This is a genomic window from Micromonospora sp. NPDC051006 (assembly GCF_044456245.1).
Classification (GTDB): domain Bacteria; phylum Actinomycetota; class Actinomycetes; order Mycobacteriales; family Micromonosporaceae; genus Micromonospora.
Map to the genome: position 1 here is coordinate 295,420 of NZ_JBITFP010000002.1, position 111,676 is coordinate 407,095.

A 111,676-nucleotide genomic window follows, 5' to 3' on the forward strand; every position below is an offset into this window, starting at 1 on the left:
TCGCGTGCTGGTGGGGGGGGGGGGTGGGATAAAAAATAAATATTTTTAACATTTTTTTTTTTTTTTTTTGTTTGGGGGGGGGGGGGGGGCGGGGGCGCGCCCCCCCCCCCCCCCCCGCCCCGAACGGAGTCACCCGCTGGGTTCACGAGGCGAGGTTACGTCGGCGGAACAGGATCAGCCCCGCCCCGCCCAGTGCCAGGGCGACGGCGGACATGACCACGATCGGCGCCGCCGTGGCGTCGGCCGGCGCCGCCGGGATGTGGCTGAACGGCGAGAGGTCCCGCACCGCCTCGGGCACGCCGAACAGGGACCCGTACGGACCCAGGACGAAGGCGAGGGCGAAGCCGAACCAGGTCAGCCCGACCGAGATCCGCGGCACGAGCGCGAAGAGTGCCACGGCCAGCCCGGCCAGGGTCAGCACCGCCGGCAGTTGCAGGTACGCCGTGCCGGCCAGGTGCCCCGTCTGGCCGCCGAGATCGTCGACGCTCGCGCCGTACACCAGGCCGATCGAGACCGCGGCGAGCCCGAGCATGCCCACGGCGCCGGCCGTGGCGATCACGACGTGGCTGCCCAGCCAGGCCAGCCGGCCGGTCGCGGTGGCGAGCACCGCCTCGGCCCGCCCGCTGGCCTCCTCGGCCCTCGCCCGCAGCAGCGCCTGGACCAGGAAGCCGGCGACCAGCACGCCGATGGTCGCCATCATCGCGGCGAAGAAGGCGTCCATCACCTCGTGCCCACCTCCACCGGCGAGGTCGTCGAGCCGCCCCGCCACGTTCTCGTTGGCTGACAGCTGGTCCTTGACCGCGTTGGCTATCGAGCCGACGAGCAGCCCGAACGCCGCGATCGTCACCGCCCAGCCGAGCACGGTGCCACGTTGCAGCCGCCAGGCCAGACCGAGCGGGCTGAGCAGCGCGGAGGACGCCCGGGCCGGTCCGGGACGGTCCGGGAGCAGGCCCATGCCGACGTCACGCCGCGCGGTCAGGGCGAAGGCCGCCGCTGTCAGGATCCCGAGGAGCGCGAGCGGCAGCACGAGGACCCACCACCGGTCGCCGGCGAAGGGCCGCATCTGCATGGTCCAGCCGATCGGGGAGAGCCACGAGGGCCAGGCACTGCTCATGGTGTAACCGTCCGGCCGCACCTCGCCGAAAGCGTCGGCGAGGCCACGGATCAGATAGGCGGTGCCGACCACCGCGGCGGCGATCCCGTTGGCGGCGCGCGCACCCTGGGTGAGCTGCGCGACGACGGCGGCGATCGCGGCGAAGGCGATGCCGGCGGCACCGACCCCGGCGCCGGCGGCGAAGGATCCGGCGACAGGTTCGCCGTTGCCGGCGAGAGTGAGCCCGATCAGCGTCGCGAGCGCGACATTGGCACCCACCACGACGATCAGGGCGGCGGTCAGGCTGGCGTGCCGGCCGACGGCCGTCGCGCCGATCATCTCGGCGCGTCCGGTCTCCTCGTTCTGTCGGGTGTGCCGGACGACGGCGAGGGTGCTCATGAAGCCCGCCATCAACGCCAGGAACGCCAGGATCCCGAAGACGGTCATCTGGCCGTCGCTGGTGCCGGTGGGGGCGGCCCGGAACATCAGCAGTCCGGGCGTGTCGACGGCCACGCGCAGGACGGCGAGCCGGTCGGCCTCGGTCGGGTACTGCGTGTCGATCGCCGAGCTGGCGAAGGCGCCGAGCGCGACGGTGCTCAGGATCCAGACCGGCAGCTGCACGCGGTCGCGCCGCAGCGCGAGGCGGGCCAGCCGGGTCGTTCCGGTGTAGGCGCTGCTCATCGCACACCCGCCAGCTCGTCGCCGTAGTGCCGCAGGAAGAGCTCCTCCAGTGACGGCGGGGCGCTGGAAAGGGCGCGGACCTCGAACCGGGTCAGGTACTCCAGCGCGCGGTTCAGCTCGGCGGCGTCGACGGCGAACGTGGCGTGGGTGGCCGACACGTCGGCGTCGTGTACGCCGGGCAGCGTCGCCAGCCCGTCGATGGGCAGCGTCGTCTCCACCGTGACCGTGGTGCGGGTCAGGTGTCGCAGCTGGGCGAGGGTCCCACTCTCCACCGTGCGGCCCTGCCGGATGATGCTCACCCGGTCACAGAGCGCCTCCACCTCGGAGAAGATGTGGCTGGAGAGCAGAACGGTTCGGCCCTGCTGCTTCACCTCGCGTACGCACTCCTGGAAGGCCGCCTCCATCAGTGGGTCCAGCCCCGAGGTCGGCTCGTCGAGGACGTAGAGCTCGACGTCGGAGGCGAAGGCGGCGACGATCGCCACCTTCTGCCGGTTTCCCTTCGAGTACGTGCGGGCCCGCTTCGACGGATCGAGCTGGAACCGCTGGAGCAGCTCGTCCCTGCGCTGCTTGTCCAGGCCGCCCCGCAGCGACCCGAAGAGGTCGATCGCCTCCCCGCCGGTCAGGTTCGGCCACAGGTTCACATCGCCCGGCACGTACGCGAGACGTCGGTGCAGGTCCACCGCGTTGCGCCACGGGTCGCCGCCGAGCAGACCGATCGTGCCGGCGTCCGCCCGCAGCAACCCGAGCAGGACGCGGATGGTGGTGGACTTCCCGGAGCCGTTCGGGCCCAGGAAGCCGTGCACCTCGCCGGTGTCGACGTGCAGGTCCAGTCCGTCGAGGGCGCGCACCCGGCCGAAGGTCTTCACCAGGGCGGAGACGGAGATAGCACTAGTCATGCCCCGAACGCTACGCCCGCTTCACAGAATCGTGAAATCTCTGAACCGTATAAATCTCGTTAAAATCCGTGCGGCTCCCGAAGGGCGGACCGACGTTCAGTCGCCGAGGGTGCGGGTCAGGTGCGGGTTGGTGAAGACGCGGTCCGGGTCCAGTCGGTCACGTACGGCCAGGAAGTCCGACCAGCGGGGATACGCGGGGGCGAGGGACGCCGCGTCGCGCCCGTGCAGCTTGCCCCAGTGCGGCCGGCCGCCCAGCTCCGCGGCGACCCGCTCAAAGGCGGCGAAGTACGGCTCGTACGGCATCCCGACGTACTGGTGGACGGCGAGGTAGACGGAGTCCCGGCCGTAGCCGTGCGAGAGCCAGATGTCGTCGGCGGCGGTGAACCGCACCTCCACCGGAAAGAGCACCTTGAACGGCAGCCCGTCCACGATCCGCCGGAGCGCGTCCAGTGCCTCGCCGAGCGCCGCGCGCGGCAGCCCGTACTCCATCTCCACGAAGCGGACCCGGCGCGGGGTGCAGAAGACCTGGTCGGAGCGGCCGGTGTAGCGGCGTTCGGTGAGTGTCCGCGCGGAGACCGCGCTGATTCCGGGGGCGAGGGCGGGCACCGCGCGGCCGAGGCGGCAGGCGCCCGCGAAGACGGTGTTGGCCAGGAACTCGTCGTCCAGCCAGCCGCGCAGCCGGGACAGCGGGCGGTCGTGGGTGGGCACCCGGTCGTTGGTCTTGACCTGCACCCGGGCGGTGTACGGGAACCAGTAGAACTCGACGTGGTCGTGCGCCTCGATCAGCTCGGGCAGCTCGGCCAGCGCCGTGTCCAGCGGCGCCGGCCGCTCGTGCGCGTGCAGCACGAACGCGTCCTCGCAGCGCAGCGTCACCTCGACCAGTACGCCGAGCGCGCCGAGCGAGACCCGGGCGGCGGCGAAGACGTCGGGGTTCTCCTCGGTGGAGCAGCGCAGCACCTCGCCGGTGCCGGTGACCAGGGTGAGGGCCTCGACGAAGGTGGAGAGGCAGCCGTAACCTCCGCCGGTGCCGTGGGTGCCGGTGGAGATGGCCCCGGCGATGGTCTGCGCGTCGATGTCGCCGAGGTTGGGCAGGGCGAGGCCGTGCCGGGCGAGCAGGTCGTTGAGCGCACGCAGGGTCATGCCGGCCGGTACGGTGACGAGCCGGCGTTCGGCGTCCACCCGTACGCCGGTGTCGAGCGCGGCCAGCTCCATCCGCTGGTCGTCGGCGAGGGCGATGGCAGTGAACGAGTGCCCGCTGCCGGCGACGCGGATCCGGTTGCCGGCGGCGCGGGCGACCCGGACGGCCTCGGCGACGTCATCGGTGCGGGCGGGGCGGAGGATGGTGGTGGCGGTGCCCCGCTGGTTGCCGGCCCAGTTGGACCACGGGACGGTGGACGGTGCGGTGCCGACCATGCGCACTCCTCGACATGAATATGAACTGACTTCATATCAGGAACGTTGTTGCTGGTAAATACCGCAACTGAGGTCCGCTCGTTGTACCGGTAGTCACGGACTCGTGACGTGCAGATATGTTCATCCGTCGAAGGGGGGTGGCGCCGAGTGTCCACACCAGCCGCCACGACCGGGCCGCTGCGCCGCGTACCGGTGCAGGGTCGAAGTGTCGCGCGGGTCCAGCGAATGCTGGACGCCTGCGCCGAACTCGTCGACGAGGTGGGGTACGAGGGGCTGACCACGACCTTGCTCGCCGAGCGTGCCGAGGTGGCGATCGGGTCGGTCTACCAGTTCTTTCCGGACAAGCGGGCGATCGTGCAGGCGCTGACCCTGCGCACGATGGAGTCCTACCTCCAGCGGCTCGACGAGCGGTTCGCGTCGGACGACATGACCCACTGGTGGGACGGCGTCGACGCGGGCATCGACGAGTACATCACGATGCACCGCACCGTTCCGGGATTCCGTACCCTGCACTTCGGCGACGTGGTCGACCTGCACCTGCTCGACGAGCAGCGGGACAACAACGGGGTGATCGCGGACCAGTTGGCCCGGGTGCTCACCGAGCGTTTCGGGCTGACCGACGTCCCCGAACTCCGTTTCCACCTGGAGATCGCGGTGGAGGTGGCCGACGCACTGATCAAGCTTGCGTTCCGCCGCCGAGCCGAGGGCGACGACCGGGTGCTGCTCGAGGCCAAGGCGTTGATCCGGGACTACCTGCACCGCCAGGTGGACGCCCCGGCCAACGCCAGCAAGTCCGGCTGAGCCGCAGGTCGCCGCCGGCTACCCAGCGGCGGCAGCGAACGGCCCGGGGTGCGCCGGGCAGTGCGGGAACGGCCCGGGGTGCGCCGGGCGGTAGCGAACGGCCCGGGGTGCGCCGGGCGGTAGCGAACGGCCCGGGGTGCGCCGGGCAGTGGGGAACAGCGTCCGGGGTGCGCCGGACGGTGGTGCGCAGGATCGACGGCCCGGGGTGCGCCGGGTGGCGGAACAGCAGGAACGCCTCCCCGGGGTGCGCCGGGCCGGCCAGTCAGAGGAAGGCGTGGCCCTCGCCCCGGTAGGTGGGCACGGTCGCCACGACGGCGTCCCCCTCGACCAGGTGCAGCTCGTTGACGTGCTCGCCCAGTTCGCCGGCCTTCGCGTGCCGGAACCACACCCGGTCGCCGACCCGGAGCGTCGCCGCGGCGGCGCCGGCCAGCGGGGTCTGCACCTCGCCGGCCCCCTCGGCGCCGAGCAGCGTCAGCCCCGCCGGCAGCACCGGCCGGGGCAGCCGGCTGGCCGCCGCCGGGCCGGAGGCGATCCAGCCGCCGCCGAGCACGGTGGCCAGGTCGGGCGCCGGCCGGCGGACCACCGCGCAGGCGAAGTACGCCGCCGGCGTGGGGCGCCAGGCACGGTACGCGTCGAAGAGCGTCGGACCGTACAGACCGGATCCGGCGGTGACCTCGGTGACTGCGGGATCCGCACAGGTCGCCGCCACGCTGCCGGTGCCGCCGCCGTTGACGAACTCCAGGTCGGCGTGCTCGCGTACGGCGGCCACCGCCGCGCCCCGGCGGGCCACCAGCTCGCGGTACGAGCGGCGCTGGGCCAGCCGGATCGCGCGGCCGAGCAACACCTGCCCGGGCGGCGCGTCGCCGAGTCCGGCGATCTGTGCCTCGTACGCCATCAGCCCGACCAGCCGGAAGCCGGCGCGGCCGGCGACGGTGGCGGCGAGCGCGCCGGCCGCCCGGGCGCTGTGCACCGGTGAGCGACGCACCCCGACGTGCACCCGCCCGCCCAGGGGGCGCCAGGAGGCGTCCAGGTCGAGGCAGACCCGCAGCTCCGCCCGCTGGTCGGGGGCGCGCACGGTGTCGATGAGGTCCAGTTGGTCGGTGCCGTCGACCATCAGGGTGACCGCCCCGGCGAGCGCGGGGTCGGCGGCCAGTTCGCCCAGCGCCCCCCGGTCGACGGTGGGGTACGCCACCAGCACGTCGTCGGCCACACCGGCCCGGACCAGCCAGATCGCCTCGGGCAGGGTGAACGCCATCACCCCACGCCAGCCGCTCCGGCGCAGCGCCCGGCTGATCAGCTCCCGGCTGCGTACCGATTTGCTGGCCAGCCGGACCGGCTTGCCGGCGGCGAGCCCGGCCAACGCGTTCGCGTTGGCGTCGAAGGCGGTCAGGTCGACCACCGCGTACGGCGGGTCGAGGTGGGCGGTCGCCCGGTCCAGGCGCTCGCGAAGTTTGTCGCTTTCGGTGGCCACGTGTGCACGCTAACTGTCCGACGGTCAATGCGAAACACCCTCGCGTACGCCTGGGTGCGGCCGATGGCCCCGGCGGCCTAGGCTCGGCGAGCAGGAGAATGTCACGGGTGGGGCGGCCCCCCACCGGGTCTAGAGTGTTGCACCGGGGATGCCCAGCGATGGGCCGGCACGTGGAGGTACGGCCATCGAAAGCCAGAACAACGGCGAGTCGTCCGGCGTGTCGCCGTCCGACGGCCAGCCCGCCGAGCGGGTGGGACAGATGGGGAGCACCTCGGCTCCGCTGGGCAGCGCCGCGGGGCAGATCGGTGGTGCCGCCGGCCAGTCCGGCGCCGGATCGCCCCCGCCGGCCGGCAACCAGACCGACCGCTCCGGCCTCACCGCGATCCGCTCGGTGCTGCGCATCCGGCCGTTCCGCCGGCTCTGGATCGTGCTCGGTGCCGCCTCCTTCGGCGACTGGCTCGGCCTGCTCGCCACCTCGGTCTTCGCCGCCGCCCAGGTGCAGGGAAGCACCGCCAAGGGCGCGGCCTTCGGCGGCCTGATCGCGATCCGGTTGCTGCCGGCGCTGGTGCTCGGCCCGGTGGCCGGTGTCCTCGCCGACCGCTTCGACCGGCGCTGGATGATGGTCATCTGCGACCTGCTGCGCTTCGTGCTCTTCGCCTCGATCCCCCTCTACGCGCTCACCGGGGCCAGCGGGGCGCTCGTGGTCACCTGGGCCCTGATCGCCACCTTCCTGATCGAGTCGATCACCCTGCTCTGGATCCCGGCCAAGGAGGCCGCGGTCCCCAACCTGATCCCGCGCGCCCGGCTGGAGACCGCCAACCAGCTCACGCTCATCACCACGTACGGCCTCACCCCGATCGCGGCGGCCATCGTCGCGGCGGTGCTGGACCGCAGCGTGCGCGGGCTGGTCGGTGGCGACCTGCCGAACTGGGCCGAGCCGGCCCAGCTCGCGCTCTGGGTCAACGCCTTCTCCCGGCTCGCCACCGCGCTGGTCGTCGCGTTCGGCATCAAGGAGATCAGCCGGGCACAGGCCGCCCAGCGGGACCGCACCGAGCAGAGCATGACCAAGCAGTTCGCCGAGGGCTGGCGGTTCATCTCGCAGACCCCGCTGGTCCGGGGCCTGGTGCTCGGCATCTTCGGCGCGTTCGCCGGTGGCGGCATCGTGATCGGCACCGCCCGGTTCTTCGCCAACTCGCTCGGCGCCGGTGACGCCGCCTTCTTCCTGCTCTTCGGCGCGATCTTCATCGGCCTGGCGCTCGGCATCGGGCTCGGCCCGATGGTCGTCAAGGAGATGTCCCGGCGTCGCTGGTTCGGCATGAGCATCGTGCTGGCCAGCGCGGCGGTGATGACCCTGGCCTTCGCCATCCACCTGTCGATGGCGATCGTCGGCGCGGTCCTGGTCGGCGCCGGCGCCGGAATGGCCTTCCTGGCCGGCACCACGCTGCTCGGGGGGGAGATCGCCGACGAGGTGCGCGGTCGGGTCTTCGCGGTGGTGCAGATCGGCACCCGGCTGGTGCTGATCCTGGCGATCGCGCTGAGCAGCCTGCTCGCCGGCGTCGGCGGCTCCCGCAAGCTGGAGATCGCCGACCTCGGCCTGTCGATCTCGTCCACCCGACTGCTGCTGCTCGCCGCCGGCGCGGCCGGCATCTTCGCCGGGATCAGCGCGTTCGGGCAGATGGACGACAAGAAGGGCGTACCGGTCCTGGCCGACCTCTGGGGCTCGATCCGGGGTCGTCCGCTGATGCCGGCCGAACCGTTCGTCTCCAACGGGCTCTTCGTGGTCTTCGAGGGCGGCGAGGGCGCGGGGAAGTCCACCCAGCTGGCGCTGCTCGCCGAGCGGCTCGGGCAGAAGGGCCGGGAGGTGGTGGTCACCCGCGAGCCGGGCGCCACCGCCGTGGGCGAGCGGATCCGCTCGCTCGTGCTGGAGAACTCGGGCGACGAGGCGCCGTCGCCGCGCGCCGAGGCGCTGCTCTACGCCGCCGACCGGGCCCACCACGTGGCCACCGTGGTCCGCCCGGCGCTGGTCCGCGGCGCGGCGGTGATCAGCGACCGGTACGTCGACTCCTCCCTGGCGTACCAGGGCGCCGGGCGCACGCTCCCGGTCGACGAGGTCTCCTGGCTCTCCTCCTGGGCCACCGGTGGTCTCAAGCCCGACCTGGTGGTGCTGCTCGACGTCGACCCGCAGACCGGCCTGTCCCGGGTGTCGGCCCGCAACCAGGACGCCGACCGGCTGGAGGCCGAGTCCGTCGCGTTCCACGAGCGGGTCCGGTACGCCTTCCTCGACCTCGCCGCGGCCGACCCGAAGCGCTACCTGGTGCTCGACGCGTCCCGCCCGGCGGAGAAGATCGCCGAGCTGGTGGCCCGGCGGGTCGAGGACCTGCTGGGCGACCCGGCCGGCATCGTGCACCCCCGGCCGGCGCAGGGACCGGACACCTCGGTGCAGCCTGAGTTATCCGACGCGGAGCTGGTGACGATGGAGCATCGGACCTGATGCCGGACGTCTTCGCCGACCTGGTCGGCCAGGACGAGGCGGTGGCCACCCTGCGCCGGGCCGCCGCCGCGGCGGCCGCCGTGCTCCGGCGCGCCGCCGATCAGCCGGCGCTCGCGCTCACCCCGACCGGGCCGGCCGGTGGCGCCGCCGACCCCGGTGCCGGCATGACCCACGCCTGGATCTTCACCGGGCCGCCCGGCTCCGGGCGTTCGGTGGCGGCGCGCGCGTTCGCCGCCGCGCTCCAGTGCGCGTACGGCACCGGCTGCGGCGAGTGCCCCGGCTGCCACACCACGCTGACCGGCACCCACGCCGACGTCCGGCTGGTGGTGCCGGAGGGGCTCTCCATCGGTGTGAACGAGATGCGGGCGCTGGTGCTCCGCGCCGCCAGCACCCCGTCCGGCGGGCGCTGGCAGGTGGTGGTCGTCGAGGACGCCGACCGGCTCACCGAGGCGGCCGGCAACGCGCTGCTCAAGGCGATCGAGGAGCCGCCGCCGCGCACCGTCTTCCTGCTCTGCGCCCCGTCCACCCACCCGGACGACATCTCGGTGACGATCCGGTCGCGCTGCCGGGTCGTACCGCTGCGGCAGCCGCCGGCCACCGCGGTGGCCGAGGTGCTGGTCCGGCGGGACGGCATCGCGCCCGACGTGGCGCAGTGGGCGGCCGCGGCCGCACAGGGGCACGTCGGCCGGGCCCGCCGGCTGGCCCGCGACCCGGAGGCGCGCAAGCGGCGCGACGCGGTGCTCGCGGTTCCGCGCCGGTTGACCGGGGTGGGTGCCGCGTTCGACGCGGCGTCCGCGCTGATCGAGGCGGCCGAGGCGGAGGCCGAGGCGTCGGTGGCGGAAGCCGACGCCAGCGAGCGGGCGGCGCTGGAGACCGCGCTCGGCGCGGGCGGCACCGGCCGGGGCGCCGCCGGTGCCATCCGAGGTGCCGCCGGGCAGCTGAAGGACCTGGAGAAGCGGCAGAAGTCGCGAGCCACCCGGGCCCAGCGGGACGCCCTGGACCGGGCGCTGGTCGACCTCGCCGGGTTCTACCGGGACGCGCTCACCATCGCGTTGCGCGCCCCGGTCGAGCCGGTGCACACCGACACCGCCGCGCTCGCCGGCGCCGGGGCGCAGAAGTGGGACGCCGAGGGGGCGCTGCGCCGGTTGGAGGCGGTGCTGCGGTGCCGCGCCGCGATCGAGGTGAACGTGAAGCCCCGGATCGCCGTCGAAGCGATGATGCTCGCCCTCTGGCGGGGCTGACCCCGTCCAGCCTGCGGTCCCGCCTGCCGGACCGGTCATCCAGAGGCATCGACAGCCTCGATTGGCGTGCGGTACGGTCCGGAGGCCGCGGTGACGGCGACGGCACGCTCAGTGATGATCAGTCCGGGAGGAGCCCGCGGATGCCACGGGGGGAGATCGACGAGGCCTGGATCGAGGAGGCGGTGCGGCGCTACCGCCGGATCGAATCCCTCCAGGCCGAGTTCGACCAGGCGGTGTCCACGGTGGAGGTAACCGTGCGGTCGCCCGACGGCCTGGTCGAGGTCGTGGTGACGGCCGGCGGCCGGATCACCGACGTCCGATTCCTCGGTCCGCTGCACACCCGCAACCCCCGCGACGTGGCCGGCTCGGTGCAGGCGGCGGTCACCGCCGCCGCCGACGCGGCCGAGTGGGCCCGGGAGAAGCTGCACAACGAGACCTTCACCGCCTACCGACCGCTCGCGGGAGCCTGACATGGACGCCCTGCGCGCTCTCGCCGCGCGCCTCGACCAGGCGAGCGCCACGCTCAGCACGCTCTCCCACACGGTCACCGCCGCCGATCCGTCCCAGGCCGCCTTCGGCGTCGACGCGCCCGGGCGTCCGGGTGAGGTCGGCCGGGCGTTGCACCGTCAGTGGATGACCGCTACCGATCACCGCGCCCGGGAGGCTCGCGCGGCCGCCGGTCGGCTCAGCGCCGCCGCCGCGGCGGTCCGGGAGGCGGCCGACCGCTACACCGATGCCGACCGGGGCGCCCGGCGGCGGCTGGGCGGGGAGGCGTGATGGACGCCCTGGACCGACTGGCCGAGCCCGGCCTGGATCTGCTGCGCCGGGTCGACACCCTGCTCGCCGCCGGTGCCCCCGAGTCGCACCGGGTCTGGCCGCTGCTGCGCCGGATGCAGGTGCTGCCGGGTGATGCCGTCCGCACCTTCCTCGACCTGCACCCCGCGCCGTTGGCCGGTGCCGGGCACGCGGTGCGCCGGCTGGTCCGTGGCTACGACGACGTCTCGGCCACGCTGGCCGATCCGGTGCTCTGGTCCGGGCCGGCCGCCGAGGCCTACGGGCAGGCGCGCACGGCGCTGCTGCACCACCTCGACGAGGGCCCGGAGAGCCTGATCGGCCGGCTGGAGTCGACCGCCGGCTACGCCGACGCGTTGGCCGACTGGGTGGAGGGCAGCCGGCTGACCCTGGCCCGGGCGCTGGCCGACGTGCTCCGCTCCGCCGAGGCGGTGGCGGTGGTCGCCGCCACCTCGATGTCGGCCGGGTCGTTGGGCAGCTCGGGCCCGGCCGGGCCGGGGGTGGCCGAAGCGGCCGAGATCGCCGCCCGGGTGCTGGCGGTGCTCTGCGTCGCCTACGACGGGGCGGAGACGCTGCTGCGGGAGTGGGCGCCGAGCCTCGCCGAGTCGACGTGGCGGCCGTCGGCGGTCGGCCGGTCCCGCTACGACGCCCCCACCCGCGTCGGCTGGTAGCGGCGCGTTCGCGCCCCGGACAGTCCACGGCGCCGCGCTCGGGCGCCCGGTCGACCGGGCACCGGCTGCGACGCCGTGGACTTCCCCCTGCACCCCCCGCAGGTCTGCCTCCACTCAACGCCTCCGCCGGTCGTTTGTCGCCCATGCCGAGCCGGATTCAGCCGTCCGGGCGAGGATCAATGGCACGACGGGCTGGCCGGTGGGTCGGTCAAGTCGACCGATGTAAATGGCTGCACGGTGTAGTCGTCCGGCGACGCCCGGCCGGCCGTTGGCCGGAGTTCCGTCGTAGGGTGGGGGCATGGGCATGCTCTGCGCGGTCAGCTTCAACCGGTACGGGCGCCTCTACTACCTCGACCCGGGTGAGCTGCGTCCGCAGGTCGGCGACAAGGTGCTGGTGCCCACGGACGACGGGCCCGAGGTGGCGGAGTGCGTCTGGGCCGCGCAGTGGGTCACCGAGGAGACCGACGGCTTCCCCAAGCTGGCCGGCCTGGCCGGCGAGGACGACCTGCACCGCGACGAGGCGCTGCGCCGGCGCAAGGCCGAGGCGAAGGTGGCCGCCAAGCGGCTGATCCGGGCGCACGGCCTGCCGATGAAGGTGGTGGCCGTCGACCACGTGCTCGGCGCCGACGACGGCGGCGAACGGAGCACGATCTACTTCACCGCTCCGCACCGGGTCGACTTCCGCTCGCTGGTCCGCGACCTCGGCGCGACCCTGCACTGCCGGGTCGAGCTGCGCCAGCTCTCCGCGCGGGACTCGGCGCGGGTGCAGGGCGGCATCGGCTCCTGCGGGCGGGATCTGTGCTGCGCCACCTTCCTCACCGACTTCGAGCCGGTGACCATCCGGATGGCCAAGGACCAGGACCTGCCGCTCAATCCGCTGCGCATCTCCGGCGCGTGCGGCCGGCTGATGTGCTGCCTGAAGTACGAGCACCCGCTCTACCAGCGGTTCCAGGAGTCGACCGCGCCGATCGGGGCCCGGGTCTCCACGCCCGAGGGCGACGGCCGGGTGGTCGGGCACAGCGTCCCGCGCGACTCGGTCACCGTCCGGTTGGACGCCGACGGCTCCCGCTGCTCCTGCTCCCGCGCCTCCGTCTGTGCCCCCCGCCAAGCCCACGACCAGCACTACACCCCCTAACCCCCTCCCACCTCCCGCCGGTCCCGGCCGTTGATCATGAAGTTATTGCCAGCCGGATCGGCGTGTCGCCGCAATAACTTCATGATCAACTGTGGGTGTGGGGTGGGGCTGGTCAGGTGAGGGTGATGGGGGGTTCGGCCAGGCGGGGGGTCAGCGGGGTCTTGGGGGTGAGCCAGGAGGACGTCGGGGACTGGTCGGGGTTGACCTGCCAGTCGCGGGCTACCCGGTCTACCGCCACCGGGTAGATGGTCAGCGTGCCGTCGGGGTCGATCCGCATCCGCAGGAACGCCTTCGAGTCCTCGATGCCCTGACCGGCGAAGAGTTCGTTGACGTTCACCCCGAACGAGCTGGCGACCAGCAGATACGCCGCCACCAGTTGGCTGGCGACCAACCCGCTAACCGGCCCGTAGAGCACCGCCGCGGCGACCACCGGCAACGGCCACGGCCAGTCGTAGAAAGGCAGGTGCAGCCAGGCCCAGGTGCCGGCCGCGCCCAACCCGACCTGGGCCAGCCCGTGCCCGATGCCGAGGATCCAGTGCCGGGCGTGCCGCTTGCCGCCCGCGCTGGGTGGCTTGGCGAAGAACGCGGCGCCGAGCAGCGTCACCACCAGCATCAGCACCAACGGCACACTGAACAGCCGCTGCTCGGTGGTGCCGACCCGGTTCGCCGCGACCCCGGCCATCGCCAGCATCAGCAACGTGTGCAGGGTGCCGAGCAGCGTGGTGAAGCCCGGGTTGCGCAGCGGCAGTCGAGGGAAGATGCCCCAGCCGTACCGCCGGGAGCGGGAGGCGTCCGGGTAGCGGGCGACCAGGTCGTACGGGCGGGTGCGGCTGGACCGGCGGGCCAGGGTGTCCTTCGGCGGTACCTCGATCCGCTCCGGCAGCTTGTGTGTCGGGTAGAGGTAGGCGCCGCCGCTGCCACAGGTGACCAACTGCCGGTCCGGGCCGGCGTACCGGGCGTAGTGGTGCAGGTCGCCGGAGATCAGCAGCCGGACCTGCGCGCCGGTGGGCGAGATGATCGTACGGATGAAGTAGTCGATCGAGTCGTACGCCGTGGGGTGGTCGGCGGCCTTGACCCAGGTCGGTGCCGGCACCGCCAGGATCACCCGGCTCTGCGGCCCCAGCTTCTCGGCGACCGTGTCGAAGTAGGCCAGCTGCGGATCGTCCAGGTATGAGCCGGACTGGTCGTCCAGGCCGAGCAGCCACCAGTCGGCCGGCAGTTGGACGGCGAAGTAGGAACGGGACTGGCCGGTGCCCCAGCCACCGAAGTGCCGATCCCGGGAGCGGACGAAGAGCCGCAGGAAGGCGGTCAGCCCGTCGTACCAGTCGTGGTTGCCGGGCACCGCGAAGAGAGTGGGGCGCTCGGGCGGGCTGACCGGCAGCGCCGCCTGGTAGGGCCCCTTGCACCGGTCCTCGTACGCCTCGTAGGCCGCCGACGGATAGACCTGGTCGCCGCCCATCACCAGGGTCTGCGCGCGGGGCAGCCGGTGCCCGTCGACCTCCAGCTCCCGCTGGGCGAGCAGGTACGCCACCGAGTAGGTGGCGTTGAAGCCGTCGCCCAGGTCGGCCACGTAGTCCAGCCACAGCCCGCCGTCCGGCCCGACCTGCCGCTCGATCCGGGCGTCGAGGGAGTTCTGCAACTCCCGCTTGTCCAGGTACGCCCCGAAGAGCATCGCCAGCAGGGTACGGATGCCGGTGCTGATCAGCAGGAACGGCGCGAGCCACGGCACCGGCCTGCGCGGGGTGAAGCCCAGCTCCAGCGGGTCGGTGGTCCGCGGCCGGCGGGCCGCCCGATCGCCGGCCGGCTCGCTGGCGCTGCCCGGGGCGCCCGCCGAACTGCCGGCAGACGGGTCCTCGGGACGCGGGGCCGGCTCGTCGGGGCGGGGGTGATCATCGGTCACCCGCCGCAGCGTAGTCCCGACCGGGCACGAACGCTGTCCGGCGAACGACGGAACGCACCCGATGTCCGGCTTGCCGCCCCGGCCGCGCCCCGGGGGTATCCGGTTCGGCCCGAGCCGGGGTGTGCCGTACACTTGACGATCGTTGCCGCCTTAGCTCAGTCGGCTAGAGCGACGCACTCGTAATGCGTAGGTCGACGGTTCGATTCCGTCAGGCGGCTCGGTACGGAAGCCCAGGTCATTGGCCTGGGCTTCGCCGTTTCCCGAGGTCGAACGCGCTCCTCGCCTGCCGATATGAGTTGACCTGTTCGCCGGGCAGCGATGAGGCTGACCGGATGGGGACTGTCATCCGAAACTTCGCGTTCGACTGCGCCGACCCGTACGAACTCGCGCACTTCTGGGCCAAGGTCTTCGACTGCCAGGTCGACCCCGAGGTCAAGCCGGACGACGAGGAGGTGGCCATCGAGCCGCCTGGCGGCGCCAGGCTCTACTTCCAGCGGGTGCCGGAGCCGAAGAGCGTCAAGAACCGTACGCACATCTGCCTACAGCCAGAGGTGCTCCGCGATCAGGAGGTCGAGCGGGTCGGCGCCCTCGGTGCCACCATCGTCGCTGATCACCGTGATCCGGACGGCAGCGGCTGGGTCGTGATGGCCGACCCGGAGGGCAACGAGTTCTGCGTGCTACGCAGCGAGGCCGAGCGCCAGACAACGGCATAGGCCATCCGCGCTGCCCGCCGCATATCAAGGGCAGTTGATACCTTCGCGCGATGGAGAAGCGGCACCCGGCAGCGGCCCTGTTCCTCGCGGCGCTTCTCACCGCCTGCTCCGGCACTGCCTCGCAGGAAGAGCAGCTGGATTACCTGCGCGAGATGGCTCAGCATGGGGCCGAACTGCATGCCGCGAAGCGGAGCGAAGGATCCGCCGGCGATCGGGAAGAGTGCGCTGGCGCCTACGAACAGATCTACGATGGACCGTCCGGCCACGCCACGCCCTCTGTGGAGGACTACGCCAAGAGGGTCAAGTTGCTGAAGAGCGGCGAGAGGCTGTTCATCGAGAGCTGCGTGAACGGGGCTCCGTCGCCGGTAACTGCGGGAGCTCTCGCGGCGCGCCAACGGTCCCCGCTTGCGCACGCGGTGAAGCCGCCAGCCTGATCAGACCTTGTCCTTGAGGTGACCGTCGGCGCGGCGCCGATCCGCGTCCCGAATCCCGTGGCGGACAGCCAGGCGTATCACGATGTAGAGGACGGCCAGAGCGACGATCCAGGGGGCCACGCCGGAGAGCAGGTCCATGACGGGAGAGCCCGGCGACGACATGGCTGCGAGCGGAATTTCCATGATCACGGATCGCAGAGTAGGCAGCGTCAGGTGTGCCAGCTACCCCCTTCACGGGTGAGCCGTGCCGCCGACCGTACAGCTGAGCCCACCAGCGCAGCTGGATCTCACCGGACGCGACGGGCCGGCCACGCGTATGTTCGTGCGGGCGCGTGGCGAACTGGAGCACCCGGTCACCTGAGTGCGCCGACCCGGAGTTGCACCTGGTCGTCCTGCCACTCCTGACGAGACCCGGGTGGCGGCATCTCCACTCCGGCGATGCCGGCGGGCGACGAGAACTCGCGCCGAAGCTGGTCGATCATCTGCTTGGCCCGCTGTCGCATCGCGGGGGAGTTGTCGGGGCCGTCGAGGCTCAGCCCCAGCACCGCGGCGCCGTCGTCGGTGATCGTGATCATTGCCCACGGGTGTTGCCGGCTGCGCAGATAGAGCGTGAACGCGTCGCGGCCGCTCCAGCGGAGATCGGCCAGTGCCGCCGCGTCGGCCTCGGTCGGCGGGCCGGCGACGTAGGTGCGGGTGAAGGCGGACAGTCGTTCGTCACCGGGGTCGTCGGTGTCGACGTAGCGGTCGATGAACACCTGCAACACCTCAGGGGTGGGTTGCGCCACCCAGACGTAGACGTCCCAGCAGAGCGACACCAGCTCAGAGTAGGTGGGAATCAGGCGGTGCATGGTCAGGCACATGGCCCGGCTTCGCGCGTCGGCAACTTGTCGGTGGGACCGGCCACGATGTGCCGATGGAGCCAAGGACGATCGTTCAGGAGTTGTGGGAGCGCATGCAGGCCCGCGACTGGGGCCGGCTCGGCGAGTTGCTGGCTGACGACCTGGTGGTGGAGTGGCCGGTCAGTGGCGAACGGATCGTGGGCCCCGCGAACTACGTGGCCGTCAACGCCGAATATCCGGAGGGATGGTCGATCGACGTCCTGCGGATCGTGGCGGAGGGCGAGGTCGTGGTCTCCGAGGTCGAGGTCCCGCACGAGACCATGGGGGTCTTCCGGGTGGCGTCGTTCTGGACGGTGCGCGACGGGAAGGTCGTGGCGGGCCGGGAGTACTGGACGAGTCTCGGGGCGGACCCTTCGCCGCAGTGGCGTGCCGCCTACGTGCAGCGGGTGTGACCACGCGCCGTTGACCAGGCGGGGCGGCCAGTGGGCCGTCAGTGCCGCGTGCCGGGGGCGGCGCAGTGGCGTTGCAGCCAGGTGACGACGAGTTCGTCGAAGCCGGGCGCCCGTACGCCGGGTGTGTAGTGGCCGTTGCGCACCCGGGCCGGTCCCTCGCCCGCGTAGATCCGGATGTTGTGGTCGGCGTGCGGGAAGACCACGATGTCGTGCCGCGCGGCGCGCAGGGTGTCGGCGATGACCCGCACACTCTCCCGCACCGGGACCAGCAGGTCGTCGGCGCCGAAGATCGCCAGCAGCGGGCAGCGCAGAGCGCCGAGCGCCGGCGCCGGGTCATAGTCCGCGATCCCGGCGAGGAATCCGATCGACCGGGGTGTCGTCCCGGCGAGCAGCGGATACCAGGCGGCGGCGTGCCAGCGTGCCTGCTCGGCGTGCACCCGGGCCGGATCGTCGCCCGCCCGGACCCGCCGGACCTGGTCGTGCAGCAGCGCCACCGCCTGCCGTACATCGGCCTCGGTGAAGCCCTCGGCGGGGAGTTGGTGGCGCAACCGGTGCTCCTCCTGGGCGAGCACGTCCACCCCGGGACCGGAGACGCTCACCACCGCCGCCACCGTGTCGTCCGCGGACGCCGCGAGTTGGGCCACCCAGCCGCCCTGGCTGCCGCCGATGAGCGCAACCCCGTCCGGCAGCACGTCCTCGCGGTCACGCAGTGCCCGCACCGCCGCTGTCGTCTCCGTGGCCCGGTCGGCGATGGTCTGCCCCGTCCAGTCACCTGTCGAGGCTCCAGAACCGGGCTTGTCGTACGCGAAACTGGCGAAGCCGGCGGCGGCGAGCCGGGTTGGCCAGGCGCCCTGGTCCCGTCCACCCGGACCGGAGCCCTCCACGAACACCACCGCCGGATACGGGCCCGGCCACGGTGGTCGGACGTAGTCGCCGACCAGCCTGGTCCCGTCGTCGGCGAAGGACAGTTCTGTGGTCACCGGCGTGAAGAGCACACCGCCAACATAGTCACGCCCGTCGCTGCGAGCCGTGTGCACGCCCTCAGCGGGCCCACACCTGTTGTGGGCGGACGCCGCCGGGGCGTCCGCCCTACCCGCGCGGCCGAGGGCGTCAGGCGGTCGAGTTCCCGGTGCTCATCGCCGCTACGAAGATGAGGATGAACCCGAGTACGCCGAGAATGGTGAAGATGTAGCTCAGCACCAGCCCCGCGGTGGCGAGCCCGCCGCCCTGTTCGCCGGTCCGTCGGATCTGCTTCTTCGCGATGTGGCCGAGCACGATGCCGGCGGGCGCGAACACGAACGCGAAGACCAGCGACAGAATTGCCATCACGTTGGTGCCGGCGACCTGCGGGGCGTTCGTCGGCCGCTCGTGTTCTGTGTACGACGGTTGACTCATCGGTCCCTCCCTGGATGTCTGCTGGGAGTTCCCTGATGTCCAAACGACGTCATGGACAAACATGGATCTCGATGTCGCCGTCGATCATCCGGCAGCCGCTTCGGGCAGGTCGCGCAGGCGACGGGCCGGCGAGAAGATCACCCAGAGCACGCCGGCCAGCGCGCCCACCGTCGCGATCCACAGCGCCTCGCGGATGCCGAGGGCGGCACCGAGGGCACCGCCGATCAGGGCTCCGATCGGCCGGATTCCGTAGTTGATGGTGCGCCGCACCCCGGTCGCCCGGGCCAGAAGCGACTCCGGGGTGAGCGCGGTCTGCACCGAGCCGGTCACGATGTCGAGCATCATCACGCCCACCGCGCAGAGGAGCTCGGCGGTGAAGAGCATCCCGAGTACCAGTGGCGTCGGGCCGTCGGCCAGCGGCACGAGCACCAGCGGGGCCGGGAAGAGCACGAAGCCGGCCACCATGGTCGGCCCAATGCCGAACCGGCGGGTCAGCCGGCCGGTGACCGCCGCGCCGAAGAGGCCGCCCACCGCGCCCGCACCGAGCACCATGCCGAGCAGGCCGGGCGAGAGGTGCAGCTCGCGGGTGGCGTAGAGCACGAAGAGCGCGGCGAACATGAAGTTGAACAGGTTGACCGTGGTCGTGCCGAGCACGATCGCCCGCATCATCGGCGTCCGGGCGATGAACCGGAGGCCCTCGGCGATCCCCAGGCCGGCGCCGCGGGCCGGCGCCGGCTCCGTCGGCCGGATCCGCCCCAGGAAGTACGCGGACCAGACGTACGACAGGGCGTCGGCGACCAGGGCGATCGGCGCGGAGAGCAGCTGTACCAGGAGACCGCCGATGCTCGGCCCGGCCACCAGGGACATCGCCCGGCTGCCGTTGATCAGCGTGTTCGCCTCGACGTAGTCCCGGCGCTGCACCACGGAGACGAAGAGCGGTCCGCGGGCGACCTCGAAGAGCACCGCGAGCGTGCCCATCGCGAAGGCCACGCCGTAGAGCTGGGGCAGGGTGAGCAGGTCCAACAGGTAGGCCGCGGGGATCGTGGCCAGCAGCAACGCCCGGCCGAGGTCGCTGGCCACCATGACGCGCCTCTTGTGCGGGAACCGGTCCACCCAGGCCCCGGCGAGCAGCGAGAAGAGCAGGTTCGGCGCCAGCAGCGCGGCGGTCAGGTAACCCATCTGCGCCGGCCCCGCGTCGGTGATGAGCACGGCCAGCAGCGGCAGGGCGAGGGTGGAGATCTCGTCGCCGAAGTAGGACACGGTCTGCGCCGACCAGTACCGGCGGAACGTCCGCTCGCGCAGCAGCCTCGGCAGCCGGCCGTGCCGGACCGCACCACCAGGTTGGACGGACTCGCCCGGGGCGACGCCGCCCGGGTCGTCCGGTGGGGTGCCGCCGGGGCCACCCGCCACCGCGATGCCGGCCGGGTTGCCGCCGGCGGCGCCGGGCGGGGTGTCGTCGGCCGGGCCGCGGGGCGGGACGGTGGTGGGAGCGGCGGGGGCGCCGGCGGCGAGCGGCGTGCCGGGCAGTTCACCGCTCATCGGGCTCACCCGCCTCGGTCGTCGCGTCGTCCGAGGCGGCGGGGGTGTCGCCGAACGACGGAGGCGAGAGCACGGCGAGCTGGATCAAGCTGACCCGGCGCCAGCCGGCCGGCCGCTGGGTCGGGTCGGTGATCCGGTCGTCGTAGGTGGCGAGCAGGGCGCTGACCCGCTCCTTCAGCTCGGCCAGCTCGTCGGCCGTCAGGTAGAGCGACTGGTCGCTGAAGCCGGTGACCGCCCGCCAGGATGTCGGTTCGTCGGCGCGCCGGGCCAGGAACTCCTCGGCCTGTCGGGTGTAGAGGGCGAGCTGAGCGGCGTTCAGCTCGTCGGTGGCCGCCCGCATCTGCGGGTCGTCCGAGTCGTCGTCCCAGGAGGTGCTGCGCGCGGTGGCTCGCCACGGCCGCTCCCGGGCGTCGGCGCCGGGGGCCCGCTCGGCGAGCCCGTACTTGGCGAGCTGGCGGAGGTGGAACGAGCAGCTTGCGACGCTCTCGCCGAGCTGTTCGGCGGCCCGGGTGGCGGTCATCGGGCCCTGCTGGCGGAGCAGCCCGATGAGGGTCATCCGCAGTGGATGCGCGTAGCCGCGCAGCGCCTTGGGATCGGTCAGCTTCATCCGGGGCAGCGTCATATTCTAAAGCTAGCTTTAGAAAGATAGCTTTAGCAAGTGGCCGAGCGCTTTCGTCCGAGCGACGGCGGTCGGTCAGGCGTAGATGCTCTTGATGTACTCCGGGCCGTAGTGGCTTTCCAGCTCGGCCAGGCTCTCCGCCGGGGCCTCCACCTCCTTGATCAGGCGGGCCCGCGACGGCAGTACGTCCGGCTGCCAGGTCTCCGGCTGCCAGAGCTGGGAACGGAGGAACGCCTTGGCGCAGTGGTAGAAGATCTGCTCGATCTCCACCACGATCGCCAGGATCGGGCGGTGGCCCTTGACGACCATGTCGTCGAACCAGGGCGCCTCGCGGACCAGCCGGGCCCGTCCGTTGATCCTCAGCGTGTCGGTGCGCCCGGGGATCAGGAAGACCAACCCGACGTGCGGGTTCTCCAGGATGTTGCGGTAGCCGTCCGCCCGGCGGTTGCCCGGTCGCTCCGGCACGGCGATGGTCCGATCGTCCAGCGCCAGGGCGAACCCGGCGGGGTCGCCCTTCGGCGACACGTCGCAGCTGCCGTCCGCGCCCGCGGTGGCCACCAGGCAGAACGGCGACGCTGCCAACCAGTCCAGGTCCCGCTGGTGCAGCCGGGTGCGTTCCTTGGCAACCGCCCGCGCGTGCGGCGGGCCCAACAGCTCGCGCAGCTCCTCGTGCGAAGTGATCTCCACCGTCACGTGATCCTCCCCGGGGCGTTGACCGTGGTGGCGGGACCACCGTGCGGTGGGCCCGTACGCCAGCCTAGGAGAGCGTGACCAGGGCGAGGTTTGTCCCTCGGAGCCGGGGGTACCGCCTCACCCGACGCGCCACGGACCCGACCAGTGGAGGCCGGAGATGGAGAGCCGACTCAAGGTGCTTGGCCATCCCGTCCACCCGATGCTGGTGATGTTTCCGGTCGCCCTGCTGGCCACCGCGGTCCTCTTCGACGTGATCGACACCGTCGGCGGCCCCGACGTCCTCGGCGAGGTCGCGTACTGGAACATCGCGGTCGGCCTGGTCGGTGGCCTGCTCGCCGCGGTGGCCGGCACGTTCGACCTGCTGGCCATTCCGACCGGCACCCGCGCCAAGCGGGTGGCGCTCACCCACGCCGCCGCGAACCTGGCGGTGATCCTGCTCTTCGCCGCGGTCTGGGCGGTCCGGCTCAACGCCGACTCGCAGGCCGCCGGCGGCGCGCTGATCGCCATCGAGGTCGTCGCCCTGGCGATCCTCGGCGTCAGCGCCTGGCTCGGCGGTGAGCTGGTCGACCGGCTCGGGGTGGGCGTCGACGCCGAGGCCGGCCTGGACGCGCCCAGCTCGCTGCGGCCCACCGCGGCCAGCCAGCGGATCGGAGAGATGCCATGAGCGAGCGTAGTGAGCGAATCATCGGGCACAGGGCGGCCGAGTCTCCTGCCGTGGCCGACCGAACGGAGGCGTCGGCATGAGCGAACAGGGTGGCGGCGGATTCGGCCGGGGCTGGCGGAGTCGGCAGCAGGGCTGGGACCCGATGGGGGAGCTCCAGTCGCTCCGCACGGAGCTGCGTCGCCTGGTCGGCGCCCGGTCCGGCCCACCTGAGGTGGAGCTGACCGAGACCGCCGAGGGCTGGGAGGTCATCGTCCGGCTGCCCGGGGTGGCGCCGGAGGAGGTGGCGGTCGAGTTGGACGACCGGGAGCTCTGCGTGCGGGCCCGCTCCGAGGCGGAGGTCAACGCCGACCAGGGCATTCCCGGTGGCTTCGAGACCCGGGGCTTCGAATACCGGGTCGACCTGCCGTCGCGGGTGGACCCGAACGCCATCGACGCGGTGATGGACCACGGTCTGCTCCGCGTCCGGCTGCCGCGCGCCGCACGGCCCAGCACGCGCACCATCACGGTCGGCCGCACCAGGCCCCGCACCGCGGGCAGCGGTACGCCGATGCCGGCCGATCCCGCCGCGGACCGGGAGCTGCACCACCCGGACACCGCCGCAGGCGAGATCGACCGGCCGTAGCGGGAGTGGTCGCGCCGTCCCTGCTCGGCCCGGTCGCCGAGCCCGTGCCCGACGTGGCGCGGATCGCCGTGCTGCGCGCCAACGCGCTCGGCGACTTCATCTTCGTGCTGCCGACGCTGGACGCGCTGCGCGCCGCGTACCCCCAGGCGGAGATCGTGCTGATCGGCGCGCCCTGGCACGCGAAGCTCTGGCGCGACCGGCCCGGCCCGGTCGACCGCGTGCTGGTGGTGCCGGCCGCCGACGGCATCCGCCGGCCCGAGCCGGACGAGCCACCCGCCGAGATGGCGGACTTCCTGGCCGCAGCCCGCGCCGAACGCTTCGACCTGGCGTTGCAGGTGCACGGCGGTGGCGCGAACTCCAACCCGCTGATGGCGGCGTTCGGCGCCCGGGTCACCGCCGGGTTGCGCGCCGAGTCCGCGCCCGCGCTGGACCGGTGGACCCGGTACGTCTACTACCAGCACGAGGTGATCCGCTATCTGGAGGTGGCCGCGCTGGTCGGCGCCCCGGCCACCACCATCGTGCCCACGCTGGCCGTCACCGCCGCCGACCGGGCCGAGGCGGCCGAGGTGCTCGGCCCCGTGCGGCAGCCGCGGGTGGCGCTGCACCCGGGCGCGACCGACACCCGCCGGCGCTGGCCCGCGGAGCGGTTCGCCGAGGTCGCCCGCGAGCTGGTCGGCGACGGGTACGAGGTGCTGGTCACCGGCACACCGACCGAGCAGGAGGTGGTGGACCGGGTGGTCGCGGCGGCCGGGGTGCCCGTCCGGCCGCAGGTCGGCACACTCAGCCTGGGCGGGCTGGCCGGTTGCTTCGCCGACTGCGCGCTGGTGGTCTCCAACGACACCGGCCCGCTGCACCTGGCCGCGGCGGTCGGCGCCCGGACCGTCGGCGTCTACTGGGTCGGCAATCTGATCAACAGTGGCAACCCCCTACGCGCCCGGCACCGCCCGATCACGTCGTGGACGGTGCGCTGCCCGGTCTGCGGGGTGGACTGCACCCCCGGCATCTACCCGCACCGGCCGGGCGACGGCGAGTGCCCGCACCGGGACTCGTTCGTCACCGACGTGCCGGTGGTCGAGGTGCTGGAGGCCGCCCGGGAATTGCTGCGCCCGGAGCCCGGCGCGCCCTGAGCCGGGCTCACGCCGGCTGCGGGGGCGTCCTCGTCGGCGAGCACGACCTCCCACGCCTCCACGTCCCGCTCGGTGACGGTGGTCGGCGACTCCAGGTGGTACGCCCCGCTGGGCAGCACACCCGCGCCGCCGTGCCGGGCCAGCACCGCGAGCTGGGCGGCCACGTCCTCGCCCTGGTGCCGCTCCTGCACCCGCCGCCAGAACTCGAAGCCGCCCGAGTCGACCAGCTTCGCCCGGTCGTAGAGCACGCACCCGCCGACCCAGGAGACCTTGTACGCCCGCCAGGCGCCGGGCGGCAGCGCCAGCTTCCCGGTGACGTGCAGCAGGTTCGCCGCCGAGTGGATCCGCGCCCGGTTCCACTCCGGGGTACCCGGTCGGATCCGCTCCGGCACGGGCGGGTCGATCCACTCCTCGTAGTGTCCGTGCGTCTCCGGCCGGACGTCGTCGCGATAGGAGAGACCGTGCACGGCGTTGCCCACGAACCCGCAGCCGAGTTCGGTCAGGGCGGTCACCAGCCGGTGCAGCGTCCCGGGTTCCAGCCAGACGTCGTCGTCCACGAAGAGCACGTAACGGGCGGTCGAGGCGGCCAGCAGATAGGCCCGGTGCTCGGCCAGCCCGCGTCGGGGCAGCCGGCGGGTGAGCAGCACCGGGTGACCGCGGTGTCGCAACGCGCGGGCCATCGTGGCGGCGGCCGGGTGGGCGAACGCGGGTTCCCCGTCGGACTGGTCGCTGACCACCACGCCGAACCCGGGCACCCCGTCCTGCGCGGCCAGCCCGGCGAGGGTGACCGCCAGCTCGGCGGGGCGGTTCCGGGTCGGGATCAGCACGTCGACCAGCCGGTCGGCGCGGAACTGTTCCGGACTGCCCGGGTCGAGCGGCCGGTTCACGACGGCTTGCTGGTCAACGACGGGTCCGGTTCCCGCTCCTGGCTGTGCGCGCGGATCCGCTCGATGATCTGCGAGGTGGAGCGGTCCGGCACGTAGCCGAGGGTGCGGACCTGGCCGCCCAGCCGGCGGACCAGCGGAGCCTCCGGCACCATCTCCGGCGGGTAGTCGCCGCCCTTGACGTAGACGTCCGGGCGGACGGTCTCGATCAGCGAGGCCGGCGAGTCCTCCTCGAAGACGACCACGTGGTCCACGCAGGAGAGCGCTGCGAGCAGCGCCGCCCGGTCCTCGACCGGGTTCACCGGACGGTCCGGCCCCTTCAACCGGCGGACGCTGCCGTCGGCGTTCACCGCCACCACCAGCAGGTCGCCGAGCGTACGAGCCTGTTCCAGGTAGCGCACGTGCCCGCGGTGCAGCACGTCGAAGCAGCCGTTGGTGAAGACCACCCGGCGGCCGGAGCGCCGATGCTCGTCGACGATCGTGGCGAGTTCCTCCGGCCCGACCACCGCCGGGCTCCCGGCGTCCTCGTTCGGGATCTCCAGCGCCGTGAGCAGATCCTGCCGACGGCAGACGCAGGTGCCGGTGTCCGAGACGGTGATCGTCGCGGCCAGCTGGGCCAGCTGGGCGGCCGTCGGCAGTGGCGCGTCCGCGGCCAGCGCCAACGTCATCGCCGCCAGGTAGGCGTCCCCGGCCCCGACCGCGTGGCTGGCCGGCACGGGGGTGCTGTGGCTACGTCGCGGCTCGCCGTCGGCCCCGCCGACCACCGCGCCCTCGGTGTCCAGGGTCACTGCCACCACGTCCGCGCCGGTGTGCGCGCGCAGCTCGGCCAGGCGCGACTCGGCCAGCACGGCCCGATTGACGCCCTCGCCGGCCGTCGCGTTCACCGTGACACCGGTGCCGGTCACGCTCAATCCGTCACCGGTCATCGCCACCCGACCCTCGCCGGGTGTCGGCTCGCCGGTGGGCCCGATCCGGTCGGCGCGGGCCGCGCCAGCGGTCGGATCCGCGCCGACCACGGCGTCGAGGCTGCCGGCCCGGGTGACCGCCGGGTCGTCCGGGCCTGCCGACGGCTCGTGCTCGCGGAGCGTCCGGGCGCCAGGTGCGGCTCCGACGGTCAGCTCCGAGGGGCCGTCGGCCGGGTCGTGGTCCGGGTGATCGAGGTGCAGCTGACCGCCGGCGGTACGCGGGGCGGAGCCGCCCGCCCGGGCCAGCAGCCGGGTCGCCTCGGCGAAGCTCGGGGTCACCACGGTCGGGGCGAGGCCGCGCCAGTCGGCGAGGTCGTGCGCGTCCAGCGCGACCGTGGCGTAGCGCTCCCGATGGGCGACCAGCCAGGCGCGCACCGGCGCGGGCAGCGCGCCGAGGCCGTAGTCGCAGACGACCAAGGTGGGCGGCTCCCCGCCGGCGGCGGCGCGCAGCTCCTCGGTGGCGCAGTCGAGGGCGGTGAGCAGTCGGGCGACCCCGTCCGCGTCGAGCGCGTCGTCGGGCTCGCCGGAGTCCTCGCGGAGCAGGATCTGGTTCCCGGCCAGCATCCGTCGCTTAACCGGCGTGGGTCGGCCGGGCTGGTTGACCGTGCGGTCCCAGACTCCGGCCCGGTCCAGGCAGTCGTGGACCTCGTCGCCGGCGACGTCGGCGCCGACCGGGGCGACCAGCACCGCCAGCCCACCGAGCGCGGCCACGTTCACCGCGGTGTTCGCCGCCCCGCCGGCGGCGGAGATCCGCCGGCGGAGGGTGAGCACCGGGGCGGGCGCCTCCCGGCAGAGCCGTTCGGACTCCGCGAACCGCCACTCGTCGAGCATGGCGTCGCCGATGACCAGGACCGGCCGTCCCCGCCAGCTGTCCACGACCGTGGCGAGCCGGCGCTGTTCCGCTGCTGCTCCTGCCATGCCCTGCCGGATCCCCCCGGCCTGGTGGGTCAAACCTGGGCCGCCCGTCGACCCCGGTCGATCCCGCCGTCGATCGGCGGCTGGTGGTCGGCGTCACCGCTTGTCTGGTTTCGCCCGGTGCCGCCCGGGAAGGAATTCGGACATACCCCGGAAGAGAGGAGCAGCAAGATGGCAGCGACGACCCTGCGCGGCAAGCGGATCGCCTTCCTCGCCGCCGACGGCGTGGAGGAGATCGAGTACGTCCAGCCGCGCGAGGCGGTGGAGAAGGCCGGCGCCTCGGTGGAGCTGATCTCGTTGAAGCCCGGCTCGATCCGGTCCTTCAACCACCTCGACCCGGCCAAGCCGTACGACGTGGATGTGACGGTGGCCGACGCGGACGCCGGCGGCTACGACGCCCTGGTGCTGCCCGGCGGGGTGGCGAACCCCGACTTCCTGCGCGGCGATGAGGACGCGGTCCGCTTCGTCCGGGCGTTTTTCGACGCGGGGAAGCCGGTCGGTGTGATCTGCCACGGGCCGTGGACGCTGATCGAGGCCGACGTGGTGCGAGGCCGGAAAATCACCTCCTGGCCCACCCTGCGTACCGACCTCGTCAACGCCGGCGCGACCTGGGTGGACGAGGAGTGCGTCACCGACGGCAACCTGACCAGCAGCCGCAAACCCGACGACCTGCCCGCCTTCTGCCAGAAGATCACCGAAACCTTCGCCGCCTGATCCGGTCGATCGCGGAGTTGGCCGCCCGATCCGCCGGCGGCGGGCCGCCAACTCCATGATCGGCCCCGTTACGGCGTGGGCGGGTTTTTCCCGGTCTCGGCGCATGTTCCGCGCGGGCCGGGAAAGAAGGCGGAATGACCACCGAAGCCTCCGCCGCGCCGGTGCTGAACCGCCAGCAGATCCGGCTGCTCATGATCGGCCTGATGACCGGCATGCTGCTGGCCGCCCTCGACCAGACCATCGTCGGTACCGCCCTGCCGACCATCGTCGGCGAGCTGGGCGGGATCAACCACTACTCGTGGGTGGTGACCGCCTACCTGCTCGCGTCGACCGCGTCGACCCCGCTGTACGGCAAGATGGCCGACCTGTACGGGCGCCGACCGGTCTTCCTCTTCTCGATCGGCGCGTTCCTGGTCGGTTCGTTGCTGGCTGGGCTGTCGCAGAACATGACCCAGCTGATCCTCACCCGGGGCATCCAGGGTCTGGGCGCCGGTGGTCTGATGACGCTCGCGTTCACCATCATCTCGGACGTGGTCTCACCCCGGGAACGGGGCCGCTACCAGGGCCTGTTCGGCGCGGTCTTCGGTATCTCGTCGGTGGCCGGTCCGCTGGTCGGCGGGTACTTCGCGGAGACCAACTGGCGGTGGATCTTCTACATCAACGTCCCGCTGGCCATCCTGGCCATCGTGGTCTGCTACCACGTGATGCGGCTGATCCCGTTCGAGCGCCGCGACCACTCCGTCGACTGGGTCGGCGCGGGGCTGCTGGTCGCCGGGGTGAGCTCCCTGCTGCTGGCGCTGAGCTGGGGCGGCAACGAGTACGCCTGGGGCTCCGGCGTGATCATCGGGCTCTTCGCCGCCGGCGCGGTGCTCGGCGTGCTCTTCCTGCTTCAGGAGTCCCGGGTCGCCGAGCCGATCCTGCCGCTGCGGCTGTTTCGCAGCCGTACCTTCGCACTGGCCAACAGCGGTGGCTTCGTGCTCGGTCTGGTGATGTTCGGGTCGATCATCTTCATCCCGCTCTACCTGCAGATCGTCAAGGGCGCCTCGCCGACCAAGAGCGGTCTGCTGATGCTGCCGATGATGGCCGGCATCATCTTCACCTCGATCCTCACCGGCCGGGCGATGAGCCGGATCGGGCGGTACAAGTGGTTCCCGGTGGCCGGTTCGGTGGTACTGCTCGCCGGCATGCTGCTCTTCACCCGGTTGCACGTGGACACGTCGCTCTGGGAGGCGTTCGCCTACATGGTGGTGATCGGCGTCGGGCTGGGCCTCTGCATGCAGTCGCTGATCCTGGCGGTGCAGAACGCCGTCGCCGTACGTGACCTGGGCGCCGGCACCTCCTCGGCGACCTTCTTCCGATCGCTGGGCGGCTCGTTCGGGGTGGCGATCCTCGGCACCGTGCTCTCCTCGCGGCTCAACGGCGCGCTGGCCGACCGGCTTCCCGGGGCGATCGCCCAGCTGCCACCGGACCAGCAGGCCGCGGTACGGGCGAGCGGCGGCGCGAACATCTCGATCAACGACCCGGCGACCATCATGGCGCTGCCCGGGCCGGTCCGGGGCGCGATCCAGAGTTCCTTCGTCGAGGGGTTGCACCTGGTCTTCCTGACCGCGGGGCTGATCGCCATCCTGGCCGTTCTGGTCACCCTCGCCATGCCGAACGCTCAGCTGCGCGGCACCGGGCCGGAGGGCGCCACCGGCGGCGCCGACCCGCTCGGCGGCAAGGCCCCCGCCCCCGGTGGCAAGCCGCTCACCAAGGAGTCGAAGGACGAGGCCATCGCCGACATGGAGGCCAAGTCCCAAACCATGATCTGACGGGGTGTCGGCCCAGGCTGTCCCGGCGTGGGGTCCCGACCTGTTGATCAAGAGCTTTGCGTCAGGATCCGGTGCCGGACTGACGCAAAGCTCTTGATCACCGCGAGGTTGGGCGGGGCCGGAGCCGGGCGGGGCGGGGGTCGGGCGGGGGGTTACTTCAGGATGAGGCGGTTGGTCTGTTCGAAGACGTCCAGGTCGGCGAGGGTCTCGTGGACGGACGCCGACAGCGGGGCCGGGAACTGCTCGCGGTGGAAGAAGGCCGCGTCGGTGGTCTCGTCGGTCACCCGGGCCAGCGTGCCGTCCCACTCCTCCACCCGGAACGCGGTGGTGAAGATCTGGTAGGTGTGGCCGTACATGTTGGTGTGGGTGCGGTCCGGGCCGGTGTAGAGGGCGAACGCGCACACCCGCAGCGCCCGAAGGCCGGTCTCCTCGCGGACCTCGCGTACGGCGCAGTCGGCGATCGACTCGCCCAGCTCCATCGCGCCGGCCGGCATCGCCCACTGGCCGTTGTCCGAGCGCCGGATCAGCAGCACCCGACCGGCGTTGTCCCGCACCACCGCCCGGGCCCCGACGAACATCAGCGTCCGGTCCCCGGCGAGCGCGCGCAGCTGCCCCACGTACGAGTCGGCCCAGGAGATGCTCACCCGGACAATTTACGAGCCGCGGCCGGGACCGGGCGGATTTCCGGGGTTCCCAACATGTGACCGGCGACACTAGCTTGTGACCCATGCGTAGCACGATGATGGACGCCCCCCTCCAGGTCGCCCGGATCCTCGAACACGGCGCCACCGTGCACGGCACCGCCGAGGTGGTCACGTGGACCGGTGCCGAACCCCGCCGGATGACGTACGCCGAAGTCGGCCGGGACGCCGCCCGGCTCGCCCACGGACTGCGCGCCGAGTGCGGCGTGACCGGCGACGAGCGGGTCGCCACCTTCATGTGGAACAACAACGAGCACCTGGTCGCCTACTTCGCGGTGCCGAGCATGGGCGCGGTGCTGCACACCCTCAACCTGCGGCTCTTTCCCGACCAGGTCGCCTACATCGCCAACCACGCCGAGGACCGGGTGGTGCTGGTCGACACCACGCTGATCCCGCTGCTGGCGCGGGTGATCGGCCAGATGACCACGGTGCGGCACGTGGTCGTGGTCGGCGGTGGCGACCCGGCCCCGCTGGTCGAGGCGGCCGGCGACCGGATCACCGTGCACCACTGGGACGCGCTGCTCGCCGACCGTCCCGAGACCTACGACTGGCCCGAGGTGGACGAGCGCGACGCCGCCGCGCTCTGCTACACCTCCGGGACCACGGGCAACCCGAAGGGCGTTGCCTACTCGCACCGGTCGATCTATCTGCACTCGCTGCAGGTCTGCATGCCGGAGGGCTTCGGCCTCGGGCCGACCGACCGGGAGCTGGCCATCGTGCCGATGTTCCACGCGATGTCCTGGGGGCTGCCGTTCGCGGCCTTCCTCTCCGGCGCTTCGCTGATCATGCCGGACCGGTTCCTCCAGGCCGCGCCGATCGCCGAGATGATCGCCGCCGAGCGGCCCACCCTGGCCGGCGCGGTGCCGACCATCTGGACCGATCTGCTGGCCTACCTGGACAGCCACGAGGTGGACACCTCGTCGCTCAAGGAGGTCATCGTCGGCGGCTCCGCCTGCCCGCCGTCGCTGATGCATGCGTTCGCCGAGCGGCACGACATCCAGGTCATCCACGCCTGGGGGATGACGGAGATGTCCCCGCTCGGCTCGGTCTCCCGTCCGCCGGCCGGCGCGACCGGTGACGAGGCCTGGCGCTACCGCTACACCCAGGGCCGGGTGCCGGCCGGGGTCGAGGCGCGGATCGTCGGGCCGTCCGCGGAGCCGCTGCCCGCCGACGGCGCGTCCGTGGGGGAGTTGGAGGTCCGCGGCCCGTGGGTGACCGGGCGGTACGTCGGCGACGAGACGCCCGAGGAGGAGAAGTTCCGCGACGGCTGGCTGCGTACCGGCGACGTGGGCACCCTCTCGGCGGACGGCTACATCACGTTGACCGACCGGGCGAAGGATGTCATCAAGTCCGGCGGTGAGTGGATCTCCTCGGTGGAGCTGGAGAACGCGCTGATGGCGCACCCGGCCGTGCTGGAAGCCTGCGTGGTGGGGGTGCCGGACGAGCGCTGGGACGAGCGGCCGCTGGCCACCGTGGTGGTCCGCGAGGGTGCGACGGTCAGCGCCGAGGAGCTACGCGACTTCCTCTCCGCCTCGGTGGCCCGCTGGCAGCTGCCCGAGCGCTGGGCCTTCATCGACGCGGTGCCGAAGACCAGTGTCGGCAAGTTCGACAAGAAGGTCGTCCGTTCGCGGTACGCCGAGGGGGAACTGGCCGTCCGGGAGCTGACCGCGCCGTAACGTTTTTCTGCGGGCTGTCGCCTGTTGGGTAGGAGCACTCCTGAGACGTTCCTCCCCAGGGGCGGCCCCGGCGTTCGCACCGCGCCGGGGCCGCCCGTTCCATGCGGGGTTACCCGCAATGCCATTATTGCGAGAGTTGTTCGTCTACGTCCCGATGACGCGAAATCTTCTCGTCCGGGTCACTGGTCGCTGGTGCTGATCAGCACCTTCCCGACCACGGAGTTCTCCACGGCCTGGTGCGCGGCGGCAGCCGCGGAGAGCGGGTGGTGGTGCAGCGGCAGCCCGGCGTCCTCGCCGACCCGGATGCCCGCCTGGGCGGCCGCCGCGGCCACGTCGACGACCGCCTGCGCCTTGGCCGCCTTCGGCACGGTGTAGACCATCACGAACTGCCAACGGGCGTTCGGCCGCATCAGATCGCGGACGGGCAGGGTCACCTCGGTTCCGCCCTCGTTGGCGTAGACGCAGACCGCGCCGCCGTGGCGCAGCACCTGCACGTCGGTGGTCGCGTTCTTCGCCGGGGCGACCTCGACGATCGTGTGCACCCCGTCGGGGGCGATCTTGCGGACCTCCTCGACCACGTCCTGCTCCCGATAGTTGATCACGAAGGAGGCGCCGGCCGCCGCCGCCAGCTGCGCCTTCTCGGCGCTGCTCACCGTGGCGATCACGGTCGCGTCGGCCCATCGGGCGAGCTGGATCGCCGCGTTGCCGACCGCGCCGGCCCCGCCCTGGACCAGCACCGTGTGATCGGTCAGCGCACCGGCCCGCAGCGCGTCCGGCATGTACTCGCCGGCGGTCAGGCAGCGGTGCGCGGTGAGAAACGGGATCCCGAGGCAGGCGCCCAGGTCGAACGAGGCGTCGCCGAGGCGCACCGTGTGCCGGACCGGGACCACGGTGTACTCGGCGGTGGTGCCCCACGGGCGCTGCCAGGCCGCCTCCCAGAGCCAGACCCGCTCGCCGGCCAGGTCCTGTTCGACGCCCTCGCCGACCGCCTCGATCACCCCGGCGCCGTCCTGACCGGGAATCTGCCAGCCGGCCGGCAACGGGGACTGCTGCCGGCCCTTCCAGTCCGTCGGGTTCACCCCGGAGACGGCCATCCGGACCAGGACCTCGCCCGGCCCGGGCTCCGGCACCGGCCGGTCGACCAGCTGGAGCACCGACGGGTCGCCGTTGCGCTCGTACACGATCGCCTTCATCGCGGTCTCCTCACTCCCGACGCATCCCGGGGCCGGAAGGGCGTCGTCGGCTGCGGTACCCGACCGCACCGGGCTCATGCCGATCTTCGCGGCTCCGGAAACCGGACAACCGGGCGACGGGCGGACGACAGGTGGCAGGGGGGCAGCCCGGGTCAGCCGAGCCGGTCGACGGTCTCCGGGGTCAGCTCGTCGATCGAGCCGAGGGTCACCGCGGCGAGCGCCGCCGCGTCCGGATCCAGCGGGTACGAGCCGTGCGGCACCGCCACCACCCGCATGCCGGCGGCGGCCGCCGAACGCACCCCGTTGGAGGAGTCCTCCACGGCGACGCAACGGGCCGGATCGACCTTCATCCGCCGCGCCACGGCGAGGTAGACGTCCGGCGCCGGCTTGCCGCGCTCGGTCTCCTCGGTGGAGAGCGTCGCGCCGAACGCGTCGGTCAGCCCGGTGGCGGTCAGCGTGGCCGCGATCAACCGGGTGGGCGAGGAGCTGGCCAGCCCCAGCGGCCACCGCGCGGCCAGCCGGCGCACCACCCGGTCGGCGTCGTCGATCAGCGGTACGTGCGCCGCGTAGCGCCGGGTCATCTCGTCGACCACCTCGACCGCCACCTGCTCGGCGGTACGCGACACGCCCAGCTCGTCGCTGAGGTACCGGGCCCACTCGCCGGTGCTCATCCCCATCAGCCGGCGCTGGCTGTCCGGCTGCCAGGTGCCGCCGTGGGTCGCCACGTACGCCCGCCGGACCTCCTCCCAGACCGGCTCGGAGTCCACGATCACGCCGTCCAGGTCGAAGACCACCGCATCCGCCACGTGCCCCATCCTGCCCGACGACCGGCCGGCGGTCAGCCGGGCGGGCCGGTCGGCGCTGTCGGCGAGCGTGCAGCCGGCGCGGCCCGCGGTGGCGGCCCGCGCAGAGCTCGGCGGGTCAGGCCGGCAGCGCGGGCAGGCCGATCGGGCTCTGCGCCGGGATCACCGAGTGGCAGCGCCGGGCGACCGGTTCGAGCAGCTCGCGCAGCCGGTCGGTGCGGTCCGCGCCGAGCGCCTGCCACGGTCGGGCGGCCGCGGCGTCGGTGGCGTCCTCGACCGCCTGGAAGCCGGCCCGCCCGCGTTCGGTGGGCTCGCCGTCGGGGGCGAGCCAGCCCCGGGAGCGCAGCCGGTCGCGCGCGGCGGCCCACTGCTCCTCGCTCCAGCCCCGCCCGAGCAGGTGCTGGGCGGGGATGTCGAGCGCGACCCGCCAGGCCAGCGCCTCCACCGGGTCGAGGTCGGCGGCGACCAGCGCGGCGACGTGCCCGTCGCCCCGGTGCTCGCGCAGCGTCGTGGCGGCCTGCCAGAGCCGGGCCAGCGGGTATTCGCCGGCGGGCAGCGCGGCGTTGGCGGCGCCGAGCACCCGGCCAGCGTTGTCCGCCGCGCCGGCCGCCGCCTCCAGCAGGTCGGCCGCCTCGGTGAGGTGCTCCTCGGGCAGTTCGTAGGTGAACTCGGCCAGCGCCTGCACCGCGCCGGTGAGTCGGGCCCGCAGCGCCTCCTGCGGGGTGGCCAGCCGCCAGACGGCCGGCAACGCCCGGGTCACCATCGGCGGGGCGAAGGTGAAGAAGGCGGCGATCACCGGGGCGGCCTCGGTCGGGCCGAGTGGAGCGGCCCGGCCGGCGAAGTAGCCCCGCCAGTAGCCGCGCAGCCCGACCGCCTCATAGGCGGACCGGGCCCGAGGGTGGAAGTAGGTGACCGCGTGCACCGGCTCGTAGTGAGTCCACATCAGTCGGGCGGTGCGCCCAGGTTCGTCCAGCGCCGTCACGTGCACCTCCGGGTCCGCAGCCGGGTACACCCTGGACGGTGGACCGTCCAGGGTGACCACGAACCTACTGGTTGTGTGTGACGGGTCGGAAGCCCTCTGTGGTCAACCGCATCGCGGGAAGTTGACCAACCGGGGCGGTTCGACCTACTGCGCGGCCAGCACGTCCACCACGAAGCGCAGCGGACCGGCCGGCCGGCCGCCCGAAGCATCGTTGCCGTACGCCAGCTCGGCCGGGATGTCGAGCTGCACCCGGCTGCCCACGGTGACCCCGACCAGGCCCTGGTCCCAGCCCTTGATGACCTGCCCGACGCCGATCGGGAAGCTGGCCGGCTGGCCGGTGTTCCAGGACGAGTCGAACTCCTTGGCGTCCTTGTAGAAGACGCCGACGTAGTTCGTGGTGATCGTCTGGCCGGCCTTCACCGCCGGCCCGGTGCCCTTGATCAGCGGGGTGACGGTCAGCTTCGTCAACTCGCCCTTGCCTGCGGTGACCGTCGGCTTGGTGCCCAGCGCCGGGTCGGCGCCCTCGGGCAGCTGCGGGGCGGGCGGCGCGCCGGGCGATGCGGCGGCGTCGTCGGCCGGAGCGGTCGCCGAGGGGGACGCGTCGGCCTGCGGCGCGGCGTCGTCGTCGCCCCCCTGGCCGACGATCACGAAGACGGTGACCAGCACCGCCACCACGGCCAGGCCGGCGAGCCCGCCCAGCCACGCCTGCCGGCGGCGCTTCGCCTCGGCCGCCTTCTGCGCGGCCAACTGGGCGGCCAGCCGCCGCTCCGACTTGGTCCGGTTCTGCGTACGCTCGCTCACGGCGTCGACTCCCTGCTGCGAAGGTGTGGCCGGCCCGGGGCCGGGGGGAAAGTCGACGCACACGGTACCCGCCCGGACGCCAACCGTGCCCTCCCCGGACCAGTGTTGATCACTGGGCGCGTCGCGGTGGCCCCGCCTATCCCGGCACCACCATGAAGTCGGTCACGAACGAGGTGACCCGGCCGTCGGCGGACCGGCCGATCCAGGTGCCGTAGCAGCCGTCGCCCCAACCGGAGCTGACCGTGACGACGTTCGCGCCGGTCGCCTCGTCCAGCACCGCCGTGATCAACCCTGGCACCGGCGCCGTCGGCAGCTCGTCCGGGATGAAGACCTCCTCGACCTGGTCGTACTCCCAGCCTTCCAGCACGCTCAGCGCCGCCGGGTCGGCGAGCGTGCCGGTGCCGGCGTCCACCCCGTAGCCGAAGTAGTCGTCCGCGCCGAGGGTCGACACGTCCTGGTCGTCGACGAGCGCCAGCTCCCAGCGGACCGTCGGCTCGTCCGACACCACCAGCTCCAGCGCGGCCACCCGCCGGTCAACCTCGGCGTCGTCGCGGAGCACCGCGGCCACCCAGGCCCGGGCCGGGTAGCTGCCGGGGGCGACCGTGACGGTGAACGGCTCGGCCTCCGGGCAGACCAGCGGGTCGCAGCCCACCACCCGGCCGGTCGGCAGGACGATGTCGTCCACCGGGTACGCCTCGACCACGTACGCGCCGTGCTCGTCGGCGAAGCGGGCACCGGGCGTCAGCAACCGGTCCAGGTCAGGGGTGTACGGCATCGGGTCTCCTCCGGTGGCGGATGGCCGGCGGAGCGTACCCGGAGGGGGCGACCGGTCCGCGGCCGGAACCGGACAGCCGGCACGCCACAGGCCGTGCGCCCCCCGGCTCCTCACCCCTCCAGGTGCCGCTCCAGCGCCGCGCGCAGGTGGTTCTTCGGCCGGGACCCGACGATCGAGCCGACCAGTTCACCGTGTCGGAAGATCAGCAGGGTGGGCAGCGACATGACCTGGTAACGGCGGGTGGTCTGCGGGTTCTCGTCCGAGTTGAGGGTGGCGATGCTCAGCCGCCCGGCGAACTCCCCGGCCAGCTCGGCGAGGCTGCGGGAGATGGCGTGGCAGGGCGGGCACCACTGCGCCCAGACGTCGAGCACCACGGGCCGGTCGGCGCCGAGCACCGTGCTGGCGAAGGTTTCGTCGGTCACCGTGATCAGGGCGTGTTGCGCAACCTCAGGCATGTTCTCTCCCGTTCGGCGATGGCGTGGGCGAGCTGGTCCCGCAGCTCCTGCCGGACCGTGTGCAGCCGGTCGATGCCGGCGTCGACCTCGGCGAGTTTGCGGCGCAGCACCGCCACGGAATCCGGGCAGACGTGCCCGGAGGTGTTGCCGGCGCGCAGGCAGGCGACGAACGGCCGGATGTCGTCCAACCCGAATCCGACCGCGAGCAGCGCCCGGATCTCGCGTACGACGTGCAGCTCCGCCTCGTCGTAGACCCGGTAGCCGTTCGCCGAGCGAGCCGGGCGGACCAGCCCGTGCGTCTCGTAGTAGCGCAACGCCCGGGTGCTGGTGCCGGCGCGTTCCGCCAGTTCACCGATGAGCATCGGACCTCCCTCGCCGCTGGCGTCGCGTCCGACGCTAGACCTTGCCGTCGGCGTCAAGGCAAACCCCGAGTTGGGCCGGGACGCCGGTGAGCCGGTCGCCCCGCCGGTAGATTTCGGCCATGGCGATCCTCACCGACGACGACCTGGCCCTGCTGGCCGAGCCCCAGCTCGCGCACGTGGCGACCATCGAGGCGGACGGCAGCCCGCACGTCACGCCCGTCTGGGTGGACACCGACGGCGAGCACATCCTGTTCAACACGGTCAAGGGACGGGTGAAGTACGAGAACATCCGCCGCAACCCGGAGGTCGCGATCTCGGTGGTCGACAAGGCCGACGACTTCCGCACACTCTGGGTGAAGGGCACCGCCGAGCTGGTGCCCGGCGACGCCGACGCGCACATCGACCGGATGGCGAAGAAGTACCTCGGCGAGGACACCTACCCGTTCCGCCGGGAGGGCGACGAGCGGGTGATCGTCCAGGTCACCCTGACCGAAAAGCTCGGCCGGGGCTGAGCAGTCAGGCGGTCTTGCGGGCGGTCTTCTTCGCCGCCGTCTTCTTGGGCGCGGCCTTCTTCTCGGCCTCGGTGGTCTTCTTCGCGGCGGTCTTCTTCGCCGCCGCCTTCTTCGGTGCGGCCTTCTTCTCGGCGGTCTTCTTGGCCGGCGCCTTCGCCGCCTTCTTCTGCGCGGCGGCCTTCTGTGCGGAGCGGGCCGACGAGATCGGGGTCGGCTCGGCGCCGCCGCCACCGCGGGCCGGCTCCTCGCCGCGCGCCGCCCGGGCCCGCTCCACGGATGCCTTCAGGGCGGCCATCAGGTCCACCGCCGCCGCCGGGGCCTCCTCGACCTCCTCCGGCTGGACCACCTCGCGGCCCTCGACCTTGGCGTCGATGACCTCCTGCAACGCGGCCCGGTAGTCGTCGGTGAAGACGTCCGGCTCGAACTCACCGGCCATCGAGTCGATCAGGGAGCTGGCCATGGCCAGCTCGGGCGGCCGGACTTTGAGGTCCTCGTCGAGGAACCCGAAATCCGGGGTACGGATCTCGTCCGGCCAGAGCATGGTGTTGAGCAGCAGCACGCCCTCGCGGACCCGCAGGGTCGCCAGCTGTTCCCGCTGGCGCAGCGCCACCTTGACGATGGCCACCCGCTCCGAGTCGGTCAACGCGTCCCGCAGCAGCACGTACGGCTTCGTCGCCGTGCCCTCCGGCTCGAGGAAGTAGGCCTTGTTGTAGAGGATCGGGTCGACCTGCTCGGCCGGGACGAACTCCAGCACGTCGATCGCGCGGGAACTGGTCAGCGGCAGCTCGGCGAAGTCCTCGTCGGTGAGGATCACCATTTCGCCGCCGCCGATGTCGTAGCCCTTGGCGATGTCGTCGTAGGTGACCTCTTCGCCACAGACGGAGCAGGTGCGCTTGTAGCGGATCCGGCCACCGTCCTCCCGGTGCACCTGGTGGAACCGGATGTCCTTCTCCTCCGTGGCGGAGTAGAGCTTGACCGCGATCGAGACCAGCCCGAACGAGACCGCTCCCTTCCAGATGGCGCGCATGCTGGCTCCTCTCCCCGCGTAATGACCAGGATCGCAAACGATCGAAGCGGGCGCGAGGACTTCCGCCGCGAACTACAGTCATTGGGTGCCCGGCGCGCCGCTCAAGCCGATGCTCGCGATGACCGGGCAGCTCCCGGCGGGCGCCGGCTGGGCGTACGAGTTCAAGTGGGACGGGGTCCGCGCCCTCGCCGACATCTCCGGCGGCGGGCAGCACCTCTACGCCCGCTCCGGCGTGGAGATCACCGCCGCGTACCCGGAACTGGCCTCTCTACGTGACCAGGTGGGCGACGCGCTGCTCGACGGCGAGGTGGTGCTGCTCGGCGAGACCGGGCAGCCCTCGTTCACCGCCCTGGCCGAGCGGATGCACGTGCGGGACCGGAACAAGGCGGCCCGGCTGGCGGCCGTCATGCCGGTCACCTACATGATCTTCGACCTGCTCCGGCTCGACGGCGAGGACCTGACCGGCTGGCCGTACGAACGCCGCCGGGAGGCCCTGGACGGCCTGGCGCTGGGCGGCGCCCGGTGGGCGGTCCCGCCGGTCTTCCCCGACGGTCCGGCCACCTATCAGGCCGCCGGGGAACACGGCCTGGAGGGGGTGATGGCCAAGCGGATCGGATCGGTCTACCGGCCCGGGGTCCGCTCGCCGGACTGGGTGAAGGTCAAGCTGGAGGTGACCGGCGACTTCGTGGTCGGCGGCTGGCGGCCGGGCGCACGCCGGATCGGCGGGCTGCTCGTCGGGGTGCCCCGCCCGGACGGGCGGCTCACCTACCGCGGCCGGGTCGGTGGTGGGATCGGCGCGGCCATCGAGCGGCAGCTCCTCGCCGAGCTGGAGCCGCTGCGCGCCCCCGGCTCGCCGTTCGCGGGCGACGTGCCCCGCGAGGATGCCCGGGGCGCGATCTGGGTAACTCCCCGGGTCGTGGTGGAGGTGAAGTACGGCCAGCGCACCCCGGACGGGCGGTTACGGTTCCCCCGGGTGCTCCGGCTGCGACCGGACAAACCGCCCGAGGAGGTCGATGATGCCGGCTGACCGATTGCGGGTGGACGTGGAGGGGCGTTCCCTGGAACTGTCCAACCTGGACAAGGTGCTCTATCCGGGCGCAGGGTTCACCAAGGGTGAGGTGATCGACTACTACACCCGGATCTCGCCCGTGCTCCTGCCGCACCTGCAGGACCGGGCGTTGACCCGGATCCGCTTTCCCAACGGGGTGGATGGCAACTCGTTCTTCGAGAAGAACAAGCCGGCGGCGACCCCGGACTGGGTCCGGACCGAGACGCTGCCCGCGCCGGGATCGAGCAAGGGGCGGGAGACCATCGACTACGTGGTCTGCGACGAGTTGCCCACCCTGGTCTGGTTGGCGAACCTCGCCGCGTTGGAGCTGCACACGCCGCAGTGGAAGGTCGGCGAGCACCCGGACATGATGGTGGTCGACCTGGATCCCGGGGCGCCCGCCGGGCTCAAGGAGTGCTGCGCGGTCGCGGTGCTGATGCGGAATCGGCTCGCCGACGACGGCATCGACAGCTACCCGAAGACCTCCGGCAAGAAGGGGATGCAGCTCTGCTGCCCGGTCGCCGGCACCCAGTCCGCCGACGACGTCTCCGCCTACGCCCGGCGGATCGCCCAGGAGCTGGAGCGGGCGCACCCGAAGCTGATCGTGTCGAAGATGGCGAAGAACCTGCGCCCCGGCAAGATCTTCATCGACTGGAGCCAGAACAACGCGGCAAAGACCACCGTGGCGCCCTACTCGCTGCGGGCCCAGGCGGCGCCGTCGGTGTCGACGCCGCTGACTTGGGACGAGGTCGAGGCGGGCGCGTCGGGCAAGCGTCCGGCGACGAAGCCGTACACGGCCACCGAGGTGCTCAAGCGGGTGGAGAAGTCCGGCGACCTGCTCGCTCCGGTGCTCGACGGTGGCCCGGAGCTGCCAGCCTCCTGAATTCCGTTCTCCGCACCGTGCCACCCGGTCGGAGTGGGTGGGTCGGCGGCCCGGCGAGGTCGCGCTGCGTGACCGGCGACCGGGGTTCGCGCGTCCATATCGCCCCCGGTCTTCCCGGCCGGCAGCGCGGCCTGTCGTCGGCGTCCGCCAGCCTCGTGCGCCTGGGCCGACCCGAATCCGGTTGACGGCGGTGTCCGGCCTCGCGCCTACTGACTCACCGGAACGCGGCCGGCGGGGCCGCGGCGCGGAGGACGAAGGACGACGGTGGACCCGACGACTCTCACCTGGCAGCCGTACGGCGAAGAGCACCTGCCGGCCCTGACCGGGCTGGCCCAGGCCTGTCTCGCGGCCGACGGGGGACTGCCACTGTTCGTCCAGTCGCCGCTGCTGCGGGCGCGGCTGCTCCAGGCCCGTACCCTCGGCGCCTGGCATGACGGCGAGCTCGTGGCGGCCGTCGGTGTGGGCACCGACCGGCGCCCGGTCTCGATGACCGGCCTCGTGCACCCGGCTTGGCGCGGGCGGGGCCTCGGCGGCCGGCTGCTGAGCTGGGCGGGCGAGCAGGCCGGCGGCGAGGAGCTGCTGCTGACCACCGAGACGTGGAGCCCGGGCGCAGAGGCCCTGTTCGCGGCGCGCGGCTTCGACCGGACCTTCGTCGAGTGGGTGCAGCGGCACGACCTGGGCGCCCTCCCGGACGTGTCGGCACCTGAGGGCCTGCGTGCCGAGCCGGTGACCTGGGACGCCGGCCCGGAGCTGTTCGCGACCTACCAGGCGTCCTTCGCCGACCGGCCGGGCTTCCGCGCTCCGGAGGCCGAGGAGTGGCTGGGCGAGTTGCGCGAGGACGACGAGTACCGACCGGACCTGTCCCTGCTGGCCTGGGGCCCCGACGGGCGCCCCGTCGGCTTCGTCAACGTCATCGGCACCTGGATCGACCAGGTGGGCGTCGTCCCGGAGTGGCGGAAGCGGCGGGTCGGGGCCTACCTGGTGGCGCGGGCGTTGCGCTCGTTGGCGGGCGACGGGGCCGGCGAGGCCTGGCTCTGCGTCAACGACGACAACCCGGCTGCCGCCCTCTACCGCCGGCTGGGCTTCGCCGACGCCGGCCGCCGCGCCCGCTACCTGCTACGCCGCCCCTGACGCACTTCGCCCCGTCGATCATGCACATGTGGTGCCCGACCAGCCCTGTTGTGCCCGGTTCGCGAGGCACCACAACTGCATGATCGGCGAAGCCCGGCGCCCACCGTGGTGGACGCCGGGCCGGGGGTGGACGCCGTACGGGTCAGCCGCGCCCGAAGACCTTCCGGCTGGACCCGAGCCGCAGCAGGACCGTCTCGCCGGTGGCGTCCTGGACCGCGTCGTTGTCGGTGATCGCGTACACCTCGCCGTTGCCGGCCACGGTCAGGCCCTCCAGCTTCTCCTGCGTCCACCCGTTGGTGGCGCGCAGCGCGGGCAGCACGTCGACCGCCAGCGTCTTCGGCAGCACACGCAGCGGGCCGGGTGCCGCGGCCCCGCCGGGCAGCGGCACCGTGTAGATCCGCTTCACCGTGGCGGCCGGGCCGTTCAGCTTGTCCCGCTCGATGACCGCGAGGCGGTCGCCGACCACGATGATCTCGGAAAGCCCCATCCAGTCACCCGGCACGGTGGTGCTGCCCAGCTGGTAACCGAACCAGCTCCAGGTGCCGGCCGTGACGTCGTACCGGCCCAGCCGGACCACGCCGGCGGGGTCGGTGCTCAGCTCCCGCTGCACGGCCACCCAGACGATCTCCCGGCCCTGCCGGTCGGTGGTCGCGGTGACCCCCTCCAGGCCCTGCTTGGCCAGGCTGGCGGCGACCTCGGTGGGCAGTGGGACGGTCTGCCGGGTGACCCCGGCGGCGTCGAGGCGGACCAGCTTGTTCTCCGCGCCGGTGGCGCCCTCCACGGCGAGCCAGAAGCCGCCCTGCGGACGAGCGAAGATGCCCTCGGCGTCGTACCCGACCGGCGCGCCGGTCGCGTCCTTCACCGGCAGCGCGCCGGTGATAACGGCCGGGGTCCGCTTCGCGTCGATGCTGAGGATCCGGGTCTGGCTGTACGCCGCGTCGGTGACGCTGTAGAGCTGGTCGCGCTTGCCGGGCGCCGCGGTCAGCGCGCCGAGCGCCCCCCAGCCGATCGGCGTGCCGGCCCGGTCGGTGCCGGAGACGATGCTCGGGAAGGCCGGCGTGCCCTTGCCCAGCTGGAAGAGCGAGACCGAGGCGCGGACGTTGACCGAAGCGTCGTCCTCCTCGCTGGAGACCGCGAGCAGACCGCGCGACGGGATGGGCAGCAGCCCCTCCGGCCCGTTCGTGGTGGGCAGCACCTGCTTGAACACCGGCGCGGTCGGGCGGCTCAGGTCGTAGACGGCGACGAAGTTGCTCCGCTCCGAGCCGACGAACGCGTACCGCACGCCGTCGTACTCGGCGACGGCGACACCCTCCGGCTCGGTGCCCTTCTTGCCGGCCCGGTCCTCGTTGTGCAGGCCGTAGGTGACGGCCAACCGCTCGAAGCTGTTGCCGGCGTCCCAGGCGACCCGCCCGGTGCGGCTGTCGAAGACGGACCAGCCGCGGGTGCCGCCCCGCCAGTCGCCCTCGTTCGCCGTCGCCAGGTAACGGTCGTCGACCCAGGAGACCGCGTCCGGCTCGCGCGGCACGTCGGCGATCGAGCCGGTGAGGTCGATGACCCCGTCCTTCTTGGTGTCGATCCCGCTGATCGTGGCGGTCCCGGCGCTGAACACCTTCGTGATCCGGCCGGTGGGCAGGTCGATCAGGGCGACGCCGTTGTTCTCCTGGAGGGTCACCGCCAGCTCGTCGCGGCTGTTGATCGAGACGTACTCCGGCTCCGGGTCGGTCGGCGCGGCGAGGCCGGCCTGGACCAGGGCGGGCAGCGCCTGACCGTCGGCGCCGGTCAGCGGGACCGGCCGCAGCCGCCAGCCGGCCGGCGACGTGCCGGTCAGGTCGACGATCTGCACGAAGCCCGCCGGGAGCTGGGGCAGGTCGCCCTCCTCACCACCGGGCGGGGTGGCCTCCTCGTCGCGCTCGTTCTCGATCGCGATCGCGGCGTACCGCTTGTTCCGGCTGATCGCGATCGAGTCGGGCTGACCGCCGAGGTCGAAGCTCCTGACCCGCTTGCGGGTGGCCAGCTCGATCACGTCGAGGCGGCCGGACGGCTCGGTGTAGCTGCTGCTGGTGTTCACCACCACCAGCACGTACCTGCCGACCACGGCCACCGAGGTGGGCTCGTCCTCGGCGTTGCCGAGCTGGGCCAGGGAGAGGGTGCCGAGGCCGCGCGGGCGGTCGGCCCGGGAGATGTCGAGGAAGCCGATCCGGCGGGCCAGCGCGTCCGTGTGGATCAGGGTGCGGCCGTCCTCGCTGACCGCCGAGATCTCGGCGACCGTCGGGGTCGCGGGGTCCTCGCCGGCCGGCCGGTTCTCGAAGACCGGGTAGGTGGCGACCCGGTCGAAGGCGAGCGGCTTGCCCGGGTGGTGCCCGCCGGCCGACGCCGGGGTGGCACCGGTCAGGCTGGCGGCTGCGACACCGGCCGCAGTGAGCGCCGTGAATGCTCTTCTGAATGTCAAGGACTTCCTCCGTAAGGTCATGCCCGGACGGAGGCTGACACCCGAGGGGGAGCATCAGCTTGCGGGGACGTGAACAGTCGGCGAAGCGCGGCGCAGCCGCCACCAGGCGCCCCCGATCAGGACGAACGTGACCACGCTGACCGCGATGTCGCCGGTCAACGCCGCCGCCGGAGACGCCGGCGCGTACGGCGGCACCAGGTACGCGAACGCAGCGGCGGAGATCACGCTGGCCGAGCCGGCGGCGAGCACGTGCCGCTGCCCCCAGCCGGCGCGCCCGGACCAGCGCACGATCAGACCCCCGACGACGACGGCGACGGCCAGCGCGATGCCCACCCCGACCCACCCGGGCGTCAGGGCGGTGCCGAGGTGCGCGACCAGCACCAGCAGCGCCACCAGGACCGGGCGCGGCGCCCGGGCGGTACGCGTCGCTGCCAGCGATCGCCAACGGGGCAGCAGGGCCGCGCCGATCAGCGCGGCGGCCAGTGCGACGGCGAAGGCCAGCTGGAGCGGGCTGGCCAGGAAGCCCTTCCGGCCACTCTCGTCCGAGAAGATCAGGAGGCTGCCGGCCAGCCAGAGCAGCGCGACCACCACCAGGCCCGGTCGGCCCAGCCACGGCCGCAGCCGGCGACCCGCCCCGAGGTACGACTCGACGATCGCGATCGGCGCGCAGATGGTCAGCATGATGTGGTTGCCCACGTAGTCGAACGCCTGCCAAACGCTGAATTCGAGCCCCGGCACCAGCGTCGCCGCGGCGGCCGCCTGGGTGTCGGCGTACTCCGTGTCGTCCAGGTAGTCGGGGTTGAACAGCGACTGGTCGACCAGGCCGGCCTGGACCACGCCGAACGCGGCGGCGAGCAGCACGATCACCGGCCATCCGCCGCCGAGGTGCCGGGCGGTCTCCCGGATCAGGATCGCCGCCCCGCCGTACATCGGGCCGAGGAAGACCACCACCGGCAGAAAGTCGTCGAGGGTGAAGCCGCCCCAGGAGCATTCGGCCGCCCACGGGGCGAGCACCAGCAGCGCGAGGACCGGCACGAGCCGCCGGCGCACGGGTAGCCGGCCGGTGGTGGGCTGTTCGCCGGGCGCGGAGCTGGCATGGTGCTGGTCTGCGGTGGGGCGGTGCTCGTGCGGCATGAGCGCTCCTCGGCGGTGCGGGGGTCACCTCGGATCCTGGCCACGCCATCCGGCCAGTCGATACCGTCCTCGGCCCACCGGCCGGTGACCAAAGTCGATCGGTGCGCCGGTGGGTAGGCTGACCGCGAAGTCGTCCCGGGGAGCGTGGAGATGCAACCGACCATCGCGACCGACCTGCCGGCCCCGCTCAGCGGCCGGCCGGCGATCGACACCGACCACGCACTACACGCCGACGGGCCGGCGGCGGACGCCGACCGTCCACTGCTCACCTACCGCGACGACGCGACGGGTGAGCGGGTCGACCTCACCGCCAGCCAGCTCGGCGGCTGGACGGCCGGTGCCGCCAGCCTGCTGCGCGACGGCTGCGGGCTCGGCCCGGGCAGCCGGGTCGCGGTGCTGCTGCCGCCGCACTGGCGTACCGCCGCGGTGCTGCTGGGCGCCTGGGCGGTCGGGATGGCGGTGTCGTTCCGGCCCCGGGCCACCGCCGGCCTGCCGGTCCTCGAACCCGGCGGCGACCTGCCGTACGACGCGGTCTTCGTGACCCCGGAACGCCTCGACGACTGGCTGGAGGACGTGCCCGACGGCACCCACCGCTACCTCGTCGGCACCGGGCCCGACCCGATCGCCGACGTGCCGGTGGGCTGGCTCGACTGGTCGGCCGAGGTGCTTCGCCACGGTGACGCCCCGCCCGACCACACCACCATCCGCCCGACCGACCCGGCCAGCGCGGACGGCACCACCTATGGCGAGTGGGGCGCGATCGCCCAGGGCATCGCCGAGATGCTGGACCTGCGCGCCGGTGACCGGCTGCTGGTCGACGCCGCCGAGCACGAGCAGCCGCTGAAGTGGCTGCTCGCCCCGCTCTCCGCCGGGGCGTCCGTGGTGGTGTGCGCCAACCTCGACCCGTCCCGCCGCGACGCAATCGTCACCGCCGAACAGGTCACCCGGATCCTGTAGCCAGTCGGCTCGCACCCGCCCGGGTGCCTTATCAACAGCGCCCCTCGGCCCCGCTTCGTTACATCGAAATCAGCGCTGTCAGCAGGTCTTTTGCCGACGCCAATGACGTGGTCTTATACCGGGCAGACGACGCCATCGGCCCTGGTCATGGCAACCCCGCGTCGATTCCGCACCGCCTCCATTCCCTGAAAGGTGCACCGATGCACAGGAGACCTATCTACCGACTGGCAGTCCTCACCGCCACCGCCGCGACGTTGCTGGCGTCCGGTGGCGCCTACGGCGCGGTGGCGGCGGCACCCCTGACCGTCTCCCCGGGTGTCGAGGCGTGTGAGCCGGGTGCCGACGAGCACAGCGTGGCCCGGGTCGCCGAGGGCGCCACCGCACAAGAGCCGGAGCTGTACTCCAAGAACGAGGCGAACGCCTACGGCGTGATCAAGGATTCGCCGCGCCTGGCCAACGGCAGCGTCACCGTGCCCACCGTCTTCCACATGGTCTCCGACCACCCGCTCAGCGCGGCGGAGACGACCAGGTGGAACACCCTGATCGCGGCGCAGATGACGGTGCTCAACGACTCGTTCGCGGGCCGTACGGCGGCGAACGCCTCCGACACGCCGTTCCGGTTCTCGCTCGTCGACACCACGTGGACGGTGAACAGCGACTGGTACACCGTCGTGCCGGGCAAGAACGAGCGGGACATGAAGCAGGCGCTGTACACCGGCGACGCCCGCACCCTGAACGTCTACGCGGCCAACATCGGCGGCGGGCTCCTCGGCTGGGCGTACTTCCCGAAGGGTTACAACAACGGCCGGGACTACATCGACGGTGTGGTGATGCTCGACGAGTCGATGCCGGGCGGAACGGCGGGCAAGTACGCCCTGGGCGACACGCTGACGCACGAGGTCGGGCACTGGCTGATGCTGGAGCACACCTTCGCGCACGGGTGTTCCGCTTCCGGCGACTTCGTCGCGGACACTCCGCGCGAGGCGGCGCCGCAGTTCAACTGCCCGGTGGGCGCGGACACCTGCACCGCGCCCGGGCTGGACCCGATCCACAACTTCATGGACTACACGCAGGACTCCTGCATGAACATGTTCACCGCGGGACAGGCGGACCGGATGAGTGACGCCTGGGTGGCGTTCCGATCCGGTGGCGGCAAGTAACCGAGCATCGCCGGGTTGACGGGCCGCGCTCAGCGGCCCGTCAACCTCGTTCGGGCCCCGGGTCGCGTTGGGTCGCAAAATGATCCACTCCGTTTCCGGGACATTGCGGCATCCGGGTGACCTGGATACCGCCACATCAGGGAAACGGAGTGGATCAGGCGCTAGTCGACGGTCGGGAGCTTCGGGCCGAGGACGTCGTCGGCGTCGACGATGGTGTACGCGTACCCCTGCTCGGCCAGGAACCGCTGCCGGTGCGCCGCGTACTCCGTGTCGATCGTGTCTCGGGACACCACCGTGTAGAAGTGCGCCTGCCGACCGTCGGCCTTCGGCCGGAGCACCCGGCCCAGCCGCTGCGCCTCCTCCTGCCGCGACCCGAACGTCCCGGACACCTGGATCGCCACCGCCGCCTCGGGCAGGTCGATGGAGAAGTTGCCGACCTTCGAGATGACCAGGGTGCGGATCTCACCGGAGCGGAACGCGTCGAAGAGCCGCTCGCGCTCCTTGTTGGTGGTCGAGCCCTGCACGATCGGTGCGTCCAGGTATTCGCCGAGCTGGTGCAGCTGGTCGATGTAGCCGCCGATCACCAGCACCTGGTCGTCCTTGTGCCGGTCGACCAGAGCCCGCACCACCGGCAGCTTCGTCCGGGCGGTCGCCGCCATCCGGTAGCGCTCCTCGGCCTCCGCCGTCGCGTACGCCATCCGCTCCGCGTCGGTCAGGGTCACCCGGACCTCGGTGCACTCGGCCGGGGCGATCCAGCCCTGCGACTCGATGTCCTTCCACGGCGCGTCGTACCGCTTGGGGCCGATCAGGCTGAACACGTCGCCCTCCCGGCCGTCCTCGCGGACCAGCGTCGCGGTGAGGCCGAGCCGGCGGCGGGCCTGCAGGTCCGCGGTGAACCGGAAGATCGGCGCGGGCAGCAGGTGCACCTCGTCGTAGATGACCAGACCCCAGTCGCGGGCGCCGAAGAGGTCCAGGTGGGTGAAGGCGCCGCCGCGCCGCGAGGTGAGCACCTGGTACGTGGCGATGGTGACCGGACGGATCTCCTTGCGCTCGCCCGAGTACTCGCCGATCTCCTCCTCGGTCAGCGAGGTGCGCGCGACCAGTTCCCGCTTCCACTGCCGGCCGGCCACCGTGTTGGTGACCAGGATCAGCGTGGTCGCCTTGGCCTCGGCCATCGCGGCCGCGCCGACCAGCGTCTTACCGGCGCCGCAGGGGAGCACCACCACGCCCGACCCGCCGGCCCAGAACGTCTCCACCGCCTCCCGCTGGTACGACCGCAGCGTCCACGGCTTGCGGCCGTCCTTGCCGGCCTCGGCCAACTCGATCGGGTGCGCCTCGCCGTCCACGTAGCCGGCCAGGTCCTCGGCCGGCCAGCCGAGCTTGAGCAGCGCCTGCTTGAGCCGGCCCCGCTCGGACGGGTGCACAGCGATGGTGTCGTCGTCGATCCGCGCGCCGAGCATGCCGGCGAGCTTCTTGCTCTTGGCGACCTCGACCAGCACCACCCGGTCGAACGCCCGCAGCACCAGCCCGTGCACCGGGTCGTTGGCGAGCTGGAGCCGGCCGTACCGGTCCATCGTCTCGGCCACGTCCACCAGCAGCGCGTGCGGGACGGGGTAGCGGGAGAACTTGATCAGCGCGTCGACGACGCTCTCGGCGTCGTGCCCCGCGGCCCGGGCGTTCCAGAGCCCGAGCGGGGTCAGCCGGTAGGTGTGCACGTGCTCCGGGGAGCGCTCCAGCTCCGCGAAGGGCGCGATGGCCATCCGGCAGGCCTGCGCGTCGGGGTGGTCGATCTCCAGCAGCAGGGTCTTGTCCGACTGCACGATCAGTGGTCCACCGCTCACGCCAGCGTCCTCTCCTCGGGGTTGCCGCCAGTCGGTTACCCGATACGGCGAGTGACCGGCCGCAGGCCGACCATCCAGTGTTGCACGCGGCGGAAGGTCCGAAGAAAAATGCTCACCCGATGCAACCGGTCTGGCACTTATAAACGTCTACGAAGGGGACGGCTCTGCAGGGAGGGCTCATGAAGCGCGTTCGAATCACTTCCCGGCTGGTCGCCCTGGTGGTGGTCACGCTGGTCGGCGCCGGCGCGTGTGCGCTCGACCCGCCGTCCGGCGGGAGTGGTGGCGGGGGAGCCGCCCCGGCCGGGGCGGCGGAACAGACATCGGGGGCGAGCGCAGCGCCCGGTACCGACCAGCGTGACCAGCCCGCGACGACGGCGCCGGAGCCGACCGCGTCCCGGACGACCCCGCCGAAGCCCAGGCCGTCGCCGACCCGCACCGCCCCGAAGCCGGCGACCAGCACCACCCCGGCCGGCTGCCCGCAGGGCGAGCAGCAGCGGGCGGTGGAGACCTACCTGGCCCAGTTGGGCGGGTTCGGCGCGGTGACCGTCGACGGCCGGCAGTCCGCCGCCGACTGCGTCGCGATCAAGAAGTTCCAGCAGCGGTACGACATCCGTCCGGCCGCCGGCCGCGCCGGCCCGACGACGTACGACGTGGCGAAGCGGCTCGCCACCACTGACACCAGCCGGTGCCGGGCCGGCTCGGGCACCACGTTCTGCATCGACCTGACCCGGCAGACCACCTGGGTGATGCGCAACGGCAAGGTGCTCGTGAAGCCCACGGTGACCCGGACCGGGATGTCCGGCTACCGGACGCCGGCCGGCACCTTCACGATCAACTACCGGAACGTCAAGGAGTGGTCCAACCCGTACGAGGTCTGGCTGCCCTACTGGCAGCACTTCACCCAGGGCATGGGCTTCCACGAGACCACCACCTACCTGCACAACAAGTCGATCGGCTCGCACGGCTGCGTCAACCTGCTGCACCGCGACGCGGTCCGCTACTGGGAACTGGGCAAGGTCGGCAGTCGGGTGGTCCTGATCGGTCGCCGTCCCGGCACCTGAGCCGCCCGAATCCGGGATTTATCCCCTGTCACTTCCGCCCCGCCGGTGCCACGCTGGACGTCTGGCGTCGCACCGGGCGGGGAGGGGCGGAAGATGACGGTCGATCGTGACGTGGTCCCCGAACACGACCGGGCGCCGGCCGGCGAGGTCTCCACCGCCACCCTGGTCGCGTACGCGGTCGCCGGTGTGGTGCTCCTCGGCTGGTTCCTCTTCGGCTGGCTGGTGCTCCGGCAGGGCTTCGTCAACTCGGTCGGTGAGACGGCCGGCGCCGGCTTCGCGCTGCTGCTGGTGATCTCGGTCGTCGGCACGGTCCGCCGCAGTCGCCGCTGACCGGCCCGACCTCGGTAGTACCGGGTCGACCGCAGCGCGTCCGGCTCAGTCGGCGAGCACCGCCGCGGTGATCCGGTGCAGCGCGAAGGTGTGCAGCATCTCCGTCCGCTCGTCCTCGGCCCGCAGGTAGCCGGCGCCGATGGAGACGGGCTTGACCAGCCGGGACGCGGTCGCCCCGTGCGCGTCGACGTAGCCGACCCAGACCAGCGCCTTGTCCCGTACCGCCTGCTGCAGCACCGCGAGGGCGTCGGTGTGGCTGTGCGTCGGCGTCGGGCCGGTGACGCCCCGGACGCCGCCGCGCACCACCGCCGGGGCCCGCCGGGCCGCCCGGGCCGCAGCGTCCCCTCGCCGGATCTGCTCCACCACCCCGAGCAGCCGCGGCATCGGCAGCTTCGGCGCGACCAGCGGGTCGAGGGTCCGAGTGGCCACCGACACCCGGGCGGGTGCCCGTCGGGTCTTCGGGCGGGAGAGCACCGCCGCGCCGCTGGCGTCCTCGGGCACCGGGGCGTAACCGGCGTCGCGCAGCGCGCCGAGCAGCCGCCCCACCTGGTACGGGGTGATCAGCACGGTGGGCGCCAGCCGACGCATCGCCAGCGACTCCAGCCGCCGGTCGGCGAAGACCTCGCTGAGCAGCGCCTCGTCGTCGCTGCGCAGGTACGCCCCGGCGGCGCCGCCGCGCAGCCCTCCGTGCTTGCGGGCCACGTCGTCCACCAGGTAGGTGAGCGACTGCGGTATCGGGGTGCGGGAGCGCCGCCGGAAAACCGCGTGCAGGTCGTCCGCGGTGTAGCCGGCGTCCAGGGCCCGGCGCACGCTCGCCGGGCTGACCCGGTAGACGCTGGCCCCGCCCGCCGACTCCTGCTCGGCCACCGCGTCCAGCTCGCCGGCGAGCGTCGGGTCCGGCGGGCCGGGCACCACCACGGTCAGGTCGGCCTGCACCAGGAAGTGGTCGACCGGGGCGGGCAGCAGCGCGTCCAGCGCCCGTACCGCGGTCGACGGCTCCTCGCTGTCGGCCTCGGCGCGCACCCCGAGCGGGTCGTCCGCGCCGTGCTCGTCCGTGTCGGCCAGCAGCAGCCGCCCGTACGACGTCAGCGCCCCCAGCCCGGTGACGCCCAGCTGAGCGGCCTCGGCGAGCACCTCCCGGTGCGCGTTCTCCCGCCCCCGGCTGCGCCGGGGTGCCCGCCAGTCGAGCAGCTCCAGCACCTCGTCGGGCGTGGGGGCGGTCGCCGGCTCCAGGTCGGCGAGGACGCCGAGCACCGCCCGCCGGGCAGCCGGCGCGCCGGCCCGCTCCGCCTCGGCGGAGTGCACGGTGATCGGCCGGTCCCGGTCGTCGCGCTGGCCGATCAGCCCCACCTGCCGGGTCATGGTCAGCCAGGCGCGGGCCAGTTGCTCCCAGCGCTGGGCCACGGAGGCGGCCCGCCACACCTCGTAGCCGCCCGTCGGCAGCACCTGCTGGTCGGCCCCGTACCGGGTGGTGGTGGCGCCGGGCAGCTCCAGTTCACCGGTCAGCCCGGCCGCGTACGCCACCTCGAGCAGCAGGGCGGCGTTCGGCTCGTCCAGCCCGGCGGCGCGGGCCAGCCGGCGCAGGTCGCGTACCCCGATGCCGCCGGATCGGAGCACCGGGGCCGGCTCGGCGGCGAGCTGCTCCAGCAGCGCCTCGGTGTGGCGTACCACCTCCATGGTCTGGCCGGCGCCGGCCGAGTCGACCGCCTTGGGCTCCCTTGGCGTGGCGGCGACCGGCGGTGGGCTGGTCCGCAGCGGGCCGAGCGGTCCGCTGTCCCGGCGCAGCAGCAGCCCGATCTCCCGGGGCAGCTCCACCGTGCCACCCACCCCCGCCCGGCCGGTGGAGATCGAGACCAGCAGCCGGTTGTCCACCAGCCAGCGCACCGGCGACCCGGTCGGCGCGCCACCGTTGGTCGGGTCCGGCGGCAGCGCGTCCTCCGCCCCGAGCGGCGGCGCCTGCAACGCGCCCGGTGGCACGCTGCCCACCGGCGGTCCGGCCGCGAGCCGGTCCAGGATCGCCCGGGCGGAGGGCGGCGCGGCGAGCAGGGTCCGGCGCAGCTTCGCCGGGTCCGCGCAGAGCGCGGCCGTGCGCGGGTCCAGCTCCGCCGCCGGTCGGCCGAGCCCCGCAGGGTACGGGGCCACCTCGTCGACGCTCGGCACCACGGTGAGGGCGCTCTCCGGGCCGTACAGCAGGAAGAGCGCCCGCAGCCGGCTGACCGCGCGCCGGACGGCGGCCGGCTCGGGGGGCCGGGGACCGGCCGCCGCCATCGCGAGCACGGCTTCGGTCGAGGTGGTGCCGTCCGTCGGGTCGCCGGTCAACCGGGCGGCGTCGAGGATCAGAAGGGTGAACTGGTCCAGCCCGTCCAGCGCCCGGGCCACCGAGACCCGGGACTGGGCCCGGATGGCGAGGGCGGAGATGTCGGACGGCACGGGTACGACGAGGTCCGGCCGCAGCTGGAGGAGGGCGGCCAGCGACTCGTCGGGCAGCGACCGCAGGTGGTCGGCGAGTGAGGTGGTCATCGTCGTTCCACGCTAGCCCGGTCCGGGGTGGTCCCGCCCCTCGGACGTCCGGCTGGCTGGGTGGGGCCGGTAGGTTCTTCGCATGCTCCCTCTGACGGTCGGGTTCGACCTCGACATGACGTTGGTCGACTCGCGCCCCGGCATCGCCGCCGCCTTCCGGGCGCTCACCGCGCAGACCGGTGTGCCGGTGGACGCGGACGCGGCGGTGTCCCGGCTCGGGCCGCCGCTGCGCACGGAGATCGCCCGGTGGTTCCCGCCGGAGCAGGTCGAGTCGGCGGTGCGGCTCTACCGGGAGCTCTACCCTGCGTACGCGATCACCCCAACCGTCCCGCTGCCCGGCGCCCGGGAGGCGATCGAGGCGATCCGCGCCCGGGGCGGCCGGGTGCTGGTGGTCACCTCCAAGCTCGGCCGGCTGGCCCGGCTGCACCTGGAGCACCTGGGGCTGGTGGTGGACGAGCTGGCCGGTGACCTCTTCGCCGAGGAGAAGGCGACCGCGTTGCGGCAGCACGGCGCGACCCACTACGTCGGTGATCACGTGGCCGACATGGTGGCCGCCGCGGCGGCGGGGGTGCCCGGCATCGCGGTGACGACCGGCCCGTGCTCTGCCGAGGAGCTGCGCGAGGCCGGGGCCGAGGTGGTGCTGGACGATCTCACCGGATTCCCGGCGGCGCTCGACGGCATGATCCAGCTAGCCTTGGGGCAGTAGACGTCTCAAGCGAAGCAGGGGTTCTCAGGTGCCTACGGGTCGAGTGAAGTGGTACGACGCGACCAAGGGATACGGGTTCGTCACCAGTGACGAGGGTGGCGACGTGTTCCTGCCGAAGGGCGCGCTACCGGCGGGTGTCACCGACCTCAAGGGTGGTCAGCGGGTCGATTTCAGCGTGGTGGACAGCCGCCGGGGCGCGCAGGCCATGGGGGTCAAGCTGTTGGAGGCGCCGCCGTCGGTGGCCGAGCTGCGCCGCCGGCCGGCGGAGGAGCTGCACGGCCTGGTGGAAGACATGATCAAGGTGCTGGAGGCGAAGGTCCAGCCGGACCTGCGCCGGGGCCGCTTCCCGGACCGGAAGACGTCGCAGAAGATCGCTCAGCTGGTCCACGCGGTGGCGCGCGAGCTGGAGGTCTGAGGCACCAGCCCGGCGTCGGCGGCCCGGCCGAGCAGCGCCTCCACGGCGGCGAATCCCGCGTCCCCCAGGTCGGCGGTGAATTCGTTGACGTAGAGGCCGATGTGCTGGTCGACGACGTCGGGCTCCATCTCCTGGGAGTGCGCGAGCACGTAGTCACGGCTGGCGGCCGGGTCGGCCCAGGCCTGTCGTACGGATTCCCGGATCCACCCGGCGGCGGCCTTCGGGTCGACCACGCCGCGCCGGGCGAGGATCGCGCCGAGGGGGATGGGCAGGCCGGTGTCGGCCTCCCACCACTCGCCGAGGTCGACCAGGGCGGTCAGGCCGTGCCGGTGGTAGGTGAACCGGGCCTCGTGGATGACCAGACCAGCGTCGTAGCGGCCGGCGGCGACGCCGGGCATGATCTCGTGGAACGGCACCACCTCGATCCGCGCCGGCGGGTGGCCTGCCGCCCAGAGCCGGAAGAGCAGGTACGCCGTGGTCCGGTCACCGGGTACGGCGACGGTCGCCCCGGAGAGTTCGGTGCGGTCGCCGCGGGTGAGCACCAGCGGCCCGCAGCCGCGACCGAGCGCCCCGCCGCACGGCAGCAGGTGATACTTGTCCAGTAGCCACGGCAGCGCCGCGTAACTCACCTTGACCAGGTCGAACTCCCCGCGCTCGGCAGCCGTGTTGGTCACGTCCACGTCGGCGTAGGTCACCTCGACCGGAGGAGCGCCGGAAACCCGGCCATGCACCAGGGCGTCGAAGACGAACGTGTCGTTGGGGCAGGGCGAGATCGCCAGGGAGAGCGCCACGCCCCCACCGTAGCCCCGCCCCCGCAGGCCGTCCCGTTGCGGGCCCCTGCCACTGTGACCCGCACCCCCGTCCCCCGGCAGGCCCCCGACACCTCGCGGCGCGCAGGTGCTCGACGCCACCGCTAGGCGTCCGGGTCGGCTGGTCGGGGTCTGTCCCTCGGTCGCTGTCGAACTGCTCCATATATGAACACCCCCGGTCGAAGGGCTCTGCCACATCGGCCGCCCGCGCCGATGGGTTGTGGTCGGCGGTTCGTGATCGGCCACTGGTCGTCGCCGCAGGTGGTCCGTGGTCGGTCCTCGGCGACGGTCGGGCGGCGTTGGTGGGCGTCGGCGGCGGTCGGTGGTGGTCGGGCGCCGGTAGTCGTGGTCGGGCGTTGGTCGGTGATCGTCGGCGATGGTGGATCGTCGGGGCGTTGGTGGGCCGACGGCGGTGGCGGTGGCGGGGATCAGGGGTCGAGGGTAGGAGGTCCGTCGGAGTCCAGCGGTTGGGTCGCGGTTCATATCTGGAGCAGTTCGACAGGTCGCGCGGACCACATCGGATGGCCGTCGGGGAGTCTCCCGGTGGGTCCTCGCCGGGGAAGCCGCGGGAGGTTATCCACAGGTTTCTCCACAGGTGTGGGGGGGTGTTGAAGTTGACTTCGCGGCCTGGAGACCATGGGGCCGTGACGGAGATTGGTGGTCTCGTCGACGTGGCGGCGACGCTCCGGGCGCTGCGGCGACAGGCCGATCTGAGCCAGCGCGAGCTGGCGGACCGCGCGGGGGTGCCCAGAAGCACCCTGGCCCGGATCGAGACGGGCCAGGGTTCCGAGCCTGGGTTCCGGACCGTGGAGCGACTGATTCGCGCGGCGGGTGGCGAGTTGGCGATCGGGGGCCCGACCCATGCGTCGCTGAGCGCGGTGCCCGCCGTGCCCCATGACGGGCGGCGGGACGAGGCCGGTCGCCGTTACCCGCCGCACCTGGACGTCCGCGAGGTGCGGACGTTGACCGACTGGCCGGGTGCCTGGTGGGCGCACTGGTACACGCTTCCGCCCGAGCGGTGGCCGCTGCGGGTTCCGGAGGTCACCTACGACCGTGACCGACGGCGTCGTGACGAGCGGCGCTGGCGGGAACGAATCCGACGCCAGGTGCGGGTGCGTCGGGTGACCGATGAGCTGCCGGAGAGTTCGTGGTGCATTCGCGCCGAACTGCCCGGCGACGCGGTGGTCGGTGAGCTGCGGGCCCACGAACGGAGCGAGGATCTGCTCCTCGGTGACGACCTGGGCGACCAGCGCGAGATGATCCTGGACGGTGTGGTCGTGGCACCCGAGCTGCGACTGCTGGGGATCGGACGGCGGCTGATAGCGCGGCTCTCCGAGGAGATGGGGCGGGCTGGGATCCGGACGGCACGGGCCTTCGCCCAGTTCGGCGACGTCAGGTTCCTGCTGGCCTGCGGATTCCAGCTGGAGGCCAGCCGGCCCGAGGCGTTGCGGTTGGACCGGCGTGACCCCGAGGAGCGACGCGACACCGGGGCGGGCTGGGGGCGGCCGGGGTCAGCCGAGGGCGGGGGCGGCCTCGGTCAGGGCGGCGAGGGCCTCGCGTAGGCGCCAGGCGTCGCGGTCGCGGGGGCCGATCGGGTTGGAGATGGTCCGCAGCTCGGTGAAGGGCAGGCCGGCCTGGGCGGCGGCCACCGCCACGCCGTACCCCTCCATGGCCTCGGCCACGGCGTCCGGGTGGCGCCGGCTCAACGCCTCGGCGCTGGCGGCGGTGCCGGTCACGGTGGTGACCGTGAGCACCGGCCCGACGGTGGCGGCCGGCAGCGCGGCACGGAGCGCGGCCAGCAGCTCTGGATCGCTGGTGACGGTGCTGCCGCCGCCCAGCAGCGCCGGCGGCATGCCGAGCGCGTCGATCGGGATGAAGCCCTCCGGGGACTCTGCGCCGAGGTCCGCGGCGATGCTCGCGGTGCCCAGCACGGTGCCACCCACCGCGACCCGACCGGTGAAGCCGCCGGCCACCCCGGCGCTGACCACCGCGCGGTAGGGCCGGCCGGCCGCCTCGGCCAGCGCCAGCAGCCGGGCGGTGGCCGCACCCGCGACGGCTGGTCCCACCCCGACCGGGGCGACCGTCACCGTGGGATCCGTGAGGCCGGCCCGGACCGCGTCCGCCTCGGCCGGCACCGCGGTGACCACCAGCAGGGCGCTCACGAGAGCGGTCCGTGCGGTTCCCGCCGGTTCTCCTCGTCGCTGCCGCCCGGCCCGCCGACGGCCGAGGACGGGCGGTAGATGTGGTAGCCGGGCGGGGCGAGCCCGGGCTCGTAGCCCGAGGCGCCGTTCGGCGCCGGGGCCGGTGAGGTCGGGCTCGGGTCGTCGGCCTTCGTCGCCGTGCCGTCCGGCTCGTCGGCCGGCTCCGCGGCCAGCTCGTCGTCGCCGAGCGGCCGGCCGGCCAGGCGCTGGCCGCGCAGCCGGCTGGCGACCAGCACGCCCCGGATGGCGGCGAGCACACCGACCCCGGCGGCGACGGCGATGCCCGTCCGACCGTCGAACGGGACCAGTCCGAGCCCGCCGCCGAGGACGAAGGCGAGCATCAGCACCGTCTCGGAGTGGGCGAAGGAACTGGCCCGCAGGCGCTCCGGGATCCGCTCCTGGATCGAGGCGTCCACGGCCAGCTTGGCCACCCCGCTCAGCATCGCGGTGACCAGGCAGAACAGCGCCACCATCGGCAGCGAGAACTTCAGCACGGCGAGCACCGCCACGCCGGCCACGATGATCATGCTGCTGGACTGGATCGCGGTGGGCCGGTGGATCCGCAACCGGGTGCCGACCGCGGTGGCGAGGAAGGTGCCCACCGCCAGCGCGCCGCCGACCAGACCCAGCGCGGCCTCGTCGCTCAGCTCCCGGCCGAACACGACCGTGGTCAGGTCGCCCTTCTTGATGGCGAAGGCGAGGAAGAGCAGCAGGAAGCCGTAGATCGCGCGCAGCGTGGCCGAGCCGATCAGGGTGGCGATCACCAACCGGCCCGCCGGTCGGCCCCGGCCCAGCGGACGGTCACCGGAGCGCCGGCCGAGCGCCCGCAGCGCACGCGGCACCCGTTCCGGCGGTTCCGAGTCGGCCTTCGGTGGCAGCCGCAGCGCGATGACCATGCCGACGAGGAAGATCACCGAGGCGACCCGGAGCGGCCACTGCGGCCCGAACCAGAACGCGGCCAGCCCGATCGGGGCGACCAGCGCGCCGGCCACCGTGCCGTAGACGCTCGCCCTCGCGCCGACCTGGGAGAGACCCAGCCCTTCCGGAAGCAGCCGCGGTACCGCGGCCGAGCGGGCCACCCCGTACGCCCGGGAGAGCGCCAGCACCCCGAACGCCGCCGGATAGAGCCCGAAGCCGTGGATGTAGTCGGAGATCAGCCAGGCCAGGAACGCCCGGCCGAGCATGGTGGCGGCCAGCGCGTAGCGGCGCCCGTGCCGGAAATGGTCGAGCAGCGGCCCGACCACCGGGGCGAGCATGGCGAACGGCACCATCGTCACCAGCAGGTAGATCGCGACCTTGCTGCGCGCCTCGCCGAGTGGCACGTTGAAGAAGATCGTCCCGGCCAGGCCGATGGCGATCAGAGTGTCCCCGGCGCAGGAGACCGCGTGCAGGTCGAAGAGGCGAACCATGCCGACCTCGCCGCCGGCGCCCCTGGCGCGGGCCCGGCCGGCCCGGCGGGTCACCCAGCGCCCGCTGCCGACCGAGCCGCGGAACAGCAGCCGGAGGGCACGGATGCCGGTGCCGACGGTCCGCCCGAGGACGGACCGCTCAGGGCGGGAGGACAGCGGCATGTGCACCATCCTCGCCCATTCGATCCCGGTGCGCCGCACCACTTGCGCAGAACGTGACCGGGGAGTCCCTGTCACCCCGCCGTACGCATGGGGAACAATGGTCGGGTGACCAGGCCCGTCTCCACCCGCGCCGCCCGCCTCGACCAGGTCTGCGCTGACGCCGTCGAGGTGGCCCGCGCCGCCATCACCGAGGTGGATGCCGACGACGTCGGTGAGCACCTTCAGGCCGTGGCCGAGGGCGACCGGCTCGTCACCCACTACTTCGAGTGTCGGCTCGCCGGCTACCGCGGCTGGCGCTGGGCGGTCACCGTCACCCGGGTGCCGCGCAGCCGCCAGGTCACCGTCTGCGAGACGGTCCTGCTGCCCGGCACCGACGCGATGCTCGCCCCCGGCTGGCTGCCCTGGCAGGAGCGGCTCAAGCCGGGCGACCTCGGTCCCGGCGACCTGCTGCCCACCCCGCAGGACGACGAGCGGCTTGTTCCCGGCTACCTGCTCTCCGACGACCCGGCGGTCGAGGAGACGGCCTGGGAGTTCGGCCTGGGCCGGGCCCGGGTGCTCTCCCGCGAGGGCCGCTCCGAGGCGGCCCAGCGCTGGTACGACGGCGACCACGGTCCCGCCGCCCCGATCTCCGCCGCCGCCCCGGCCTCGGCCCGCTGCGGCACCTGCGGCTTCTACCTGCCGCTGGCCGGCGCCATGCGGCAGGCCTTCGGCGCCTGCGGCAACTTCTACGCTCCCGACGACGGCCGGGTGGTGAGCGCCGACCACGGCTGCGGCGCACACTCGGAGACGCTCATCGAGGCGGCCGAGACGTCCGTCGAGGAGATGCCGACCGTCTACGACGACAGCGCGGTGGAGGCCATGTCGGTCAGCCGGGCTCCCGGTTCGGTCGAGGCGGCCGAGCCGGCGGAGCCGTACGGCCACCCCTGACCGGTCGAGCCGGCGCGCGGGTCAGCTGGCCGCGGCGCGCCGGCGGCGACGGTTGGCGTCGTGTCGCAGCATGACCGCCAGGCCGGGGAACCCCCAGAGGAAGCCGGCCAGGCAGATCCAGAGCCAGTTCTGGTGACCGTGGTCGGTCAGCCAGCCGCGGAAGAAGATCAGGAGCACCAGGCCGACGAGCGCCCAGCCGGCCATTCCGGCGAGCGCGAACGGCACCATCGGTGGGTCGAGTGGCTCCGGCCGCGGTGGCTGCTCGTTCGGCACCGGGCAAGCGTACGCGATCGGCTTCCCCTGCACGCCACTGATCTGGGACGATGCGCGCGACGTCCGGAAGATCACCTGCGAGGACCTGATGGCTGTAACGCCGCCCCCCGACAACGGCACCCCACCCGACCCCGCTCATCCGCGTAACGGATTCGATCGCTTCTTCGAGATCTCCGCCCGTGGCTCGACGATGAGCCGCGAGGTACGCGGTGGCCTGGCGACCTTCTTCACGATGGCCTACATCGTGGTGCTGAACCCGCTCATCCTCGGTAGTGCCGTCGACGGTGACGGCAAGACCCTCCCGATACCGGCGATCGCGGCGGCGACCGCCCTGGTCGCCGGCGTGATGACCATCCTGATGGGCGTGGTGGGCCGGTTTCCGCTGGCGCTCGCCGCCGGCCTCGGCGTCAACGCGCTGGTCGCGTACGAGATCGCTCCGGAGATGACCTGGGCGGACGCCATGGGTCTGGTGGTGATCGAAGGTGTGATCATCGCGGTGCTGGTGCTGACCGGCCTGCGTACCGCGGTGTTCCGTTCGGTGCCGACCCAGCTGAAGACGGCGATCGGCGTCGGCATCGGTCTCTTCCTGACCATCATCGGCCTGGTCGACGCCGGGTTCGTCCGGCGGGTGCCGGACGTGGCGAACACGACGGTGCCGGTCGGGCTGGGCATCGGCGGCAAGCTGGTCAGCTGGCCGTTGCTGGTCTTCGTGGTCGGGCTGCTGCTGACCCTGGTGCTGGTGGTGCGCCGGGTCCGGGGCGCGATCCTGATCGGCATCCTCGCCTCGACCGTGCTGGCGATCGTCGTCGAGGCGGTGGGGAACATCGGGCCGTCCGTGGTGAACGGTCAGCCCAACCCGAAGGGCTGGGCGCTGAACGTCCCGGAGCTGCCGAAGACGGTGGTGGACGTGCCCGACCTTTCGCTGCTCGGCAACTTCAACGTGCTGGACTCGTGGAGCCGGGCCGGCTGGCTGGTCGTGCTGATGTTCGTGTTCACGCTGCTGATCACCGACTTCTTCGACACCATGGGCACGATGGTCGCCGTCGGCCAGGAGGGCGGCATGCTCGACGAGCAGGGCACCCCGCCCCGGGCGAAGGAGATCCTGCTGGTCGACTCGATCGCCGCGGCGGCCGGCGGTGCGGCCAGCACCTCCAGCAACACGTCGTACATCGAGAGCGCCTCCGGTGTGGCGGAGGGCGCCCGGACCGGGGTGGCCAACCTGGTCACCGGCGCGCTCTTCCTGCTGGCGATGTTCCTGGCGCCGCTGGTGCTGGTGGTGCCGTTCGAGGCGGCCTCCACCGCGCTGGTGGTGGTCGGCTTCCTGATGATGACCGCGGTGCGGACCATCGACTGGTCCGACTACGAGATCGCCATCCCGGCGTTCCTCACCATCGTGCTGATGCCCTTCACCTACTCGATCTCGAACGGCATCGGCGCCGGTCTGATCACGTATGTCGTGGTGAAGGTGGCCAGGGGGAAGGCCCGGGAGGTGCACCCGCTGCTGTACGGGGTAGCCGTGCTCTTCGTCCTCTACTTCCTGCGCGGGCCGATCGAGTCCGTGGTGCTGTAACCGCTCTGCTCCGGGTCGGGTCCGGTCTGGATCCCGGCCCGGGGCGGGCAAACCTTCCTCGTGAGCCTGGTCATATCGGATGTCGTTAGCCAGGCTCATTAGTTAAGCTAACTATCGTGACGGAGCGGACGGTGACGGCGAAACGCGTGCCACCGGCGCAGCTGGCTCCCCAGTTGCGTGATGCGATCACCCGACTCAACCGGCGGGTCCGCCAGGCCCGACCGGTCGGCGACCTCACGGTCACCCAGGTCTCCGCGCTCACCAGCCTCAGGCTGGCGGGTGCGCTGACGCCCCGGGAACTGGCCGACGTCGAGCGGGTGCAGCCACCGACGATGACCAAGATCGTCGCGAAGTTGGAGGAGCGCGGCCTCGTGCAGCGCACCCCCCATCCGACCGACGGACGACAGGTCATCCTCGCGGCGACCGAAGGAGGGCAGGCCGTGCTCGACCAGTTCGAGCGGGCCCGCGATGAATGGCTGGCCCACCGGCTGGCCGAGCTCGACGAGGACGAACGGGAGACCCTGCACAGGGCCGCCGGGATTCTCCAGCAGCTCGCTCGCGCCTGAGCCGCGCCCGCGCCACCGGGCCGTGCCGTCACCTGTCGATGACGCGTACGTCCCGGAGGAGGCGCACCAAGAGTGCAGGCCAAGCTGAGCACGATGTTCCAGTCCCTACAGGTCCGCAACTACCGGCTCTTCGCGTCCGGGCAGCTGATCAAACTGATCGGCGTCTGGATGATGTTCATCGCCCAGGACTGGCTCGTCCTCGAGCTCTCTGACAACTCGGCGACCGCGCTCGGCGTGGTCACCGCGCTCCAGTTCACCCCGGTGCTGCTGCTCACGCTGCTCTCCGGGCGGCTCGCCGACCGCTACGACAAGCGGGTGCTGCTCTTCGTCGCCAACTCCCTCTGGACGGTGCTGGCGCTCGGCATGAGCATGTTGGTCCTCACCGACCTGGTGCAGCTCTGGCACGTCTTCGCGTTCGCCGCCCTGCTCGGCGTCGCCAACGCCGTCGAGACCCCGGTCCGGCAGGCGTTCGTCTCCGAACTCGTCGGGATGTCGCTGCTGCCGAACGCGCTCTCGCTGAACGCGGCCGTCTTCAACTCCGCCCGGATCGTCGGCCCGGCCGTCGCCGGTCTGGCCATCGCCGCCTTCGACGTCGGCCCGGTCTTCCTCTTCACCGCGCTCAGCTCGATCGCGCCGCTGGTCAACGTGGTCCGGATGCGCACCTCCGAGCTGCACCGCGAGGCCCTGCCGCCGCGCGACGAGCGGGCATCGGCGAAGGTGATCGACGGGCTGCGGTACGTCTGGCGCCGCTCCGACCTGTTGCTGCCGATGGTGGTGATGTCGGTGATCGGCATGTCGCTCTTCAACTTCCAGCTCACCCTGGCCGCGCTGGCCAAGACGGTGTTCAACACCGGGGCGGCGTCGTTCGGCCTGTTCAGCACCGCGCTGGCGGTCGGCGCGCTCGGCGGTGCGCTCTCCGGCACCGGGCGGCGCAGCCGCCCGTCGGTCTGGCTGGTGCTCGGCGCGGCGATCGCCTGCGCCAGCTTCGGTACGCTGGTCGGTCTCGCGTCGACGTACTGGCTGGTGGTGACGCTGCTGGTGCCGACCGGGTTCTTCATGGTGTTCTTCGCCCAGGCCGCCAACCAGCGGGTCCAGCTCGGTGTCGACGCCGCCTTCCGGGGACGGGTGATGGCCCTGTGGGTGCTGGTGTTCCTGGGTACCAACCCGGTCGGCGCCCCGCTGATCGGCTGGGTGGCGGAGACCTTCGGCGCCGGTGCCAGCATCTGGATCGGCGGGCTCATCTCGCTGGCCACCGCGCTGCTGGCGCTGACCTGGCAGCTGCGCCGCTCCGGGGCCCGGCTGCGGTTCCGGGTGCTGCCCATGCCCCGCTTCTACGTGACCTCCACCGACTGCTGAGTCGGCCGGGGCCCCTGATGCGGGGGCCCCGCCGGCGTGACCGGCGGAGTCCCGTTGAGCGGATGGCGCGGATGCCGCCAATCCGGTGGCGGAGCGGCACCATGAGGCTTAGCGTCGATGCGTGGGAGTCGGACGCGCGCTGCTGCTGGCCCTGGCGTTCCTCGCCGTGGCCAGTTTGCCGGCGGCCTTCGCCCTGCTCTTCTGCGCCGACGAGATCCTCGACCGGGTGGTCTGCGGCTACACCGAGTGGCGGGACCGCCGCCGTGAGCGGCGCACCATCGCCAAGCTCGACCGGGCCATCGAGGCCGACGCGCTGACCCGCGACATCGACCTCTCCGAGTTCGACCGGGAGGACCGGCGGCCGCTGGAACAACTCGCCGCCGACCTGCGCCGGCTGGGTAGCCAGCGGCTCGGTGGGACCGGCCGGTCGATGGTGTGGCACGGCGCCGTGCTCCAGGCGTACGACGACCGGCTCCGACGGGCCTGCCGGGCCCTCGGCATCACCGAGCACCTGAGCGAGCTCTCTGGCGTCGACCAGGAGATCGAGCGGGTGCGGGTGGAGGGCCTGCTGCACGCCGCCGGAATGAGCCTGCCCGCCGCCCGGGCCGGTCACCACCAGCGACACCGCTGATCGGCGTACGGGGTGCGGCTCTTCGTCGCGGTCTGCCCGCCGGCGGAGGCGGTCGACCACCTGAGCGCCCAGATCGCGGGACTGAGGATCGGAGCCGCGGCCGCGGCCGGGATCAACGTCCGGCTCGCCGACCCGGCGCACGTCCACCTCACCCTCGCCTTCCTCGGCGACGTCGAGGAGGCGCGGCTGGTGGAGGTGGAGAGCGCGCTCGGGCTCGCGGCCGAGTGGTTCCGCGACGGCCGGGACGCCTCGCCCCGGCTTTCCCTCGGCGGTGGCGGCCGGTTCGGCCGGGACCGGTTCACCGTGCTCTGGGTGGACGTACGCGGCGAGGTCGAGGCGCTGGCCACCCTGGCCCGGCTGGTCCGCTCCCGGCTGCGGCACGCCCGCCTGCCGCACGACGAGAAGCCGTTCCGCGCGCACCTGACCGTCGCCCGGCCCGGTGACCGGCTGGACCGCGCCGACATCGAGGCGGATCGGGCCACTCTGGACGGTTACCAGGGGCCGGATTGGCCGGCGACCGAGCTGCTGCTGGTACGCAGTCACCTCGGTCCCCGGCCCCGCTACGACCGGCTCGCCGCCTGGCCGCTCTGACACCTCGCCCGGACGGGCGGCGCACCGGCTGGTCAGCCGGCGGAACTGTCCGCGACCGGCCGTCGGGCGGTCACCAGGCCCAGGCCTCCGGGCCCGGACCACCCTTGCCGACCGGCGGGAAGAGCTCGTCCAGCCGACCGAGGGTCGCCTCGTCGAGCTGGACGTCCAGCGCGCCGAGCGAACGGTCCAGCTGCTCGGCGGTGCGCGGACCGATGATCGGCGCGGTGACCCCAGGCCGGGAGAGCAGCCACCCGAGCGCCACGTCGGCCGGGTCGTGACCAAGGTCGGCGCAGAGCTTCTCGTACGCCTCGATGGTCGCCCGGTGCTCGGCCAGCGTCTCGGCCGAACGGCCGCTGGTGCCCCGCGCGGCGCTGCCCTCGGCCATCTTGCGCAGCAGCCCGGCGAGCAGCCCGCCGTGCAGCGGCGACCACGGGATGATGCCCAGCCCGTGGTGCTGCGCGGCCGGGATCACCTCCAGCTCGACGTGCCGGGTCATCAGGTTGTAGATGCACTGCTCGGAGACGAGGCCGAGGAAGTGCCGCTTCGCCGCCGCCTCCTGCGCCACCGAGATGTGCCAGCCGGCGAAGTTGGACGATCCGACGTAGAGGACCTTGCCCTGCGCGACCAGCGTCTCCATCGCCTGCCAGATCTCCTCCCAGGGGGTGCTCCGGGAGATGTGGTGCATCTGGTAGAGGTCGATGGTGTCCGTCTGCAGTCGGCGCAGCGAGGCCTCACAGGCCCGGATGATGTGCCGGGCGGAGAGGCCCTGTTCGTTGGGCCAGTCGCCCATCTTGCCGTAGACCTTGGTGGCCAGTACGACCTTGTCCCGACGGCCGCCGCCCTGGGCGAACCAGCGGCCGATGATCTGCTCGGTGATGCCCTCGCCGGTCTGCCAGCCGTAGACGTTGGCGGTGTCGAAGAAGTTGATCCCGTGCTCCAGCGCGCGATCCATGATCGCGAAACTGTCCGGTTCGCTGGTCTGCGGCCCGAAGTTCATCGTGCCGAGGCAGAGGTGGCTGACCGACAGGCCGGTGCGGCCAAGATTCGTGTACTCCATGGACCCAGCCTGCCACCGTGGCACTTCGAGTGCCTCACGCCGGACGGGTGGCCGGTCAGCCACCCGCCCGACGCGTGGTCAGGAGGACTCGCGGGCCGCCGGGCCGCTGCCGAAGAGCACGTCGTCCCAGCTGGGCAGGCGCTTGCGCGGCTTGCCCGTGGCGTCGGTCGACTCGCCGCCGGCGGCGGCCGCCGCGCCGGTGCGGCGAGGCCGGAGGACCGCCAGCGACGGCACGGCCGGCACCTCCTTGGGCGCGTCCGAGTCGTCGTCGAAGGCGGAGCCGGGGCCACCGCCGAGCAGCGCCGCGGCGCCACCGCCGACGGCCCGCTGCCGGGGCGCGTCGGACCCGGCCAAAGCGGCCGGCGTACGCGGCTCCAGGCTCCGGCCGGACGACCCGCCGAGCGGCCGGTCGAGGGAGGCGAGCAGGGCGTCGCGGCCGGCGCGGATCGGATCCCGCCCGGGGCGGGCGTGCTCGGCGGGGCCGGGCAGGCCGTGCCCGCCCCGACTCGGCTCGCGCGACGGGCCCGGCAGGGCGTGCCCGCCCCGCTCCGGCGCCGGCTCCTGGCCGAGGATCGGCGTGGGCCGCTCGGCGCAGAGGTATTGCGCCATGTCGTCGTGCGGGGCGACGTTCTGCCGGGTCTTGTCGAGATCCCAGATCGCCTGGGCGGTGGCCTTGCCGGACGGCCAGGTGGCGACGATCCGCCAGGTGCCGTCGTCACGCCGGTAGGCGTCCCAGGAGATCTTCTCGGTGTCGATGCCGTGCTGGGCCAGCCGACCGTTGACCACCTCGGCCAGCGGGGTCGGCTTCTCCGCGCCCTTGAGCCGGGTGCGGCGGGCGTGCTGGGCCAGCATCGCCCGCTCCTGGAGCACCGGGCCGGCGTAGCGCAGCACCCGGTCGACCGGGACGCCGGCGATCCGCGCGACGTCCTCTGCGGACTCGCCCGAGCGGATGCGGGCCTGGATGTCGCGTGGGGACAGTGACGGGGTCGGGTCGGCGGCGGCCGGCGCGACGGCGAGCGGCGGGGCGCCCGGCTCGGCGTGCATCGCGCTCGCGATGCGCTCGTCGATGGGCAGGGCGAGCAGTCGACCCACCTCGTCGGCGAGCACCAGGGCCTGGCCGTCCTCGGAGAGGGCGACGAAGCGTACTGGGCGCATAGCGTTGCCTCCGTCCCGCTTCGCTGGCCGCATGCCACGGGTCGGCCACCCGGGCGTCTCGGACCACCGTACGCTGATCCGCCCTGAGGTGGGAGACGCCACGCCCGCATGTCGTGGATGAGCAGCGGCGATGGTCACGGTGGGTGTCCGCCGCACCGGGCGGTGGACACCCACCGTGACTCTGGTCAGAGTCGCTCGACCACGTAGTCGATGGACGCGGTCAGCGCCTCGACGTCGGCCGGCTCGACGGCCGGGAAGAGCGCCACCCGCAGCTGGTTGCGGCCGAGCTTCCGGTAGGGCTCGGTGTCGACGATGCCGTTGGCGCGCAGCGCCTTGGCGATCGCGCCGGCGTCCACCTCGTCGGCGAAGTCGATGGTGGCGACCACGTTGGACCGCAGCGCCGGGTCGGCGACGTACGGCGTGGCCACCGCCGAGCGCTCCGCCCAGCCGTAGACGATCGCCGCGCTCTCGGCGGTCCGCTTGGCCGCCCAGGTGAGGCCGCCCTGGGCGTTCATCCAGTCGGTCTGCTCGGCGGCCAGGAAGATGGTGGCCAGCGCCGGGGTGTTGTAGGTCTGCTCCAGGCGCGAGTTGTCGATCGCGGTGACCAGGTCGAGGAACGCCGGGATGTAGCGGCCGGAGGCCTTGATCTCGGTGGCCCGCTCCAGCGCTGCCGGCGACATCAGGGCCAGCCAGAGGCCGCCGTCGGACCCGAAGCACTTCTGCGGCGCGAAGTAGTAGACGTCGGTGTCGCCGACGTTCACCTCGAGCCCGCCGGCGCCGGAGGTGGCGTCGACCAGCAGCAGCGAGCCCTCGTCGGCGCCGGGCACCCGGGAGATCGGCACCGCCACGCCGGTGGAGGTCTCGTTGTGCGGGGTGGCGTAGACGTCCACCCCGGCCTCGGCGACCAGGGTGGGCGCGCTGCCCGCCGCCGACTTGCGAATGGTCGGCTCGCCGAGGAACGGCGCGTCGGAGACCGACTTGGCGAACTTGGCGCCGAACTCGCCGAAGCTGGCGAACTGGGCCCGGTCGCGCACCAGGCCGAACGTGGCGACCTCCCAGAAGGCGGTGGTGCCGCCGTTGCCGAGCACCACCTCGTAACCCTCGGGCAGGGAGAAGAACTCGGCGATGCCGCGCCGCAGGCGCGCCACCTGGTCACGGACCGTCTTCTGCCGGTGCGAGGTGCCCAGGTAGCTGGTCGCCACCTCGGCCAGGGCGGAGACCGCCGCCGGGCGGACCTTGGACGGGCCGCAGCCGAACCGTCCGTCGGCAGGCTTGATCTCTTCGGGAATCCGGATGGTCGGTGCGTCAGCCACGGTCTTCAAGATCCTTCCGCATGGGCCGTGAGCCCGGTGAGCTGGCGGGCACGGACCGGCGGCGGGCGTCTGGACGCGCGGCGGCCGGGATCCGAGCCTGGTCCGGCGGCACTGCCGAGTCTTCATCCTCCCATCCCCTGACGTTCGCCTCGCCGCTGGTCTCGGCCCCGCTGGTGAGGCGTGCGCCACAGGCCACCGGGATCCGGGCGCCGCCTTGCCGGCCGGAGCGCGGCGAAACGACCCGGCTAGGGCCGGGAAAGCGCGAGGGACCCCGTCCGCGATGGACGGGGCCCCTCGGCGTACGCGGGTCAGACGCCGTGCGGGATGGCGTCCCAGCCCTCGACCTGCTGCGGCCGGCGCGGGCCCGGGCCGACGTAGCGGGCGGACGGGCGGACCAGCCGCTGGAGCTTCTTCTGCTCCAGAATGTGCGCGCTCCAACCGCCCATCCGGGCGCAGGTGAACATCGAGGTGAACATGTGCGCCGGCACCTCGGCGAAGTCGAGCACCACGGCCGACCAGAACTCGACGTTGGTGGCCAGTACCCGGTCCGGACGGCGGGCCTGGAGCTCGGCCAGCGCGGCCTTCTCCAGGGCCTCGGCGATCTCGAAGCGGGGCGCGCCCAGCTCCTTGGCGGTGCGGCGGAGCACTCGGGCGCGCGGGTCCTCGGCCCGGTAGACCCGGTGCCCGAAGCCCATCAGCCGCTCGCCCCGGTCGAGCACGCCCTTGACGTAGCCCTCGGCGTCGCCGCTGCGCTCCACGGCCTCCAGCATGCTCAGCACCCGCGACGGCGCGCCGCCGTGCAGGGGGCCGGAGAGGGCGCCGATCCCCGAGGAGATGCAGGCCGCGGCGTCCGCGCCGGTCGAGGCGACGATCCGGGCGGTGAAGGTGGAGGCGTTCAGGCCGTGCTCGGCGGCCGAGATGAAGTACGCGTCGACGGCCTTGACGTGCCGCGGGTCCGGCTCGCCGCGCCAGCGCTTCATGAACCGCTCGACGATGGTCTGCGCCTTGTCGATCTCCTTCTGCGGCACCGCCGGCAGACCCAGGCCACGGGCGGACTGGGCGACGAAGGAGAGCGCGGTCACCGAGACCCGGGCGAGGTCCGCGCGGGCCTGCTCGTCGGAGATGTCCAGCAGCTGGTTGAGCCCCCAGTACGGGGCGAGCATGGCGACCGCGGACTGCACGTCGACCCGGATGTCGCCGGAGTGCACCGGAACCGGGAAGGGCTCCGCCGGCGGCAGGCCCGGCCCGAACCGGCCGTCGACGAGCAGCGCCCAGACGTTGCCGAAGGAGACCTGACCGATCAGATCCTCGATGTCGACCCCGCGATAGCGCAGCGCACCGCCCTCGCGGTCGGGTTCGGCGATCTCGGTCTCGAAGGCTACGACGCCCTCCAGCCCGGGTTTGAAGTCGGCCATGTCGCTCTCCTGGATCTGGTCGGTGCGCCCGGTCAGGCTCAACGCGGCCCAGCCGGCCGAGCACCCTTAGGCGACCCTCAGGGATGTGTTCGGAACATCTTGCCTGGTGAGTAACCGAGTACGCGACCCGCTGCGACTGTGCCGCACACGACATCCCCGGACGCGCATCCCGCCGCCGGCTGGGCAAGACTGGGCGGTACGGGCTGGCCAGCGTCGCAGGGCGCAAGCCGGCCCGGCGAGAAGGAGTGCGAACGTGACGGGCGACACACCCGCCCTGGCCGCGATGCGTAACGAGTACGCCGCGGACCTGGGCCTTTCCGAGGCCGACCTGGCCGGCGACTGGCACAGCCAGTTCGCCCGCTGGTTCGCCGACGCGGTAGCCTTCGGGCTGCCCGAGCCGAACGCGATGGTGGTCGGCACGGCCGACGCCGCCGGCCGGCCGAGCGGGCGGACCGTGCTGCTGAAGGGGCACGACCCGGACGGGTTCGTCTTCTTCACCAACCACGCCTCGCGCAAGGGCGCCGAGGTGGCCGCCAACCCGTACGCCAGCCTGGTCTTCCCCTGGTTCGCCATGCAGCGTCAGGTGGTGGTCGCCGGCGCCGTCGAGCCGTTGCCTCGGGCCGAGACGGAGGCCTACTTCGCCACCCGGCCGCGCGGTTCCCAGCTGGGTGCCTGGGCCAGCCCCCAGTCACAGGTGGTCGCCGACCGGGCTGCCCTGGAGGAGCGCTACCAGGCGGCGGCGGAGCGGTTCGCCGCCGTGCCGTCGATTCCCGCCCCGCCGCACTGGGGCGGGCTGCGGGTCCGCCCCGACTCGGTGGAGTTCTGGCAGGGCCGGGCCGGGCGGCTGCACGACCGACTGCGGTTCCGCCGCACCGAGGCGGACGCCTGGACGGTCGAACGGCTGGCGCCGTGACGGGAGTGCAACAGGCCCGGGCGCGCGGGGCGCGCCGCTGGGCGATCGACCTGCGGCCGCTCGGGGTGCCCGCGTACCGGCGGCTCTGGCTCGGCAACGGCATCGCGATGTTCGGCTTCCAGTTCACCGCGGTCGCCGTGCCGGTGGAGATGTGGGCGCTGACCGGGAAGTCGCTCTGGGTCGGCCTGCTGGGCATCGCCGGGTTCGTACCGCTGCTGATCTTCGGACTGTGGGGCGGCGCGATCGCCGACGCCCGCGACCGGCGGCTGGTGCTGCTCGGCGGGTCCGCGCTGCTCTGGGCGTCCACGCTCGGCCTGCTGGCGCAGGCGGTGTTCCGGGTGGGCAGCCCGGTGCTGCTGCTGGTCCTGGTGGCCGTGCAGTCGATCGCTTTCGCGGTCAGCTCGCCCGCGCGCAGCGCGATGCTGCCCCGGCTGGTCCCGGCGGAGCTGGTGCCGGCGGCGAGCACGCTGAACTACACCACCTTCACCGCCGCGTCGGTGGTCGGCCCGCTGGCGGCCGGGCTGATCCTCTCCATCTGGGCCGACCCCCAGGTCGCCCTGCCGATCGCGTACGGGGCGGACGCGCTGCTCTTCACCGCGATGGTCTGGGCCGCCCTCCGGCTGCCGGCGCTGCCGCCCGAACCGCACCCGGACGGCGACACCACCCCGGCCCGGGCCGGCCTGGCCAGCGTGGTCGACGGCTTCCGCTACCTGGCCACCACCCCGGTGCTGCTGCTGTCGTTCGCCGTCGACCTGATCGCGATGATCCTGGCCATGCCCCGGGCGCTCTTCCCGGAGATCGCACACGAGCGGTTCGGTGGCGGCGGTTCGGTCGGCTGGCTCTTCAGCGCCATCGCCATCGGGTCGATGCTGGGCGGGCTGACCTCCGGCTGGATCGGTCGGCTCCGCCGGCAGGGGCTCGGGCTGGTGGTCGCGGTGGTCGCCTGGGGGCTCGCCATCGCGGCGGCCGGGCTGGCCCACCAGCTCTGGCTGATGATCCTGCTGCTCGGTGTGGCCGGCGCGGCCGACCTGGTCAGCGCGGTGCTGCGGCAGTCCATGCTGCTGGTCTACGCGCCGGATCGGATGCGCGGCCGGCTGCAGGGAGTGAACACGGTGGTGGTCGCCGGCGGCCCGCGCCTCGGCGACCTGCGGGCCGGCGGGATGGCCGCCGGGCTCGGCGGTGGGGTCGCCTGGGTGGCCGGCGGCGTCGGTGCGGCCGTGCTGGTGGTGCTGCTCGCGGTCGCCTTCCCCGCCCTGCTGCGCTACCGGGCCGCGACGTCGTCCGACGGCGCGCAGGGGGACGTCGCGCCGGGCGACGAGCGGGCGGCGACGGCGTCGAGCGGTGACCGAGAGTGACCAGTTAGGGTCGCGGACATGGACACCCCTGACCAGCTCCCGCTCTCGGGCACCCAGTGGACCATCTCCGCGGCCGGCCATGAGGCCGTCATCGTGGAGGTGGGCGGCGGGGTACGGACGTACCGGCACGACGGCGTCGACTACCTCGACGGTTACGCCGAGGACGAGCTCTGCCCCGGCTGCGCCGGGCAGGTGCTGGCGCCGTGGCCGAACCGGATCCGGGACGGGCGGTACACCCTCGGCGAGCAGTCGTACCAGCTGCCGCTGACCGAGCCGGATCGGCACGTAGCGATCCACGGGCTGGTCAACTGGGTGCGCTGGCAGCTGGTGGAGCAGTCGCCGGACGCGGTGACGCTCAGCTACGACCTGCCGCCCCAGCCGGGCTACCCGTGGCCGCTGCGGCTGATCAGCCGGTGGAGCGTCGGGGCGGACGGCCTGCGCGCCGAGCACGAGGTGAGCAACATCGGTGGCGAGGCCGCCCCGTTCGGCTTCTCCGTGCACCCGTACCTGCAACTGGCCGGGGTGGCGGTGGACGACCTGGCGATGCGGGTGCCCGGCCAGACCCGGATGGTGCTGGACAGCCGGCTACTGCCGGTCGCCGCGACCCCGGTCGACGGCACCGAGTACGACTTCACCAGCCCGCGCCGGATCGGTGACGCCATCCTCGACCTCTCCTTCGGTGACGTGGTCCGGGACGCCGACGGTGGTTCGTCGGTGAGCCTGGCCGGGCCCGACGGCGCGTCGGGCGTGACCATCTGGGCCGACCGCGAGTTCGGTTGGTGGCAGGTCTTCACCGGCGACACGCTCACCGGTGTCCGGCACCGCCGTTCGGTCGCGGTCGAGCCGATGACCTGCCCGCCCGACGCGTTCCGCTCCGGGAAGGACGTGATCATGCTGAAGCCGGGGGCGACCTGGCGCGGCGTCTGGGGTGTCCGGCCGGGCGCCTGACCGGCCGGCGTCTCGGGGGGATGGGCATGGAGTTCGCCGAGGTGGTCCGGCGACGGCGGATGGTGCGCAACTACGACCCGGACCGGCCGGTCCCGCCCGAGGTGGTGCAGCGGCTGCTCGACCACGCGGTCCGGGCGCCGTCCGCCGGCTTCGCGCAGGGCTGGGGCTTCCTGGTGCTGGAGGAGCCCGCCGACCGGGAGCGGTTCTGGGCGTCGACCACGCCGGAGGGCGGTGGCCGGGAGCGGTGGTTGGCCGGCATGCGCCGAGCACCGCTGATCATCGTGCCGCACGCCAACCGGTCGGCGTACCTGGAGCGGTATGCGGAGCCGGACAAGGGTTGGGTGGACCGGTCCACCGAACGCTGGCCGGTGCCCTACTGGTACGTGGACACCGGCTTCGCCGCCCTGCTGATGCTGCTCACCGCGGTGGACGAGGGGCTCGGCGCCTGCTTCTTCGGCATTGCGCCGCAGCGGTTGTCGACCTACCGGGACGCCTTCGGGGTGCCCGAGGAGTACGCGCCGATCGGCGCGGTGACTGTGGGTTACCGGGCCGCCGACCATCGGTCATCTTCGCTGCGGCGCGGGCGCCGTCCGGTCGATCAGGTGGTCCGCCGGGGACGGTGGAGCTGAGCGGTACGCCGGATTCGCCCCGTTGAGGATCGGGCGAGCGGTAGCGAAACTGACATCAGGGAGCAGAACGCGGTGTGCGACAGGCGGCTAGGCTGGCACGGTCATCGGTGCCGCGCCGCGCGGTGCCACGCCGCGACCCGGCACGGCGCCGTCGGTCGGACCGGCCACGGGGAGGGGAGCGTTCCGTCGTGATCTTCAGAGCGGTCCGGGACGGGCGTCCCTACCCGGAGCACAACCTGACGCTCAAGCAGTGGTCGGAGATCCCGCCGCGGCCGCTGCGTCTGGATCAGTTGATCACCACCAAGCGCGAGCTGGCGCTGGACAAGCTCCTCGCCGAGGATTCCACCTTCTACGGCGACCTGTTCCCGCACGTGGTGCAGTGGAACGGCGGCCTCTACCTGGAGGACGGCCTGCACCGGGCGCTGCGCGCCGCGCTCCAGCAGCGCAACCAGATCCACGCCCGGGTGCTGGTGCTCTCCGAGGCGGTCGAGTGACGCGCGGTCGCGCCCCGCGCTGAGCCTTCGTTAGGGTGCTGCCATGAGCCCGCGCCCCAACGCCCCGCTCGACCTGCTCGACCTGGACTCCTCGCTCAGCGAGGAGGAGCGGCAGATCCGCGCCGTCGTGCGCCAGCTGGTCGACGACCGGGTCCGCCCGCACGTGGCCGGCTGGTACGAGGAGGGCCAGGTGCCCGCCCGCGAGCTGGCCCGCGAGTTCGGCAAGCTCGGCCTGCTCGGCATGCACCTGACCGGCTACGGCTGCCCGGGCGCCTCGGCCGTCGCGTACGGGCTGGCCTGTCTGGAGCTGGAGGCCGGCGACTCGGGCATCCGCTCGCTGGTCTCGGTGCAGGGCTCGCTGGCCATGTACGCCATCTGGCGCTACGGCAGCGAGGAGCAGAAGACGCGCTGGCTGCCGTCGATGGCCACCGGCGAGGCGATCGGCTGCTTCGGGCTGACCGAGCCCGACCACGGCTCCGACCCGGCCTCGATGACCACCCGGGCCCGCCGTGACGGTGACGACTGGGTGCTCAACGGCGGCAAGATGTGGATCACCAATGCCCCGATCGCCGATGTCGGTGTGATCTGGGCGCGCACCGACGACGGGGTGCGAGGTTTCGCCGTACCGATGGACACGCCCGGCGTGAGCGCGCGGGAGATCCGGCACAAGATGTCGCTGCGAGCGTCGGTGACCGGGGAGATCGTGCTCGACGACGTCCGGCTCCCGGCGGATGCGCAACTGCCCGAGGCGGTCGGGCTCAAGGCGCCACTGAGCTGCCTCACCGAGGCCCGGCACGGCATCGTCTGGGGTGCGCTGGGCGCGGCCCGCGAGTGCCTGGAGACCACCCTGGCGTACGCCGGCACCCGTACCCAGTTCGGCCGGCCGTTGGCCGGCTTCCAGCTGACCCAGGCCAAGCTCGCCGACATGGCGGTCGAGCTGGAGAAGGGCCACCTGCTGGCGCTGCACCTGGGCCGGCTCGCCGATGCCGGCCGGCTCCGCCCCGAGCAGGTCAGCGTCGGAAAGCTGAACAACGTACGGGAGGCGCTGGGCATCGCCCGGCAGTGCCGCACGATCCTGGGCGCCAACGGCGTGTCGGGCGAGTACCCGGTGATGCGGCACGCCAACAACCTGGAGAGCGTGCTCACCTACGAGGGCACCTCGGAGATCCACCAGCTGGTGATCGGGCAGCGGCTGACCGGGATCAGCGCCTTCGCCTGACCGGCACGCCACCCGCCCTGACCTGCGCCGATGTCGCATCGAGCCACTCAACGCGCGCCTGTCGTACGGCGGACGTACTGTCATTCTCAGACGGCAATGTCTGACGAGGACGGTGAGGGCGATGGCCCGCGACGGTGACAGCAACGAGCCCACCACGGAGTTCCCGGGATACCCCACCGGCGACGCGCTCAAGGTCCGCTCCGACGTCACACCCGAGCCGCCGACGACGCCGCCGAGCTCATCCGGCGGTCCCGCGAAGGGCCTGCTCTGGGTGCTCGGCGCGGCGGCGCTCGCGGTGGTCGTGCTGCTCGGGGTGCAGGGCAGCGGGCTCTGGCCCAGCTTCCGCAATCCGTTCGCCGAGCAGCAGACCGACCGGAGCCAGCCGACCCTGCTGAAGTCGATCCAGGATCTCAGCCGCTACGTCGCGGCCGAGGGCAACTTCCAGGTGGTAGTCGACCTGCAGACCGACCGGAAGTACGTGCCCGAGTTCCTGCTCAACGAGCGCACCCTCTTCGTCGGGGCGGGCAGCGTCGAGGCGTACGTGGACTTCGCGAAGATCGCCGACGGTGCGGTGGTCGAGTCGGCCGACGGCAAGTCGGTCGAGATCAAGTTGCCCGCGCCGCAGCTCGGTGAGACCAACCTGGACCTGGAGAAGAGCTACGTCTTCGCCGAGAAGCGCGGCCTGCTCAACCGGCTGGGCGACGTGTTCGCCAATGACCCCAACCGGCAGCAGGAGGTCTACCGGCTCGCCGAGGAGCGGATCACCGCCGCCGCCCGCGACAGCGGGCTCGGCGCCCGGGCCGAGGAGAACACCCGCAAGATGCTGGAGGGGCTGCTCCGCTCGCTCGGCTACGAGCAGGTGACCATCACCTACGTCGCTCCCTGACCGGAACGCCGACGGCGCCCGCCCCGACGATCCGGGACGGGCGCCGCCGCCTGTCCAACCCCGCCGCACCCGCGGCCGTCCGCCGCGCCCGCGGCCGCCCGCCGCACCCGCGGCCGTCCGCCGCGCCTTCCTCATGATCCGCGCAACTTCAGGGAAGTTGCTGCTTCCTCGTCGGCGGAGGCCGCTACTTCAGGGATGTTGTTTCCTCGATCCGGGCGGAGGGCGGCCGGCGGGCCGGGTGGGTGGGGTCGGTCAGTGGCGGGCGGTGGCCAGGTAGCGGTCCTCGTTCGGCATCAGGAGCCAGAGCACCAGGTAGACGATCACCTGGGTGCCGGGCAGCAGCAGCGACAGCAGGAACAGCAGCCGGACGAAGCCGGCCGACACGCCGAACCGCTGAGCCAGGCCGGCGCAGACACCGGCGAACATGCGCCCCTGACGGGGCCGGACCAGTTTGCGACTCATCGTCGTCACTCCCACTCTGCGGCGGTACGCCGCTCTGAAATCCACGGTAGGAAGGGGTGGCCACCACGCCCTCAGCCCACAGGACGATCGGCGACCCCGGTACCCGTAGGTGATTACCCGGCCCGGCCGGCCCCGACGCTTCGCCGCTCGCGTGGGCACGGCTCCCCGGACGTTCACCCGTGGTCCCGGCGGCGTTCGGCAGGCTGGTGACCTGGGCGGGTAGGCTCGCAGGTTGGGCACCCACACCCCGGGCGCCCGCCGGCCGCCCGGACCCGGGCGGCACGACCGGGCCGGACCCCGTACGACGGGGACGACGGCGAGGAAGCGCAGCCATGATCAGTGTTTTCGACCTCTTCAGCGTCGGCATCGGGCCGTCCAGCTCGCACACGGTGGGGCCGATGCGGGCCGCCCGGACGTTCGTCACCGGGCTCAAGGCCGACGGCCTGCTCGCGGCGACCGCCCGGGTGCAGGCCGAACTCTTCGGCTCGCTCGGCGCGACCGGGCACGGCCACGGCAGCGACCGGGCCGTCCTGCTCGGGTTGGCCGGGGAGGCGCCGGAGACGGTCGACACCGACAGCGTGGCGCCCCGGGTCGCCCGGATCCGCGCCGAGCGGCGGATCGGCCTGCTCGACGCGCACGAGATCGACTTCGACCCGGATCGTGATCTGGTGCTGCACCGTCGACGCTCGCTGCCGTACCACCCGAACGGGATGACCTTCGTCGCGTACGACGACACCGGCGCGGAGCTGCGCTCCCGCACGTACTACTCGGTCGGCGGCGGGTTCGTGGTGGACGAGGCGGCGGCCGGCGCGGACCGGATCACCCCGGACACCACCCGGGTGCGGCACCCGTTCCTCACCGGCGCGGAGCTGCTGAAGATCACCACCGACACCGGCCTGTCGATCAGCGAGGTGATGCTCGCCAACGAGCTCTCCTGGCGCAGCGAGCGCGAGGTGCGCGACGGTCTGCTGGAGATCTGGCGGGTGATGCGCGAGTGCGTGGAGCAGGGCTGCGAGCGCGACGGCGTACTCCCCGGGGGGCTGAAGGTCCGCCGGCGCGCCGCGGAGCTGCGGCGCAGCCTGGAGGCGGAGACCGGCGGCAGCGACCCGCTGCGGGTGATGGACTGGGTCACCCTCTTCGCGCTGGCGGTCAACGAGGAGAACGCCGCCGGCGGCCGGGTGGTCACCGCGCCGACCAACGGCGCGGCCGGCATCATCCCCGCGGTGCTGCACTACTACACCCGGTTCGTGCCCGGCGCCTCCGACGAGGGCGTGGTCCGGTTCCTGCTGGCGGCCGGCGCGATCGGTGTGCTGTTCAAGGAGAACGCCTCGATCTCCGGGGCCGAGGTGGGCTGTCAGGGTGAGGTGGGGTCGGCCTGTTCGATGGCCGCCGCCGGCCTGGCCGAGGCGCTGGGCGGCACCCCCGAGCAGGTGGAGAACGCGGCGGAGATCGGCATGGAGCACAATCTCGGTCTGACCTGCGACCCGGTCGGTGGGCTGGTGCAGATCCCGTGCATCGAGCGGAACGCGGTGGCTAGCATCAAGGCGATCACGGCAGCCCGGCTCGCGCTGCGCGGTGACGGGGTGCACGCCGTCTCGCTCGACAAGGTCATCAAGACCATGCGGGAGACCGGCGCGGACATGAAGGTCAAGTACAAGGAGACGGCACGGGGCGGTCTGGCCGTCAATGTGATCGAGTGCTGAGCGCGCCCGACGAGGGGCATACGTTCACCGACTGCTAACCTGTCGTCCGTTTCGAAGGCGGGAGGCGGCGGTGACCTCTGGCGTCGCGGCGTTGTGGTCGCACCGCAACTCCCTGCGCATCCTGGTCAAGCGCGACCTCGCGGTCAAGTACCAGCAGTCCGTCCTCGGCTACTTCTGGTCACTGATCGAGCCGCTCGGCATGGGGGCGATCTACTGGTTCGTCTTCGGCGTCCTCTACTCCCGCGACACCGGACGGCACCTGGGCGACGCGGCCGAGTCGTACCCACTCTTCCTGATCACCGGGATCTTCGCCTGGATGTGGACCAGCTCGGCGTTGAGCGAGGCGACCAACGCGCTCACCGGCCAGTCCCGGTTGATCACCACGATGAACGTGCCCCGGCAGGTCTTCCCGATCGGCCGGGTGACCGGCCGGTTCGCCGAGTACGCCGCCGGCCTGCCGATCCTGATCGCCGTCGCGCTGGTCTACGCCGCGCACGGCCGGGTCGAGCTGGGCTGGTCGCTGCTGGCGCTGCCGCTCGCGGTGGCCGTCCAGGGCACCCTGCTGATCGGGCTGGCCCTGCTGCTCTCCGCCTTCAACGTGCTGATGCGCGACGTCGAGCGGTTCATGCGCCTCATCATCCGGGTGCTCTTCTACGCCACGCCGATCATCTATCCGCTGAGCCTGGTCCGGGAGTCCGACCTGCCCGGCTGGCTGAAGGTGGGTTACGAGCTGAACCCGCTGGTCGGCATCTTCCAACTGCACCACTCGGTCTGGTACCCGGACGAGTTCCCGGACGCGCGGCTGCTCGCCACCACCGTCGTCGGCAGCCTGCTGGTGCTGGCCGCCGGCTGGTGGTCGTTTCGCCGGCTCGAACCCGCCGTGCTCAAGGAACTGTAGAGATGGCCGATCCGATCATCGAGGCGGACGGGCTCGGCATCCGGTTCGTCCGCAACCGGCGCCGCCAGCTGCGGCTGCGCGAGCTGTTCATCCATCGCGGCGGGCGCAACGCGCCGGCCGGCCAGTTCTGGCCGCTCCGCGACGTGTCGTTCCAGCTCGACGCCGGCGAGACGGTCGGCGTGATCGGCCGCAACGGCACCGGCAAGAGCACCCTGCTGCGGCTGATCGCCGGGGTACTGATCCCGGACGAGGGAAGCATCCGGGTCCGCGGCGACGTCGCGCCGCTGCTGGAGCTCTCCGCCGGGTTCTCCAACGACCTGAGCGGGCGGGAGAACCTGCACCTGGTCGGCGGTCTGCACGGACTCTCGGCCGGCTACCTGAAGCGGCACTTCGACGAGATCGTCTCGTTCGCCGGCGAGCAGGTGGAGCGGGCCATCGACACCTCGGTGCGGCACTACTCGTCCGGGATGAAGGTACGGCTCGGCTTCGCGATCATCTCCCACCTGCCACACCCGATCCTGCTGATGGACGAGGTGACCGCGGTCGGCGACGCGGAGTTCCGCAAGAAGTGTTACGCGACGATTGATCGTCTGCTCGGGGAGGGGCGCACGCTGGTGCTGGTGTCACACAACGAAAAGGACCTGACCCGGTTCTGCCGTCGGGGGCTCTACCTCGACGCGGGCCGGTTGACGCTCGACGGCACCATCGCCGAAGCGCTCGACGCGTACCACGCCGCGGTCCCGCGGTGATGCTCGCGATCGTGCTCGCCGCCGGCACGCCCGCGGCGGGCCTGAGCACCGCGACCGGCGAGCCACTGGCCGACCGCCTCGCCGCCCAGTTGCGCCGCGCCGGCGCGGACCAGGTGCGCTTCGCCGCCGATCTCGACGAGCTGGCCGGGCTCGCCGACTCCGCCACCGGGCCGCTGCTGGTCACCGGCGCCGACCTGGTCGCGCACACCGCCGTACTGCGGCACCTGGCCACCAGCCCGGTGGGGCCGACGGTGGCGCTGGTGCTCACCGACCCGCCGGTGCCCGGCCGGACCGCGGTGCGCGAGGAGCGCGGCCAGGTGGTCGTCGCCGGCCCGGTGGGCGCCCTCGACGGTGACGCCACCGGCGTCTTCGGCGGCGCGCTGCGGGTCGGCGTGGACGACCTGCCGAATCTCGCCGCCGCCGCCCGGGCCGCGGCGGCCGGCGTGCTGCCCGTCGCCACGCCGCTCGGCCCGGCCGGGGACGTGGCGCCGCTGCCGGTGGCCGGCGGGGGCGGATCTCCCGCGTCGGTCGCCGCCGGTGGTCCGGGCTCCGCGGTGGACCGGCTCTTCGCCGGGCTCACCGCGCTCGGCACGCTGGTCTTCGCCCAGCGGGTACGGCTGCTCGTCGCACACCGGGTCGCCGACGCGGCCGGGTTGACCGCGGCCGAAGCGGCGGTGACCGCGGTCGACGAGGACCGGGCCGAGCTGCGGCTCTCGGTCAAGGAGCGGGACGACTTCTTCTCCACCTACTTCGTCAGCACCTGGTCGCCGTATGTGGTGCGGGTGGCGGCCCGGCTGCGGCTCACCCCGACTGGGGTCACGGTCATCTCGGTGCTCTTCGCGCTGGCCGCCGCGGTGCTGTTCGGCGTCGGCGGCCGGTTGGCGCTGGTCGGCGGCGCGGTGCTGCTCTACCTCGGCTTCGTGCTGGACTGCGTGGACGGCCAGCTGGCCCGGTACACCCGGAACTTCAGCGCCTGGGGCGGCTGGCTGGACACCATGGCCGACCGGGCCAAGGAATACCTGGTCTACGCCGGCCTTGGCTTCGGCGTGACCCACGCCGGGCTGGGCAACGGCTGGGCGCTGGCGATCGCCGCGATGACCCTGCAGACCGTGCGGCACATGACCGACACCTGGTACGGGGTGCTGCACGACGAGGCGGCGCGTCGGCCGCGTACCGCCGGTGGCGGCGGTGGCGGCATCGGTGACCGGCTCAACGCCGCATCCACCCGGGTGCAGGCGGACACCGGTTCGCTGTCGTACTGGCTGAAGCGGACCGTGGTCTTCCCGATCGGCGAGCGGTGGGCGTTGATCGCGCTGACCGTGGCGCTGTTCAACCCGCTGGTCAGCCTGGTCGCGGTGCTGGTCTGGGGCACGCTGGCGTTCGCGTACACCGGTGCGCTGCGCACCCTGCGGGCGCGCTGGATGTGGGTTCCGGTACTCGACACCGTCGACGCCACGCTGCACCGCGACGACGGGCCGCTGGCCGTCCGGCTGCCGGTGGTCCGCCCGATGGGGCCGCTCACCCTGGCCGTGATCGCGGCGCTCGGTCCGGCGGCCCTGCTGGTCGCGGCGCTGGTGGCAGCGTACGGCGACGGCTCGGCGGCCGGGCTGCGCTGGTGGCTGCCGGTGGCCCTGCTGGTGTTGCTCGTCGGCGGTCTGGGTGCCCGGGCAGCGCACAACGGCCCGCTGGACTGGCTGGTACCGGCGGCGCTGCGGGCCGGCGAGTACCTCTTCGCGATCACCGTCGGGGTGGTCGGGGACGTCCCGCCGTGGTTGATCTTCGGCTACGTCTTCGTGCTGACCGTGCACCACTACGACCTCACCGCCCGGCTGGAGAAGCGGCAGGCGGCACCGCCGTTGCACGACGCCACGCTGGGCTGGGAGGGGCGCTCGGCACTGCTGGCCCTGGCGGCAATCGTCGGGTTCGCGGGTATCGGGATGGCTACACTCGGTACGTACCTTCTCGTGGTTTTTGTGGCGAGCGTCGTCCTGGCCTGGGTCGTCCTGCCGGCCCGCGCGGCGCGGGCGTCGATGGTGCCGGTGCGGACGGGAGGCGGCGCGCCGGGCTGACGGAGGCAAAGGCCGGATGACCCTGATCAGCTTCGTCGTCCCGGCCTACCGGGTGCAGGGCTACCTGCGCGAGTGCCTCGACTCGATCCTCGGCCAGCCCTTCACCGACCTCGAGGTGATCGCGGTCGACGACTGCTCGCCGGACGACAGCGGCGAGATCATCGCCGAGTACGCGGCGCGCGACCAGCGGGTCCGCCCGGTCCGGCTGACCGAGAACGCGGGGCTCGGTCCGGCCCGCAACATCGGGCTGGACCGGGCCGTCGGCGAGTACGTCTGGTTCGTCGACGGGGACGACTGGCTGGCGCCGGACTGCCTGCCGGAGGTGGCCGCCCGGCTGCACGCCACCCGACCGGACGTGCTGCTCGTCGACCACGTCCGGACGCACTGGAACGACACCGCGACCCGCAGCGCGATGCGCGAGGTCTTCCCCGAGCCGCCCGGGGAGGGGACGTTCCGGCTGTGCGAGCGGCCGGCGGCGATGCGGCTGCTGCACACCGCGTGGAACCGGCTGGTCCGTCGGAAGTTCCTGCTCGACCTCGGGCTGCGCTTCGAGCCCGGCTGGTACGAGGACGTGTCGTTCAGCTACCCGGTGCTGATGGCCGCGGACCGGATCGGCGTGCTGGACCGAATCTGCGTCAACTACCGGCAGCGCCGGGCCGGGGCGATCACCCGGACCCGGGGTGACCGGCACTTCGAGGTGTTTCCGCAGTGGCACCGGGTGTTCCAGCTGATGGAGCGCTGGGGGCCGGCCGTCGACGAGCTGCGCCCGGCGGTCTTCGAGCGGATGATCTGGCACTACCTGACCGTGCTCGGCAACGGGCAGCGGATCGCCCCCGAGCTGCGTCCGGCCTTCTTCGCCCAGATCACCGCCGACTACGCCCGCTGGCTGCCGGCCGCCGGCTACCCGGCGCCGGACGGGGTGGAGGGGCTCAAGCACCGGCTGGTCGCGGCCGGCCGGTGGCGGACGTTCAGCGCGCTGCGGGCCGCCAACCGGGCCCGCGACGCCGCCCGGCGCTCGGCGCGGACCGCCAAGCGGCGGGTGACGCCGGTGGCCCGCCGCAACGCCCGTCGAGCCCGCGACGTGCTGTTCCGCGAGTACTACCGGGCGGAGCTGCGCCGCCCGGTCGACCCGTCGCTCGCCGTCTACGCCGCGTACTGGTACCGGGGGTACGCCTGCAATCCGGCGGCGATCCACGAGACGGCCCGCCGGCTGGCGCCGGAGATCCGCGGCGTGTGGATCGTCCGCCGGGACCGAGTCGACACCCTCCCGCCGGGGGTGGAGTACGTGGTGGCCGGAACCCCGGCCTACTACCGGATGCTCGCCCGGGCCCGCTGGCTGGTCAACAACGTCAACTTCCCAGACTTCGTCCGTAAGCGGCCCGGTTCGGTGCACGTGCAGACCCACCACGGCACGCCGGTCAAGGTGATGGGGCTCGACCAGCAGCGGTACCCGATCGGCGCCGGCCGGATGGACTTCGCCGGCCTGCTGCGCCGGGTGGACCGCTGGGACTTCAGCATCACCTCGAACAGCTTCTCGACCCAGATGTGGGACCGGGCGTACCCGGCCACGTACACCACGCTGGAGGTCGGCTACCCGCGCAACGACCGGCTCGTCACCGCGACCAGCGAGGACGTGTCGCAGCTGCGCGCGGAGCTGGGGATCGGCCCGGCCGAGCAGGTGGTGCTGTACGCGCCGACGCACCGCGAGCACCTGCCGCACTACCGGCCGCCGTTCGACCCGGACCGGTTCGTGGAGGCGCTCGGGCCGTCCGGCCGGCTGCTGATGCGCAGCCACTACTTCCACGACCGGGATCGCCGCCCGCGCCGGCCGGCCGAGCGGGAGCGGATCCACGACGTCAGCTCACACCAGCGGGTGGAGGACCTGTACCTGGTCGCCGACGTGCTGGTCACCGACTACTCGTCGGCGATGTTCGACTACGCGGTCCTGGACCGGCCGATCGTCCTCTACGCGCCGGACTGGGAGGCGTACCGGCTGGCCCGGGGGGTCTACTTCGACGTGACCGAGGAACCGCCGGGCGCGGTGGCGCTGACCTTCGCCGACCTGATCGAGCTGTTCCAGAGCGGCGAGGTCCGCTCGGAGTCCGCGGCCAAGGCGCGACAGCAGTTCCGGGCCCGGTTCTGTGCGCTGGACGACGGGCGGGCGGCGGAGCGGGTGGTCCGCACGGTCTTCCTCGGCGAGCAGGTGGAGGCGCGCCGTTCCTGCTGACGCCCGCCAGAGAGGGGATAGTCGGCGTTCGATGAGGTCGTAACAGGACCGTCACTGACTGAACATGGCACGTTTACCCGATGTGCGGGCGGCATGATCTTGGTCACAGTCATTCGGGGGGTTCGTCGGACGAGCTGGGGGAGGTGACGGTGTCAACCGTCGCGCTCAAGGATGTCACCAAGGTCTTCAAGGACGGCACAGTCGCGGTCGACAGCATCAACCTCGACGTCACCGACGGTGAGTTCATGGTGCTGCTCGGCCCGTCCGGCTGTGGAAAGTCGACCGTGCTGCGGATGATCGCCGGTCTGGAGGACCCGACCAGCGGGGCCATCCTGCTCGACGGCGAACTGGCCAACGACCTGTCGCCACGGGATCGGAAGATCGCCATGGTCTTCCAGGACTTCGCGCTCTATCCGCACATGACCGTCGGCGACAACATCGCCTTTCCGCTGCGGCTGGCCGGGATGGAGCCGGAGCCGCGCGGCGAGCGGGTCAGCGACGTGGCGAGCGCGCTCGGCATCGGCGACGTGCTCGGCCGCCGGCCGGGCCAGCTCTCCGGCGGGCAGCGCCAGCGGGTGGCGATGGGCCGGGCGATCGTGCGCCGTCCCGGGCTCTTCCTGATGGACGAGCCGCTGTCCAACCTCGACAGCGGGCTGCGCGCCGAGCTGCGCGCGGAGATCTCCGGGCTGACCCGCGAGCTGGGGGTCACCACCATCTACGTCACGCACGACCAGGCCGAGGCGCTCACCATGGCCGACCGGGTGGCGATCATGCGCCGCGGCGTCCTCCAGGACGTCGGCACCCCCACCCAGGTGTACGGCCGCCCGGCCACCCTCTACGTGGCCGCTTTCCTCGGCAGCCCGCGAATGAACCTGCTGGAGGCGTCGGTCTACGTCCACCTCGACAGGTACGTCACGCTCACCCTCGGCGAGCAGGCGCTCTACCTGCCGTGGGACGACATCCGCAGCCGCGCGGTGGCGCACTACCACGGCGAGCGGATCGTGGTCGGGATGCGGGCCGAGGCCCTCACCCCGGTGGCGCCGGACAGCCCGGGCGACGTGCTGCACGGCCGGATCCGCTACCTGGAGCACCACGGTCACGAGTCGCTGGCCTTCCTCGACATCGGCGCGACCGCGATCGTGGTCGACGAGATGGGCAGCCGGGGCGGCAACACCCTGGACGCCGGCCAGCGCGGCCTGCGCCGGTTCGGCCAGGTGATGCAGCGCTTCGCCAGCAAGCCGACGGACGCCGCCACCGAGCCGGCCGCGCGCGGCACCCGGACGAGCGTGCTGCCCGACCCGGGACGGCACCATCGGCGCCCGGCCGAGTTGGCGGTACGCCTCGCTCCGTACCCGGCGGTCTCCACCGGGCACCCGCTCTCCGTCCGGGTACGCATGGACGCCCTGCACTTCTTCGACGAGCGGGGCGATCGCATCGACGTGGGGTGGCGCTGAATCGAACCGGTGCCCTACGGTTCGGCGACCGGAGTCCACATAGCAACAACCGAGAGGGGTGCCCCCGTGTCGGGTGACCGTCCGAATCCGCTCGTCATCGAGCGCATCCTGCGCGACCGCGAGGGCATCTGGCAGCAGATCGTGGCCGAGCGTGACCTGAACGCGCTGACCGGCCGGATGCTGGCCAGCTCCGCGATCGCGCTGGCCTGCTACGGCGCTGTGCTCGGCGCGTTCCACAGCGCCCTGATGGCGTTGACCTCGGCGGTGAAGCTGCCGCTGCTCTTCCTGGTCACGTTGGCCATCTGTCTGCCCACGCTCTACCTGTTCAACCTGGTCTTCGGAGCCCGCCTCTCGGTACGCCAGTCGTTGGCGCTGGTGATGGTGGCGATCACGGTCACGGCGATGCTGGCCGTGGCGTTCGCCCCGATCAGCCTCTTCTTCCTGATCACCGCCCCCGACTACGGCTTCTTCAAGCTGCTCAACGTCGCGATCCTGACCCTCTCGGCGTTCGTCGGGCTGCGGTTCCTGACCGGCGGCATGCAGGTGCTCAACCAGCACGGCCTGCTCGCTCCCGCCGAGCCCGCCGCCGCCCCCGTGGCCGTACCGGCCGCCGCTCCGGTGGCCGTACCGTCGGCGCCGGCCGCCGTCGAGCCGGTCGCCGTGCCGGCCGGCGTGGCCGCGAACGGCGCAGCCTCGGCCGCGAGCGGGTCGGACGGGTCCGCGCCCGCTCCCGCCGCCCCGGCGATCCCCGTGCAGGCGGTCGGTCCGCAGCCGGCGGTCGCCCCCGTGTTCCCGCCCGGGATGGTGCCGCCGGGCTACCCGTCGACGCAGCGGCCCTGGGCCACCCCGCCGGTCCGCCGCGTCGAGCCGAGCCAGCGACCGGCAAGCATGACCCTGCTCTACATCTGGATCCTGCTCTTCGGCTTCGTCGGCACCCAGCTGGCCTGGACCCTGCGCCCGTTCTTCGGCGACCCGGAGCAGGATTTCGCCCTCTTCCGCAGCATCGACGGCAACTTCTACGCGGAAATCCTGCGCACCATCGCCAACCTCTGACCCACTCCGGGCACGGTCGCTGCCACGCCTGTCGATCATGCAGTTGTGGTGGGCGAAAAGGGGCCTTCCGTCCCTTTCGTCAGGCACCACAACTGCATGATCCACGGGGTCGGCGGGCGGGGTCGGCGGTGGTGGGGTGGGGTCGGGCGGGGCTGGTGGGGGTCGGGGTGGGTGGGTTGGGGCTCGGGGAGGACTTGCTCGGGGAAATTACTGGCGAGTAGCGTCGGTGCATGTCCATCGACTCACGCCAGGTGGCGGCCGGGATGCTCGAGGCCGTGCCGTTCGCCCGCACACTCGGCTTCGAGTTCGTCGAGGTCGCCCCGGAAGCTGACGGTGGGGTCCGGGCGGTCGTCCGGTTGCCCGACTCGCCGGACACCCACAACCACGTCGGCGGCCCGCACGCCGGCGCCATGTTCACGCTCGGCGAGACCGCCTCCGGCGCGGTGGTGCTGGCCGCGTTCGGTCAGCTCCTCGACCGCGCGGTGCCGTTGGCCGTGCGAGCCGAGATCGCGTACCGCAAGTTGGCCATCGGGCCGGTGCGCGCCACCGCCCGGCTGGGGCGCTCGGCGTCCGAGGTGATCGCGGAGCTGGAGTCCGGCCGGCGGCCGGAATTCCCGGTCGAGGTCGAGATCAGCACCGAGGACGGCACGCCCACCTCGGCGATGACGGTCATCTGGACGCTGCGCCCGCAATAGCCCCAGGCGGGCGGAAACGGGTTTGCCGGGCCGATCGGGTGGTTAGATTCGTACCGTGCTGGGCCTACCTGCTCACGTGACCGCCTGTCTCTTCGACCTGGACGGTGTGCTGACGCAGACCGCCCGGGTGCACAACGCCGCCTGGACCGAGACGTTCGACGCGTTCCTGCGCCAGCACGCCACGGCGACCGGTGCGCCCTACCAGCCGTTCGACCCCGGCCCGGACTACAACCGGTACGTCGACGGTCGCCCTCGGGCGGACGGGGTGCGAACCTTCCTCGCCTCCCGCGGGATCGTGCTCCCCGAGGGCGCGCCCGACGACCCACCGGACGCCGACACGGTGAACGGGGTCGGCAACCGCAAGAACGTCCTGCTGCTGGAGCACCTGCGCGCCCATGGCGTCGACGTCTACCCGGGCTCGGTGGCGTACCTGAAGGCGGCCGCCGCGGCGGGGCTGCGCCGGGCGGTCGTCACGGCCAGCGCCAACGGCCGGGAGGTGGTCGCCGCCGCCGGCCTGGAGCCGCTGCTCGAAGCCCGGGTGGACGGGCTGGTCGCCCGCGCCCAGGGGCTGCGTGGCAAGCCCCACCCGGACACCTTCCTGGCCGGGGCGAAGCTGCTCGGCGTCGAGCCGGCCCAGGCCGTGGTCTTCGAGGACGCGCTCTCCGGGGTGGCCGCCGGGCGGGCCGGCGGCTTCGGCTACGTGGTCGGGGTCGACCGGGTCGGCCAGGCCGACGAGCTGCGCGCGCACGGCGCCGACGTGGTCGTCACCGACCTCGCCGACCTGCTGAACGAAGGGCACACCGCGTGATCAGGGAACGGGCCTATCCGGTCGACCCGTGGCACGTCCGGGAGACCCGGCTGGACATGGACGTGCTGGCTCAGTCGGAGTCGGTCTTCGCCCTCTCCAACGGGCACATCGGGCTGCGCGGCAACCTGGACGAGGGGGAGCCGCACGGTCTGCCCGGGACGTACCTGAACTCCTTCTACGAGCTGCGGCCGCTGCCCTACGCCGAGGCCGGCTACGGCTTTCCGGAGTCCGGCCAGACCATCGTCAACGTCACCAACGGCAAGCTGATCCGGCTGCTGGTCGACGACGAGCCGCTGGACGTCCGCTACGGCGAGCTGCTGTCCCACGAGCGGACCCTCGACCTGCGCGCCGGCACCCTGCACCGGGAGCTGCACTGGCGCTCGCCCGCCGGCCGCGAGGTCAAGGTCCGCAGCACCCGGCTGGTCTCGTTCACCCAGCGCGCGGTGGCCGCGATCAACTACGAGGTGGAGGCGGTCGAGGGCCCGCTGCGGCTGATCGTCCAGTCCGAGCTGGTGGCCAACGAGTCGCTGCCGGCGCAGAGCCGGGACCCGCGGGTGGCCGCGGTGCTCGAGTCGCCGCTGCTGGCCGAGGAGGAACTCACCACCGAGGACGGCGGGCTGCTCGTGCACCGGACCAAGGTCTCCGGGCTGCGGGTCGCTGCCGCCATGGACCACGAGGTGTACGGCCCGGACCGCACCACCATCGAGTCCGAGGGGTACGAGGACTGGGTCCGCACCACGATCGGCTGCGTGCTCAAGCCGGGCGAGAAACTGCGGGTCGTCAAGTACCTGGCCTACGGCTGGTCCAGCCGCCGTTCCCTGCCGGCCCTGCGCGACCAGGTCGGCGCGGCGCTGGCCGCCGCCCGGCTGGATGGCTGGGAGGGTCTGTGCCGCGAGCAGCGGGAGTACCTCGACGAGTTCTGGGACGCGGCGGACGTGCGGGTCGAGGGCGACCCGGAGATCCAGCAGGCGGTCCGCTTCGGGCTCTACCACGTGCTTCAGGCCGGTGCGCGGGCCGAGCGCCGGCCGATCGCCGCGAAGGGGCTGACCGGCCCGGGATACGACGGGCACGCGTTCTGGGACACCGAGATGTTCGTCCTGCCGGTGCTCACGTACACCCAACCCAGCGCGGTCCGCAATGCGCTGTACTGGCGGCACGCCACGCTCAACCAGGCCCGGGAGCGTGCCGAGACCCTGAACCTGAAGGGCGCCGCGTTCCCCTGGCGGACGATCGAGGGGCCCGAGTCGTCCGGCTACTGGCCGGCGGGGACCGCGGCGTTCCACATCGCGGCCGACATCGCCGACGCGTTGCGCCGCTACGTCCTGGTCACCGACGACAGGCAGCTGGAGCAGGAGATCGGGCTGGAGCTGATGGTGGAGACCGCCCGGCTGTGGCGCTCCATCGGCCACCACGACCGGCACGGCGTGTTCCACATCGACGGGGTGACCGGGCCGGACGAGTACACCGCGGTGAAGAACGACAACATCTACACCAACCTGATGGCGCAGCGGAACCTCATCACCGCGGCGGACCTGGTGGGGCGCTACCGGGACCAGGCGACGCGCCTCGGCGTCACCGACGAGGAGGCGGCGAGCTGGCGGGACGCGGCCGCGTCCATGCACCTGCCGTACGACGAGGAGGTCGACGTCCATCAGCAGGTGGAGGGGTTCACCCGGCTCCAGGAGTGGGACTTCGCGTACACACCGGCGGAGAAGTATCCGCTGTTGCTGCACTACCCGTACTTCGACCTGTACCGCAAGCAGGTGATCAAGCAGGCGGACCTGGTGCTCGCCATGCACTGGCGGGGTGACGCGTTCACCCCGGAGCAGAAGGTGCGCAACTTCCTCTACTACGAGCGCCGGACGGTGCGGGACTCGTCGCTCTCCGCCTGCACCCAGTCGGTGCTCGCCGCCGAGGTGGGCCACCCGGAGCTGGCCCACAGCTACCTGCGCGAGGCCGCGCTGATGGATCTGCACGACCTGAACGAGAACACCCGCGACGGCGTGCACATGGCCTCGCTGGCCGGCGCCTGGATCGCCCTGGTGGCCGGCATGGGTGGCCTGCGGGACCACGACGGTGAGCTGTCCTTCGCGCCCCGGCTCTCCAGCAAGCTCAGCCGCCTGGAGTTCTCGTTGCAGTGGCGCGGGCTACGGCTGCGGGTGGATGTCCGGCCGCACCAGACCACCTACGAGCTTCGCCACGGCGAGCCGGACGACGTCGTGGAGCTGCGGCACCACGACGAGACGATCCGGGTCACCCCGGGCCAACCGGTGACCGTGCCGGTGCCGCAGGCCCATCCGGCCGGCCCGCCTCCGGAGCAGCCGCCCGGCCGGGGTCCGCTGCTCCGGCTGCCGGAGACCGAGCCGTGACCGGCGCGCGGTCCGTCGGGCGGCGGCGGGTCCGATGACGTACGCGGCCGGAGCGGGTTGCTCCCGCCCCGGCCGCCGCACACATCGCACCTCAGCTCAGACGGGGTCTCCGGTGGACGGGCGGCCCGCCGCGTCGCGGGGTGCCATCGCCCGCGGATCGTCGGCGGTACGCGCGTGTGCCGCGTTGTCCGCCCAGTCCTTGTTGCGCTCGGCTGCCTGCAGCCGGCCCTCCTCCTCGGACCTCTGCTGGTGCCGGGACGCCTGTTGCTGCCGGGATGTCTGCCGCTGCTGGGCCATGGTGATCCTCGCGATCCGTCGGGGCGCATGCTGCGCCGACACGGTCTGCGGTCGCCCGTCGGCTACCCGACCCGCCCGTCGACAAACGCGGCCCGGCGGTTCTGTGGGCGCGACGGCCCGGGTCGCGGTCGGTGGGTCTGGCGGGGACGCTGTGGTGAGGTGTGCCTTCGGGGCCGCTCTGACGGCCGTGGCTGAGACGGGCTGACCGGGCCACGCGTGCGACGGGTCGGCCGGGGTATGCGCGGGGCAGCCGGCGACCCGGCCGGCGGGCTGGAGGTCGGGGCATGGACGTACGGAGCAGTGCGGTGACGATCCCGGTCGGGGACGCGGGGCTCCCGGCCGATCTGGTGCTCCCCGCCGACCCGGCCGGAGTGGTGCTCTTCGCGCACGGTAGCGGCAGTTCCCGGCACAGCCCGCGGAACGTGGCGGTGGCCCAGGTGTTCAACCGGCAGGCGCTCGGCACCGTGCTGGTCGACCTGCTGACGCCCGAGGAGGACGAGGTGGACGCCCGCACCGCCGAGCTCCGCTTCGACATCGGGCTGCTCGCCGGCCGGCTGGCGGCGATCGTCGACTGGCTGGCCGCCGAGCCGGCGACGCGCGGGCTGCCGATCGGTCTCTTCGGTGCCAGCACCGGTGCCGCCGCGGCGCTCGTCGGTGCGGCGGCCCGACCCGATCAGGTACGCGCGGTGGTCTCCCGGGGCGGCCGGCCCGATCTGGCCGGTACCGCCCTCGCCGCGGTACGCGCGCCGACGCTGCTGCTGGTGGGTGGCCTGGACGAGCAGGTGATCACCCTGAACGAGCAGGCCCGCGACGCGCTGCCCGGCCTCGTCGAGCTGCATGTGGTGCCCGGCGCGACCCACCTCTTCGAGGAGCCGGGCACGCTCGACCAGGTCGCCGACGCCGCCAGCGCCTGGTTCGCCACCCACCTGCCCGCGTCCTGACCCGCCCGCTTTCGTCCCGGGTCATCGCCCAGCTCGACCGCTGATCCGCCCGGCCGACTCCGTGGTCAACCCGGCTGGCCGGCCGGGGCGGCGGGCGGGGGCGGGGGTGCGGTCGGGCGGCGGTGTTGTTGGACGGTGTCGATGACGCGCCAGACGACGGCCGTGATCGGCACCGAGACGAAGGCGCCGGCGATACCGGCGATCAACGTGCCGGCGGTGACCGCCACCAGGATCACCGCCGGGTGCAGCCGGACCTGCCGCTTCATGATCAGCGGTTCCAGCAGGTTGCCCTCGATCTGCTGCACGGCGATGACCGCGGCCAGGGTGAGCAGCGCCGTGGTCGGCCCGTTGGCGGCGAGCGCCACCAGCACCGCCACCGCGCCGGCCACCGTGGCGCCGATGATCGGTATGAACCCGCCGAGAAAGGTGATCAGCGCGAGCGGCAGCGCCAGCGGCACACCGAGCAGCACCAGCGCCAGCCCGATGCCGATCGCGTCGATCGCCGCGATCATCATCGTGCCTCGGCTGTACGCGCCGAGCGTGCGCCAGCCCATCCGGCCCGCCTCGGCCGTCACCTGGCGGTTGGGGCCGGTCGTCCGGGTGAGCACCCAGTTCCACATCGTCCGGCCGTCCTTGAGCAGGAAGAAGAGCAGCACCAGGGCGAGCAGCGCGGAGCCGGCCACCTCGGCGGCGGTCCGGGCACCGGCCACCGGGTCGAGCGAGCTCTGCCCGAAGCCCTGCCGGGCCTGCTCGATCATCCGGTCCAACTGCTGATCGCTGATGGGCAGAGTCGAGGTGACGAAGTCGCGGGTACGGCTCAGCCCCTGCGACAGCTCCTGCCGCAGCTCGGTGAACTGGCTGGCGGTCAGGTCCCAGACCAGCACGCCCACGCCGACCAGGACACCGACCAGCAGCAGGATGCTCAGCAGCGCGGCCAGCGACGCGGGCAGCCGCAGCCGGCGGAGCAGGAGCAGCACCGGATCGAGCAGCGCGGCCAGGAAGATGGTGGCGGCCAGCGCGATCGCCAGCGGTGCCAGCAGCATGGCGATCCGGCCGAGCAGGTACAACCCGGCGACGATGACGACCAAACAGGCGCTCCACACGACCGCCGAGCGGACCAGCCAGGGCAGCCCGGCCCAGGCCTGTCGTGGGGCGTTGCCGGCTCGGCCGATCACCGTCCCGCCGGGCGTCCGCCCGGCATCGTCCTCGTCCACCTCGGCCCTCCTCGATCGCTGGCGGGCAGGTACCCGGCCGGCGTCCCCCCGACACCCGCCCCGGCGATCCGCGCTGTCCCAGACGACGCGCGGACCGCTGTCACGGCCGGTTGGTAATCGACTGTGGACGCCTCTGGCTGGCCCGGTCTGGGTGCCGCTGCGCCGCACGGTGGTCCGGCGCACCGCCGCGATACCGCCGTCCCGTTTCGACGGGATGACTGGTGTTTGCGGCGCTCGGCCGAGGGAAGCCAGCAGATCCGACCCGGAACCGAGGAGGACGTGGTGGGCGACTTCATGGACAAGGCCAAGGACATGGCGGACAAGCACGACAAGCAGGTCGACCAGGGGATCGAGAAGGCCGGCGACGCGGCCGACAAGCGCACCGGCGGCAAGTACGACGAGCAGGTCGACAAGGGTGTCGACCAGGCGCAGGCGCGTACAGGTGAGGGCGACCAGGTGCGCTGACCGGTGGGCCCCGTCCCGGGCCGCCGCCGGCGGCCCGGGACCGTCCGGTTCGGACGGCGTGGCCTACTGCGCCGAGTGGAGCAGGGCGTCGAGGGTGTGTCGCGCGACGCCAGCCATCACCGGGTTGGTCTCGACGTAGTACGGCAGTGCCCCGATGGCCTGGGCCAGGGCCCAGCCGCGCCCGCGTACCCAGGCCGCGTCGTCGACAGCGAGGGCACGACGGTAGGCCTGCCGGCCGAGAGGCGGCAGCAGGTTCCACGCCGGCATGAGGTCCAGGGCGGGGTCGCCGACGCGGACCGCGCCGAGGTCGATCACCGCAACCAGCCGGCCGTCGCGTACCAGCAGGTTGCCCGGCATGAGATCGCCGTGCAGCCACAGGTCCGGCCCCTCGTGGGCGGGCGCATCCAGACAGGTGGCCCAGATCCCGGCGAGTCGGACGGTGTCCACGAGATGGACGCTCGCGGCCAGGTACTCGCGGACGTACCGGTCCTGGGTGTGCAGCGGCCCGCCCCGGCCTCGGCCGTTCCACGTCGCGCCGTCGGTGTCCACCCCGCGCAGGGCGGCGACGAATCCGGCGAGGTCGCGCGCGAACGCGACCGGGTCACCGATGGTCGAGCGGCTCGCGGTCTCGCCGGGGATCCAGCGGTACGCCGCCCAGCGGCCCGGATATCCCGGCCCTGGTTCACCCAGAGCCAGCGGTTCGGGGACGGGCAGGGGTACGCGGCCGGCGAACCGGTGCGCGTGGGCCTGCTCGTCGACCAACTCGTCCCACAGGTCGGGGCCGGGCTGCAACGGAAAGCGCAGGACGACCTCGTCGCCCAGCCGGAAGAGCGCGTGCACCGTGCCGTGCGAGACGATCGGGCGTACGGGGTGGTCGGCCCAGTGCGGGAACTGGGCGGCGACCAAGGCGGCGACGACGTCGACGGGGACATCGACCTGGTCGGCGTGCATTCTCACCGGCTGATCCTGCCCCGAGCGTGGCCGAGTGGCGAGCGGTTTTTCCACCGGTATGTCGGTCGGTTCGCACGATTCACCCCGGCCGGGTGGGGTAACCGCCGCCATGGCCGACGATCGTCCCGCCACCGAGCCCGAGCGGTCCTCGTTCGGCGACGCCGCCGAGCGGGGTGGCCAGCGGGTGGAGGAGGCCCGGCGTCGCGGTGGCGAGGCGGGCAAGATCCGGCTGCGCCAGCTGGAGATCACTCTCGTGATCGCGTTGCAGTCCGGGTTGGCCGCCGCCCTCGCGGCCCTCATCGCGCAGCGGCTGCTCGGCCCGGGCGCGCACGTCTTCGCCCCCGCCGCGGCGGTCGCCACCATCGCCAGCGCGATCGGTCAGCGGGCCCGCCGCACCTTCGAACTGCTGGGCGGCGTGGGGCTCGGTGTCATCCTCGGGGACCTGCTGCGCGCCGGGCTCGGCACCGGCCCCTGGCAGACCGGGCTGGTGGTCGGGTTGGCGATCGCCACCGCGCTGCTGGTGGCCGGCCGGGGTGGTCAGCTGGTCGGCCAGGCGGGCGGTACCGCCGTCCTGATCTCCACGCTCGCCCCGATGAATCGCGGGCTCGAGCTGCCGCGGATCTTCGATGCGCTGGTGGGCAGCATCGTCGGCCTGCTGGTGGTCGCGCTGCTGGTGCCGGTCAACCCGATCCGGGTGCTGGACCGGGCCGCCGCGCCGGTGTACGAAGCGGTCGGCGGCCAGCTCCACGAGCTGAGCGCCGCGCTCCGCCGCCGGGATACCGAAGGGGCGATCCAGGCGCTGGAACGGGTGCGCTCGCTCGACGGCGACATCGGCCGGTTGAACGAAGCGCTCAGTGGCGCGGACGAGGTGGTGACCCTCGCGCCGATTCGCTGGCACCGCCGGGACCAGTACCACCAGTACGCGCGCAGCGCGGAGCACCTGGAACGGATGGCGCTGGACACCCGTGCGCTCGCTCGATGGTCGGCGACCGCCCTGCAGTACCAGGAGCCGGTTCCGGATGAGCTGCCCGCCGCCATCGCCCGACTCGGCGACGCGGTCCGGGCCATGCGCCAGGAGTGTCGGGCGGGGGAGCAGCCAGGTCAGGCGAGGGCGCTCACCCTGGAGGCGGCCAATCTCGCCGGCCGGGCCTGGGCACAGGGGGTCCGTACCTTCGGCGACGCGATCGTCACCGGCCTCCGTACGGCCGCCAGTGACCTGCTCCGGTCCGGCGGCTGTGAGCCGGAGGAGGCCAACCGGCTGGTGCGGACGGCCGCCGGTGCGGGTGAGCGGGCCATCCACCCGCCGTTGCGCCGCCAACTGCAGCGAACCGCCCGGCAGAACTTCGTCACCGGTGCCGGGGCGCGTGTTCGTCGGGCGAAGCGCCGGAGCACGCTGCGCGGTCGTTCGGGTCGGGCCCGGGAAAACAACCGGGCCGGGCTTCCCGGTAGGGGAGGCCCGGCCCGGTGATGCCGCGGGTCAGGAGGAGTAACCGCGCTCGGCGATCCAGTTGGCGACCTTTCCGAGGGGCATCCAGTACTCGCCGTCGGTCGGGTCGGCCGGGTCGGCGATCTGGATGGCGTCCCCACCGTCGCGGTAGCCGACCAGGGTCAGGTAGTGACCACCCTCGTACGAGTGCGGCACGCCGTTGACGTCCACGGCGGTGCCCTTGACGTTCGCCACCACCGGCCGCCCGGCGTCCAGCGCGTTCAGCACGTCGGTACGAAGCCGCTCGACCTGCTCCGGCTTGGCCACCGAGTCACGGATCTCGGTGGTCTTGTACTTGCCCCCGGTCAGCGCGTTGAGCACCCGGGTGGTGTCCTCGGCCGAGTCGGTGCCGGCCTCGGTGGTGCCCAGCAGCGCCGCGACCTCGTCCTGCGAGATCGCCTTGCCCTGCGCCGAGAGCGCGATCCGGGTGGCGGCGGGACCGCAGTAGTAGAAGTTCGGCTGGGCCTGGTAATCCACGCCCACGGTCCGCTCGGCCCGCCGGTCGTGCTGGCCGCCCTTGTCGGACTGGGTGGACGTCACCGGGCCGGTCTGGACCGGGGCGGCCTGGGCGGCCACCGCAGGGCCCAGCACGCACCCGCCGGCGACCAGCAGGCCGGCGACGGAGAGGCCGCTCTTGTGCAGGATGGGATTCATGCGTCGGGCTCCAATCGGGGGGTTTGTCGCCTCCGGTCGGAGGCTGGCAAGCACCAGGACAGGCGCTCGGCTCATCAGCTGAACGACACCCGGGCGCCGTCGCGTCCGGGGTACCGGGGGATGTAACGGCCCTGCTCCGCCTGGCATTCCACCGCTCGGCCACCCGCTCCCGAGGCCCAATGATCAAGAGGTTCACGTCACCGGAAACGGAATTGACGCGAACCTCTTGATCATCTGCTCAGGGAACGGACGGTCAGAGACTGCCCAGTAGGCGGGTCACGGTGATCTCGATGACCACACGGGCCGGATTCGGACGGGGGGTGCGATAGCGCTCGGCGTACCGCCGCTCCGCCTCGGCGACCGCGGCCGGATCGGCGCGGACGACCGCCCGGCCCTCGATGGTGAGCCAGCGCCGGCCGTCGACGTGACAGACGGCCACCGGGGCGCCCTGCGGGCCGGCTGCGGCGACGTGATCGGCCTTGCGGGAGGTGCCGGAGGTGATGACCCGGGCCAGGCCCGCCGCCGGGTCGAGGGTCACCCCGATCGGCACCACGTGCGGGGTACCGTCCGGGCGCAGCGTGGTCAGCGTGGCGAGGTGCCGCTCCCGGCAGAAGGCGGCGACGCGCTCGTCGTGGATGTCCAGTCGATGCGCGCCCGACATGCTCGTCCCCTGTCTCCCGGTGCCGGGCCGATCATGGCACGCGCCGGCGGGCCCGCCCGGACTCCGGGGGCGCGTCCGGCTGCCCGGGCAGCCGGCGGGCGGCCGCGCGGCGCTGGTGGGCCAACCGGGTGAGATAGATCAGCGCACCGGCCAGCACACCCATGTCGTCCAGGTAGATCGGGTCGGGCAGCACGTCGACCGGGAAGATCGTGTAGATCAGGGCACCGTAGAAGGCGACCTTGCCGCTGCCGCCGAGCGCGGTGAGCATGCGGCGGGCCCGGACCACCCGGATCGCCAGCAGCACGGCGCCGACCAGCGTGGCGACCGCCACGATGCCGGCGATCACGACGACGAACCACGCCTCCCGGGACATGCGGTCACGCTAACCCAACTGGACCAGGCCAGCCGGGCAGCCGCCGGTACGCCGCCCGGAGGTGTCGGGGCCTCGGCCCTCGCCGATCAGTACGCCGGCACCGCCGCCCGGCCGCGCGCCACGACCTGGTTCTCCCGGGTCTGCTGTTCGACCGGGCGGGCGACCTCGCTCAGGGGCAGTACCGACAGCTGCTCCTCGACCCGGCGACCGGTGGCGGCGAACGCCTCGTCCCGCAGACTCCGCGCGGACGCGACCGCCAGCTCGGCGGCCCGCCACGCCGTCTGCTCCTGCTCCCGGGCCGCCTGCTGCCGGGCGAACAGGTTGTCGCGAACCGCCCGCCGCAGGACCAGCTCCTGCTCCACCGGGTGCAGCCGCGGGTCCCAGCCGTTGCGGTGCGCGAAGACGTCACTGAGCTGCTCCACCGACAGCTCCCGCCGCCAGTACGCGTCCAGTGCGGCCCGGTGCAGGTAGCGCTCGCGATCGACGTACTCGGCCGGGGTGCGGACGGTGCGCGGCAGCGGCATCGCCGTGGCGACGGCGAGCCGGCGGACGTCAGCCTCTGCCTCCTCGTACGCCTGCCAGGCCTTCTCGACCGACTCCTGCGCCGCGAGCCACTCCGTCCGGCGACGCTGCGCGGTGGCGGTGGCCCGCTCCGCGGCGACCGCGACCTCCGCGGCGTACCGGACCCGTTCCCGCTCCTCCTGGACCTGTTCGAGCTGGCTCGGCATGGCCGCCCGCCGGATCCGGGCGGCGGTGTCGGTGCGGAGCCGGCCCGGTCGCAGCAGCAGGGCGGCGACGGTGACGGCCACCACGGCGAGCAGGCTCAGCCAGATCACGGCGGCCCGGGACACCTCGGGCAGTACGGCGGAGAAGACGGTCTGCATCAGCTGCACCTCGCGATTGATTGTCGGGAGTGGACGAGATGACCCGCTATGGGTAAAGGGACGACGGGGGCGTAAACCGACACGGTGTCGCCGGGGCCGGAAGCCGCTCGATCGGGGCGCGTCGGCTTCCCGGAAGGCTCCGAGCGCCGAGACGGAACGGCTTGCCGGCTGGGGAGTCGGTTGCCCGATCAGCGCGATCGGCGAACCCGCGGCGGATCAGTCCGGCCGACAGCCGCCGGGCGGTCTGGCCCCGGGGTCAGGCGCGCGGAGGGCCGCGTCGGCCCGGAGCGCTGCGGCCCGCGTCGGTGGCGACGGCCGGAGCGAAGGTCGACGGCGCGATGCCGGTCGGGGCGGTGACGATGCGCTGGCCGGTCGGCCGCGGCGACGGAGCGGCAATGTCGGCCAACCGCTCGACGGACGGTGCGCCCTCGGGCCGCAGTGCCTCGACCTGGCTGCTCACGGCGCTCGAGCGGACCTGGGCGACCGGTGGCGAGGCCAGTGCCGGCACCGTCGTGGCGCCGCCGAAGCCGACGGTCAGCGCGAGCGCGGCAGCGGCAAAGCGGGTCATCTCGCGCAGAGAACGCAGCGTGGCCCGCCAGACGGGACGAGCGGACGCTACGGACAGCACGTCACCAACCTATCGCCCGTGGCGGAGCAGTGCAGCCGGGCGAGCCGGATCAGGCACGTGACCGAGCCCACCCTGTCCGGTGTGGACTCGCGGGCCGGATCGCCGCCGACGCCCCCCCACCGTGGCCGGGCTGGCCGCCGGCCACGGCGCCCGGGCCACCCTCGACGCCCCGCTGGCGGTTGACCAGCAGGTCGTCTCGGCAGCACACGGCTGCGGCCCACCTGGAACTCCGGGTGGGCCGCAGCGGTGTCTCGGGAGGTGGGTCAGTCGGTGGTGCCGAGCACCGACGGCGGGGCGTCCCTGCCGTCCTGCCAGACCATCTCGTCCTCGGTGAGCCAGGTGAGGCGCTCGTCGGACTCGTCCTCGTCGTGCTGGCCGTGCCCGCCGAGCACGCCCGGCCGGTTGGCTCCGGCACCCCGGCCGCGGCCCACGCCCTGGCGGGCCGTCGCGGCCTCCCGGGCGCCGCCGTCGCCGCGCCGGCCGTCCATGCTCCGCCCCACGCCGCTGGCGGAACGGCCCTCCGCCGCGGCGGTGCCGCCGGTCGGACGGATGGAGGTCGTCGAGGAGCTGGTGGCCGAGCTGGCAAGGGCACCGGTGCCGACCACGCCGCCTGCGGGTGCCCCGCCCGACGGGCCGAACAGGCCAGAACCGGCGCCGGCCGTCATGGTGCCGGCACCACCACCGGGCGCGCCGACGCCCGCCCCGGTCACCAGCGTGCCGCCGGGCAGCTCGCTGGCACCGGCCAGGGACGTCCCGACCTGGGGAGCCGTGGTGCCGGGACCGGTCAGCCCGGTCGTGTCGGTGCCGGTCGGACCGGTCGGGTCTGTGCCGTGGCTCGTGTCGGGGCCACCGACGAGCCGGTCGGGGGTGGCCACCGTGGCGTCGCCGGTCTTCGGGTTGAGACCCTTGCTGTCGGGTGCGGCCGTCGGCGTGCTGACCTGCGGCCCGGTGCGCGGGGTCGAGCCGGTGCTGTCGACGGTGCCCGGGGTGTCGGGATCCGGCGGCGGGGGCGTGACGATCCGTCCGTAGGCGGAGAACTCGTAGCCGGCGGCCAGCTCGGCCACCACGTTGACCATGCGCTGGTGCGCCTTCTCCTGCTCTTCCTTGTCCTGCTGGTGGCCGATCAGCCCGCCGACCAACGCGCCGGGCACGCCGAAGACAGCGCCCTTGAGCGCCCCGTTGACGGCCTGGTCGTGGTCGTCGGTCTCCTCGGGGCTCTCGGCCTGCTTGTGTGCCGTCCGCAGCTGACCGGCCATCATGGTCAGTGCCTGCTGGACGTCGGCCATGCCCTCGCCCAGGGCGCCCGTGTGGTCGACGATCAGCGTCAGTCGCCGCTGGAACTCGTTTCCAGCCGAACCCGTCCAGGTGTTGGCCAGCTTGGCCAGGTCGCCGCTCAGGTCGCGACCGAGGCCGTCGAGGATCCCCTTCAGCGAGGACCACTGCGCGGCGACGCCGTCGATCTGCTCGGGCTTGCCGGCCATCAAGCCGTTGTAGAGCTCCTGGTGGCTCACGCCCTGGTAGCGCTGGGTGTACTCAGACACGCGGCTCCCCCTCCGGCTTGAGCGCCTTGTCGACCCCGGTGAGCGCGGCCTCGATGTCGGCCGAGTTGGCGGCGTTGCGCGCCTCGGTCGTCCGGTAGTTGGCCAGGATCGTGCTGGTGCCCTGCTGCGCCGCCTTCACCGCCTGCCGGAGGCGCTCGGCCTGCTCGACGTAGGACTGGTGGACGTCGGAGTAGCGGCGGGCGTTGCTGGTCGCGTCGAAAAACCCGCCCAGTGCCGGGGGCGAGCACTGCATCTCGGTGTTGAGCTTGCGCAACACCGACTCGACCTCGGTCAGCCGGTCGGCCAACCGCGAGTGGAAGTCCTCAAGGGACAGCAGATCGACTTCCGTGCGCCCGGTCATGGCAACATCCCCGTCGTGCTAATCGACAACCGTTGGCCAGCATCAGGTTAGTCGACGGCAGCGACCCGGGCGACCCGCTGTCGCGCGGGCTGCCGAAAGGTCCGTTCAGCCACCCACCGCGGGCGCCCCGGACGACGTGCTGCCGGTGGTGGCCGGTGACCCGGACGGGGAGCCGCCGGGACCCGGCGACCCGGCCGGCGATCCGCTGGCGCTCGGTGTCGGCGAGCCGGTCGGCTCGTCCGACGACGCCGGTGCCGGTGCGCCGGGCTCGAAGACGGTCATCGCGTCGGCCCGTTCCAGCGTGGGCCCGGTGGGGATGAGCGCGAGCAGCGAGCCGGGCACGGCGAGTGGGACGACCCCGCCGTAGCCGAGCGCGGTCAGCGCGTCCCCCGAGCGGGTGCCGAGTGGGTACCGGATGCCCTGAGGGCTGATCAGGTAGACGGTCGAGCCGGGCGCGCCGGTACCGCTGCCGCCCGCGCCGGGCGCCGCCTGAACCAGCATGCCCTTTCCACCGGGCAGCAGCACCCGCTCGGCCGTGCGTACCGCGTCGCGGCCGGTCTGCCGGACCGGCAACGCGGCCGGGTCAGCGCTGGTCAGCTCCGCCGGGGCCCGGTCGAAGACCTCCACCGTGGTCACCGGCGGGCCGCCCCCCGCGCCCGCCCGGTACGTCGCGCAGAGCACCGTCTGGCCGTCCCGGGCCGGGTAGAGGGCGGGCAGCGTCTGCGGCATGCCGACCTCCTCCACCCGCTGCTCGGTGTAGAGGCGACCGGCCTGGTCCGGGGTGATGTCGGTGACCTCGCCGCCGGTGCGCAGCAGCAGCAGCGCCGTCACCTCGCCGATCGAGACCAGCCCTTCCCGGGTGAGCACGTAGTGCTTGCCGGCGGCCCGGTAGACCTGCCCGACCCGGCCGGGCCGGCCGGCCACCTCGAGCCCGCTCTGCTCACCCTCGCCGGCCAGCGCCGGCGCCCGTAGGGCCGGGCCGGCCGGCACCGCGTTGAGCAGTTGCTGGCCCACCCGCAGCGCCGGAGCGTCCGCTATCCGCAGCGCGGTGACCGTGCTGTCGCCGCCGACCATCTGCAGCCGGAGGTCGTTGGTGAGCAGGTGCCGCTGACCGTCGACGCTGACCAGCACCGCCCGGTCGCCCAGCGGGGTGCCGCCAGGGATCGGCCGGTTGATCACCACCTGGGTGCTCGACCGCCGGGGGTCGGCCGGGTCGGGCACGTCGCAGACCGACCAGGGCAAACCCGTTAGTGACTTGCGGTCCGGCAGGGCGTCCGGGGCGCCGACGATGCCGACCGCCGCGCCGCGCGGCCGATCCCGGATCGAGGCCTGCGACATCGTCCGGACCTGCGGGTCCGCCTCGTTGAGGATGAGCCGCGCCGAGGCGTAGTTGAGCGTCGGATACAGCTGACCCTCGACGAAGATGTAGGTGGCGCCGGTTTCCCGCTCGATCACCAGGGTGTTCGTCTCCAGCGGCGCCGTGTTTCCGGTGAACTGCCCGTACGCGCCGGCGCCGCCGAGCACCACGGCGGCGGCGATGACGCTGCCGAAGACAGCCATGCCGAGCCGACGCATCGGCAGGTTGCTGGTCTCCGGGTCGCCCGACAAGAGCGCGGAGACGATCCGGCGGGTGACGAACCGGTACGCCTGCACCTGATCGCGGCGGGTCCGCATGACTTACCTCCGGCGGGGTGGATCCGCGACGATCAGGTCCGGGTCGTGTCGCGGGCTTCCCTACGATAAGGGGCCGTCGACGGGTTACCGGGACCAGCGCCCGTGCTCGGCAGCTACCGACGTGGCGGGAAGCCGCACCGTGCAGGAGGGACAGTCACCGATGACGCAGGTTCAGGCGCCACCCACGCGAACCGCCGTGGACCCGTCCGGGGTACCGGACAGGCCGGTCCCGGCGCCCGATCAGCGGCGTCGGGGGCGGATCGGGCCGCTGGTGGTCGGCCAGCTGATCGTGCTGGAGCTCTGCGCGGTCGCCGTCTGGGCCGCGCTGGGCGGGCCGAGCTGGCTCGCCGGGGTGGTCGCCGTCGTGGCGCTGCTCGTCCTGCTGGCGGTCTTCGCGCGGCGCGGCGGTCGGTGGTGGTACGAGGACCTGCTGCTGCGCCGCCGGCTGCGGGAGCGCCGGGAGCGGGCCAAGGCCGCCCTCGCCGCGGGCGGTGGCGGCGATCCCCGGTTGGTCTCGCTCGCACCGGAGCTGTCGGTCATCGAGCTGACCGACCGGGGCACCCGGCTCGGCATCGGCCAGGACGAGCAGGGTTGGTTCGCCGCGGTGGCGCTGTACGGCCGCTCCGGCGCGCCGGTCGGCTCGGTGGAGGCCACGGTGGTGGATCGGGCGCTGCGGGTGCTCGCCGAGTTCAGCGGGCCGGTCACCCTGGCCCAGGTGGTCTCGCACACCCTGGTCTGGTACCCGGCGCCGGGCGCGCCACCGGCCGCGCACCGTACCGTGTGGGTGGCGCTGCGGCTCTCGATCGCCGACGCCCGGACGGAGACGGTGACCCGGGGCGGCGGCATGCCCGGCGTGCACCGCACGCTGGCCGCCGGCATCGGCCGGCTCGGCAAGGCGCTGAACGCCGCCGGGCTCACCCACCGGGCGCTGGGTCGTGACGAACTGCGTGCCGCGGTGGTCTCGGCCGCGGGCCTGGACCTCACCCCGGAGCCGCCGGCGGAGACCTGGACCGGGCTGCGTGGCGGCGGTTGGACCCACCGGTGCCTGGCCCTGCGGGCCCGGCCGGACGCTTCACTCGGGGCCCTGGTGGACGCGGTCACCTCGACCTCCGCGCCCTCGCACACGGTGTCGGCCGTGGTGCTGCCGGGCGGGCGCACGGTCGCGCCGCTGCTCCGCGTCGCGTCGATGGACAACCACGTCGAGGCGTTGGTGAAGGTGGTCCGGGACGTCGCGCGGCGGTGCGGGACGCCGGGCCGCCCGGTCGACGGGCAGCACGGGCCGGGCGTCTGGGCGACCACCCCGGCCGGGTCGCTGCCGACCGGGGGTTCGTCGGTCAGGGCCGCAGGTTGACGATCCAGCCGTAGAGGCCGAGGACCCAGACGGCCAGCGGCACCAGCGCGATGATCAGAAGGATCTCCACGATGTCCAGCAGGCGGCCCCAGACCGGCGAGATCCGCTTGCCGGCCACGGTCAGGCCGTAGATCAGGCTGACCACCGCGGCCACCAGCAGGCCGCCCACGATCACGCCGAGCCGCACCGGCGTGGTGCCACCGGCGAAGGTGGCCGCCGCGGTGAGGCCGAGCCCGGCGGTGCCGGCGAAGAGCACCGGCGTCCGCTGGGCGCGGCCGAGGAACGGCCGGGCCCGCAGCAGCGACAGCACGGCCAGCACCAGGCAGAGCAGCACCGCCGGCAAGCGGCCGTTCAGGGCCAGCAGGACCTGCGCCCCGAGCACCACCAGCGCGACCGTCCACAGCAGACCGGTGAGGAACTCGTCGGCCCGCTCGCTGAGCTGCAGCACCCGCCGGCCGTCCACCGACTCGGTGTCGGTCTTCAGGTCGTCGGGACCGGTCGGGATGGACGGAACGGGCAGCCGGGCCAGCCGGTAGGCGGCCATCGGCAGCGCCGGGACCGCGCCGAACGCGATCGTGGCCAGCACCGCCGCGGCGGCCGTCGCGCTGATGTCGAAGGCCAGGCTGAGCACCGCGCCGAGGCCGGTCGCCGCGCCGAGGGCGACCGCGCCGAAGAAGAGCGGCAGCCGGTCGCCCACGGCCAGCGCCGAGATCGCGGCGAAGAGCACCACCGCGGTCGCGGCGAGCAGCACGTGCGGGCTGGCCAGCTCGGTGAGCCGGCGGTCACCGGCGAGCAGCAGCAGGCCGCCGACGCCCGCGTAACCCAGGCCGACCGTCGCCAGCACCGCGCCGGTGCGGCTGTCGCCGGCCGCGCGGGACAGCACCGCGGCACCGACCAGCAGCGCGACCGAGACCAGCAGGGCGGCCAGCGCCGCGGGCAGCTGCGGTGGCCCGGTGAAGAGCGCGGCCAGCGCGCCGGCGCTCAGCGCCGCCGCCGCGAAGAGCACCGCGAACGACCGGGTGGTGCCGACCTGCCAGGCGCCGGGCCGTTGGTTGGTCGCGGTGGCGACGGCGTCCACCACGTCGTCGAAGACGACCTCCGGCGCGGTGGCCGACCGCGGATTGAAGTAGAGCACCTCGCCGTCCCGGACGCCGAGCTGCGTGGCGGTGCGGCCACCGTCCAGCGGCTGCCCGCCGAGCCGCGCCAGGCTCCAGCCGCCGTGCCGTACGCCCTCGTCGGCCAGGTCCTCCCCGGCGTAGCGCAGCAGCGTCGGCAGCAGGTCGGCGAGGGGTACGTCGGATGGCAGCGCGAGGTCCATCCGGGTCCGGGGAGCCACGATGGTGATCCGGCTCAGGCCGCCGGTCGCCGTCTTCGTCGCCACTGTGGCCTCCTCGTGCTCTCCGTACGATCACCTGGCCGGCAGCATCGCTCCAACGGGACCGCGACGCCCACGGGAGATTACCTACGATGACAGCCACGTACGATGCCCACCCGACGAGTTCCTCGCGTCGCAGAACTTCATCAGGGCCGCTTCTGGGGAGGAGACAGCCGTGAGCACGGTGGTGTTCCGCCGGCTCCCGCGTCAGCCGGGACCGGCTTTGCCGCGCGGCGAGGTGCTGCTCGAGTCGCCACCCGAGCTGCCGGAGCCGACCCCCCGCGGGATGGGTCAGCTGCTGATGATCCTGCCGATGTTCTGTGGCGTCGGCGCGATGGCCTTCCTCTACGCCGGACGCGGCGGCGGCATGATGACCTACGTCGCCGGCGGCCTCTTCGGTGTGTCGATGCTCGGCATGGCGATCGGTTCGCTGAGCAACAACGGCGGCAACGACAAGGCCGAGCTGAACGCGGACCGCCGCGACTACATGCGCTACCTCGCCCAGATGCGCAAGCGCACCCGGCGTGCGGCCGAGCAGCAGCGGGCGGCGATGGCGTGGCGGCACCCGGAGCCGGACGCGCTCTGGTCGATCGCGGCCTCCCGGCGGCTCTGGGAGCGGCGGATCACCGAGGACGACTTCGGTGAGACCCGGATCGCCCTCGGGCCGCAGCGGCTGGCGGTGGAGATCGTCCCGCCGGAGACCAAGCCAGTCGAGGACCTGGAACCGATGAGCGCCATCGCGCTGCGCCGGTTCGTCCGGGCCCACTCCACGGTGCCGGAGCTGCCCACCGCGCTGTCGGTGCGGGCGTTCAGCCGGGTGGTGCTGCGCGGCGACCGCGAGCCGGTGCTCGACCTCGCCCGGGCCGCCCTCGGCCAGCTGGCCACCTTCCACGCGCCGGACGACATGATCATCGCGGTGGTCGCGGCCGCCGACCGGCAGCCCGCCTGGGACTGGGTGAAGTGGCTGCCGCACGCGCACCACAGTGGACGCACCGACGCCGCCGGCGCCCGCCGACTCGTCTTCGCCAGCCTCGCCGAGGCCGAGGAGGCGCTCGCCAACGAGCTGGCCGGCCGGCCCCGGTTCGCCCCCGAGGCGAAGCCGTTGACCACCGCACCGCATCTGGTGGTGCTGCTCGACGGGGGCGAGGTCGCGCCGACCTGCCAGCTGATGGGTGCCGGTCTGCTCGGCACCACGGTCATCGACCTTTCCGGCACCGTCCCCCGCGACGCCGGTCGGTCGCTGCTCTGCCTGGACGCGGGCGACGGCAGTTCCCTCGAGCTGGTCCGGGGCGCCTCGTCGTCCCGGCTGGGCCAGCCGGACCGGCTCAGCGTGGCCGCCGCGGAGGGCCTGGCCCGGCAGGTCGCCCCCTATCGGCTGTCCCAGCAGCAGGCGAGCACCGAGGAGCCGCTGGCCCGCAGCACGGAGCTGCCCGACCTGCTCGGCGTCGGCGACGCCGCCGCGGTGGACGTGCAGCAGACCTGGCGGCCCCGCAGCCACCGTGACCGGCTGCGCATCCCGCTCGGCGTGGGCCCGGACGGCAACGTGGTCGAGCTGGACTTCAAGGAGTCCGCGCACGAGGGCATGGGGCCGCACGGTCTGGTCATCGGCGCGACCGGTTCCGGCAAGAGCGAGCTGCTCCGCACGGTGGTGGCCGCCCTGGCGGTCACCCACTCCTCGGAGGAGCTCAACTTCGTCCTGGTCGACTTCAAGGGTGGCGCGACGTTCGCGTCGCTGGAGGCGCTGCCGCACACCAGTGCCGTGATCACCAACCTGGCCGACGAGCTGCCGCTGGTCGACCGGATGCGCGACGCGCTCGCCGGCGAGATGGTCCGCCGGCAGGAGCTGCTGCGGGCGGCCGGCAACTACGTCTCCCGCTTCGAGTACGAGAAGGCCCGCGCCGCCGGTGAGCCGTTGGCGCCGATGCCCAGCCTGCTCATCATCTGCGACGAGTTCAGCGAGCTGCTCGCGGCGAAGCCCGACTTCATCGACCTCTTCGTGATGATCGGCCGGCTGGGCCGGTCGCTCGGCGTGCATCTGCTGCTCGCCAGCCAGCGGCTGGAGGAGGGCAAGCTGCGCGGCCTGGACACGCACCTGTCGTACCGGATCGGTCTGCGCACCTTCTCCGCGGTGGAGAGCCGGATCGTGCTCGGCGTGCCCGACGCGTACGAGCTGCCGAACGCGCCCGGTCACGGTTACCTGAAGACGGACACCAGCACCATGCTGCGGTTCCGGGCCGCCTACGTCTCCGGGCCCTACCGGGCGCCGGGGCAGCAGGCGTCCCGGTCGCAGGCCCTGGTGCAGCGCCGGATCGTGCCCTACGGCGTGAACTTCGTGCCGGTGCAGACGCCGCAGCTGCCGGTGGAGACGACGCCGGAACCGGAGCAGCCGGCCGACGGCAAGACCGTCGCGATGCTGGACGTGGTCATCGACCGGCTCAAGGGCAAGGGCCGGCCGGCGCACCAGGTCTGGCTTCCGCCGCTGGCCGAGCCGCCGGGCCTGGGCGAGCTGCTCGGCCCGCTGACCGCCGACCCGACCTACGGGCTCTGCACCGCCTCCTGGCCGGGCCGGGGCCGGCTCACCGTTCCGGTCGGTGTGGTCGACCGGCCCTACGAGCAGCGCCGCGACCCGATGATGGTGGAGCTGGCCGGCGCGGGCGGCAACGTGGTCATCGTCGGCGCCTCGATGAGCGGCAAGAGCACGATGCTCCGCTCGATGCTCGCCTCGCTGTCGCTCACCCACACCCCGCGTGAGGTGCAGTTCTTCTGCCTCGACTTCGGCGGTGGCGCGCTGCGCAGCCTGGAGGCGCTGCCGCACATGTCCGGGGTGGCCGGCCGGCGGGACACCGAGGCGGTCCGCCGTACGGTGGCCGAGGTGGTGGCCGTCCTGGACGACCGGGAGGCGCGTTTCGCCCAGCACGGCATCGACTCGGTGGCGAGCTACCGCCGGCGGCGGGCCGCGGGCGAGTTCGCCGACGACCCGTTCGGCGACGTCTTCCTGGTGGTCGACGGCTGGAACACGCTCCGCCAGGAGTACGAGGAGCTGGAACAGACCATCACCACCCTGGCCAACCGGGGACTCGGCTTCGGGGTGCACGTGGTGGTGACCGCGGTGCGCTGGGCGGAGATCCGGATCAACATGCGCGACCTGCTCGGCACCAAGCTTGAGCTGCGGCTGGGCGACCCGGCGGAGTCCGAGATCGACCGCCGGTCGGCGATGAACGTGCCGGAGAAGTCCCCGGGTCGTGGCCTCACCCGGGACAAGCTTCACTTCCTCACCGCGATCTCCCGGATCGACGGCCGGCGCGACATCGAGGATCTCTCCGAGGCGTCGATCGCGCTCTCCCGGCACGTTGCGGCGTCCTGGCCGGGCCGCCCGGCGCCGAAGGTGCGGCTGCTGCCGCGCAAGCTGCCGGTCGGCGAACTCGCCCGGATCATCGACCGGTCGGTGCCCGGCCTGCCGATCGGGGTCAACGAGTCCGCGCTGGCGCCGGTCTACCTCGACCTGGCGAACGAGCCGCACCTGACCGTCTTCGGCGACGCCGAGTGCGGCAAGACCAACCTGCTCCGGCTGATCGCCCGGGGCATCACCGAGCGGTACACCCCCGCCCAGGCCCGCCTGGTGATCGCCGACTACCGGCGCGGCCTGCTCGGCGCGGTGGAGGGTGACCATCTGCTCGACTACGCGCCGTCCAACCAGGCGTTCGCGCAGGGGCTGGGCTCGATCCGCAGCGCGCTCTCCAACCGGCTGCCCGGCCCGAACGTCACCACCGCCCAACTGCGCGACCGCAGCTGGTGGAAGGGGCCGGACCTGTACATCCTGGTCGACGACTACGACCTGGTGGCCTCGGGCGGCAACAACCCGCTCAGCGCTCTGCACGAGCTGCTGCCCCAGGCCCGCGACATCGGCCTGCACCTGATCATCACCCGGCGGGCCGGCGGTGTGGCCCGGGCCCTCTACGAGCCGGTGCTTCAACGCCTGCGCGAGCTGGACAGCCCGGGGCTGCTGATGTCCGGCAACCGCGAGGAGGGCGCGGTCTTCGGCAACCTGCGGCCCAGCGTGCAGCCGCCGGGCCGGGGCACGCTGGTGCGCCGACGCGACGGCCAGCAGCTGATCCAGACCGCCTGGTCCGAGCCGATGTGAGGATCGGACGTCGCGCTGATTCGCGGTGGTAACGGTCGATGCGCGGAGGGATGCTCCGATGTGGCAGTTGTGGCTCTTCCTGACCGCGCTGGCGGCGGTCCTGATGGGACTGCTGCTCACCGCGTACGAGCGGCTGCGTCCGTCGGCGACCCTGCGCCGGTCGGGAGTGGTGCTCCTGTTGGTCGGGACGCTGGCCATGCTTCCGGTGCTCATCGACCGGGCGCTGGAGAAGCCGGTGCTCTGGGTGGCGGTCGCGCTGCTGGTCGGCATCCTGCTGGCCGGTCCGTTGATGGTGCGGGACGCGTCCCGGCCCCGGCCCTGAAGTCGGCGTCACCGCCCGGGCAAGACTGCTCCGACACATCGATTGCCGTCGGGCCAGGGCTGCGCGCGCTGGACCGGGTCGGCTACGGTCTTCACAGGAGTGTCCGTCGGTGGGGTGTTTCGCCTTGCCGCGGGGGAAGGCGCGGCAGAACCGCCGCCACAACATGACGGAAGGGTGTGAAGCATGGCGTTCGAGGTCGAAGCTGCGACTCTACATACCGCCGCGAGTGACGTGCGGTCCACGCGCAGCGAGGTCGACGGCGAGCTGAAGAAGCTGTGGAACGTGGTCGACGACCTGGCCATCGCCTGGAAGGGGCAGGCGTCCACGGGCTTCCAGTCGCTCATGCAGCGCTGGAACGAGGACACCACCAAGCTGCTGACGGCGATGGATAACATCGCCGACCTGCTGGACAAGTCGGGTACGACGCACCAGGTCAACGACGAAGAGCAGCAGCAGATGCTGGACAAGTTCCACTCTGCCCTCAACCCGTGATCCATAGCCAGGAGCAGAGGAGGAAGTCGTGACGATCAAGGTTGACTACGCGGTCCTCGAGAGCAGCAACCAGCAGATGCAGGCCATCTCGCGGACGCTCGACGAGAAGCTCGACACGCTGCGTCAGATGCTGTCCAAGCTCCAGTGGGACGGCGAGGACCGGGCCGCCTACGAGCAGCACCAGGCTCAGTGGGACAGCGCCGTTCGGGACATCAACCGGATCCTGAACGAGATCGGTGGCGCTGTCGGCATCGCCCGGGAAAACTACGTCAGCACCGAGATGAGCAACTCCAAGGTCTGGAGCAGCTGACCAGACCGCCTACATGGCTCCGGTCCGGTTCGACCGGACCGGAGCCGTGCTGCGTTACGCGTACCACACCGGCCCTGGGGGAAGTCATGTCAGCCCACAAGCGTCTACGACCGGTCGCCAGGTCGGCCTGCGCCATGCTCGCGCTGGTCGCCGCGGTCGGCGTCGGCCCGGTGGCCGCGCCGGCTCCGGCCCGGGCCGCCGACACGGTACGCGGCCTCCAGTGGCACCTGAACAGCCTCAAGATCTCCGACGCGCATCGGCTGTCGAAGGGGCGCGGGGTCACCGTCGGGGTGATCGACAGTGGCGTCCACGCCGCCCACCCGGACCTCAAGGGGCAGGTGCTGCGGGGTCGCGGCATGGGCCCCGGGGTCGCCGCCGACGGCCGGACGGACCCGGACGGAGAGGCCGGGCACGGCACCGCGATGGCCGGCATCATCGCCGGCCGGGGCGGCGGTGCCATGCACGCGCTCGGCATCGCCCCCGAAGCGAAGATCCTCCCGGTGGGCCTGGGGCCCGAGAACCGGGGCCTCCAGGAGGCGCCCGCGGCCATCCGTTGGGCGGTCGACGAGGGCGCCGACGTGCTCAACCTGTCGTTCGGCATGCACGGCGACGACCCGGAGGTCGTCGAGGCGGTCCGCTACGCGCTGAGCAAGAACGTGGTGGTGGTCGCGGCCACCGGCAACGAGGACGGCGGCTACCCGAAGATCCCCCAGCCGGCCAGCGTTCCCGGCGTCATCGCGGTCGGCGCGGCGACCCGTTCCGGCGGGGTGTGGAACGGCACGGTGACGGGGCCCGAGATGGCCATCTCCGCACCCGGTGAACGGATCATCGCACCCGCACCGCCCGACGCCTCGCCGAACGGCTACCTCATCTCCGACGGCACCAGCAACGCCACGGCGGTCGTCTCCGGCGTCGCCGCGTTGGTTCGCGCCCGCTACCCGGACCTCGACGCCGCCAACGTGGTCAACCGGCTGGTCCGCACCGCCCGGGACCGGGGCCCGGCCGGGCGCGACGCGGAGTTCGGCTTCGGCTCCATCGACGTGCTCGCGGCGCTGAGCAAGTCGGTCCCGGCCGTCGAGACGAACCCGTTGGCCGCGCCCGTCGGCGGCTCGGCCAGCCCGGGCGCGCCGGCCGGCGGGGCCGACGACAAGGACGACGACGGGCCGGCGGTCTCGATCGGGCTCGCCGACAACGCCGGTTTGCAGATCGTGCTCTGTCTGCTGGCGGTCCTCGTGATCGTGGCGATCATCGTGATCCTCGTGGTGGTGAACCGCCGGGCCCGCCGCCGTGCCGCTG

At 72.9% G+C, this 111,676-nt stretch carries 106 protein-coding genes, 1 tRNA gene and 1 pseudogene (1 of these 108 cut by a window edge); 60 read left to right on the plus strand and 48 right to left on the minus strand.

What is annotated here, in order from left to right:
- Window positions 1-142: 142 nt before the first annotated feature.
- The 3 genes from ACIBBA_RS05075 to ACIBBA_RS05085 all read right to left on the minus strand — a co-directional run bounded on the left by ACIBBA_RS05075 (window position 143) and on the right by ACIBBA_RS05085 (window position 4,083).
- On the minus strand, window positions 143-1,774 hold the full coding sequence (locus tag ACIBBA_RS05075; RefSeq protein ID WP_396693906.1) for an ABC transporter permease: 1,632 nt from the start codon (window positions 1,772-1,774) through the stop codon (window positions 143-145).
- Window positions 1,771-2,670 (minus strand): ATP-binding cassette domain-containing protein, encoded by a 900-nt coding sequence (locus ACIBBA_RS05080; RefSeq protein WP_396693908.1) that lies wholly within the window; start codon window positions 2,668-2,670, stop codon window positions 1,771-1,773. Before ACIBBA_RS05080 ends, ACIBBA_RS05075 begins: the two co-directional genes overlap by 4 nt.
- Before the next feature lie 96 nt (window positions 2,671-2,766).
- On the minus strand, window positions 2,767-4,083 hold the full coding sequence (locus ACIBBA_RS05085) for a D-arabinono-1,4-lactone oxidase (RefSeq protein ID WP_396693910.1): 1,317 nt from the start codon (window positions 4,081-4,083) through the stop codon (window positions 2,767-2,769).
- 225 nt (window positions 4,084-4,308) lie between these two features.
- Between ACIBBA_RS05085 and ACIBBA_RS05090 the strand changes: the two genes are divergently transcribed.
- Window positions 4,309-4,884 (plus strand): TetR family transcriptional regulator, encoded by a 576-nt coding sequence (locus ACIBBA_RS05090; RefSeq protein ID WP_396694320.1) that lies wholly within the window; start codon window positions 4,309-4,311, stop codon window positions 4,882-4,884.
- Between the two features lie 262 nt (window positions 4,885-5,146).
- On the opposite strand, the gene ACIBBA_RS05095 is transcribed toward ACIBBA_RS05090, so the two are convergent.
- Window positions 5,147-6,355 (minus strand): amino acid deaminase/aldolase, encoded by a 1,209-nt coding sequence (locus ACIBBA_RS05095; RefSeq protein WP_396693912.1) that lies wholly within the window; start codon window positions 6,353-6,355, stop codon window positions 5,147-5,149.
- A 148-nt stretch (window positions 6,356-6,503) separates the two neighbouring features.
- Here ACIBBA_RS05095 and tmk point away from each other — a divergent pair, with 148 nt between their 5' ends.
- The 6 genes from tmk to ACIBBA_RS05125 all read left to right on the plus strand — a co-directional run bounded on the left by tmk (window position 6,504) and on the right by ACIBBA_RS05125 (window position 12,685).
- Window positions 6,504-8,846: a dTMP kinase gene (gene tmk, locus ACIBBA_RS05100; protein ID WP_396693914.1), complete on the plus strand. Its 2,343-nt coding sequence runs from the start codon at window positions 6,504-6,506 to the stop codon at window positions 8,844-8,846.
- A complete protein-coding gene (locus ACIBBA_RS05105) occupies window positions 8,846-10,087 on the plus strand; it encodes a DNA polymerase III subunit delta' (protein ID WP_396693916.1) in 1,242 nt (413 codons plus the stop codon). The genes tmk and ACIBBA_RS05105 overlap by 1 nt, the downstream gene beginning before the upstream one ends.
- A gap of 140 nt (window positions 10,088-10,227) precedes the next feature.
- Window positions 10,228-10,557 carry a YbaB/EbfC family nucleoid-associated protein gene (locus ACIBBA_RS05110; RefSeq protein WP_350867981.1) on the plus strand — a complete coding sequence of 110 codons (330 nt, stop codon included), beginning with the start codon at window positions 10,228-10,230 and terminating at the stop codon, window positions 10,555-10,557.
- Window position 10,558: 1 nt separating this feature from the next.
- The gene (locus tag ACIBBA_RS05115) at window positions 10,559-10,864 is read left to right on the plus strand and encodes a hypothetical protein (protein ID WP_396693919.1); all 306 of its coding nucleotides are present in this window, start codon (window positions 10,559-10,561) and stop codon (window positions 10,862-10,864) included.
- Window positions 10,864-11,550: a hypothetical protein gene (locus ACIBBA_RS05120; protein ID WP_396693920.1), complete on the plus strand. Its 687-nt coding sequence runs from the start codon at window positions 10,864-10,866 to the stop codon at window positions 11,548-11,550. The genes ACIBBA_RS05115 and ACIBBA_RS05120 overlap by 1 nt, the downstream gene beginning before the upstream one ends.
- A gap of 298 nt (window positions 11,551-11,848) precedes the next feature.
- On the plus strand, window positions 11,849-12,685 hold the full coding sequence (locus ACIBBA_RS05125) for a stage 0 sporulation family protein (protein WP_396693921.1): 837 nt from the start codon (window positions 11,849-11,851) through the stop codon (window positions 12,683-12,685).
- A gap of 112 nt (window positions 12,686-12,797) precedes the next feature.
- Here the strand turns inward: ACIBBA_RS05125 and ACIBBA_RS05130 are convergent, their stop codons facing one another.
- The gene (locus tag ACIBBA_RS05130; RefSeq protein ID WP_396693923.1) at window positions 12,798-14,585 is read right to left on the minus strand and encodes a metallophosphoesterase family protein; all 1,788 of its coding nucleotides are present in this window, start codon (window positions 14,583-14,585) and stop codon (window positions 12,798-12,800) included.
- 144 nt (window positions 14,586-14,729) lie between these two features.
- Here ACIBBA_RS05130 and ACIBBA_RS05135 point away from each other — a divergent pair.
- The 3 genes from ACIBBA_RS05135 (at window position 14,730) to ACIBBA_RS05145 (ending at window position 15,732) form a co-directional block, all read left to right on the plus strand.
- Window positions 14,730-14,803: transfer RNA gene (locus ACIBBA_RS05135), tRNA-Thr, on the plus strand.
- Window positions 14,804-14,917: 114 nt separating this feature from the next.
- The gene (locus ACIBBA_RS05140) at window positions 14,918-15,298 is read left to right on the plus strand and encodes a VOC family protein (RefSeq protein WP_396693925.1); all 381 of its coding nucleotides are present in this window, start codon (window positions 14,918-14,920) and stop codon (window positions 15,296-15,298) included.
- Between the two features lie 50 nt (window positions 15,299-15,348).
- Window positions 15,349-15,732: a hypothetical protein gene (locus ACIBBA_RS05145; RefSeq protein WP_396693927.1), complete on the plus strand. Its 384-nt coding sequence runs from the start codon at window positions 15,349-15,351 to the stop codon at window positions 15,730-15,732.
- On the opposite strand, the gene ACIBBA_RS05150 is transcribed toward ACIBBA_RS05145, so the two are convergent.
- Window positions 15,733-15,921: a hypothetical protein gene (locus ACIBBA_RS05150; protein WP_396693929.1), complete on the minus strand. Its 189-nt coding sequence runs from the start codon at window positions 15,919-15,921 to the stop codon at window positions 15,733-15,735. It abuts the gene before it with no gap.
- Window positions 15,922-16,085: 164 nt separating this feature from the next.
- The gene (locus ACIBBA_RS05155) at window positions 16,086-16,580 is read right to left on the minus strand and encodes a hypothetical protein (RefSeq protein WP_396693931.1); all 495 of its coding nucleotides are present in this window, start codon (window positions 16,578-16,580) and stop codon (window positions 16,086-16,088) included.
- 65 nt (window positions 16,581-16,645) lie between these two features.
- On the opposite strand from ACIBBA_RS05155, the gene ACIBBA_RS05160 reads away from it, so the two are divergent.
- Window positions 16,646-17,023, plus strand: coding sequence for a nuclear transport factor 2 family protein (locus tag ACIBBA_RS05160; RefSeq protein ID WP_396693933.1), 378 nt, complete (start codon window positions 16,646-16,648; stop codon window positions 17,021-17,023).
- Window positions 17,024-17,061: 38 nt separating this feature from the next.
- On the opposite strand, the gene ACIBBA_RS05165 is transcribed toward ACIBBA_RS05160, so the two are convergent.
- From ACIBBA_RS05165 to ACIBBA_RS05185, 5 genes are all read right to left on the minus strand, one after another.
- On the minus strand, window positions 17,062-18,003 hold the full coding sequence (locus ACIBBA_RS05165) for an alpha/beta hydrolase family protein (RefSeq protein WP_396693935.1): 942 nt from the start codon (window positions 18,001-18,003) through the stop codon (window positions 17,062-17,064).
- A gap of 130 nt (window positions 18,004-18,133) precedes the next feature.
- Window positions 18,134-18,418 carry a DUF4190 domain-containing protein gene (locus ACIBBA_RS05170; protein ID WP_396693937.1) on the minus strand — a complete coding sequence of 95 codons (285 nt, stop codon included), beginning with the start codon at window positions 18,416-18,418 and terminating at the stop codon, window positions 18,134-18,136.
- A gap of 84 nt (window positions 18,419-18,502) precedes the next feature.
- Entirely contained in the window at window positions 18,503-19,957 is a 1,455-nt protein-coding gene (locus ACIBBA_RS05175) for an MFS transporter (RefSeq protein ID WP_396693939.1), read from the minus strand.
- Window positions 19,947-20,579 (minus strand): winged helix-turn-helix domain-containing protein, encoded by a 633-nt coding sequence (locus tag ACIBBA_RS05180; RefSeq protein WP_396693941.1) that lies wholly within the window; start codon window positions 20,577-20,579, stop codon window positions 19,947-19,949. Before ACIBBA_RS05180 ends, ACIBBA_RS05175 begins: the two co-directional genes overlap by 11 nt.
- 72 nt (window positions 20,580-20,651) lie before the next feature.
- Window positions 20,652-21,269, minus strand: a complete 618-nt coding sequence (locus tag ACIBBA_RS05185) for a pyridoxamine 5'-phosphate oxidase family protein (RefSeq protein WP_396693943.1) — start codon at window positions 21,267-21,269, stop codon at window positions 20,652-20,654.
- 157 nt (window positions 21,270-21,426) lie between these two features.
- On the opposite strand from ACIBBA_RS05185, the gene ACIBBA_RS05190 reads away from it, so the two are divergent.
- The 3 genes from ACIBBA_RS05190 (at window position 21,427) to ACIBBA_RS05200 (ending at window position 23,682) form a co-directional block, all read left to right on the plus strand.
- Window positions 21,427-21,933: a DUF2231 domain-containing protein gene (locus tag ACIBBA_RS05190; protein WP_396693945.1), complete on the plus strand. Its 507-nt coding sequence runs from the start codon at window positions 21,427-21,429 to the stop codon at window positions 21,931-21,933.
- A gap of 76 nt (window positions 21,934-22,009) precedes the next feature.
- The gene (locus ACIBBA_RS05195; RefSeq protein WP_396693947.1) at window positions 22,010-22,555 is read left to right on the plus strand and encodes an Hsp20/alpha crystallin family protein; all 546 of its coding nucleotides are present in this window, start codon (window positions 22,010-22,012) and stop codon (window positions 22,553-22,555) included.
- A gap of 5 nt (window positions 22,556-22,560) precedes the next feature.
- Window positions 22,561-23,682: a glycosyltransferase family 9 protein gene (locus ACIBBA_RS05200; RefSeq protein WP_396693949.1), complete on the plus strand. Its 1,122-nt coding sequence runs from the start codon at window positions 22,561-22,563 to the stop codon at window positions 23,680-23,682.
- A gap of 38 nt (window positions 23,683-23,720) precedes the next feature.
- Here the strand turns inward: ACIBBA_RS05200 and ACIBBA_RS05205 are convergent.
- Both ACIBBA_RS05205 and rfaE2 read right to left on the minus strand, forming a co-directional pair.
- Window positions 23,721-24,569: pseudogene (locus tag ACIBBA_RS05205) on the minus strand (glycosyltransferase); the annotation flags it as partial.
- On the minus strand, window positions 24,566-26,449 hold the full coding sequence (rfaE2, locus tag ACIBBA_RS05210) for a D-glycero-beta-D-manno-heptose 1-phosphate adenylyltransferase (RefSeq protein WP_396693951.1): 1,884 nt from the start codon (window positions 26,447-26,449) through the stop codon (window positions 24,566-24,568). The gene rfaE2 and the pseudogene ACIBBA_RS05205, both read right to left, overlap by 4 nt.
- A 168-nt stretch (window positions 26,450-26,617) precedes the next feature.
- Between rfaE2 and ACIBBA_RS05215 the strand changes: the two genes are divergently transcribed.
- Together ACIBBA_RS05215 and ACIBBA_RS05220 are read left to right on the plus strand one after the other, a co-directional pair.
- Entirely contained in the window at window positions 26,618-27,160 is a 543-nt protein-coding gene (locus ACIBBA_RS05215) for a type 1 glutamine amidotransferase domain-containing protein (RefSeq protein ID WP_396693953.1), read from the plus strand.
- Between the two features lie 134 nt (window positions 27,161-27,294).
- A complete protein-coding gene (locus ACIBBA_RS05220; protein WP_396693955.1) occupies window positions 27,295-28,971 on the plus strand; it encodes an MDR family MFS transporter in 1,677 nt (558 codons plus the stop codon).
- A 152-nt stretch (window positions 28,972-29,123) separates the two neighbouring features.
- On the opposite strand, the gene ACIBBA_RS05225 is transcribed toward ACIBBA_RS05220, so the two are convergent.
- Entirely contained in the window at window positions 29,124-29,615 is a 492-nt protein-coding gene (locus ACIBBA_RS05225) for an NUDIX domain-containing protein (RefSeq protein WP_350867935.1), read from the minus strand.
- Between the two features lie 83 nt (window positions 29,616-29,698).
- On the opposite strand from ACIBBA_RS05225, the gene ACIBBA_RS05230 reads away from it, so the two are divergent.
- A complete protein-coding gene (locus tag ACIBBA_RS05230) occupies window positions 29,699-31,348 on the plus strand; it encodes a fatty acid--CoA ligase (RefSeq protein ID WP_396693957.1) in 1,650 nt (549 codons plus the stop codon).
- A gap of 179 nt (window positions 31,349-31,527) precedes the next feature.
- Here ACIBBA_RS05230 and ACIBBA_RS05235 read toward each other — a convergent pair whose 3' ends face one another.
- The 7 genes from ACIBBA_RS05235 to ACIBBA_RS05265 all read right to left on the minus strand — a co-directional run bounded on the left by ACIBBA_RS05235 (window position 31,528) and on the right by ACIBBA_RS05265 (window position 36,719).
- Window positions 31,528-32,541 (minus strand): NADPH:quinone reductase, encoded by a 1,014-nt coding sequence (locus ACIBBA_RS05235; RefSeq protein ID WP_396693959.1) that lies wholly within the window; start codon window positions 32,539-32,541, stop codon window positions 31,528-31,530.
- A 152-nt stretch (window positions 32,542-32,693) separates the two neighbouring features.
- Window positions 32,694-33,347, minus strand: a complete 654-nt coding sequence (locus ACIBBA_RS05240) for an HAD family hydrolase (RefSeq protein WP_396693961.1) — start codon at window positions 33,345-33,347, stop codon at window positions 32,694-32,696.
- A gap of 115 nt (window positions 33,348-33,462) precedes the next feature.
- A complete protein-coding gene (locus tag ACIBBA_RS05245) occupies window positions 33,463-34,287 on the minus strand; it encodes a hypothetical protein (protein ID WP_396694322.1) in 825 nt (274 codons plus the stop codon).
- A 183-nt stretch (window positions 34,288-34,470) separates the two neighbouring features.
- Window positions 34,471-35,127 carry an FKBP-type peptidyl-prolyl cis-trans isomerase gene (locus ACIBBA_RS05250; RefSeq protein WP_396693963.1) on the minus strand — a complete coding sequence of 219 codons (657 nt, stop codon included), beginning with the start codon at window positions 35,125-35,127 and terminating at the stop codon, window positions 34,471-34,473.
- Between the two features lie 136 nt (window positions 35,128-35,263).
- On the minus strand, window positions 35,264-35,902 hold the full coding sequence (locus tag ACIBBA_RS05255; RefSeq protein ID WP_396693965.1) for a DUF4241 domain-containing protein: 639 nt from the start codon (window positions 35,900-35,902) through the stop codon (window positions 35,264-35,266).
- Between the two features lie 110 nt (window positions 35,903-36,012).
- Window positions 36,013-36,357: a thioredoxin family protein gene (locus tag ACIBBA_RS05260; RefSeq protein WP_396693967.1), complete on the minus strand. Its 345-nt coding sequence runs from the start codon at window positions 36,355-36,357 to the stop codon at window positions 36,013-36,015.
- Window positions 36,330-36,719, minus strand: coding sequence for a MerR family transcriptional regulator (locus ACIBBA_RS05265; RefSeq protein ID WP_357047460.1), 390 nt, complete (start codon window positions 36,717-36,719; stop codon window positions 36,330-36,332). The genes ACIBBA_RS05260 and ACIBBA_RS05265 overlap by 28 nt, the downstream gene beginning before the upstream one ends.
- Window positions 36,720-36,838: 119 nt before the next feature.
- Between ACIBBA_RS05265 and ACIBBA_RS05270 the strand changes: the two genes are divergently transcribed.
- On the plus strand, window positions 36,839-37,231 hold the full coding sequence (locus tag ACIBBA_RS05270) for a PPOX class F420-dependent oxidoreductase (RefSeq protein ID WP_350867924.1): 393 nt from the start codon (window positions 36,839-36,841) through the stop codon (window positions 37,229-37,231).
- A 4-nt stretch (window positions 37,232-37,235) separates the two neighbouring features.
- On the opposite strand, the gene ACIBBA_RS05275 is transcribed toward ACIBBA_RS05270, so the two are convergent.
- Window positions 37,236-38,258 carry a Ku protein gene (locus tag ACIBBA_RS05275; protein ID WP_396693970.1) on the minus strand — a complete coding sequence of 341 codons (1,023 nt, stop codon included), beginning with the start codon at window positions 38,256-38,258 and terminating at the stop codon, window positions 37,236-37,238.
- Window positions 38,259-38,343: 85 nt separating this feature from the next.
- Here ACIBBA_RS05275 and ligD (ACIBBA_RS05280) point away from each other — a divergent pair, with 85 nt between their 5' ends.
- From ligD (ACIBBA_RS05280) to ACIBBA_RS05290, 3 genes are all read left to right on the plus strand, one after another.
- Window positions 38,344-39,285: a non-homologous end-joining DNA ligase gene (ligD, locus tag ACIBBA_RS05280; RefSeq protein ID WP_396693972.1), complete on the plus strand. Its 942-nt coding sequence runs from the start codon at window positions 38,344-38,346 to the stop codon at window positions 39,283-39,285.
- Window positions 39,275-40,189 carry a non-homologous end-joining DNA ligase gene (ligD, locus tag ACIBBA_RS05285; protein ID WP_396693974.1) on the plus strand — a complete coding sequence of 305 codons (915 nt, stop codon included), beginning with the start codon at window positions 39,275-39,277 and terminating at the stop codon, window positions 40,187-40,189. The genes ligD (ACIBBA_RS05280) and ligD (ACIBBA_RS05285) overlap by 11 nt, the downstream gene beginning before the upstream one ends.
- A 264-nt stretch (window positions 40,190-40,453) precedes the next feature.
- Complete coding sequence (locus ACIBBA_RS05290; RefSeq protein ID WP_396693976.1) at window positions 40,454-41,320, plus strand: GNAT family N-acetyltransferase; 867 nt, start codon at window positions 40,454-40,456, stop codon at window positions 41,318-41,320.
- Window positions 41,321-41,462: 142 nt separating this feature from the next.
- On the opposite strand, the gene ACIBBA_RS05295 is transcribed toward ACIBBA_RS05290, so the two are convergent.
- Window positions 41,463-43,769 (minus strand): esterase-like activity of phytase family protein, encoded by a 2,307-nt coding sequence (locus tag ACIBBA_RS05295; RefSeq protein ID WP_396693978.1) that lies wholly within the window; start codon window positions 43,767-43,769, stop codon window positions 41,463-41,465.
- 54 nt (window positions 43,770-43,823) lie between these two features.
- Window positions 43,824-44,903 (minus strand): hypothetical protein, encoded by a 1,080-nt coding sequence (locus ACIBBA_RS05300; protein WP_396693980.1) that lies wholly within the window; start codon window positions 44,901-44,903, stop codon window positions 43,824-43,826.
- A 150-nt stretch (window positions 44,904-45,053) separates the two neighbouring features.
- On the opposite strand from ACIBBA_RS05300, the gene ACIBBA_RS05305 reads away from it, so the two are divergent.
- Together ACIBBA_RS05305 and ACIBBA_RS05310 are read left to right on the plus strand one after the other, a co-directional pair.
- A complete protein-coding gene (locus ACIBBA_RS05305) occupies window positions 45,054-45,860 on the plus strand; it encodes a TIGR03089 family protein (protein WP_396693982.1) in 807 nt (268 codons plus the stop codon).
- A 200-nt stretch (window positions 45,861-46,060) separates the two neighbouring features.
- On the plus strand, window positions 46,061-47,020 hold the full coding sequence (locus tag ACIBBA_RS05310) for a zinc metalloprotease (protein ID WP_396693984.1): 960 nt from the start codon (window positions 46,061-46,063) through the stop codon (window positions 47,018-47,020).
- Between the two features lie 161 nt (window positions 47,021-47,181).
- Here the strand turns inward: ACIBBA_RS05310 and ACIBBA_RS05315 are convergent, their stop codons facing one another.
- Window positions 47,182-48,861, minus strand: a complete 1,680-nt coding sequence (locus ACIBBA_RS05315) for a DNA repair helicase XPB (RefSeq protein WP_396693986.1) — start codon at window positions 48,859-48,861, stop codon at window positions 47,182-47,184.
- Window positions 48,862-49,040: 179 nt separating this feature from the next.
- Between ACIBBA_RS05315 and ACIBBA_RS05320 the strand changes: the two genes are divergently transcribed.
- Window positions 49,041-49,922, plus strand: a complete 882-nt coding sequence (locus tag ACIBBA_RS05320; protein WP_396693988.1) for a L,D-transpeptidase family protein — start codon at window positions 49,041-49,043, stop codon at window positions 49,920-49,922.
- A gap of 93 nt (window positions 49,923-50,015) precedes the next feature.
- On the plus strand, window positions 50,016-50,252 hold the full coding sequence (locus tag ACIBBA_RS05325; protein ID WP_396693990.1) for a hypothetical protein: 237 nt from the start codon (window positions 50,016-50,018) through the stop codon (window positions 50,250-50,252).
- 45 nt (window positions 50,253-50,297) lie between these two features.
- On the opposite strand, the gene ACIBBA_RS05330 is transcribed toward ACIBBA_RS05325, so the two are convergent.
- Entirely contained in the window at window positions 50,298-52,772 is a 2,475-nt protein-coding gene (locus ACIBBA_RS05330; protein WP_396693992.1) for a helicase-associated domain-containing protein, read from the minus strand.
- Window positions 52,773-52,854: 82 nt separating this feature from the next.
- Here ACIBBA_RS05330 and ACIBBA_RS05335 point away from each other — a divergent pair, with 82 nt between their 5' ends.
- Both ACIBBA_RS05335 and ACIBBA_RS05340 read left to right on the plus strand, forming a co-directional pair.
- Window positions 52,855-53,478, plus strand: coding sequence for an HAD family hydrolase (locus ACIBBA_RS05335; RefSeq protein ID WP_396693994.1), 624 nt, complete (start codon window positions 52,855-52,857; stop codon window positions 53,476-53,478).
- A gap of 28 nt (window positions 53,479-53,506) precedes the next feature.
- Window positions 53,507-53,893 (plus strand): cold shock domain-containing protein, encoded by a 387-nt coding sequence (locus tag ACIBBA_RS05340; RefSeq protein ID WP_350867898.1) that lies wholly within the window; start codon window positions 53,507-53,509, stop codon window positions 53,891-53,893.
- Here the strand turns inward: ACIBBA_RS05340 and ACIBBA_RS05345 are convergent.
- Complete coding sequence (locus ACIBBA_RS05345) at window positions 53,854-54,684, minus strand: 1,4-dihydroxy-6-naphthoate synthase (protein ID WP_396693996.1); 831 nt, start codon at window positions 54,682-54,684, stop codon at window positions 53,854-53,856. The two genes, ACIBBA_RS05340 and ACIBBA_RS05345, sit on opposite strands and share 40 nt — an antisense overlap.
- A gap of 662 nt (window positions 54,685-55,346) precedes the next feature.
- On the opposite strand from ACIBBA_RS05345, the gene ACIBBA_RS05350 reads away from it, so the two are divergent.
- Window positions 55,347-56,264 (plus strand): GNAT family N-acetyltransferase, encoded by a 918-nt coding sequence (locus ACIBBA_RS05350; RefSeq protein ID WP_396693998.1) that lies wholly within the window; start codon window positions 55,347-55,349, stop codon window positions 56,262-56,264.
- Here the strand turns inward: ACIBBA_RS05350 and ACIBBA_RS05355 are convergent.
- On the minus strand, window positions 56,214-56,864 hold the full coding sequence (locus tag ACIBBA_RS05355) for a futalosine hydrolase (protein WP_396694000.1): 651 nt from the start codon (window positions 56,862-56,864) through the stop codon (window positions 56,214-56,216). The genes ACIBBA_RS05350 and ACIBBA_RS05355 overlap by 51 nt on opposite strands.
- Window positions 56,861-58,474, minus strand: a complete 1,614-nt coding sequence (locus ACIBBA_RS05360) for an MFS transporter (RefSeq protein ID WP_396694002.1) — start codon at window positions 58,472-58,474, stop codon at window positions 56,861-56,863. Before ACIBBA_RS05360 ends, ACIBBA_RS05355 begins: the two co-directional genes overlap by 4 nt.
- An 87-nt stretch (window positions 58,475-58,561) precedes the next feature.
- On the opposite strand from ACIBBA_RS05360, the gene ACIBBA_RS05365 reads away from it, so the two are divergent.
- Window positions 58,562-59,401 (plus strand): DUF3027 domain-containing protein, encoded by an 840-nt coding sequence (locus ACIBBA_RS05365; RefSeq protein WP_396694004.1) that lies wholly within the window; start codon window positions 58,562-58,564, stop codon window positions 59,399-59,401.
- Window positions 59,402-59,422: 21 nt separating this feature from the next.
- Here ACIBBA_RS05365 and ACIBBA_RS05370 read toward each other — a convergent pair whose 3' ends face one another.
- Window positions 59,423-59,674: a DUF2530 domain-containing protein gene (locus ACIBBA_RS05370; protein WP_396694006.1), complete on the minus strand. Its 252-nt coding sequence runs from the start codon at window positions 59,672-59,674 to the stop codon at window positions 59,423-59,425.
- An 88-nt stretch (window positions 59,675-59,762) separates the two neighbouring features.
- Between ACIBBA_RS05370 and ACIBBA_RS05375 the strand changes: the two genes are divergently transcribed.
- From ACIBBA_RS05375 to thpR, 5 genes are all read left to right on the plus strand, one after another.
- Window positions 59,763-61,244: an NCS2 family permease gene (locus ACIBBA_RS05375; protein WP_396694008.1), complete on the plus strand. Its 1,482-nt coding sequence runs from the start codon at window positions 59,763-59,765 to the stop codon at window positions 61,242-61,244.
- A 116-nt stretch (window positions 61,245-61,360) separates the two neighbouring features.
- The gene (locus tag ACIBBA_RS05380; protein WP_396694010.1) at window positions 61,361-61,810 is read left to right on the plus strand and encodes a MarR family winged helix-turn-helix transcriptional regulator; all 450 of its coding nucleotides are present in this window, start codon (window positions 61,361-61,363) and stop codon (window positions 61,808-61,810) included.
- A 72-nt stretch (window positions 61,811-61,882) separates the two neighbouring features.
- Entirely contained in the window at window positions 61,883-63,166 is a 1,284-nt protein-coding gene (locus ACIBBA_RS05385) for an MFS transporter (RefSeq protein ID WP_396694012.1), read from the plus strand.
- A gap of 121 nt (window positions 63,167-63,287) precedes the next feature.
- A complete protein-coding gene (locus ACIBBA_RS05390; protein ID WP_396694014.1) occupies window positions 63,288-63,797 on the plus strand; it encodes a hypothetical protein in 510 nt (169 codons plus the stop codon).
- 12 nt (window positions 63,798-63,809) lie between these two features.
- Entirely contained in the window at window positions 63,810-64,388 is a 579-nt protein-coding gene (gene thpR, locus ACIBBA_RS05395; protein ID WP_396694016.1) for an RNA 2',3'-cyclic phosphodiesterase, read from the plus strand.
- Between the two features lie 70 nt (window positions 64,389-64,458).
- Here thpR and ACIBBA_RS05400 read toward each other — a convergent pair whose 3' ends face one another.
- From ACIBBA_RS05400 to ACIBBA_RS05415, 4 genes are all read right to left on the minus strand, one after another.
- The gene (locus ACIBBA_RS05400; RefSeq protein WP_396694018.1) at window positions 64,459-65,445 is read right to left on the minus strand and encodes an aldo/keto reductase; all 987 of its coding nucleotides are present in this window, start codon (window positions 65,443-65,445) and stop codon (window positions 64,459-64,461) included.
- Between the two features lie 78 nt (window positions 65,446-65,523).
- A complete protein-coding gene (sepH, locus tag ACIBBA_RS05405) occupies window positions 65,524-66,600 on the minus strand; it encodes a septation protein SepH (protein ID WP_350867874.1) in 1,077 nt (358 codons plus the stop codon).
- A gap of 185 nt (window positions 66,601-66,785) precedes the next feature.
- Window positions 66,786-67,913 (minus strand): phosphoserine transaminase, encoded by a 1,128-nt coding sequence (gene serC / locus ACIBBA_RS05410; RefSeq protein ID WP_357047554.1) that lies wholly within the window; start codon window positions 67,911-67,913, stop codon window positions 66,786-66,788.
- A gap of 308 nt (window positions 67,914-68,221) precedes the next feature.
- Window positions 68,222-69,328, minus strand: a complete 1,107-nt coding sequence (locus ACIBBA_RS05415; protein WP_350867870.1) for a citrate synthase 2 — start codon at window positions 69,326-69,328, stop codon at window positions 68,222-68,224.
- Between the two features lie 283 nt (window positions 69,329-69,611).
- On the opposite strand from ACIBBA_RS05415, the gene pdxH reads away from it, so the two are divergent.
- The 7 genes from pdxH (at window position 69,612) to ACIBBA_RS05450 (ending at window position 75,772) form a co-directional block, all read left to right on the plus strand.
- Window positions 69,612-70,241, plus strand: coding sequence for a pyridoxamine 5'-phosphate oxidase (gene pdxH, locus ACIBBA_RS05420; protein WP_396694324.1), 630 nt, complete (start codon window positions 69,612-69,614; stop codon window positions 70,239-70,241).
- Window positions 70,238-71,596, plus strand: coding sequence for an MFS transporter (locus ACIBBA_RS05425; RefSeq protein ID WP_396694021.1), 1,359 nt, complete (start codon window positions 70,238-70,240; stop codon window positions 71,594-71,596). The genes pdxH and ACIBBA_RS05425 overlap by 4 nt, the downstream gene beginning before the upstream one ends.
- An 18-nt stretch (window positions 71,597-71,614) precedes the next feature.
- Complete coding sequence (locus tag ACIBBA_RS05430) at window positions 71,615-72,544, plus strand: aldose 1-epimerase family protein (protein WP_396694023.1); 930 nt, start codon at window positions 71,615-71,617, stop codon at window positions 72,542-72,544.
- A 26-nt stretch (window positions 72,545-72,570) separates the two neighbouring features.
- Window positions 72,571-73,173, plus strand: coding sequence for a nitroreductase family protein (locus ACIBBA_RS05435; protein ID WP_350867864.1), 603 nt, complete (start codon window positions 72,571-72,573; stop codon window positions 73,171-73,173).
- 188 nt (window positions 73,174-73,361) lie between these two features.
- Window positions 73,362-73,667, plus strand: a complete 306-nt coding sequence (locus ACIBBA_RS05440; protein WP_350867862.1) for a type II toxin-antitoxin system VapB family antitoxin — start codon at window positions 73,362-73,364, stop codon at window positions 73,665-73,667.
- Window positions 73,668-73,710: 43 nt separating this feature from the next.
- Window positions 73,711-74,886, plus strand: coding sequence for an acyl-CoA dehydrogenase family protein (locus ACIBBA_RS05445; RefSeq protein WP_396694025.1), 1,176 nt, complete (start codon window positions 73,711-73,713; stop codon window positions 74,884-74,886).
- A gap of 121 nt (window positions 74,887-75,007) precedes the next feature.
- Window positions 75,008-75,772, plus strand: coding sequence for a DUF4230 domain-containing protein (locus tag ACIBBA_RS05450; protein WP_357047572.1), 765 nt, complete (start codon window positions 75,008-75,010; stop codon window positions 75,770-75,772).
- Window positions 75,773-76,024: 252 nt separating this feature from the next.
- Here the strand turns inward: ACIBBA_RS05450 and ACIBBA_RS05455 are convergent, their stop codons facing one another.
- Window positions 76,025-76,234: a PspC domain-containing protein gene (locus ACIBBA_RS05455; RefSeq protein WP_357047575.1), complete on the minus strand. Its 210-nt coding sequence runs from the start codon at window positions 76,232-76,234 to the stop codon at window positions 76,025-76,027.
- A 332-nt stretch (window positions 76,235-76,566) separates the two neighbouring features.
- On the opposite strand from ACIBBA_RS05455, the gene ACIBBA_RS05460 reads away from it, so the two are divergent.
- The 10 genes from ACIBBA_RS05460 (at window position 76,567) to ACIBBA_RS05505 (ending at window position 90,259) form a co-directional block, all read left to right on the plus strand.
- Window positions 76,567-77,937 carry an L-serine ammonia-lyase gene (locus ACIBBA_RS05460; RefSeq protein ID WP_350867856.1) on the plus strand — a complete coding sequence of 457 codons (1,371 nt, stop codon included), beginning with the start codon at window positions 76,567-76,569 and terminating at the stop codon, window positions 77,935-77,937.
- 70 nt (window positions 77,938-78,007) lie between these two features.
- Window positions 78,008-78,835: an ABC transporter permease gene (locus ACIBBA_RS05465; protein WP_350867854.1), complete on the plus strand. Its 828-nt coding sequence runs from the start codon at window positions 78,008-78,010 to the stop codon at window positions 78,833-78,835.
- A 2-nt stretch (window positions 78,836-78,837) separates the two neighbouring features.
- Window positions 78,838-79,584: an ABC transporter ATP-binding protein gene (locus tag ACIBBA_RS05470; RefSeq protein ID WP_396694029.1), complete on the plus strand. Its 747-nt coding sequence runs from the start codon at window positions 78,838-78,840 to the stop codon at window positions 79,582-79,584.
- Window positions 79,581-81,653, plus strand: a complete 2,073-nt coding sequence (locus ACIBBA_RS05475; RefSeq protein ID WP_396694031.1) for a DUF5941 domain-containing protein — start codon at window positions 79,581-79,583, stop codon at window positions 81,651-81,653. The genes ACIBBA_RS05470 and ACIBBA_RS05475 overlap by 4 nt, the downstream gene beginning before the upstream one ends.
- 16 nt (window positions 81,654-81,669) lie before the next feature.
- The gene (locus ACIBBA_RS05480) at window positions 81,670-83,880 is read left to right on the plus strand and encodes a CDP-glycerol glycerophosphotransferase family protein (RefSeq protein ID WP_396694033.1); all 2,211 of its coding nucleotides are present in this window, start codon (window positions 81,670-81,672) and stop codon (window positions 83,878-83,880) included.
- A gap of 149 nt (window positions 83,881-84,029) precedes the next feature.
- On the plus strand, window positions 84,030-85,334 hold the full coding sequence (locus ACIBBA_RS05485) for an ABC transporter ATP-binding protein (RefSeq protein ID WP_350867848.1): 1,305 nt from the start codon (window positions 84,030-84,032) through the stop codon (window positions 85,332-85,334).
- A gap of 66 nt (window positions 85,335-85,400) precedes the next feature.
- On the plus strand, window positions 85,401-86,387 hold the full coding sequence (locus ACIBBA_RS05490; RefSeq protein ID WP_396694035.1) for a hypothetical protein: 987 nt from the start codon (window positions 85,401-85,403) through the stop codon (window positions 86,385-86,387).
- Between the two features lie 230 nt (window positions 86,388-86,617).
- Complete coding sequence (locus ACIBBA_RS05495; RefSeq protein WP_357047597.1) at window positions 86,618-87,082, plus strand: DUF4442 domain-containing protein; 465 nt, start codon at window positions 86,618-86,620, stop codon at window positions 87,080-87,082.
- Window positions 87,083-87,137: 55 nt separating this feature from the next.
- Window positions 87,138-87,890, plus strand: a complete 753-nt coding sequence (locus tag ACIBBA_RS05500) for an HAD family hydrolase (protein WP_396694038.1) — start codon at window positions 87,138-87,140, stop codon at window positions 87,888-87,890.
- A complete protein-coding gene (locus ACIBBA_RS05505; protein WP_396694040.1) occupies window positions 87,887-90,259 on the plus strand; it encodes a glycoside hydrolase family 65 protein in 2,373 nt (790 codons plus the stop codon). The genes ACIBBA_RS05500 and ACIBBA_RS05505 overlap by 4 nt, the downstream gene beginning before the upstream one ends.
- Window positions 90,260-90,355: 96 nt before the next feature.
- On the opposite strand, the gene ACIBBA_RS05510 is transcribed toward ACIBBA_RS05505, so the two are convergent.
- The gene (locus ACIBBA_RS05510; RefSeq protein WP_350867838.1) at window positions 90,356-90,556 is read right to left on the minus strand and encodes a hypothetical protein; all 201 of its coding nucleotides are present in this window, start codon (window positions 90,554-90,556) and stop codon (window positions 90,356-90,358) included.
- A 284-nt stretch (window positions 90,557-90,840) separates the two neighbouring features.
- Between ACIBBA_RS05510 and ACIBBA_RS05515 the strand changes: the two genes are divergently transcribed.
- Window positions 90,841-91,497 carry a dienelactone hydrolase family protein gene (locus ACIBBA_RS05515; protein WP_396694043.1) on the plus strand — a complete coding sequence of 219 codons (657 nt, stop codon included), beginning with the start codon at window positions 90,841-90,843 and terminating at the stop codon, window positions 91,495-91,497.
- Between the two features lie 65 nt (window positions 91,498-91,562).
- Here ACIBBA_RS05515 and ACIBBA_RS05520 read toward each other — a convergent pair whose 3' ends face one another.
- Complete coding sequence (locus tag ACIBBA_RS05520; protein WP_396694045.1) at window positions 91,563-92,711, minus strand: AI-2E family transporter; 1,149 nt, start codon at window positions 92,709-92,711, stop codon at window positions 91,563-91,565.
- Window positions 92,712-93,005: 294 nt separating this feature from the next.
- On the opposite strand from ACIBBA_RS05520, the gene ACIBBA_RS05525 reads away from it, so the two are divergent.
- A complete protein-coding gene (locus tag ACIBBA_RS05525) occupies window positions 93,006-93,176 on the plus strand; it encodes an antitoxin (protein ID WP_396694326.1) in 171 nt (56 codons plus the stop codon).
- Window positions 93,177-93,239: 63 nt separating this feature from the next.
- Here the strand turns inward: ACIBBA_RS05525 and ACIBBA_RS05530 are convergent, their stop codons facing one another.
- Window positions 93,240-94,127, minus strand: coding sequence for an aminoglycoside phosphotransferase family protein (locus ACIBBA_RS05530; RefSeq protein ID WP_396694328.1), 888 nt, complete (start codon window positions 94,125-94,127; stop codon window positions 93,240-93,242).
- Between the two features lie 109 nt (window positions 94,128-94,236).
- Between ACIBBA_RS05530 and ACIBBA_RS05535 the strand changes: the two genes are divergently transcribed.
- Window positions 94,237-95,595: an FUSC family protein gene (locus ACIBBA_RS05535; RefSeq protein ID WP_396694047.1), complete on the plus strand. Its 1,359-nt coding sequence runs from the start codon at window positions 94,237-94,239 to the stop codon at window positions 95,593-95,595.
- A 9-nt stretch (window positions 95,596-95,604) separates the two neighbouring features.
- On the opposite strand, the gene ACIBBA_RS05540 is transcribed toward ACIBBA_RS05535, so the two are convergent.
- The 8 genes from ACIBBA_RS05540 to eccB form a co-directional block, all read right to left on the minus strand.
- Entirely contained in the window at window positions 95,605-96,267 is a 663-nt protein-coding gene (locus ACIBBA_RS05540) for a C39 family peptidase (protein ID WP_396694049.1), read from the minus strand.
- A 253-nt stretch (window positions 96,268-96,520) separates the two neighbouring features.
- Window positions 96,521-96,928 (minus strand): pyridoxamine 5'-phosphate oxidase family protein, encoded by a 408-nt coding sequence (locus tag ACIBBA_RS05545; RefSeq protein ID WP_396694051.1) that lies wholly within the window; start codon window positions 96,926-96,928, stop codon window positions 96,521-96,523.
- Between the two features lie 31 nt (window positions 96,929-96,959).
- Window positions 96,960-97,301 (minus strand): hypothetical protein, encoded by a 342-nt coding sequence (locus ACIBBA_RS05550; protein ID WP_396694053.1) that lies wholly within the window; start codon window positions 97,299-97,301, stop codon window positions 96,960-96,962.
- Between the two features lie 86 nt (window positions 97,302-97,387).
- Window positions 97,388-98,185, minus strand: coding sequence for a hypothetical protein (locus ACIBBA_RS05555; RefSeq protein WP_396694055.1), 798 nt, complete (start codon window positions 98,183-98,185; stop codon window positions 97,388-97,390).
- Between the two features lie 256 nt (window positions 98,186-98,441).
- Complete coding sequence (locus ACIBBA_RS05560; protein WP_396694057.1) at window positions 98,442-98,753, minus strand: hypothetical protein; 312 nt, start codon at window positions 98,751-98,753, stop codon at window positions 98,442-98,444.
- Window positions 98,754-99,076: 323 nt separating this feature from the next.
- Complete coding sequence (locus tag ACIBBA_RS05565; RefSeq protein ID WP_396694059.1) at window positions 99,077-100,354, minus strand: WXG100 family type VII secretion target; 1,278 nt, start codon at window positions 100,352-100,354, stop codon at window positions 99,077-99,079.
- Complete coding sequence (locus tag ACIBBA_RS05570) at window positions 100,347-100,715, minus strand: hypothetical protein (protein WP_396694061.1); 369 nt, start codon at window positions 100,713-100,715, stop codon at window positions 100,347-100,349. The genes ACIBBA_RS05565 and ACIBBA_RS05570 overlap by 8 nt, the downstream gene beginning before the upstream one ends.
- A 105-nt stretch (window positions 100,716-100,820) precedes the next feature.
- Window positions 100,821-102,389 carry a type VII secretion protein EccB gene (gene eccB / locus ACIBBA_RS05575; RefSeq protein WP_396694063.1) on the minus strand — a complete coding sequence of 523 codons (1,569 nt, stop codon included), beginning with the start codon at window positions 102,387-102,389 and terminating at the stop codon, window positions 100,821-100,823.
- Between the two features lie 160 nt (window positions 102,390-102,549).
- Here eccB and ACIBBA_RS05580 point away from each other — a divergent pair, with 160 nt between their 5' ends.
- Window positions 102,550-103,740: a type VII secretion protein EccE gene (locus ACIBBA_RS05580; RefSeq protein ID WP_396694065.1), complete on the plus strand. Its 1,191-nt coding sequence runs from the start codon at window positions 102,550-102,552 to the stop codon at window positions 103,738-103,740.
- Here ACIBBA_RS05580 and eccD read toward each other — a convergent pair.
- Window positions 103,724-105,121 carry a type VII secretion integral membrane protein EccD gene (gene eccD, locus ACIBBA_RS05585; RefSeq protein WP_396694067.1) on the minus strand — a complete coding sequence of 466 codons (1,398 nt, stop codon included), beginning with the start codon at window positions 105,119-105,121 and terminating at the stop codon, window positions 103,724-103,726. The genes ACIBBA_RS05580 and eccD overlap by 17 nt on opposite strands.
- A gap of 169 nt (window positions 105,122-105,290) precedes the next feature.
- Between eccD and eccCa the strand changes: the two genes are divergently transcribed.
- The 5 genes from eccCa to ACIBBA_RS05610 all read left to right on the plus strand — a co-directional run.
- Entirely contained in the window at window positions 105,291-109,256 is a 3,966-nt protein-coding gene (gene eccCa, locus ACIBBA_RS05590) for a type VII secretion protein EccCa (protein WP_396694069.1), read from the plus strand.
- Between the two features lie 58 nt (window positions 109,257-109,314).
- A complete protein-coding gene (locus ACIBBA_RS05595) occupies window positions 109,315-109,578 on the plus strand; it encodes a hypothetical protein (RefSeq protein ID WP_396694071.1) in 264 nt (87 codons plus the stop codon).
- A gap of 183 nt (window positions 109,579-109,761) precedes the next feature.
- The gene (locus tag ACIBBA_RS05600; RefSeq protein WP_350867807.1) at window positions 109,762-110,070 is read left to right on the plus strand and encodes a WXG100 family type VII secretion target; all 309 of its coding nucleotides are present in this window, start codon (window positions 109,762-109,764) and stop codon (window positions 110,068-110,070) included.
- Between the two features lie 28 nt (window positions 110,071-110,098).
- Window positions 110,099-110,380 (plus strand): WXG100 family type VII secretion target, encoded by a 282-nt coding sequence (locus ACIBBA_RS05605; RefSeq protein ID WP_350867805.1) that lies wholly within the window; start codon window positions 110,099-110,101, stop codon window positions 110,378-110,380.
- Window positions 110,381-110,466: 86 nt separating this feature from the next.
- On the plus strand, window positions 110,467-111,676 hold the 5' portion of the coding sequence (locus ACIBBA_RS05610; RefSeq protein WP_396694074.1) for a S8 family serine peptidase. Its footprint extends 272 nt past the window's final position; 1,210 of the gene's 1,482 nt are visible here — the first part of the coding sequence; it begins with the start codon at window positions 110,467-110,469; the stop codon falls past the right edge of the window.

Excerpts from the sequence above, each read along its gene's own strand:
- ACIBBA_RS05110 (WP_350867981.1), top strand. The coding sequence starts at position 10,228 with ATGCCACGGGGGGAGATCGACGAGGCCTGGATCGAGGAGGCGGTGCGG.
- ACIBBA_RS05510 (WP_350867838.1), bottom strand. The coding sequence starts at position 90,556 with ATGGCCCAGCAGCGGCAGACATCCCGGCAGCAACAGGCGTCCCGGCAC.
- ACIBBA_RS05300 (WP_396693980.1), bottom strand. The coding sequence starts at position 44,903 with ATGCCGCACGAGCACCGCCCCACCGCAGACCAGCACCATGCCAGCTCC.
- ACIBBA_RS05495 (WP_357047597.1), top strand. The coding sequence starts at position 86,618 with ATGTCCATCGACTCACGCCAGGTGGCGGCCGGGATGCTCGAGGCCGTG.
- ACIBBA_RS05415 (WP_350867870.1), bottom strand. The coding sequence starts at position 69,328 with ATGGCCGACTTCAAACCCGGGCTGGAGGGCGTCGTAGCCTTCGAGACC.
- ACIBBA_RS05325 (WP_396693990.1), top strand. The coding sequence starts at position 50,016 with ATGACGGTCGATCGTGACGTGGTCCCCGAACACGACCGGGCGCCGGCC.
- ACIBBA_RS05310 (WP_396693984.1), top strand. The coding sequence starts at position 46,061 with ATGCACAGGAGACCTATCTACCGACTGGCAGTCCTCACCGCCACCGCC.
- ACIBBA_RS05075 (WP_396693906.1), bottom strand. The coding sequence starts at position 1,774 with ATGAGCAGCGCCTACACCGGAACGACCCGGCTGGCCCGCCTCGCGCTG.
- ACIBBA_RS05525 (WP_396694326.1), top strand. The coding sequence starts at position 93,006 with ATGGACAAGGCCAAGGACATGGCGGACAAGCACGACAAGCAGGTCGAC.
- ACIBBA_RS05160 (WP_396693933.1), top strand. The coding sequence starts at position 16,646 with ATGGAGCCAAGGACGATCGTTCAGGAGTTGTGGGAGCGCATGCAGGCC.
- ACIBBA_RS05455 (WP_357047575.1), bottom strand. The coding sequence starts at position 76,234 with ATGAGTCGCAAACTGGTCCGGCCCCGTCAGGGGCGCATGTTCGCCGGT.
- sepH (WP_350867874.1), bottom strand. The coding sequence starts at position 66,600 with ATGCGCCCAGTACGCTTCGTCGCCCTCTCCGAGGACGGCCAGGCCCTG.
- ACIBBA_RS05450 (WP_357047572.1), top strand. The coding sequence starts at position 75,008 with ATGGCCCGCGACGGTGACAGCAACGAGCCCACCACGGAGTTCCCGGGA.
- ACIBBA_RS05435 (WP_350867864.1), top strand. The coding sequence starts at position 72,571 with ATGGAGTTCGCCGAGGTGGTCCGGCGACGGCGGATGGTGCGCAACTAC.
- ACIBBA_RS05595 (WP_396694071.1), top strand. The coding sequence starts at position 109,315 with ATGTGGCAGTTGTGGCTCTTCCTGACCGCGCTGGCGGCGGTCCTGATG.
- ACIBBA_RS05320 (WP_396693988.1), top strand. The coding sequence starts at position 49,041 with ATGAAGCGCGTTCGAATCACTTCCCGGCTGGTCGCCCTGGTGGTGGTC.
- ACIBBA_RS05255 (WP_396693965.1), bottom strand. The coding sequence starts at position 35,902 with ATGCCGTACACCCCTGACCTGGACCGGTTGCTGACGCCCGGTGCCCGC.
- ACIBBA_RS05235 (WP_396693959.1), bottom strand. The coding sequence starts at position 32,541 with ATGAAGGCGATCGTGTACGAGCGCAACGGCGACCCGTCGGTGCTCCAG.
- ACIBBA_RS05125 (WP_396693921.1), top strand. The coding sequence starts at position 11,849 with ATGGGCATGCTCTGCGCGGTCAGCTTCAACCGGTACGGGCGCCTCTAC.
- ACIBBA_RS05515 (WP_396694043.1), top strand. The coding sequence starts at position 90,841 with ATGGACGTACGGAGCAGTGCGGTGACGATCCCGGTCGGGGACGCGGGG.
- ACIBBA_RS05090 (WP_396694320.1), top strand. The coding sequence starts at position 4,309 with ATGCTGGACGCCTGCGCCGAACTCGTCGACGAGGTGGGGTACGAGGGG.
- ACIBBA_RS05445 (WP_396694025.1), top strand. The coding sequence starts at position 73,711 with ATGAGCCCGCGCCCCAACGCCCCGCTCGACCTGCTCGACCTGGACTCC.
- ACIBBA_RS05360 (WP_396694002.1), bottom strand. The coding sequence starts at position 58,474 with ATGCCGCTGTCCTCCCGCCCTGAGCGGTCCGTCCTCGGGCGGACCGTC.
- ACIBBA_RS05560 (WP_396694057.1), bottom strand. The coding sequence starts at position 98,753 with ATGACCCGCTTTGCCGCTGCCGCGCTCGCGCTGACCGTCGGCTTCGGC.
- ACIBBA_RS05275 (WP_396693970.1), bottom strand. The coding sequence starts at position 38,258 with ATGCGCGCCATCTGGAAGGGAGCGGTCTCGTTCGGGCTGGTCTCGATC.
- ACIBBA_RS05580 (WP_396694065.1), top strand. The coding sequence starts at position 102,550 with ATGACGCAGGTTCAGGCGCCACCCACGCGAACCGCCGTGGACCCGTCC.
- ACIBBA_RS05330 (WP_396693992.1), bottom strand. The coding sequence starts at position 52,772 with ATGACCACCTCACTCGCCGACCACCTGCGGTCGCTGCCCGACGAGTCG.
- ACIBBA_RS05375 (WP_396694008.1), top strand. The coding sequence starts at position 59,763 with ATGGCTGTAACGCCGCCCCCCGACAACGGCACCCCACCCGACCCCGCT.
- ACIBBA_RS05265 (WP_357047460.1), bottom strand. The coding sequence starts at position 36,719 with ATGCTCATCGGTGAACTGGCGGAACGCGCCGGCACCAGCACCCGGGCG.
- ACIBBA_RS05550 (WP_396694053.1), bottom strand. The coding sequence starts at position 97,301 with ATGTCCCGGGAGGCGTGGTTCGTCGTCGTGATCGCCGGCATCGTGGCG.
- ACIBBA_RS05085 (WP_396693910.1), bottom strand. The coding sequence starts at position 4,083 with ATGGTCGGCACCGCACCGTCCACCGTCCCGTGGTCCAACTGGGCCGGC.
- ligD (WP_396693974.1), top strand. The coding sequence starts at position 39,275 with ATGCCGGCTGACCGATTGCGGGTGGACGTGGAGGGGCGTTCCCTGGAA.
- ACIBBA_RS05305 (WP_396693982.1), top strand. The coding sequence starts at position 45,054 with ATGCAACCGACCATCGCGACCGACCTGCCGGCCCCGCTCAGCGGCCGG.
- ACIBBA_RS05155 (WP_396693931.1), bottom strand. The coding sequence starts at position 16,580 with ATGCACCGCCTGATTCCCACCTACTCTGAGCTGGTGTCGCTCTGCTGG.
- ACIBBA_RS05535 (WP_396694047.1), top strand. The coding sequence starts at position 94,237 with ATGGCCGACGATCGTCCCGCCACCGAGCCCGAGCGGTCCTCGTTCGGC.
- ACIBBA_RS05270 (WP_350867924.1), top strand. The coding sequence starts at position 36,839 with ATGGCGATCCTCACCGACGACGACCTGGCCCTGCTGGCCGAGCCCCAG.
- ACIBBA_RS05460 (WP_350867856.1), top strand. The coding sequence starts at position 76,567 with ATGATCAGTGTTTTCGACCTCTTCAGCGTCGGCATCGGGCCGTCCAGC.
- ACIBBA_RS05175 (WP_396693939.1), bottom strand. The coding sequence starts at position 19,957 with ATGAGCGGTGAACTGCCCGGCACGCCGCTCGCCGCCGGCGCCCCCGCC.
- rfaE2 (WP_396693951.1), bottom strand. The coding sequence starts at position 26,449 with ATGGCAGGAGCAGCAGCGGAACAGCGCCGGCTCGCCACGGTCGTGGAC.
- ACIBBA_RS05180 (WP_396693941.1), bottom strand. The coding sequence starts at position 20,579 with ATGACGCTGCCCCGGATGAAGCTGACCGATCCCAAGGCGCTGCGCGGC.
- ACIBBA_RS05400 (WP_396694018.1), bottom strand. The coding sequence starts at position 65,445 with ATGGAGTACACGAATCTTGGCCGCACCGGCCTGTCGGTCAGCCACCTC.
- ACIBBA_RS05170 (WP_396693937.1), bottom strand. The coding sequence starts at position 18,418 with ATGAGTCAACCGTCGTACACAGAACACGAGCGGCCGACGAACGCCCCG.
- ACIBBA_RS05470 (WP_396694029.1), top strand. The coding sequence starts at position 78,838 with ATGGCCGATCCGATCATCGAGGCGGACGGGCTCGGCATCCGGTTCGTC.
- ACIBBA_RS05570 (WP_396694061.1), bottom strand. The coding sequence starts at position 100,715 with ATGACCGGGCGCACGGAAGTCGATCTGCTGTCCCTTGAGGACTTCCAC.
- ACIBBA_RS05430 (WP_396694023.1), top strand. The coding sequence starts at position 71,615 with ATGGACACCCCTGACCAGCTCCCGCTCTCGGGCACCCAGTGGACCATC.
- ACIBBA_RS05230 (WP_396693957.1), top strand. The coding sequence starts at position 29,699 with ATGCGTAGCACGATGATGGACGCCCCCCTCCAGGTCGCCCGGATCCTC.
- ACIBBA_RS05120 (WP_396693920.1), top strand. The coding sequence starts at position 10,864 with ATGGACGCCCTGGACCGACTGGCCGAGCCCGGCCTGGATCTGCTGCGC.
- eccB (WP_396694063.1), bottom strand. The coding sequence starts at position 102,389 with ATGCGGACCCGCCGCGATCAGGTGCAGGCGTACCGGTTCGTCACCCGC.
- ACIBBA_RS05190 (WP_396693945.1), top strand. The coding sequence starts at position 21,427 with ATGGAGAGCCGACTCAAGGTGCTTGGCCATCCCGTCCACCCGATGCTG.
- ACIBBA_RS05335 (WP_396693994.1), top strand. The coding sequence starts at position 52,855 with ATGCTCCCTCTGACGGTCGGGTTCGACCTCGACATGACGTTGGTCGAC.
- ACIBBA_RS05215 (WP_396693953.1), top strand. The coding sequence starts at position 26,618 with ATGGCAGCGACGACCCTGCGCGGCAAGCGGATCGCCTTCCTCGCCGCC.
- ACIBBA_RS05115 (WP_396693919.1), top strand. The coding sequence starts at position 10,559 with ATGGACGCCCTGCGCGCTCTCGCCGCGCGCCTCGACCAGGCGAGCGCC.
- ACIBBA_RS05220 (WP_396693955.1), top strand. The coding sequence starts at position 27,295 with ATGACCACCGAAGCCTCCGCCGCGCCGGTGCTGAACCGCCAGCAGATC.
- ACIBBA_RS05480 (WP_396694033.1), top strand. The coding sequence starts at position 81,670 with ATGACCCTGATCAGCTTCGTCGTCCCGGCCTACCGGGTGCAGGGCTAC.
- ACIBBA_RS05145 (WP_396693927.1), top strand. The coding sequence starts at position 15,349 with ATGGAGAAGCGGCACCCGGCAGCGGCCCTGTTCCTCGCGGCGCTTCTC.
- ACIBBA_RS05245 (WP_396694322.1), bottom strand. The coding sequence starts at position 34,287 with ATGTGGACTCACTACGAGCCGGTGCACGCGGTCACCTACTTCCACCCT.
- ACIBBA_RS05105 (WP_396693916.1), top strand. The coding sequence starts at position 8,846 with ATGCCGGACGTCTTCGCCGACCTGGTCGGCCAGGACGAGGCGGTGGCC.
- ACIBBA_RS05540 (WP_396694049.1), bottom strand. The coding sequence starts at position 96,267 with ATGAATCCCATCCTGCACAAGAGCGGCCTCTCCGTCGCCGGCCTGCTG.
- ACIBBA_RS05260 (WP_396693967.1), bottom strand. The coding sequence starts at position 36,357 with ATGCCTGAGGTTGCGCAACACGCCCTGATCACGGTGACCGACGAAACC.
- tmk (WP_396693914.1), top strand. The coding sequence starts at position 6,504 with ATGCCCAGCGATGGGCCGGCACGTGGAGGTACGGCCATCGAAAGCCAG.
- ACIBBA_RS05530 (WP_396694328.1), bottom strand. The coding sequence starts at position 94,127 with ATGCACGCCGACCAGGTCGATGTCCCCGTCGACGTCGTCGCCGCCTTG.
- pdxH (WP_396694324.1), top strand. The coding sequence starts at position 69,612 with ATGCGTAACGAGTACGCCGCGGACCTGGGCCTTTCCGAGGCCGACCTG.
- ACIBBA_RS05365 (WP_396694004.1), top strand. The coding sequence starts at position 58,562 with ATGGGGAACAATGGTCGGGTGACCAGGCCCGTCTCCACCCGCGCCGCC.
- ACIBBA_RS05600 (WP_350867807.1), top strand. The coding sequence starts at position 109,762 with ATGGCGTTCGAGGTCGAAGCTGCGACTCTACATACCGCCGCGAGTGAC.
- ACIBBA_RS05555 (WP_396694055.1), bottom strand. The coding sequence starts at position 98,185 with ATGCAGACCGTCTTCTCCGCCGTACTGCCCGAGGTGTCCCGGGCCGCC.
- ACIBBA_RS05080 (WP_396693908.1), bottom strand. The coding sequence starts at position 2,670 with ATGACTAGTGCTATCTCCGTCTCCGCCCTGGTGAAGACCTTCGGCCGG.
- ACIBBA_RS05140 (WP_396693925.1), top strand. The coding sequence starts at position 14,918 with ATGGGGACTGTCATCCGAAACTTCGCGTTCGACTGCGCCGACCCGTAC.
- ACIBBA_RS05195 (WP_396693947.1), top strand. The coding sequence starts at position 22,010 with ATGAGCGAACAGGGTGGCGGCGGATTCGGCCGGGGCTGGCGGAGTCGG.
- ACIBBA_RS05545 (WP_396694051.1), bottom strand. The coding sequence starts at position 96,928 with ATGTCGGGCGCGCATCGACTGGACATCCACGACGAGCGCGTCGCCGCC.